A 115343-nucleotide genomic window follows, 5' to 3' on the forward strand; every position below is an offset into this window, starting at 1 on the left:
TTTGAGAAAATCGATCAGTCTGACGTAATCAGACAAGTTAGAAATATTTTCGACTTGAACGGCAACGCCCGTCTGGAAATGACTGAGTTTATAACTCACGACCGGCTTAAAAAGGTTATCCGCGACTCGGTTTATCAAGGCTTGAGCTACCTGATCGATATTGCCAGATTCGGCTAACGGTTGGTTGTCGCCGCCATTTATAAATAACCCTGCGACGGATACTCCTTCTGGCGTCACCTTTGAAAGGCGACCAGCAATAATGGCATCAGGATTATAACGCGCAGAGGCTTGAGTAATTGATTGATCCTGCAACACCCAAAGATCCGCAGTGGTAAGCGCCACTTGGTCAGTTAGATCGAATAAAGGAAACTGCAGCGGCAATCCACGGGAGTTTGCAGCTAACTGCAAGGCTTTATAAAAAGGATCATTGAATTGCAGATAGTCTTGTTCGCCGGACAGGTCCGAAGCAAACCAAAGCAAAACGGTAGGTCTCTGCCCGCCTAAGGGTTTAAATCCTGTACGGGTAACTAAACCGTCAATAACCGACGGGTGGAAATCTAAAACTAAATATTCCCCATCTTCTTTAGCGATATAACTAAACTGCTTTAACGTTCTGGCTGGCACTTTAAGCTGGGATTGGATTTGAGAATCTTCGGCAATACTGGAATTGCCAGACACTTTAACTAGCACTTTCGCCAGCCCAGAACTCATCTGAAGGTCACTAGGTGAAGACCTTTGTTGATCAACAGATAAAGTCACCTGATAAAGATCAGTTACTGTCCCTGCAAAAACAAATTGAGACACTGCCAGCAGAAGCACAGCTATAAAGCTTCGCATCAAGTCCATTAAGCCGCCTTCAACAATTTCGAATAAAAATATGCTTTAACTTTACCATCCCACATAATTATTTCATATTCGTTGCCCAGATGAGTGTATTCAAGCGTGATAAAACGGTAGAATATGCGGCAATATTTTTCTTCCTCTTTCCTTGTACATGAAAGGTTAACTGATCCATGTCTACTGGTTCTGATAACAGCTCTCTGAGCTATAAAGACGCTGGCGTTGATATCGACGCTGGTAACGCCCTAGTTGATCGCATTAAAGGCGTTGCTAAAAGCACAACTCGCCCTGAAGTTATGGGCGGCCTAGGTGGTTTCGGCGCTCTATGCCGTATCCCTGAAGGCTACCGTAAGCCTGTACTTGTTTCAGGTACTGACGGTGTAGGTACAAAATTACGCCTAGCTATGGATCTAGGAAAGCACGACACCATCGGTATCGATCTTGTTGCGATGTGTGTTAACGATCTAATCGTTGCTGGCGCAGAACCTCTACTTTTCTTGGATTACTACGCGACAGGTAAACTTAACGTTGATACTGCTGCAGATGTGGTAAAAGGTATTGGCGAAGGTTGTTCTCTGGCAGGTGCAGCACTTGTTGGTGGTGAAACAGCTGAAATGCCAGGCATGTACGAAGGCGAAGATTACGATCTAGCTGGTTTCTGCACGGGTGTTGTAGAAGAAGATGAGATCATCGACGGCACTAACGTAAAAGTTGGTGACACGCTGATCGGCCTAGCTTCTTCAGGCCCACACTCAAACGGTTACTCTCTAATCCGTAAGATTCTAGAAGTAAGCGGTACAGAGTTGACTGCAGATCTTGATGGCAAACCTCTAGCGGATGCTTTGATGGCGCCAACACGCATCTACGTTAAGTCACTTCTAAAACTGATCAAAGAGTCTCAAGTTAACGCTCTGTCCCACATTACGGGCGGCGGTCTACTTGAGAACATCCCACGTGTTCTTCCTGAGAACGCTAAAGCTGTTATCGATGTAAACTCTTGGACTATGCCTGCTGTATTCAACTGGCTACAAGAGCAAGGCAACGTTGATGCAACTGAGATGTACCGCACATTCAACTGTGGTGTTGGTATGGTTATCTGCGTACCTGCTGACAAGCAAGAAGAAGCGCTTCAGCTGCTAAACGAAGCTGGCGAAGATGCTTGGGTTATCGGTTCGATTGCTGCTGCGCAAGCAGGTGAAGAGCAAGTTGAACTAGCTGGTCTGGAGGCGTAATTCGCCCAATGACTAAACGAATCGTTGTCCTGATCTCAGGAAGTGGTTCCAACCTCCAAGCTATAATGGATTCAATCGATGCTGGCCAAATTGATGGCCGCATCGAAGCCGTCCTCAGTAACAAAGCTGAGGCTTATGGCTTGGAGCGTGCCCGCAACTCCAATATCCCCACACTGGTTTTAAAACATACCGACTTTGATAGCCGGGAAAGTTTTGACCAAGCGATGATCAAACAGATTGATACATATCAGCCTGACCTGATTGTTCTTGCAGGGTTTATGCGTATCCTTACAGCCGAATTTGTTCGGCACTACAACGGCAGAATGTTTAACATTCACCCGTCACTACTCCCTAAATACAAAGGCCTTCACACCCATCAGCGTGCAATTGATGCTGGTGATAAAGAACACGGCTGCACCGTGCACTTTGTATCTGAAGAGTTAGATGGTGGCCCGCTAGCCATTCAGGGCAAAGTAAGCATAGATCCGGAAGATACAAGTGAGAGCTTGCAACAGAAAGTCCATAAAGTGGAACATATCATCTACCCTCAAGCGGTAGGTCTGTTTTGTTCTGATAGACTGATCTGGTCTGACGCTGGCGTTACCTTAGACGGTAAAGCCGCACCTACTCAGGGCTTTCAGCACGATCAAATTTAATGAGGAAACTCGGTATGCTCAGAGAAAATAAGACGTTAATTAATTCCCTTTTCGCGTCCGCACTTCTCTGGGCTACTCCTCTAGTTGCAGACACCGCAACGCCTTTTACTCCTTTTACCGCAAGCTACGAAATTGATTGGGATGGCAGCATCTCCCTCAGCGGTAGCACGACACGTAAACTGCAAAAGTCCGAATCTGGCGAATGGCTGTTTGAATCAAAAGCTTCCGCAATGTTTGCTAGCATCTATGAATCCAGTAAATTCACGCTAGAGAATGCAAAGCTAAAGCCACTCAACTATTCGTTCAAACGTAGCGTGCTTGGCAAAAAGCGTAAGGCTGAGGTTCATTTTGATTGGCAAAACCAATTGGTAACAAACAAGGTTGAAAACAAGCCTTGGAAAATGCCAATTACAGAAGGTGTACAAGATAAAATCAGCTATCAATTACTGTTACAACAAGCAGTCGCTAAAGGCGATAAAGAGTTTCAATACTCTGTAGCGGACGGTGGAAAGCTAAAAGAATATAACTTCATCGTCGATGGCAAAGAGAGCATCAAAGCTCCTATCGGTGAGTACGAAGCAATTCGTGTAAAACGCGTACGTAAAGAAGACAGCACACGACAGACTTTCATCTGGTTTGCGCCTGAACTAAATCATCAGATTATCAAACTACACCAGATTGAAAAGAAAGATAAAGCCTATACCCTTCTTTTGAAAGAGCTTAAATAATAAGAGCTAAACCTCTCGGCTTAGCTCTTATAGCAAAACACCAATTATCCTATCTCAGGAATCCAGCTTGCCGGCATTCCGCTAAAGCCGTTAAACAGATCACTCTCCTGCCCCTCATCTAGCAAATCAGCAAGTAAAATACGAGTATCATCGATAAACAAAACAGCCGTTTGCGCTCGCTGGCCTGTATGAATATCTTGGTATGGCTCAGAGAAGACCAAACGATTTTTCGTATCTGCAGCACCGAGTAGTTCAAAGAAATATGGCCTCCAGCTCCAGTTAAACCCTCTATGCTTCTCGTTTAGAATCCAACCTTTATCACTATTCTCGTAGTTTGGAGAGATTTGATTACCTAAACGATCACAGATATAAAAACGCATTAAGTGCTCAGTAGCAACGAAATGCTGTAGGTCTTCATCACTAGTTGCAGCTTTTAAAACCTCTCTCAAAGCAAGTAGTTCAGCCTTAACCTTTTCTGCACGCCAATGACTGCGGGATGTAGCATTAATCGCCATATCACGATAGTGACTGAGCATGTCTTTAACTTGCTTTGTAGTCGATTCAGGAGGCAACATCTCTGGCCTCGCTGCTGAGAAAAGAAAGCCCTGTACATAAACAGCATTACAACTTAACGCTAAATAGTACTCTTCATCGGTTTCTACACCTTCACACAGTACTTTACTGCCAAGTTTAGATGCAAGCTCCCCTAACATCTGAACCATAGAGGAACGACGACTGTCATTCTTTCCTTTTTTAAGCAGTGTCATATCTAACTTAATGATATCCGGCTTAAGCAAAGCAATGCGGTCTAACTGCGAAAAACCGGTACCGAAATCATCGATAGCAATACAGAAACCCTCTTGACGGTATCGTTCTACAAGCTTCTGGATTACTTCCAACTCACCATCTAGCTCGGTTATTTCGATAACAACTTTCGAGGGATCAACAGCCAACTGCTTAATCATCTCCAAAGTGGGGATATTGTCTAAAGATTCTAAATATTGCAGCCACTCAGGAGAAATATTAATACTGATATAAGTATCTTCAGGCAATGCCTGAATCTGCTGAAGGGCTTGTAATCTTACATCTCGGTCTAGCTCAATACGTTCTTTAACAGAGAGATTCTTATCCGAAAAAATTGCACCTGCAGAAACTATATTACCGCTTTCATCTTTCATCCTTGCCAGCGCTTCGTATCCCGCAATACGACCAGTTGCGGTTTCAACAATTGGTTGGAAGTATGGAAAAAGCTTAAAACTCATAATGAACTACTCTGATAAATTTTGTGGCACTTATAGGTACGGATACACATAAATAATACCTATCACCAAATACATGCTTCACAATCATCACTGGAATAAAAATAAGCAATAAAACCAGCTAGACCGAAAGCCTTATACTACAGCCAAGAGTATTTTTTTCATCTCAAATTCTATCGATCGCACCAAACAAGTGCCAAATCAAATTAAAGGCGCACAAAAATAGTGCCCAGTGCACTATAAATAGAATAATGATGAAAAAATAATGCTTCAAACCCTTGTCTTTGCAGCATTTAAAACGACAAACACTAAAGACCTGTCACCCCTCTCTTAGAAAAGCAATAAACAGACCAGAACAACAAACTTAGAGAGAGTCTATAGGAGTAGGCTCACCTAACAGAAAGCCCTGTAGAAAGTCGACACCTATATCACGAGCACATCGCTCAACTTCACGATTATGAACAAACTCCGCAACCGTCTTCACATTCAGACGTCTAGCAAAGTCGACAACCGTTGCAGCCACAATACGCGCATTATCATCTTTATCAATGTAACGAATTAGAGAGCCATCGATCTTTATATAATCAATATCAAGCTTAAGTAGGTATTCGAAGTTGGAATAACCTGTACCAAAGTCATCTATAGCTAATCTGCACCCCATCGCCTTCACTTGATCAAAGAATTGTATAATGAGCTCAGAATCCTCTATTCCTTCACTTTCAACCAATTCAAAAACGAGACGATCACCCACCCCATAACGCTTGATCGTTCGGATGATGTAGTTAGATGTATTCGGATTTAATATATCGGAGGCCGTTATATTGATGGAAAAGCAATCAGCTCGTTCAGCAAAGAATGCACAAGCTTTAGAGAATACAATTCGGGTTAAATCCCCATATAACCGACCATGTTTTGCTGCCTGCAGGAACAGATAAGGAGAGATATAGTCCTCACCCTCTCTTAATCTCATTAAGCATTCATAGCGATTAATTTCAGATGAATTAACATTTAAGATAGGCTGCGCAAAAACCTCGATTCTTTCTTCATGAATAGCTTCACGAATTCTTTTAAGCCAAGTGATATTGTTATCAATCTGACGTTTTAACGGTGAATAGATATCATAGATTTGCACTGATAAGTGCTGCTCTTTGGCACTGTGAAGCGCAATATCCGCATGTAAGAGCAAATCTTTGGCACAACCACTAGATGCACCAATCGTTACCGCCAAGGCAAATTCAATTCCGATGATAGTGATTACTTTTTCAGATACACGCGCAACGATAAAGTCGCACAAAGCATCAAAACCAATGTCACGTACATGCTCTTTACAGAAAATAGCAAATTCATCGCCCGAAAGACGATATAGGATTAGGCCGTACTGCTTAGCAACTTCTGAAAGCAATAAGGCCATATCGCGTAAAAGCTGGTCACCCACCGCAAAGCCATAATATTCATTCACCAACTTAAAATCGTTAATGTTTATAATAGCTAAAGAACCCGATTCTACGGAGGCAAGATCCTCCAAAAGGCTCTGCCTATTTGGCAACCCCGTTAACTGATCCGTAATCTGCCGTCTGATCCGCTTCTCTTTCTCAATTAGCGATGTCACATCAAATCGAACGGATATGAATTCGATGATATTGCCATCGGAATCCATAATGGGTGAGATAGCCGAATTTACATAATAGTCCTGACCATTCTTTGCCATATTTCTGAGAGTACCTTTCCAGGTTTTACCAGAAAGAATTGTCTCCCACAGATCTTTAAAGATCTCAGGACGTGTCTGCGGATGCCTCACGATCGCATGAGTGGAACCCACTAACTCATCCGAGCTATAACCAGAAACTTTGCAAAAGTGATCATTAACGTAAGTAATAACGCCATTTGGATCTGTCTTAGAAACAATGGCACTGCAATCAACAACACCCTTGTATTCTTCTAGCAGTTGTTGCTTTGCATTAAGCGCATCCTGTAAGCCAGCTTCATGCGCTTTCTGTGCTGTTATATCAGTGATGTAACCCTCTATAGCAGCAAGATTGCCATGCTCAGTGACACCATGCCCTTGCTCCCAAACCCAAAGGGTATCACCACATTTCTGCGTGATTTTATATTCGACACTGTAAGGAGCACCTTCTATGATAGCTTGATCAACTATATCGCGATAATGGGCATGACATTCTGAATCAATAATTTGTTTAAAACTAATCTCACCACCCAACCACTCAGCAGCGGAATAGCCTGTAAGCTCTTTACAACCCGAAGTAATGAACAACAAAGAGCGATCGCCCTTAATAGAACGTCGATAGAAGGTACCGGGCATTCGCTCGGCTAAGGCATACATTTCAATCTTATTACTACTCAAAGATTATCGCCCTCAACCCATTAACCACTTAAAAACAATGGTTATTATTAAAACGCATAATACTATATAGAGTAAATAAAATTGTAGCAGCTAAATAGGAATACTCAGCTTCCAGCAGAAAGGGACTATAGGGAGTTTACAAGATTGCTTAGCGATAAATTTAACGATCAAAGCGCGTATAGGAATCTAATTCTCGTTCAACAGGCACTTGCCATTTTTCAAGCAGTTTCCGTGCTTTATCGAATTTTTCTTCAGCATCGGATCTTAAATGCCCAAGTGACCCAGTCATAGATGCTCGTACACGAAGCATCTGGTATTTGAACAACGGCGTTAACTTTCGCTCAATATATGTCCCACAGATCTTCTCTTGCTGCATAACCACAGAAGGATCAGACGTTTCAAACAGATTAGATTCTAGTTTTAATAAAGCCTGTACATCCTGACAAAGCTCCAACTGTTCTTGCGTAGACATAGCAGCAAGCACATAGGAGCCAGAGATAGGAGTAAAAGAAGCAATGGAAGTTGCTACTTTTCTTTCTGATCTTTTAACTGCTTGATCAATGATCATCTTACGATGAATCACAAACTGGCGCTGCATATCTTCTGATTTTTTAATCAGGACTTTATTTTCTTTTTTTAGATCAAAATTCTCTTGGCTGAATGTTCGCATATCCTTAATCGATCCCAAGGCTTTATATTCAGATAACTCTGAATACATCTTATAACCAAAGAAACCGGCACCACCGACAACTGCTAAACCAACAACTGAAGCAACACCTATCACGATAAGGTTTTTCATAAACATTCTTCGCTAAAAATAATGTTAATCAACAATCACATTAAACAGCTGATGTTTCAACTGCTATTTATTCTGGACGGGACACAGGCAATAAAAAAGGCAGCCTAAGCTGCCTTTTCTAGAGATGTTCTAGCTTACCAGCCAGTAACTTCTTTTAGTGCATCGCCGATCTGAGCAAGTGAACGTACAGTCTTAACGCCTGCATCTTCAAGTGCTGCGAATTTCTCATCAGCAGTACCTTTACCACCAGAGATGATCGCACCAGCGTGACCCATACGCTTACCAGCAGGTGCAGTAACACCAGCAATGTAAGAAACAACAGGCTTAGTAACGTTTGCTTTGATGTAAGCAGCCGCTTCTTCTTCAGCAGTACCACCGATCTCACCGATCATTACAATCGCTTCAGTCTGTGGATCGTTCTGGAACATTTCTAGAATATCGATGAAGTTAGAACCAGGGATTGGGTCACCACCGATACCTACACAAGTAGACTGACCGAAACCAGCATCTGTAGTCTGCTTAACAGCTTCATAAGTCAGAGTACCAGAACGGGAAACAATACCTACTTTACCTGGTAGGTGAATGTGACCTGGCATAATACCAATCTTACATTCGCCTGGAGTGATAACACCTGGGCAGTTAGGGCCGATTAGGCGTACACCTAGCTCGTCACACTTAACTTTACACTCAAGCATATCCATAACTGGGATGTGCTCAGTGATACAAACGATTAGCTTAACGCCACCGTTTGCAGCTTCTAGGATAGAATCTTTACAGAATGGAGCTGGAACGTAGATAACAGATGCATCTGCGCCAGTCGCTTCTACAGCTTCAGCAACAGTGTTGAATACAGGTAGACCTAGGTGAGTTGTACCACCTTTACCTGGAGTTACACCGCCAACCATCTGCGTACCGTACGCGATAGCTTGTTCAGAGTGGAAGGTACCTTGACCACCAGTGAAACCTTGGCAGATTACTTTGGTGTCTTTATTAATCAAAACGGACATTATTTACCCTCCGCTGCGTTTACTGCTTGCTGAGCTGCATCAGTCAAGCTAGTAGCTGCGATGATGTCTAGACCAGATTCAGCAAGAAGCTTAGAACCTAGATCAGCATTGTTACCTTCCAGACGTACTACAACTGGTACGTTTACACCTACTTCTTTAACCGCGCCGATGATACCTTCGGCAATCAGGTCACAACGTACGATACCGCCGAAGATGTTAACCAATACAGTCTTAACTTTCTCGTCAGCTAGGATAAGCTTGAACGCCTCAGTAACACGTTCTTTAGTCGCGCCGCCACCAACGTCAAGGAAGTTAGCTGGGAAACCACCGTGTAGAGCAACGATGTCCATAGTACCCATTGCAAGACCAGCACCGTTAACCATGCAACCGATAGTACCGTCTAGAGCAACGTAGTTTAGATCCCACTCAGCAGCGTGTGCTTCACGCTCATCTTCCTGAGATGGATCGTGCATAGCTTGAAGATCTTTATGACGGTAAACAGCGTTGCCATCGATCGCTACTTTAGCGTCTAGGCAGTGCAAGTTACCTTCATCAGTAATAACTAGAGGGTTAATCTCTAGAAGAGCCAGATCTTTCTCTTGGAACATCTGAGCCAGACCCAAGAAGATTTTAACGAACTGCTTAATCTGATCGCCTTCTAGGCCCAGTTTGAATGCAAGATCGCGACCCTGGTAAGGCTGAGCACCCGTTAGCGGATCTACTTCAGCTTTAAGAATCTTTTCTGGAGTTTCTTCTGCAACTGTCTCGATTTCAACACCACCTTCAGTAGATGCCATGAAAACGATACGGCGAGTAGAACGGTCTACAACAGCACCAAGATATAGCTCGTTTGCAATATCTGTGCAGTCTTCAACCAAAATTTTAGAAACAGGCTGACCATTTTCGTCAGTCTGGAATGTAACTAGGTTTTTGCCCAGCCAGTTAGCTGCGAACTCTTGCGCTTCTGCAGGAGAGTCAACCAACTTAACACCGCCAGCCTTACCACGGCCGCCAGCGTGCACCTGAGTTTTAACAACCCACTTATCACCACCAATTTTTTCAGCAGCTTCAGCCGCTGCTTCTGGAGTATCTACTGCGTATCCTTTGGATACCGGCAGACCATATTCGGCAAACAGCTGTTTACCCTGGTACTCATGAAGATTCATGCTCTAACCCGTTGTGTTATCACTATATGATTTTTCTGTATCAGGGATCTAAATCCGCCCCTGTAACAGCCCTGTTGGTTCTAGCAACAAGTTTTATATACGGCTTACTCCTTGTAAGAGTAAGCCGGATCTCTCTGTGCTAATTACTTAGCGTTTTTTGCGATTCGCCATGTGAATCGCGTGACCATCCGCTGCTAACGCAGCTTCATGAATCGCTTCACTCACTGTTGGGTGAGCAAATACTGTCATCTGCAGATCTTCTGCAGTTGAACAGAATTCCATTGCAATTGCAGCTTGACCAATTAGCTCACCACCTAAACCGTGAACAATGTGTACACCAAGTACACGATCAGTCTCTTCGCAGGCAATTAGCTTAACGAAACCATCAGTATCGTTGTTAGCCATTGCACGGCCGTTTGCAGCAAATGGGAACTTACCTACTTTGTACTTAACGCCATCAGCTTTAAGCTCTTGCTCAGTTTTACCAACCCAAGCTAGCTCTGGGTGCGTGTAGATAATGCTAGGAATGACATCATAGTTCATCTGTGCATGATGACCTGCGATGATATCAGCAACCATGATGCCCTCTTCAGACGCCTTATGCGCAAGCATTGGGCCACGAACAGAGTCACCAATCGCATAAACACCAGGTACACCAGTCTGACATTTTTCATCAACGAAGATGAAACCGCGCTCATCTAGCGAAACACCAGAATCATCTGCAAGAAGACCTTGAGTCTGAGGCTTACGACCTACTGCAACAATCAACTTGTCAACAACGATCTCTTTATCGCCTTCAGCATCAGTGAAGCTTACTTTCACTTCTTTGCCGTCGATGATCTCAGTACCTGTACAACGTGCACCAAGCTTCACATCAAGGCCTTGCTTCTTAAGAAGCTTAGCAGCCTCTTTAGCAAGATCTTTATCTGCAGCAGCTAGGAAATCATCCATAGCTTCAAGCACAGTTACTTCAGTACCCAGACGCGCCCAGATGGAACCCATTTCTAGGCCAATAACACCAGCACCAATTACACCCAAACGCTTAGGCGTTTCGTCGATGTTAAGTGCGCCAGCATTATCAAGGATCAAACCTTCAGTTAACGGCGCAGGTGGAATCTCTACTGGTACAGAACCAGATGCAAGAATAACGTTCTCAGCATCGTAAGTAGTGGAAGTACCATCAGCTGCGATAACTTCAACTTTCTTACCGCCGTGAAGCTTACCCATACCTTGTAGCAAAGTTACGCCGTTTGCTTTAAACAGACCCGTGATACCACCAGTCAAGTTACCAACAATCTTGTCTTTACGCGCAACCATCGCTTTAACATCCATGGACACTTCGCCAGTTTGGATGCCATGTACATTTGCATGTTGAGCATTGTGGAATTGATGCGTTGATTCAAGTAGCGCCTTTGATGGAATACAACCTACATTCAAGCACGTTCCACCTAGCACAGCAGTACCTTTGTCATCAACCCACTTTTCAACACAGGCAGTTTTTAGACCAAGCTGAGCTGCACGAATCGCAGCAACATAACCACCAGGGCCTGCACCTACAACAATAACGTCAAATTTATCAGACATGTTTTATCCTATCTTCACTCTGTTCTTATGAGGACTAACCTTAAACCTCTAGCAGCATACGTGCAGGATCTTCTAGAAGGTCTTTAATTGTCACTAGGAATTGTACAGCTTCCTTACCATCAATCATACGGTGATCGTATGACAGAGCGAGGTACATCATTGGCAGGATCTCAACCTGGCCATTAACAGCCATTGGACGTTCCTGAATTTTATGCATACCTAGAATAGCAGTTTGTGGTGGGTTCAAGATCGGAGTAGACATCAATGAACCGAATACACCACCGTTAGTGATTGTGAATGTACCGCCTTGCATGTCGTCCATACCAAGCTTACCTTCACGACCACGCTTACCAAAGTCAGCAATAGTAGATTCAACATCTGCTAGGCTCATTACATCAGTGTCTCGTAGCACTGGTACCATCAAACCACGATCAGTAGAAACAGCTACACCGATATCCTGGTAGCCATGGTAAACCATGTCATTACCGTCGATAGATGCGTTAACTGCTGGGAACTTCTTCAGAGCTTCAGTTGCAGCTTTAACGAAGAAAGACATGAAACCAAGACGAGTACCGTTGTGAGTCTTCTCAAACAGATCTTTGTACTGTTTACGAAGCTCCATAACCGGTTTCATGTTTACTTCATTATAAGTCGTAAGCATTGCAGCATTTTGCTGTGCTTCAACTAGGCGTTTAGCAATTGTTGCACGTAGACGAGTCATCGGAACTCGCTTCTCTACACGCTCACCTGCTGGAACGTTAACTGGTGCAGCAGCTTGAGCTGGAGCAGCAGCCGCTGGAGCTGGTGCAGCAGCCGGTGCTTGTGCGCCGTTTTTGATGAAGTTCTGAACGTCTTCTTTAGTGATACCGCCATTTTTGCCAGTACCTGTAATTTGAGATGCATCCAAGCCGTTTTCTTCGATCAGCTTACGTGCAGCAGGGCCTACTTTTTCAGCATCGACTGCAGGTGCCGCAGCTTCTTCGGCAGCTGGCGCAGCAGAACCTGCAGCACCCGCTTCAAACTTAGCGATCACTTCGTCACTCAGAACTGTGTCGCCTTCGCCTTTCAGTACTTCAGCAATAACACCGTCTTCTGGTGCTACAACTTCTAGTACTACTTTATCAGTTTCGATATCAACAATAAGCTCGTCTGCTGAGCATGCTTCACCTGGCTGTTTGTGCCAAGTTGCGATTGTGCCGTCTGCTACAGATTCTGGGAACGTCGGCGCTTTGATTTCGATGGACATGTTTTTTCCTTTATCGTTATCACCGTCAGGCGATTAGTAATTGTGGTTAATCGCCTGATCAACCGTTAAGTGCATCATTAACTAGTTTTTCCTGCTGCTCAGCGTGTACAGAAATGTACCCTACCGCTGGAGCTGCAGATGCTGGACGGGCTACCCCTTCCAAATGTAACTTGCTGTCATGTTTGTGTAGAACGTGACGCATATGGTGCTGCATTGAGTACCATGCGCCTTGGTTCATTGGTTCTTCTTGACACCAAACTACAGATTCCAAGTTTGTATACTCAGAGATTGCTTCTGCCAGTTGTGCTTCTGGGAAAGGATATAGCTGCTCAATACGAACAATAGCCACATCATCTTTTTCTAATTCTGCACGGCGGTTATATAGGTCGTAGTAAACCTTACCACCACACAGTACAAGGCGTTTTACCTTCTTAGGCTCCAACTGATCTACTTCGCCAATCACTGGCTGGAAAGAACCCTCTGCAAGCTCTTCAAGTGTAGATGTCGCTTGCTTGTGACGTAGCAAACTCTTAGGAGACATTACAACTAGAGGCTTACGAAGCGGACGTACAACCTGACGACGCAACAAGTGGAAAATCTGTGCTGGCGTAGTAGGCGTAACAACCTGAATGTTGTGCTCTGCACACAATTGTAGGTAACGCTCTAGACGTGCTGAAGAGTGCTCAGGGCCCTGACCTTCAAAGCCGTGAGGCAACAACATCGTCAGACCACATAGACGCTGCCATTTGTGCTCACCAGAGGTGATGAACTGGTCAATTACTACCTGCGCACCGTTGGCGAAATCACCGAACTGAGCTTCCCAAATAACTAGGGCATTTGGCATCGTAGTCGCATAACCGTACTCAAACGCAAGTACCGCTTCTTCCGATAGGAAAGAGTCATGCAATGTAAGACGAGGCTGCTCATCAGATAGGTTATCTAGAGGTAGATAAGTTTCAGCTGTCTTCTGATCATGTAGTACCGCGTGACGGTGAGAGAACGTACCACGTCCCACATCCTGACCCGTGATACGCACTGGATGGCCTTCAGCAAGGATAGTTGCATAGGCAAGAGACTCTGCCATACCCCAGTTCAATTCCATTGCACCGTGAGCCATACGCTTACGGTCATCAATGATTTTTTGAACTTGACGCTGTACAGAGAAACCTTCTGGGGTTTCACAAATCTTGTTACCTAACTCTTGCAGAAGCTTTAGATCAACCTTAGTTTCTGGGCAGTCAAAAGACCACTCATGACCTAGGTAAGGCTTCCAATCTACGAAAAGCTCTGAGTTTGGCTCATGTACAAGAGACTTAACAACATGCTCACCATTCTCTAGCAGCTTACGGTACTCTTTCTCCATCGCCTTGCTTTCTTCAAGTGTAACAACACCTTCAGAAATCAACTGTTGAGCGTAAAGTTCACGCGTAGTTTTCTGCTTTTTGATCTGCGCGTACATCAACGGCTGTGTACCAGATGGTTCATCAGCTTCGTTGTGGCCACGGCGTCGGTAACAGAACAAGTCAATTACAACGTCTTTCTTAAATTCGTTACGGTAATCAACAGCCAGCTGTGTAACAAAACGCACCGCTTCAGGGTCATCTCCGTTTACGTGGAAGATAGGAGCCTGAATCATTTTCGCAACATCGGTAGAGTACTCAGTAGAACGTGAGTCTTCTTGCTTAGACGTTGTAAAACCAACTTGGTTGTTAACTACAATATGGATTGTGCCGCCTGTTTTATATGCACGGGTCTGAGACATCTGAAATGTCTCCATTACAACACCCTGACCACAGAAAGCTTGGTCACCGTGAATATTTACAGGAACAACAGAATCACCAACAGCATCTTCACGACGATCCTGACGCGCACGTACAGAACCCTCTACTACCGGAGCAGCAATCTCAAGGTGAGATGGGTTAAATGCCATTGCAATATGAACTTCACCGCCTTCAGTTTCTACGTTAGATGAGAAACCTTGGTGGTATTTAACGTCACCGGATGTATCTACAACACGCTTCCCTTCAAATTCGTCAAACAAATCAGCTGGGTTTTTACCAAAGATATTAACAAGCGTATTTAGACGGCCACGGTGAGCCATGCCGATAACAACTTCTTTCGCACCCTGCTTACCAGCACGCTGAATTAGCGTGTTTAGGGATACGATCATTGACTCGCCACCTTCCAGACCGAAGCGCTTAGCACCGGCATAACGAGAGCCCAAGTATTTCTCAAGACCTTCAGCAGCTGTTAGGCGCTCAAGAATCATTTTCTTCTTGTTAACTTCAGCTTCTGGATGTGAGCGTACAGGCTCTAAACGGGACTGAATCCAACGTTTTTCTTGTGTATCAACGATGTGCATGTACTCTGCACCGACCGTTGTACAGTACGTCTTCTTCAGATCAGCAACGATATCACGCAGCGGAGCTTCTTCAGGACCGAAGAACAGAGAACCTAGCTGGAATACAGTATCGTAATCAGCTTCAGACAGCTCATGGAAACGTAGATCAAGATCCGGCACATCTTCACGTTGCATCAAACCTAATGGATCGATGTTTGCAACCTGATGACCACGTACACGGTAAGCGTTGATCATACGCAATACACGAACCTGCTTTTTCTCATGCTCGGAACTAACCGAACTTACAGCAGTTGGCGCAGCGCGTTTTTGGTTTTTAGATAGATAGAGAAAATGTTCTCTGATAGCAGAATGCGGCACATCCTGTGTCAGATTTTCGCCAACTTTAGGTAGTCGGTCGAATTCTTCTCGCCATTCCTGAGGAATCGCATTTGGATCCATCAGGTAAGTTTCGTACAGTTCTTCAACGTATGAAAGGTTGCCACCGTAAAGGTGAGCATTCTTCCACATGAGATCCATGATGCTTTCTTGCATTCTTGATCACCCTGGCTCTGGGAGCTTTCTGATTCTATCGGGATCTTCCGACAGACATCGCTCCTCTTTGAGTTACCTTCAATCCCCCGATCAAACAGCTTTAACTGTCTCGGGATTCTTATATTAAAGCTTTTGGAAGCAAGCTTTAATCATTCTTTATGCGAATATGGTAATTTTTTTACAAAAAATTGTTTTTTCTTTTTTAATACAAAAAAAGCGGTGCCAATGGCACCGCTTTTTAAGGTAGATCAGGTTGCTTGCGCTAGCAGCATGTTGCGAATCTTGCCGATCGCCTTAGTAGGATTCAATCCTTTAGGGCAAACGTTTACGCAGTTCATGATGCCGTGGCAACGGAAGACACTGAATGGGTCATCCAAATCTGCCAGACGCTCACGAGTCGCCGTATCACGACTGTCTGCTAAGAAGCGGTACGCTTGAAGCAGGCCAGAAGGACCGATGAACTTATCTGGGTTCCACCAGAAAGACGGGCAAGAAGTTGAGCAGCACGCACAAAGAATACACTCGTACAGACCATCCAACTCAGCACGATCTTCCGGAGACTGCAGACGCTCGATCGCAGGCGGCGGAGTATCGTTAATCAAGAACGGTTTGATCTTCTCGTAAGCTTTGTAGAACTGAGTCATATCTACAACAAGGTCACGAATAACCGGCAGACCTGGTAATGGACGCAGCACAAGCTTGTCATCTTTAACTACAGCAGATAACGGAGTGATACATGCAAGACCATTAAGGCCATTCATGTTCATACCGTCTGAACCACATACACCTTCACGGCAAGAACGACGATACGCCATAGACGGATCTTTGTCCTTAAGAAGCTGAAGCAGATCCAACACCATGATGTCCTTACCACCAGGGATATCAATATGGATATCCTGCATGTAAGGAGCATCGTCAGTTTCAGGATTGTAGCGATATACACTAACCAACATGATAGAAGCTCCTTAGTAAGTACGAACTTTAGGTGGGAAGGCATCTACGGTTTTAGGTGCGAAGTTTACAGCACGCTTACCGATAGTTTTGTCTTCAGGGAAGTAAACTGAGTGGCACAACCAGTTCTCATCATCACGCTCAGTAAAGTCATTACGAGCATGCGCACCACGAGACTCTTTACGAACCTCAGCTGCGATAGCAGTTGCTTCAGCAACTTCGAACAAGTTTTCAAGCTCAAGCGCTTCGATACGCGCAGTGTTGAATGCCTGACTCTTATCTTCAAGATGCAGGTTATTGATCTTCTCACGAATGCCTTTAAGCAATTCAAGACCTGTCTGCATGCTTTCGCCGTCACGGAATACACCGAAGTACAGCTGCATTGTGCTCTGTAGTTCTTTACGAACTTCAGAAACGCTTTCACCGCCAGTAGAGTTGTTTAGACGGTTTAGACGCGCCATTGCAGCTTCAATGTTAGCTTCAGTTGCATCTTTAACTTCGTAACCTTCACGCATCTGCTGTTCGATCTGCATACCAGCAGCACGACCAAATACAACAAGGTCAAGAAGTGAGTTACCACCTAGACGGTTAGCACCGTGTACAGATACACATGCAACCTCACCACAAGCATATAGACCGTCAACGATAGAATCGTTACCGTCTTTATCAGGTGCGATAGCCTGACCACCGATATTCGTTGCAATACCACCCATCTGGTAGTGACAAGTTGGAACAACTGGAATCGGCTTAACAACTGGATCAGTAGCAGCGAACGTCTTAGACAGCTCACAGATACCTGGTAGGCGTGAATGAAGAACCTCTTCACCCAAGTGATCCATCTTCAAGTAAACGTGATCGCCATCTTCACCACAACCACGACCTTCTAGGATCTCAAGGATCATAGAACGTGCCACAACGTCACGACCAGCTAGGTCTTTAGCGTTTGGCGCGTAACGCTCCATGAAGCGCTCGCCGTCTTTGTTGATTAGGTAACCACCTTCACCACGACAACCTTCAGTTACAAGTACACCTGCACCTGCAATACCGGTTGGGTGGAACTGCCACATCTCCATATCCTGCGCCGGAACACCTGCACGCAGAGACATACCCATACCGTCACCGGTATTGATGAGAGCGTTAGTAGTAGAAGAGTAAATACGGCCAGCACCACCTGTTGCAAGAACAGTCGCTTTAGCCTTGATGTATACAGTTTCACCTGTTTCGATGCAGATAGCGATACAGCCAACAACTGCGCCATCGTCATTCTTAACTAGGTCTACTGCGTACCATTCATTAAGGAAGGTAGTACCTGCTTTCATATTGCCCTGATATAGAGCATGAAGCAGTGCGTGACCAGTACGGTCTGCCGCAGCACATGTACGCGCAGCCTGACCACCTTCACCAAAATTCTTAGACTGACCACCGAAAGGACGCTGGTAGATACGGCCTGTTTCAGTACGGGAGAACGGAAGACCCATGTGGTCTAGTTCGAATACCGCCTGAGGACCTACAGAACACATGTATTCGATAGCGTCTTGGTCACCGATATAATCAGAACCTTTAACGGTATCGTACATGTGCCAACGCCAGTCGTCGTTTGGATCAGCACTTGCGATCGCACAAGTGATACCGCCTTGAGCGGATACTGTGTGAGATCGAGTTGGGAATACTTTTGTTACACAAGCAGTGTTTAGACCACTTTGTGCAAGCTGAAGTGCAGCACGCATGCCTGCACCACCGCCACCGACAACAATCGCGTCGAAAGTAAGCGTGCGTAGTTTAGACATCTTTTAAACACCCCACAAAATCTGAATGCCCCACACAACGTAGATAAACGTCAGGAGACCACATGCAGATTGAAACACGAAACGGATACCCGTTGGCTTAATATAGTCAGTAGAAACAGACCACATACCGATCCATACGTGTGCAGCAAAGGATAGTAGCGCTAGCATTGTAAAGATGCGCATCGCTGTTCCTTCGAACAAACCAACCCACATTTCGTAAGTTAGTTCTGCGCCAAATGCTAGATAACCAATCATAAAGATTGTGTATACAGCTAGGATTACCGCGCTTACACGCTGAATCATCCAGTCATACAGGCCACTACGGCCAAAGCTAGTAATACTAGTTACCATATCCATACTCCCGAAATGAGGATTGCTGCAACAGCTAGACCCAAGGTCACTTTCGCTGCCATTTGACCACTTTCAAGTTCTTCACAGTGGCCAAAATCCATTACCAGGTGTTTGATGCCCGCGAAGAAGTGGTATAGCAATGCTGATACACTTCCCCACGCTATAAGCTTCGCGAAGAAGCCATTCTCAAACATATCAACAGCTTCATTGAAGCCCGCTTCTGATTCCAGAGACAAACCCAAAGCATACATAGCAAACACAGCACCAAAAAATAGCGCCACGCCTGTCACACGATGCAGGATGGATGTAATCGCCGGTAGCGGCATTTTGATAGTTTGAAGATCTAAATTTACAGGTCTTTTCTTATTCACGGCTCTTGTTCACACTTTTTACGGCCCCTTTGCAGGGCTCGGTTGCTCGGAAGTGTTGAAGATAAGTACCTCGCTCCTCAAGCATATCCATAATATATGAACTAATATAATAGGACATAAACTAGGGATAAACTTCGGGGCGAGAGTATAAGCATTTCACTTTGACAATACAACGCAAACACTGCGCTGTTCGCCTTTTGTCTAGGACTTTACGGCATATCAAAAGTCGTACAACCAAATGACTATTCAGCCTTAGTACCAATCCTGCAAAAATTCAGTCGTTTTTGCTGCGTTGCGGTAACTAACCCATTTAGTCGGATTGACAAACTTTTTTCAGTCTCTATATTGTGTGGGTCCAATTTATCGGGCCAAGACTCTTAGATCTGACTAATAAGAAAGTCAAAACAGAACTAAAACATAATGATAGGAGCCTTTTAATGGCTGATAAGAAAGCACGTTTAACAGTCGACGGTCTGGATGAAGCTATTGAGCTGCCGGTGTATTCAGGCACTCTAGGTCCAGACGTAATTGATGTGCGCCCACTGACTGGCAAAGGCCTGTTCACGTACGATCCTGGTTTTGTTTCCACAGCTGCGTGTGACTCTAGCATCACTTTTATCGATGGCGGCAAAGGCGTGCTATTGCACGGCGGCTATGCTATCGACGAGCTAGCAGAAAAATCAGACTACATGGAAGTGTGCTACCTACTATTGAACGGCGAACTGCCAGATGCAGAGCAAAAGGCTAAATTCGTAGAAACAGTGAAGAACCACACAATGGTTCATGAGCAACTAAACCACTTCTATAACGGTTTCCGTCGTGACGCTCACCCAATGGCGATCATGTGCGGCGTGGTTGGCGCTCTTTCTTCGTTCTACCATGACTCTCTAGATATCGATAACGAACATCACCGTGAAGTTTGCGCATACCGGCTAATCGCGAAAATGCCAACTATCGCTGCGATGTGCTTCAAGTACTCAAACGGCCAGCCGTTTATGTACCCACGTAACGATCTGAGCTATGCAGGTAACTTCCTGCAGATGATGTTCGGTACACCATGCGAAGAGTATCAAGTTAACCCTGTACTTGAGAAAGCAATGGACCGCATCTTCGTACTACACGCTGACCACGAGCAGAACGCATCCACTTCTACAGTGCGTCTTGCAGGTTCTTCTGGTGCCAACCCATTCGCATGTATCGCTTCTGGTATCGCTGCACTTTGGGGCCCAGCTCACGGCGGTGCTAACGAAGCTGTACTTAACATGCTTGAAGAGATCGGCGATGAGTCACGCATTGATGAATTCGTTGCTAAAGCAAAAGATCCAAACGACCCATTCCGCCTAATGGGCTTCGGTCACCGCGTATATCGCAACTTCGACCCACGCGCACGCGTAATGAAGAAGTCTTGTGACGAAGTACTGGCTGAACTAGGCCTGGAAAACGATCCTCTACTTAAGATCGCGAAACGTCTTGAGACAATCGCTATCGAAGACGAGTATTTTGCTGCTCGAAAACTATACCCGAACGTAGACTTCTACTCCGGCATCATCCTGAAAGCAATTGGCATCCCAACCAACATGTTTACAGTGATCTTTGCATTGTCTCGTACAATCGGCTGGATCTCTCACTGGAACGAGTTCCACAGCAGCCCTAACAAAATTGGTCGTCCACGCCAGCTTTACACTGGCCCAACTCAGCGCTCATACCCTGAGAAATAAGACGAACCAACCACAAAAAAGCCGCTTTATGCGGCTTTTTTATTATCTCTATAATTCAATTTACCGAACCCCAAGCGACGCCAATCTAAACGTTTCCGCCAATTCATTCGCAACATTGATATCTCGCCTATAACGCAACGATGTATAAATCATTGGTAACTCAGGCAAACCAAGACGCTCTCCTATCAACTCAACCCCCGGCAGCACAGCACTCCTCGGCCTTACAGTAACACCCAAACCACACTTAACTGCCGCCATAAGCCCCTGATAGCTTGACGAGGTATAAACCAGACGCCATGGAATTCCTGACTGATCGAGAGATTCAATAGAAACCCGCCTAAACTGGCAAGCTTTGGAATATGACGCCATAGGTAACTCCCTTCCCAACGACCAAGAAAAGCCCTCAGGGCCAATCCACGCCAATGGCTCACCTCCTAAAACCTCCCCCTTCCCTGAGCCACTCAACGATAACGTGACTATAAGATCATAATCGCCCCGCTCGTACCCTAACTCCAATTCATCGCTATAACCGGTTTCCACAAACAACCTCACCGCAGGGTTCTTCCTAGAAAAACCAGCCAAAAGCTCTGGCAATACGGTTTCCGCAACACCCTGAGAGACACCCACCTTTATCTCCCCCAGCTCACCACTACTCGCCAAGCTCGCTATCGCATCGTCCTGCAACGCTAGCATCTTTCTTGCGTAACCGACCAACATCTCCCCTTCATGTGTCAACAACCGTTTACGGCCGTTAGGACGAAAAAGAACAGCACCCAACTCCAGCTCCAATTTTTTAATCTGCTGACTCACCGTGGATTGCGTCTTATGCAGGGATTCTGCTGCCCGAATAAAACCATCCCTTTCAACCACCGCAAGGAAAGTTCTCAATAATTCAGTACTTATATTGGGCTGCGCCATGCCTGCCTCTTTTTGATCGTATTTACTTATCAATATAAACGATATTAATCATTTTTAATAATACTTATGAGAGCGTAAGCTGGATTTAAACAGACAAGGAGAGCGTTATGCCTTACATATCAATACATGTATCCAGCGACTTAACCCAATTACAGATCAAAAACCTAGTCGAAGGTACAACAAATATCATGGCTAATATTCTTCATAAAAACGCAAAATTAACCGCCGTAAGTATTACAAAAATAGATAAAGAGCATTGGTTTATCGGCAATAAATTAGCTACCAATTCGGTATCTGCATACGTGAATGCCAAAATCAGCAAAGGCACTAATACTGAAAAAGAAAAGTCCGATGCACTTAGTGCATTTAACCAACTATTAGATAACGAAATTGGCCCTTTAACACCTACTAGCTATGTAGTCTTAGATGAAGTACCAACAACGGACTGGGGCTATGACGGCTTAAGTCAGCAAGCACGAATGCTAAAAAGAACAGAATCAGGCGTAATAGATATGCAGTACTACACAGAGAAAGGAAAAAAAGAACGTTCTGATTTTATTTTTTCTAAGCTACAAAAATTCAGACAAGCGATATTTAACTAATCACACCAACAAAAAAGCCGGGCAATGCCCGGCTTTTTCAATAGATCTAAAGCAACAGATTAGTTATCGCTAGTAGATTCAATCTTATGGATAGATAGGTCAGCACCGTTATACTCTTCCTCTTGAGTCAAACGCAAGCCAGAAACAGCACGTACGCCACCATAAACAACAACGCCGCCGATCACAGCTACCGCAATACCCGCTAGCGAACCGATTAATTGTGACATAAGGCTAACACCACCTAGACCGCCAAGCGCTTCAGTACCGAAAATACCGCAAGCAATAGCACCCCACACACCACAAACACCATGTAGCGGCCATACACCCAACACATCATCGATCTTCCATTTGTTCTGCTGAATTGTGAACAAGAAGACAAAAATTGCACCGGCAACAGCACCTACAACTAAAGAACCCATAGGGTGCATTACGTCTGAACCAGCACATACAGCAACCAAACCAGCCAAAGGACCGTTATGGATAAAGCCAGGGTCATTTTTACCAAAAATCAGCGCAGTAATAATACCGCCAACCATCGCCATTAGCGTATTAACGGCTACTAGACCAGAGATACCATCCATAGTCTGAGCAGACATTACGTTAAAGCCGAACCAACCAATACATAGAATCCAAGCACCTAACGCTAAGAAAGGAATATTAGATGGTGGGAAAGCAACAAGACGACCACCTTTATATCGACCATTTCGAATACCCAGCATGATCACAGCAACTAGCGCCAACCAGCCACCTACACCGTGCACCACAACAGAACCTGCAAAGTCATGGAATGCAGCACCAAAATTAGCTTCTAACCAATCCTGGAAACCAAAGTTACCATTCCAGATAATGCCTTCGAAGAACGGATATACAAACGCCACGATAAGAGATGAGGCAATCAAGAACGGCCAGAACTTAGCACGCTCAGCAATACCACCCGAAACGATTGCAGGAATAGCAGCCGCAAACGTCATTAAGAAGAAGAACTTAACTAGCTCATAACCGTTATTTGCAGCCAATTCAGCAGCAGGAGAGAAGAAAGTGACGCCGTAAGCAACCCAATAACCTACAAAGAAGTAAGCCATGGCAGAAAAACCAAAATCGGTCAGAATTTTAACTAACGCATTCACTTGGTTTTTGTGGCGAACCGTACCAACTTCAAGAAAAGCAAAGCCGGCATGCATGGCAAAGACCATGATCGCCCCCATCAGAATGAATAGAGTATTAGAACTCTGAATAAGCGTCTCAACTGCGCTGTTGACGTTTTCCACTTGGTGTCTCCCGTTTCTTTTTGTGCACCATATTAGAACCACAACCTAAAACTGCGCTTCATTTTGGTGCACTATTATAGTGCATATTATTCTGTGATATTGCTGCCGCTATGCCAACCAGGCTTAAAAGCCCCGAAACATAGCAGCTTAAACTGCAATTCACCAAAATAGTGCTAGTAACAAATTTTTTATGCCTTAATAGTAAGCACTATATGTGCCAAATTTATTAAAGCGCACAATTTGCGAGCACAATCACTTATGACGAATACGGAAACAACAATGAATTTTTGAATTACGCTTAAAATCCGGATCTAGTGTAGATTGTGTAATCTCCTCGATCTCGAATTCGGACAACGCGTCGTAATCCAACTTAAAGCGACGGTAGTTATTGGAGAAGTACAACACCCCATCTGCACGTAAACAGCGCATAGCGCCTTCTATAAGGTCTACGTGGTCGCGCTGCACATCAAGCACTCCAGCCATCCGCTTGGAGTTAGAAAACGTTGGAGGATCCATAAAAATTAGATCGTATGCTGGCCCTCTTTGCATCCGCAACCACTTCAAGCAGTCCGCTTGAACTTGCTGATGCTCTTTTGTATCTAGGCCATTTAGATCTAAATTTCGCTTAGCCCAGTTAAGATAGGTAGCCGACATATCAACACTGGTTGTAGATTTAGCACCACCTTTAGCAGCATGCACCGAAGCAGTGCCTGTGTAACAGAACAGGTTTAAGAAATCCTTACCAGTTGCTTCTTTCTGAATCTGATTACGAATTGCTCGGTGATCCAAGAATAAACCGGTATCCAGATAGTCGTGCAAGTTAACCAGCAAACGACAGCCGTGCTCGTTGATCTCTTTGAAGCGGTGAGTTTCAGAGTGCTTTTCATACTGGTTAACACCCTGCTGTTTCTTACGCTGCTTTAAGATCACCTTTTCTGGAGATACCTCTAGGGTTACCGGTAAAGCATTCATCACATCTTGTAGACGAGCAAATGTTTTTACCGGATCAATCTTCTTAGGCGCGGCATATTCTTGGACATGCACTTCGTCTTTGTAGATATCTACCGCAACAGAATACTCTGGAATATCCGCATCGTAGAGACGGTAGCTCTCTATATTGTCGCGTTTAACCCACTTAGCTAGCTGTTTACGGTTTTTCTTCAAACGATTAGCAAACATCTGCGCCCCTTCACTCAAAGGAGCTGGCTCACCCTCTTGGCCCTCTTGCTTCTCAGCTCTCTGCTCAGACACAGGATAGATAAACAAACGACTTTCAAGCGCACCGTTAAACAGCTTATATTGCTTATCTGCACGTAGACCTGTGACCTTACAAAGATCTGGGTTAGAGGTAAAAATTGAAGCCGTCCAACCAGCAAATTGCTCTTTTAGCTTATCGCCAAGGTGTCGATACAAGAACATCAACTGCTGAGTTTCACCCAGACGCTCACCATAAGGCGGGTTGGTAATCAGTAAACCTTTACCTTCAGGAAGCGTATTGCGATCCAGATCTTCTAGGCGGCACGTTGTAAATTCAATAAAGTCCGCCACACCTGCCCTTTCTGCATTCTGCCGAGCTGCACGTAAAACCTTACTATCTTGATCACTACCAATTAGGTTCGCTTCTAATGCCAGCAAACCTTTTACTTTACGTGCTTGAGCCTCCGCAACAAGACCTTCCCAAACATCGCGCTTGTGGCCTGTCCAGCGAGAGAATCCGAAACGCTTACGCTGTAAACCCGGCGCAATATCAGCCGCCATCAGCGCAGCCTCAATCAGCAATGTACCTGAACCGCACATTGGATCAAAAACCAAACCGGATTCAGAAGAACGCTCCGGCCAACCACTACGAATCAAAATAGCAGCTGCCAAGTTTTCCTTCATTGGCGCTTCACCGGCTTTTAGACGATATGCACGTCGGTGCAAACTATCACCCGACATATCTAGAGCAACGGTGATTTTGCCTCGGTGCATACGCACATTAATACGAAGATCAGGAGCAACTTTGTCGATACTTGGGCGAGCACCAGTTTTATCTCGAATTTGATCAACAATGGCGTCCTTAACTTTTAACGCACCAAAGTGGGTATTGTTAATACCGCGAGTTTGACCGCTAAAATCAATTAATAGCGTACCTTCACTACGCATGTGTTCAAGCCAGTCTATTTGCTGAACAGCCTTGTAAAGATCATCAGCTGTTTCTGCTTCACCTTCATGAAGCGGAAGTAGAACCCTGTTTGCCAAACGCGACCATAAACAGATACGGTAAGCATCTTCCAGCTCGCCTTGGCATTGAACCCCTGCCACTGTTTGCTTGGTCTCAGTAACACCCAAGCGCTGTAACTCCTCTTCAAGAAGCAACTCTAGGCCCTTAGGGCATGTCAGAAACAGTTTCATACGCATCTTTACTCAGCAAATATTTCACTTAATTAACAACAGACATGAAAAAAATTCACCCTGCTGTTCAAAAACCAACTTTTTGACTAACTTTATGAATGCAATCGTTTTTTTGCACCCACACACTAACTATTTTTATCAAGCATTAATATCATGATAGTCATATTCAATCGCACTATGATCTATTTTCCGATATTTATAGAAGTCTGGCTGCAAAACTTACAACCTGCAGGCAGATTTTAAGCGGGTACCATGTCTCAAGGAACCGCTGCTCTCAAAAACTAAAACACGAAGAGAGGCTCAATCAATATGAAGAGACAAAAGCGTGATCGTACTAGCACACTTTTTAATCGAGGTTTTCAAGCAGGATTAAGCGGTAAGTCCCGGGATAACTGTCCCGTGAATACATCAGATCTCAGAAGCCATTGGATGAGCGGATGGCGCCAAGGACGCGAAGCTCACTGGAGCGGTATGGAAGGAGTATCAGCAATACAATCCGACCCAGCTCTACACTAAACAGAATTTTCAGGCTCCCCGAGGGGAGCCTTTTTATTACCTGCTCTTATTCTGAAAGCTGCTTAATTGCTTTCACAGAATCCGCAACCAATGAAGGTCCACGGTAGATAAACCCAGAATAAATTTGTACCAAACTTGCACCAGCTTCAATCTTTTCTGCCGCATCAAAACCTTCAGTGATTCCGCCTACACCAATAATTGGTAATGCACCATCGAGCTCTTGTGCCAGAGTACGAATCACTTTAGTTGATTTATTGCGTACTGGTGCGCCTGATAGGCCACCCGCTTCATCTGCAAACTCAAGCCCTTCAACACCATCACGAGATAGGGTTGTATTGGTCGCAATCACACCATCCATCTCGTAAGACTTTAAAGAAGCAGCAACCAGTGCAAGCTCTTCATCTGTCATATCTGGTGCAATTTTTACCGCAATAGGAACATAGCGATCATGGAACTTAGCCAATTTAGCTTGTTCGGATTTGAGAGCATCCAATAAGCTGTTTAACGACTCGCCGTATTGAAGAGTACGAAGGCCAGGTGTATTCGGTGAAGATACGTTAACAGTAATGTAAGACGCACGTCCGTAAACCTTACGAAGACAGTATAGGTAATCGTCATTCGCTTTTTCGTTTGGCGTATCTTTGTTTTTGCCGATGTTGATACCCAGAACACCTTTATAAACGCTCTTATCCAGATTAGAGAGCAGTTTATCAACACCACCGTTGTTAAAACCCATACGGTTGATGATCGCTTGCTGTTCTGGCAAACGGAAAATACGTGGTTTGGGATTACCATCTTGTGGACGTGGAGTAACTGTACCTACTTCAACAAAACCGAAGCCCATGGCAGCCATACCATCCACTGCAATGCCGTTCTTATCTAGACCTGCTGCTAAACCTACACGGTTTGGAAAATCAATTCCCATCACCTGAACAGGATCAGATAGTACTTCAGCGCCCAGAAGCTTATTTACTCCCAAAGAAGACGCAAGATTCATCGAATGAAGCGCTACGTTGTGAGAAAGTTCGGGATCAAGCTGAAACATCAAAGATCGAGTCAGTGAATACAACATAATCAGGTCCTAGTAAAAATTTTGGCCCGATTATAGGCGAGGCGAGGATGGAATAACAGCATTGAGCACTAAGAGTGACAATGTTAACTCCCAAAAGTTATAAAGAATCACCAAACTGGTGCATTTATTACACTAACTCAGTTTCTCTATCCCCTGATATTTACCTTGATCGTCAAACAGAATTTTAAACCGACCATTAATTCCATCACGTAGTAGAAATGGTTTTAAAATTCTAGCGGGGAACTGTACGCTACGACCATCAAGGGATCGGGTATAAACAGTTTCCGCGACCCCTTGATACAACATTAAAAACTTTTCAGAACTAATCCGAATATCAACCAAAATTGCTTTCATACAATACTATCTAGAGGAATGAACCTCATATACACGTTCAGGTATTAAACTGGCTTGTTTTAGCCAAATCAAACAACTCTCTCAACGCGACAGTATACATTGCATACTCTTGTTTTTTAGCACTTTTAACTTCATTAAGGACATTTTGCCAGCGATCAAGCAACCACTCATTTTCTGTGCACCATTTATCAATCACCTGCTCCACAGTACAACCTTTTACACGCCCCTTAATAGCTGTGGCAACTAAAGCACGTTGCTGCCAATCCAAATCATCCCTAAATGCTTCTCGCGCCAACGCCTGCCAGTAATTATCAACACTCAACTTGCTGAGCTTTCTAGACAGCCAATCCAATTCCAAACGCTGCCCTAAACCGAAATAAACTTGAGCCACCTGATCTGGTGGCACGTCCGCTTCATCAGCAACCTCAATTACACCTAAAGAGGCGTATAAACAACGTGCACCCGAGATGAATTTAGCCAACTTACTCGGCACACCTGCTTCCTGATAGCGACTGAGCGCACTCTCCCAACGTGTTAATGGCTCTCCTCTGAGTAATTTTTCCTGTTTAGGGACTATTTTTCCTAGCTGAGCTCTAAAACTATCAACCTCGTTCTCGCAATCTACTTCCGCACGGCGGTTACGAACAAACCAACGCGTAGCTCGACGCATCAGATGTTGTAGCTCGTGCATCATCTCTAATTGGATATCACTGCTAACTTTATGATCGAGCTTTTCAATCTGCTGCCAAAGATTCTCAATACCGAATACATCACGAGCGAGTACATAAGCTCTAGCGATTGCCGCCTCATCGGCCCCCGTTGAAATGCGTAAGCGGTCAACAAAGTTCACTCCCATCATATTAACCATGTGGTTCGCGATTTGAGTGCCGATGATTTCTCGGCTTAGACGGTGAGCTTTTAGTTGATCACCAAACTCAGAAACCAATCTCTCAGGAAAGGCAGTAAACAACTCTTGTGACAAATACTCATCATCAGGAATAAACGATAGGCTCAACGATTCTTTAAGCTCAGCTTTACTGTATGAGATCAGAACCGATAGCTCTGGGCGGCTTAACCCCTTTTTCGATGCCCGTCGTTCATTCAGGACCTCATCGGTAGGAAGGAACTCTAGCGCTCGATCAAGTTTACCTGCCGATTCCATGTTGGTGATGTAACGCTGATACTCTGCCATCCCTTCAAAAGATCGGGACTCAGCCATAGAGATCGCTTGAACTTGTCGATAGTTATTTTTCAAAACTAAGGACGCAACTTCATCAGTCATCTCTTCAAGCAATGTATTTCGCTGCTTCTCAGTCATGTCACCATTAGCAACGACCTGATTGAGGAGGATTTTGATATTGACCTCATGGTCAGAGCAATCCACACCTGCAGCATTATCGATAAAGTCGGTGTTCATGCGGCCACCAGCTAGCGCATATTCCATTCGCGCCAGCTGACTCATCCCCAAGTTACCGCCCTCACCTACAACTTTACAAGACAGCTCTTGACCATCTATTCGCAGAGCGTCATTGGCTTTATCGCCGATATCCGCATCAGTCTCGGTACTTGCCTTAACATAAGTACCAATCCCGCCATTCCAGACTAGATCTACTGGCGCTTTTAGCAGTTTATTCAGGAGATCATTCGGGGTAACAGTCGCTATCTTTTCACCAATAAGCGCCTGCATTTGTGGAGACAGAGTGATCGATTTGGCAGAGCGCTCAAAGACACCACCGCCTTCTGAGATTAATTTCGCATCATAATCGGTCCATGCTGAACGAGGCAGTTTGAATAAACGATCACGCTCTTTCCAGCTTTTCGCAGCATCTGGATTTGGGTCTATAAAGATATGTAGATGGTTAAACGCAGCTACCAGGCGAATATGCTTCGACAGCAACATACCATTACCAAATACATCACCTGACATATCGCCTATGCCAATCACCGTAAAGTCATCTTTATCGGTGTTTACACCCATCTCGCGGAAATGCCGCTCAACTGATACCCAAGCACCTCTTGCGGTGATCCCCATTTTCTTATGGTCGTAGCCTTGGCTACCACCCGAGGCAAACGCATCACCTAACCAGAAACCATAAGATTGCGCCAATTCGTTAGCGATGTCTGAAAAAGTTGCCGTACCTTTGTCTGCAGCCACTACGAGATAAGTGTCATCTTCATCATGACGAACCACATCGGCAGGCGGGCTCACCTCACCTTCAACAAGGTTATCTGTAATATCCAAGAGACCACTAATAAACGTCTTGTAACAGCTAACACCCTCTTCAAACCACTCCTCACGACTCATGCCATCGTGCAATGATTTAGCAACAAAGCCACCTTTGGCTCCAACAGGCACGATCACTGCATTTTTAACTTGCTGCGCTTTAACTAAGCCTAAAACCTCAGTGCGGTAATCTTCCATTCGGTCGGACCAACGTAAACCACCACGGGCCACCTTACCGCCGCGAAGATGAACACCCTCCACCTTAGGTGAGTAGACGAAAATCTCATATTTGGGCCGCGGTAACGGCATATCTGGGATTTCATCAGGGGACAATTTAAAAGAGAAATAGCTTTTAAGATTTTGCCTATCTTTTTGATAGAAGTTTGTCCGCAGCGTTGCCTTGATAAGTAATAAATACTGACGAATCACGCGATCATCATTCAAACTACTTACATCCTCTAACGCGTCGATAATAGTGGATTCAACCGCTTCTTGATCGGCCGTGTTACCCGGTTCAAACCGTGCTTTAAAGAACTGAACAATCTTGGCGGCTATATCGACGTATGAATTTAGCGTCGTACTAATCGCTTCTGGACTGATTGGAAAACTTATCTGTTTCATATACGCAGCATACGCACGAAGCATCGCCACCTCGCGCCAGCCGACATTGCCAGCTAACACAAGACGGTTAAACTCATCATTTGCAGCTTCACTTTGCCAAATTTTAAGGAAGGCCTCCTCAAATACCTCTTTGAGGGTTGATAGTGAAACTGTGCCAGCACCTGTGTAGTGAAGATTAAAATCATGAATCCACACTAGGTCGCGCTTACTTTCAATTTTGTAAGGGTGCTCGTCTATGACCCTTAACCCCAAATTTTCGAGTACAGGGATAACATCAGACAAGGGCAAAGAGGCACCTAAACTGAATAGTTTGAAGTTAAGGCAATTATCCTCCCTCTCTAACGCTTGGTAGAAACTAAGTTGTAATGGTGCTTGATCAGATAATTTTTCTATATGCTGTAGATCCACAACCGCAGTTCTAGCGGAGAAATCAGCGCTATAGCTCGCAGGGAAACCACTACCAAATTGGTTGTAAACCCGAATACCCGCTTCCTCACCAAGCGTTTCAACCAAAACATCTTTTAGGTCATCACACCAGCTTCGTGCAGCCAGTCTTACCACCCGCTCTAATTTATCTGAATCAAACTCTTCAATAATATTGTCCCCACGCAAAATAAACTGCGTACGAGTCAGGATCGATTCGGAAAAATAGGTTGTGAAATCGGCATGAGTACAATTTAACTGTTCCATCAACAATGACTGAATTTTGTGTCTAAAGTCAGTACTGTAGATATCTCTTGGTGAATAAACCAAACAGGAATAAAACTGACCAAAGTAATCACGACGCACAAACAGACGTATCTGGCGTCTTTCATGGATTTGGAGCACGCCAATAACAGTGCGATAGAGATCATCTACTGATACCTGAAATAGATCATCTCGAGGATGAATCTCTAGAATCTGTAGCAACTCCTTCCAGTCATGGCCATGACGGTGCAACCCAGATTTCTCCATAATCGCATCTACCTTACGGCGTACAATTGGAATTTGGCGGGAGCTCTGAATATAAACACTGGAGGTATACAAGCCTAAGAATCGGCACTCACCTATCACTTCACCCTTCTTATTGTATTGTTTGATACTGATGTAATCAGGGTAGGTCGGACGATGGACACTGGATGCTCGATTGGATTTCGTAAAGGAGAGAATATCGGGTATTAGAACAAAACCTTCGGCATCACGATCATTTTCATTAACTAAAGCAGAACGGCAATGTTCATCACAGAATTTCAGCAAACCGAGCTGACTACCCGGAATAGCTTCGAGGGTTTTCTTCCCTTTCTTCTCTACTAGTTGGTATTCGTCATAACCTAAGAAGGTAAAGTGATCCTTTAACCACTTAATAAAGTCATGCACTTCCGACGTAATCTCAGCATCAAAGCCTTTGATCGCCTTTGAGAAAATGACTGCTTGAGCATCGCATCGCTCAACCATAGGCTCAAAGTCTTCTACCACCATAGTTACGTCTTCAAGGACATTTCGTAGTGCTTGCTCCAAGTCTTGAAGATCCGCTGTATCCGAATGCCTATCAACCTCGATCGAAACTAATGATTCTCTTTGAGAATTTTTAGCTCGACTGTCCTTTTTGAGTAGAGAAGATAAGCCGCCTTTATCATCCCTTTTCAAAGTCACAACCGCATTATGTATGGCGTGAATGGTTAAATTACGTCGATTAAGCTCCATTCGCAGAGAATCAACTAGGAAGGGAATATCCTTCTGCAAGACTTCAATCACGGTATGAGTCGATTGCCACCCATGTAGCTCGTAATCGGGGTTAAATACCCTAACCTTCACCTGCCCGGCTTTACGCTCTTGAAGAAACTGCCAGCAAGCAAGCGTCGAACCGTAGAGATCTTCTAACTTCCATTCGAGTAAATCAGCTAAGGAAGCGGATGAGTAATATAGAGTTGCAAACTCAACCAAGGCTTCAGACCTTTCTTTCGGTAATCGATCTTCTAATTCTTGGCACAGTGTTTTTAACAGATTAGCTTTTTCATCCTGGCCTAGGTATTCCATCTGCAACCCTCAATTTTTCTTAAATAATCAAAAGTATAGACAAAATGTAGCCAACAGCCGTTTAAGTACAAAAACGTTTGATACAAACAAATTATTAACGGCTTAAAGAACTAGAAATCACCAGAAACGAAACATGCGAGAGCAAAAATAATCAAACAATTATTAAACCGGAATACGTTGATTCACCCTGCAGGATTACTCATAATAAAACGAAAATTATAATTATGACTTACAGTCCAAACCCTCTGTAAGCTACAGCCAGCGATGATAGCGCGAGGATTCCATTGCGATTTATTTCTTCTCACTTTTTCTTTCTACTGGCTTTCACTGCTTTTCAAGCTCAAGCTAAAGTATCTTCTTCTCTAGATACAAGCACCCTCTATTTAGGTCAAAAAATCACGCTGACCTTAGAAACTGACCAGCAAGATGTCACTCGGCCAAACCTAAGCCAATTACAAAAAGACTTTAATATTGTTGGCACACGCAAAGTCACGGTCTCGAGCCATACCACAGGATCGGTAACGACAAAAACACGTTGGGTGCTACAACTAAAACCTCGAAGGGACGGCGAGCAAGTTATTCCTTCTATCTTTGTAGGGCAGCAAGCCAGTCAAGAACTGCCAATTTCAGTGCTACCCGCTAATGATAATCCTGAACTAGCAGAAGGCACTGGCAGAGCGATCTTTCTAGAATCCAGCCTTGATAAAGATGAACTTTACGTAAATGGGCAGGCGATTTTACGCTCGAAGGTTTTCCATCTTGCTCCATTACCTTTGGATGCAAATTTAACAGCGCCAGAATCAGCTGATGCGATCATCAAGCCGTTAGAAGAACAAAAGCAATATACCAGTGTTGTACGTGGTCAAAACTATAATGTCACCGAAACAAGCTATACTCTGTTCCCACTTCAGGAAGGCGAAGTAGAGATTAGCCCGGTGTTTTTCTCAACCACTCTATCGAACAACACAGTGGTCGAACTGAATAGTGAACCTCTATTGCTTTCGGTATTACCACCCGCTAATCAAAACACACGCAAGTTATGGCTTCCAGCCACATCGATCTATATTGAAGACAACTTGGAAGAACTCAATCAGGTTAGTCAATCTGACAAGCTAACAAGGATAATTAAACTAGAAGCTGAAGGTTTACCCTCTTCTTCTCTACCCTCGATGGCATCATTACAAAATCCTAATGCCACCATCACCCTGCTTAATGTCGTTTTAGAAGAACGCATGACCGAGCAAGGCGTTATCAGTCAACGAGTGGAAGAACTAGAAATTACACCTAGCAATAGCAAAGAGATCATCTTGCCTTCAATCGACATTCCTTGGTGGAATACCGCTGCCGATAAAGGACAGACAGCCGCCATCACCCAGAGGAAAATTGAAGTTACACCTGCGGTTACCCCTACCAACAGCTCTGAATCAGATAAAGAGGGGTCCTCTGGTTCGATCACGGTTTTAGTTTGGATTTTAACAGGGATCAGTATTGCAGCGACTCTGGCCTTTATCTATACGTTTAACCATCTGCGAAATATTAAAAAGCAATCTGAAGAAGAACCTGATCATTCGTTCTTTGAAGAGGAACAAAAGCGGGTTGCGTTTGAGATAACAGAGAAAAACACGTTTCAAGCTTTCTCTATCGCCTGCAACCAAAACAATCCCAATGTTGCTCAATTGCGTTTAGTTGAGTGGGCTCAAAGCTTTTGGGCTGCACCTGAAATACAGTCGCTAGAATCCGTTTGCGAATACGCAAATAACCAAACGATAAATCTATTGGTGATGGATCTACAGCAACATTTATACGGTCAAGAAGATGAGTATTGGCAAGGGGATCTCATTTTGGATGCCATCTCCAAGGTGAGATCTCGACAGCTTCGACAACGCTTAGATCTCAAGGAAGGTCAACAGCGTTTGGACTATAACCTCTAGCTAATGCATACCCGGTAACATGGAGCGCTAAATGGAATACACTCGACATACCGCTTTAATGCGTATGGTTGGCCTAGGCGGGGTCGCTTCAGAAGAGAATGAGCGCGCCAAACTTTGGGGGCGCCGTTTCGAAGGGCCAATGGTATTAGCTGCCATATGGATTCTTATCGACTGGTACTTGCAATCTAAAGGTGTCTCAAACGCTTACACCTCCTTTGCATCTGACTGGCTAATCTGGCTATTATTTATGTCAGAGCTGTTTGTGATGCTATGGCTGGTTGATGATCGCATCAAATACCTCAAGCAAAACTGGATGAGCCCTCTTATTGTACTGGGCGGTCTACCGGTTATCTGGGGTGTTGATACCTTCTATGCAGGGATAATCCGTACCCTTAGACTTGCTCTCACCATCGGTATATTTCTACGCGTTTCCAAAGATACCCGTGATCTCTTATCTCGACATAACTTAGGCATCACGCTCTTTATCTGCTTTATCATCTTGGTGATTTCTGGGCTACTTATTTCAGGTATTGATCCTGCGTTTGAGACACCTTTGGATGGTCTGTGGTGGGCTTGGGTTACCGTTACGACTGTAGGTTATGGAGATCTTGTGCCCGCGACAACTGAAGGTAGGATATTTGGTTCGCTTCTCATCCTGATGGGATTAGCAATGTTCTCCATGTTAACCGCTAGTTTCTCCGTGTTCTTTATTGAACAGGATGAAAGAGAGTTAACTCAAAAAGAAGAACGTAATATTGAACGTATCGAAGGCTTAGAAAGAAAACTGGAAAAGATTGAAAACCAGCTAGACCGAACTCTAGAGGCTTTAAATAAACTCACCGACCAAAAAAGTCAATCATCCAATGACAGAAAACCTAACTCCTAAGAAGCCCTTAGGAAGTTAGGTTTTGTCGAAGTGCCAAATGACGGTACTGCTCGATCAAGTCACTTTTAAAGTAACAGCTGCCTGATATCAGTTATAGCGCTATTGATATAAGCCATAAAGCGACCCGCATCACCGCCATTAATTACCCGATGATCAAAGGACAAGCTCAGTGGTAACTGCTTTCTCGGCTGAAAATCACGTCCATCCCAAACAGGCTTTATGCTGGCCTTAGCAACACCCAAAATGGCGACTTCTGGAGCATTAACGATCGGTGTAAATCCCGTTCCACCCGTTGGCCCCAAACTCGATATAGTAAAACAGCCTCCCTGCATATCCGCTGGCTTTAATTGCCTTTCACGCGCTTTAACTGCCAAATCATTTATCTCAACAGTCAACTCAGAGATACTTTTGCTATCTGCCCCTTTTATGACAGGTACAACCAATCCAGCTGGTGTATCGACAGCAACGCCAATATTTACATAATTTTTGTAGATAACCTGCTTACCATCACAGCTTAACGAACTGTTAAACAATGGGTACTTACGTAAGGCTTGAGCAATAACCTTCACGATAAATGGCAGTATGGTTGGCGCTTTCTCTAAATTTACAGACTCAGGCTTAAGCCCTTTCCGAAAAGACTCTAGTTCTGTGATATCAGCTTCATCAAATAGAGTGGCATGGGGAATATTCAACCAACATCGCGTCATATGCTCTGAAGTCGCACGCGCAATGTTAGACATATCCTTAACATCAACGGCACCAAAGCGACTAAAATCCTGGTCAGGTATCTGAGGAATACCTGAAGATTGCGGCATTGCCGTTTTCTGAACTCGTTCTTGTTTAACGAATGCCTTAATGTCCTCTTTTAGAATTCGGCCTCGTGGGCCTGTTCCTGAGATACCCTCTAGATTAACACCGAGCTCTCTGGCCAATTTACGGGCCGCGGGTCCTGAATACACCTGACTGGATACTGCACTCTTTGCAAATTGCTCGCTTTTAACAGGCTCATTAGAGCTTCTATTGTCGCTGCTTATTTCAATGCACCCTGCATAAAGCTTTAGTGCCTCTGTTTCAGTCTCTTCTTTAGCTTCTCTAGCAATCTCTTGATAATCATTTTTACCCGCTACTCCTTGTTCCAGCACTGCACAAAGTAAAGTTCCACTTTCAACCGTCGAACCCACGTCAAGGAGCCATTCCTCCAATACACCCTCAACATTAGAGGGGACTTCCATAGACGCTTTATCTGATTCAATCACTAGCAGTGATTGACCAATTTTGATCTCTGCACCTAAATCCGCGCACAACTCAACTACTTCGCCAGATCCATCAATATCTGGCATAGATACAACTTCTGAACCCATCTTTATTACCGCTTTTTAGTCTCGACAACTGCAAGACGTTTTATTTCTTAGAAAATCAAAAACAAGCAGGATCTGCTTTTTCATAAGGAATTTTGAGCTTATCTCTTGCGCTATTTAGCGTTTCACGGCTAAGCACACCTTTGCTATAAAGGCGAGATAAGGCTGCCCAAGCGATAAAACGGGCATCGACTTCAAAATGATCTCTTAGAGTTGGACGACTTTCACTTAATCCGAAACCATCCGTGCCTAATACAACGGGATCTTCCGGGAACCATCGAGCAATGCCATTAGGTAAAGATTTAACAAAGTCACTGACGGTTACAAAAACACCCTGTTCGTGTTTCAGAGCAATTTGAAGATAGCTCTCAGCATTTGCATCGGGATTCAGTAGATTCTCACGCTCAACAGCCAATGCATCTCTGACCAATTGGTTATAGCTGGTCACACTCCAAATATCGGTACTACAACCAAACTCTTCTAAGATCTCAGCGGCTTTTAAAACCTCCTGCATTAAACTTCCACTACCAAACAGATGCACTTTATGCCCAGGGTTTTCATTCTTAACGTAGCGATACATCCCTTTTAGAATCTCCTTTTCACACCCCTCAGGCATAGCTGGCATTAAGTAGTTTTCGTTGTACAAGGTGATGTAATAAAAAATATTTTCATTATTGATATACATCCGCTCGATACCATCTTTGATTATCACCGCTAACTCGTAGGCAAAAGCGGGATCGTAACTGAGCATATTAGGTACTGTTGCAGCGATAGCTTGGGAGTGACCATCTTGATGCTGAAGACCTTCACCATTTAGCGTTGTCCTGCCTGCGGTACCTCCTAAAAGGAAGCCTTTCGCCATACTATCTGCACAAGCCCAAATCATGTCCCCAACACGCTGGAAACCGAAGATCGAATAAAATATATAAAACGGGATGGTTGGCACTCCGTAGTTTGCATAGGAGGTTCCTGCCGCTAAGAAAGACGCCATCGCCCCTGTCTCACAAATCCCCTCTTGCAACAGCTGACCATCTTTAGCTTCTTTATATGGAAGCAAACTACTTGAATCCACTGGATTATATTTCTGACCTTCAGAAGAATAGATACCAAACTGTTTAAACAGGGACTCCATACCAAAGGTTCGCGCTTCATCCGGCACGATTGGCACAATGTATTTACCTATCTCTGGATCTTTTAATAGATGAGACAACATACGAACAAAAGCCATGGTTGTGGATTGCTCACGTTTCGTACCAGATACTGCCTCTTTAAACAGAGCTAAAGGAGGAAGCGTTAGTTTTTCGAAGTTCGCATTTCTGGAAGGTAGATAACCACCTAACATTTGTCTCTGTTTGTGAAGGTACTGAATTTCAGGGCTATCTGGGTCTGGCTTATATAAGCTTGCCGCAGCCAGCTTTTCATCACTCAATGGAATTTCAAAACGACGACCAATCTCAATTCGCTCTTCGGCCGTTAGCTGCTTTTTCTGATGACTTGTATTTTGCCCTTCAGCACTCGCCCCCATGCCATCACCTTTAACGGTTTTCATTAGAATAACCGTTGGCTTACCTGTATTTTCCATGGCTTTATCAAACGCACTAAAGATCTTCTGTCGATCTTGGCCGCCACGTTTTATACAGCGGATCTGCTCATCGCTCAGCGTCTTCATCAACTCCTCTAAACGAGGATCATTTTGCGTCCAGTGGTCGCGCACACTCTGGCCATCGGAAACTGTGTAATATTGGTAATCGCCATCCACAGCTTGATCCATTCGATCTTGTAAAATGCCATCACGGTCTCGTAAGAACAGTTCATCCCATTCACTGCCCCAGATCACTTTGATAACATTCCAACCAGCACCACGATAGCTTCGTTCGAGCTCCTGAATAATTTTGCCATTGCCCCGCACAGGGCCATCCAAGCGCTGCAGATTACAATTGATCACCATCACCAAGTTATCTAAGTTATCTCGGCTGGCCATGTTGATTGTCCCTAACACTTCGGGCTCATCCGATTCACCATCACCAATGAAGCACCAAATCTTTCCGCCGTTTGGTTCTTTCAAACCACGATTTTCTAGATACTTCATAAATCTTGCTTGGTAGATTGCCGAAGGCGTAGAAAGCCCCATCGATGCGGTCGGTCCCTGCCAAAAGTCAGGCATACGTCTCGGATGAGGATAAGAGCTTAATCCTCCCCCCTGTTGAAGTTCTCGACGGAAATTCGCCATCTGCTCGTCAGTTAAGCGGCCTTCAAGGTACGCTCTCGCATATATACCTGGAGCAGCATGTGCTTGGACTAAAAGCTGATCACCACCATACTCAACTGTGTGCTGTTTGAAAAAGTGGTTTAAACCCACTTCCAACATAGTGGCTGCGGATTGATAGGTCGCAATGTGCCCACCAACGCCTGTACCTTGATCATTCGCCTTAACCACCATCGCAAGAGCATTCCAACGGATAATGTTTTCAAGCTTCTGTTCTAGCTCTCTATTTCCAGGGTAGCTACGTTGCTCATTCACAGGTATCGTATTCCGATAAGGTGTATTCAACGTGGCTTCTGTTGTGTGAATACCCTGTTTAAACAACGAATTCTGTAAGATACGAATGATGTCACGACCACGCTGAGAACCTTGTTCTGCCATCACATCGTCTAGCGCATCAATCCACTCTCTGTTTTCTTGATTTCGCTCATCGTCACCTAAGGCTTCAATAGCTTTATTTAAATTGTTCATACGAATTTCCAAGGACTAAGAATCTATAAAAAGGGGATTCTTATGGAATCCCAAAGGTCCCGGATTAGGACAAGCTGCATCAATCTTGTGAATTGAACTCTGGCCAGGGGGATGAATTGCCCAAGCAAGTTTGGTGTAAATAAATTAGCAGCAAGCCCTTAGTGAAAGTTCTCAAAAAAATCACAACTTAACTCAATCTCTAGAGAAAAAAGCCAATAAAAGAGAATAAATTGGCACAAATAGCCAACAACGAACTTAATATATTAGTTAAACGCTTTTTATACCGATAAAGGATGCAAACAAACCATGTGCAGGAGTCTGCATCTTAAAGAGCGAACATTTGCGTTTAAGAATCATCGCTAGAAAGGCTCAATCAGAATCGTTAGGATAGTTAAAATACCTCTGATCATTGCTATTTAAATGCGAAATTCATTCAATCATTAGCAAGCATCACTAGTTTCTAAAATAGCCGTAGGAAATTATGCCAAGCAAAAAACTAGACCGAATCGACCAGCAAATTTTGGAAGAGATTCAAAAGAATGGAGATATCAGCAATTTAGAACTAGCTGAAAAGGTCAACCTATCCCCTTCACCTTGTGCGCGCAGAGTTAAGCAATTAGAAGACGCCGGTATTATTGAAAAGCAAGTAACGCTGCTGAATAAGAATGCCGTAGGCCTGCCCATGAGTGTTTATATCCATGTCTGCCTGGATAAACAAAAGCCCGAAATTTTAGACAATTTCGAGCGTATTATTGCCAGCTATGAAGAAGTCGTCGAGTGCGCATTGATTACAGGTAGCGCAGCTGACTACATCTTAAAAGTACTTATGCCAGATATGTCCTATTATGAGAAATTCCTTCTGAAAGAGCTTAATCAGATAGAAGGGGTAAGCAGTATTAGAACGAGCTTTGTTATGCGCCAAATCGTAAGCCGTACAGAACTTCCGTTATCCCACATTAGCTAAGGCCATAATTCATGTCGACGAATCCAGATACAACAAAACTCACTGGTCAGTGTTTATGCGGCGGTATCAAGTATGTGGTCACTGGCTTACAACCTAAGATGGCGCATTGCCATTGCAGTATGTGTCGTAAATTCCATGGTGCTGCATTCGGCACTTATGGGGTCGCTAAGGTAGAGGACTTTAAGTGGCTACAAGGTGAAGAGTTTCTTAAAACTTATACTGCACCTAATGGAACGAAACGACAATTCTGTTCCGAATGCGGTTCTAGCTTAACCTTTGCACCTATTAATAACCCTGGCACCCATGTTGAATTTACTTTAGGCACATTAGATAGCGAAATTACCGTTAAACCAGATAGTCATATCTATTGCAGCTATAAAGCTGATTGGTACGAAATTTCAGATGATTTACCACAATTCCCCGAAGGCAGAGAAAGCTAGAAGCACTCGTTAGAAGTTTACGGCTGAATACATCGCTCCAGAAAGCTCTGGATAGTGAAACTTATAGCCTATCTCTTCTAGCTTTTCGGGGTAAACGCGTTGCCCTTCCACCAACAACTCCGCGCCCTCACCCAACATCAGGTTGATAACAATGCCTGGCATTGGCATAAATGCTGGTCGACCTAAGGTCTTTCCTAAGGTTTTGGAAAACTCCGCATTCGTTGCAGCATTAGGTGAAGTTAAATTAAACGGGCCCGAGAGCTCATCATGGGTTAATAGCATAGAGATGATTTCAATTTCATCATCAATATGTATCCATGACATCCATTGTTTGCCACTGGCAATCGGCCCACCTAGTCCGAGTTTAAATGGCAGTAACATCTTGCTTAATGCACCACCGTCACCCAGTACCACCCCTGTTCGGATGAGGCATACTCTGACTCCAAAGGCTTCTGCCTTTAACGCTTCCGCTTCCCAATCGGCACAAAGTGTATGCGTAAATCCTCTATTTGGCAGGCTTTCTTCGCCAAGTTTTTTATCGTCGTCATGACAACCGTAATAGCCTATTGCTGAACCACTAATGAGGACCTTCGGTTTTACGGTTTGTGCTTCGATCCACCCAACGAGCTCATGGGTTAGATCGATACGACTCGCTCGCAGAAGCTGTTTACGATCCTCGGTCCACTTCTGATCGGCAATAGGCTCCCCAGCCAAATTGATAACAGCATCTACCGCTAATTCATCCTGTGGAGGTAGATCTCGCAGCGCTTCAACTCTTCCTTGAAACAATTCGGCGACTTTAGAAGGGTTCCGACTCCAACATACCACCTCGTCTCCTTCTTCTAATCGAGCTTCGATAAGATGTTTACCGATAAAACCTGTTCCACCCGTCACTAAAATTTTCATACCTTTTTCCTTAAGGATTGGACCCATCATCTAGCTGTTAGTCGATGCTTATAACAATTACAGCGAAAAGTCATTTAGTCGCTGCAGTAGAACTCTATTGTTGTTACGATTCATTGCAGTATTTAGATTAGCAAATTTATAAGAGTGCACTGATGTTTACTGGAATTGTTCAAGGTAAAGCGACAATCAAAGCTGTTGAAACTAAAGCCGATTTTATGCGGCTGCAAGTAGAGCTTCCTTTAGAGCATTGTGACAATTTGCAAATTGGCGCCAGCATCGCTTTAAACGGCACCTGCCTAACCGTTGTCGCATTTGAGAAAAACTTAATCAGCTTCGACCTGATTATGGAAACACTTAAATTAACCAATCTAGGGGACCTCGCGCCAGGTGATCAGGTTAACTTTGAACGTGCCGCTAAATTTGGTGATGAAATCGGTGGCCACCTACTTTCAGGTCACATCCACCAGCAAGTAAAAATTGCCAAAATCGAAAAGCCTGAAAACAACTGGATTGTATGGTTTGAAGCGGCCCCAGAATTTCAACGCTATATATTTGCCAAAGGTTTTATCGGACTTAACGGCTGCAGCCTAACCATTGGTGAAAAACAGGATAATCTGTTCAACGTTTACCTCATCCCAGAAACCTTAGCTGTAACAACTTTTGGAGACTTAGGCGAAGACAGCATGGTTAATATGGAAATTGACGCCCATACACAAGCGGTCGTGGAAACAGTCGAACAATATATGAACAGCCATAACTTATTAAAAACTAAATAAAATTGTCATTAATATTTCTCAACAAAAATGTTAAAAAAAACTTTATAGTTTAAGTTAAGTGCCGATAACCCTTTAACGGATCCTATTAAAGGCGAACTATGAGTTTAAACGAGCTAGAAAAGGAAAATCAGGAGCTCAAGCGCACCCTTCGCTTAATGTTAAGCAAGGCTGAGCGCAATGAGAGTGTCCTGAATAGCTTTTTTGATGTGGAGATTCGCCTTCTCTCATGCGCTCGTTTATCTGAATTACTCGATTTAATGCTGATTGAGTTTAAAGACCTCTTTAAACTGAGCAATGTAAATCTCATCCTATTCGATCCGGAACATGCTGCACGCACTCTGCTAGACGATTATGTACCGCCACCTCCAGGTAATACGTTACGGTTTGTTCAGAGCCAGCGCTTGCTTAAATCGCTCTACCCTAATCATAAGCTCATTGTGGGTGCGCCGAGCGAAGCTGTGCGCAGAGAAGCTTTCCCTGTAGCAGATAACCCAATTGAGTCCTACGCACTGTTGCCACTGATTCGCCAAAACTGCCTTATCGGCAGCCTCCATTTAGGTAGCGCAGATGCGAGTCGATATACCCAACATGTTCGCTACGACTATATTCAGCACTTAGCTTCTGTAATTTCTGTTTGTATCGAAAACTGCATTAACCAAGAAAACCTGCATCGATTAAGCAGCATTGATATGCTGACAAAAGTGCATAATCGTCGCTCGTTTGATCAAGAGATAGTTCGAGAGCTATCCCGTGCAAGCCGCGCCAACCACTCTTTAGCCTGTTTGTTTATGGATCTAGACCACTTTAAAGTGGTTAACGACACCTACGGCCATCAAACGGGTGACCGTGTTTTAAGAACGGTAGGTTTATTCTTAGGTAAACAGCTACGTAAAACGGATATTATTGCGCGCTATGGTGGGGAAGAGTTCGCGGTGCTGCTACCAAATTGTGATAAAGCGCGGGCGATGGAAATAGCAGATACATTGAGACAGAAACTTTCTCGTCTTATTTTCCGCGATGAAAATGCCAAGCCATTTAGGATGACAACATCTGTCGGCGTATCTCTCTGCACGCCGGCTAACTATCCCAAAGAAAGCCTGAATACTATTGCCTATCAACTGATTCAATCAGCGGATAAGGCGGTCTATGAATCCAAACATAGTGGCCGTGACCAAGTCTCTTTTACTCAGTTTCAAGAGCCACAGATCGATATAAGCCAAGCACTTAACTAATTCCATAGAATACCTCCGTAATCAGAGAGAAACCAAAGCCCCTCCCTGAGTCCAGCCGGTACGGATTAGCATGCCTCGTTCATTTCCAACATAAGCTCTTTATATAGCGCTGTATATTCGCGAGCTTGAACTTCCCCAAAAAGCGGATCTTCTTGCTTCGGAAGCTGCTTTTCAATCATCTCTAACTCTTTTTCGCTCACCGATTCTTGAATCATAGGGAACAATTGACCTTCTTCGAAGTTGAGATGAGCCATTTGTAGCGAGACAAAATCATCTAACAGGCCAGCAAATTCATCCATTGGCATCACTGAGTCATGCAAAATACCATCTACAGCCTCTTTCAATTGAAGGCTGGAACTCTTTAAAGCTTCATGGTCTTTAGCACAGTTAAATAGGTGCTTATCCAATTCGGGATTCCGATCGGCCAAACATTTGTACATTTTATCTTCGCGGGGATGATGGTGGCCGTCCGCATAATTAGAGATATAGTCAATCAGATCGGCAATAAGGCTGAAATTAGGCTGCTGTCCTGCTTTAAGCTGATTCACTTTCTGACGCAAGATTACTAATAGCTTATTAAGATTTACATGATCCTGATGTAGCTCGGCTAATATCGTCATACTTACACCTCAAAAGGTTGGTCCAATAACCCAATATAGACAATCAAGGGAAAAGGCCTTTGACAAAGATCAAGCAAAGCTGGGATAAAATCGGGAGGCTAACGTACTTATTTTTTAAACTGAAATTTTTACCTTTAGCTTCAAAGGGATAGCTTCAGATAAAAATCCATTGCCTAAAAGAAAAATTAACAGGACGAAAACTCAAACAAAGGTCAGTAAAGATGTTAACTCAGGCAGGTTTTTAACTCTGATATCTGTATCTTCCGGCCAGTGACGATCTTTCGGATCAACATGTACAGTACTTACACCGGCTGCACGCCCTGACAACAGATCCAGATGAAAATCCCCCACCATTACGCCTGAATGGTTTGGCAATGCCCACAGTTTTAAAAGAATATGTATACCTTCAGGGGATGGCTTGGGCTGACTGTCTTCACGACCCAGCACATGTACCTTTTCGAAGAATGTATCCGCACCAATCGCCTTTAAAGATAATAATGCTAATTCGTGGGTGTTACGGGTAAGAATACCCATCTGGCAACCCGCAGCTGCTAGTGCTTCTAGGCAATCAAGTACGCCCTCAGCAGGAGCTGCTTGGGACGCATATTCCCTTTCAAGAATATCAAGTTCAGCATTCATCCATCGCTGTCGCTCTGGGGGCTGACGCTTAATACATTCAAGAATATCATCACTAGGATCTATATCTAGTTTCTGGCGAATCAGTTCAAAATCATGAACCGGTTGAGTTAAGGTGCCATCAAGATCAAATATCCAAGCACGCTTCTCTTTTAGATCTAACAACTCTTCCTCACAAATAATTTCTCACAAATAAAAATGCCGAAAAGCTTTCACTTTTCGGCATTCTACGACCCTACAAGTAAATCTGGATCAGATTTTATTCTGCAACTGCGTAGCAAGCTTCGTTAAATGGATCTAGTGGGTTTTCCAATAGATCATCTTGTTTGAAGTAAAGAATACGACCTTCAAACTTAAGGCTCTTAGTAGAGAACCAACGATCAAGCTCTTCCAAACTTTCATCGCTCGCATTGGCGTCTAACCAACTAGTGATTACATTGTAAAAATAAACACCAAATAGACCTGCTGCTGCACCGAGGAAAAATTCAGACGCTAGCGCAAACAACATTAACACAATGCCAGCAATCCAAATGCGGTTAGCTTTGGCATTTTTGTAGGCATCAGTAGATGATTCATGACTATCTTTCAAACGCATGTAGCGACGGAAATTTTGTTGGATGTCGAATTTATCTTCAGTAGATAGTAATTTAGACATGTTGCTTCCTTGGTAAAACGTATCTTTATTATTTGTTATAGCGCTAAACAAGATAACGCATGTTCAGCTTTATTCCTAAGCGAGTATAGCCGAGGTAAACGCATCCGTCCCCCCGGCTAAAGGCGTATATTGCAATTTTTTTTACGCCAAGCTTTTACTCACCACTTCGAAGACATCTTTTGATAGATTTCCACTGTCTCGAATGCGCTCTAGCTCTTTAAACATAAGCGCTTGACGCACTTTGTCATATTTCTTCCAACGACTCAATGGCGTCACCATTCTCGATGCTACTTGCGGATTTTGAGCATTCAGCTCAATAATTCGATCAGCCAAGAACTGGTAACCCGAGCCATCTTTCGCATGGAAATTAACTGGGTTCTGAGCACAGAATACAGAGATAAGAGAACGCAACTTGTTCGGGTTTTTAGCATCAAATGCCGGATGTTCCATCAATGCTTTAACACGATCTATCGCTTGCTCTTTTGGATTAGAGGCTTGGATAGACAACCAGATGTTGACCACTAAACTCTCATCCTTCCAACGATCATAGAAATCATCCAATAAATCTTGAGCTGCCTTGTCATTTTCAGAGTGGGCCACTTGCACCAATGCCGCCTGCATATCGGTCATGTTATCCGACTTAGCATATTGAGCTTGCGCAAGCTCCAGATACTCAGGTTTATCTAAGGACGTTAGATAAGATAGACATAGATTTTTCAGGCTTCGACGAGCAATGGAGTCAGAATCTGGTGAATATTGCAGATCAAGGTCATTATCTTGATAACACTGCAACAATGTAGCCTCTAGATCTGCCGCTAATGTATGACGTACGAACTTGCGTACGTTGTAGATAGCGTCAACATCGATCTCATCAGCTAGTTCAGATAGATAAGCTTCAGAAGGCAGCGTTAGCACCTTGCTGACCATTGCTTTATCCAAACCTTCTGTTTCCAGAATTGATTTGTACGCTGACACTAGACGCTCATCTAACTGCAGCGCCTTCTCATCACGATAGTCAGCGATTAAGCCTTGCATGATATCCACAGCAAGCTTTTGTGCCGCGTCCCAACGGCTGAAGCCATCACTGTCATTTGCCATCAGGAACATCAGCTCATCACGCTGATACGGGTAGAACAGCTTCACAGGAGCTGAGAAACCACGCAATATCGAAGGCACTGGCTTCGCCGCTAAGCCTTTAAAGGTAAAGGTCTGCTTAGCCTCGGTGATATTAAGCACTTCGGTAGTTTGACCGTTAGCCAACACAAGGTCCTCACCATTCTCATCAAGCAAGCCAAGGGCTAATGGGATATGGAATGGTAGTTTCTCCTCCTGACCCGGAGTCGCTGGGCAACGCTGCTCAACATGAAGTTGATAATCGCCTGTAGATGCATCAAAGCTATCAGTAACATGCAATTCCGGCGTACCTGCTTGAGAGTACCAATTACGGAACTGAGATAAATCTTTACCCGATGCATCTTCCATCGCAGAAACAAACTCTTCTGTTGTCACCGCTTGGCCATCGTGGCGTTCGAAATAAAGATCAGAACCTTTACGGAATAATTCAGGGCCTAATAAGGTGTGAATCATACGCACAACTTCTGCGCCCTTTTCATAGATAGTCAGGGTGTAGAAGTTAGAAATTTCAATAAACGAAGCCGGTCTGATTGGATGTGCCATTGGACCTGCATCTTCAGCAAACTGAGCTGTACGCAATACACCGACATCCTCTACGCGTTTCACTGTGCGTGAGTTCATATCAGCTGAGAACTCTGCATCGCGGAATACGGTGAAGCCTTCTTTCAAACTTAACTGGAACCAATCACGACAAGTGACACGGTTACCCGACCAGTTATGGAAGTATTCATGGGCCACAACCCCTTCAACGCGCTGAAAACCCATATCAGTGGTCGTAGCAGGATGAGCAAGCACACAAGAAGTATTAAAGATATTTAAACCTTTATTCTCCATTGCTCCCATATTGAAGAAGTCGACCGCAACAATCATATAGATATCTAGATCATACTCACGACCGTAAACCTGCTCATCCCAAGCCATCGACTTTTTCAGGGACTGCATCGCGTAATCTAATTTATTCAGGTCTTTCTGCTCAGCATAAATGAGCAGTTCAACTTCACGTCCAGATGAGGTCGTAAAGGTATCTTTAATGTGCTGCAGATCGCCCGCTACTAACGCAAAAAGATAAGCAGGCTTACTAAAAGGATCTTCCCATTTGACCCAGTGACGACCATCATCAAGCTCACCTTTATCAACCAAGTTACCATTGGAAAGCAACACTGGGTAAGCCTGTTTTTCAGCTTCAATTATTGTGCTGAAGACAGACATCACATCAGGACGATCTGGATAAAAAGTGATACGGCGGAAGCCTTCGGCCTCACACTGTGTACAGAACATACCGTCTGATTTGTACAAACCTTCTAATGCAGTATTCGTTTCTGGGTGAATTTTTGTCAGCGTTTCTAAGGTAAAGCTTTCTGGCAGATTAGAAAGTAACAACTCTTCACCTTCACGCTGATAATCAACGTGTTCAACACCATCAATCGAAAGATTCAATAACTCTAGTTCTGGGTGCCCGAATAGCACAAGCTTCGGAGCTGAATCCTCACACTTCGGATTTCGGCTGATTTTTAATTCTACTGTAACCAGAGTTTCCTGCTCAAACAATTGAAAACGCAGGTCGGTGGTTTCTATCAGATAAGATGGAACTTTATAGTCTTTAAGGTAAATAACATTGGGTTCTTGAGACATGATTTCACCTAGTCAGTTATCAGGCAGATACAGATACCTGATACGCTGTGAATTTACGCATATTGATGACGCCAGTATCTAAGATCAGGTACTGCCCTTTTATCCCCTGCAAAACGCCAGATACTTCGGCCGTTTTATCAAAATTAAACGATGTTACTTTGGTCGGGTAATTCAACACAGGGTAGTTGATCTCTATTTGTTCAGCATCTGGCAAACGCTGAATAGCTTGGATACCAAAAGTCTGTTCGAGTTCCGCTAAACCTTCACTACATTTTTCAAAAAGCTGATCACGAATTTCAGCAAGCGTTAAAGGCTCAACTTCATTTTTAAGCATTTTTCGCCAGTTAGTTTTATCTGCTACATGCTCACCAAGCAGACGTTCAACTTTGCCCGACTGCAAACGTGTCGCTACTTTCAGAATCGGCAATGCTTGAATAGCACCTTGGTCCATCCAACGTGTTGGAATTTGAGTGCCGCGGGTAATACCAACTTTTACACCCGATGAGTTAGCTAGATAAACGTAATGGTCTTGGAAGCAAAACTGCTCACCCCAACCTGCATCACGACAAGTACCTTCATGGAAATGACAAAGTTCAGGTTTAACTATGCATTGATCACATTGAGGGAGACTTTTAAAGCAAGGGTAACAGAAACCTTGGTTAAAGCTTTTGTTAGTTTTACGCCCACAATGAGTGCAATTGATCGCACCCTTGTATTCTAAGGAGATAGGTTTACCAATGAGCTCATTCATTGGCACTTCCTGGTCACCTACAGGTAATTTGTAAACAACGCCTTCAGATGTTAGTTCGGTGCGCATTTTTTGTAGCGCACCCTGCGCTAGAATCTGCATTAATTTTTATCGTCAGTCAGAATTTTAATCGTATCGGCTGCCAATGGGTCTTTACCATGCTGAGAACCGTCTTGTTTTGTACGATCAATATATCCAACTCGTTCTTCTTCTGGTTTGTGCTCTAAGTCATAAGCAACAACGGCACGCATACAGATATCACGTTGTTCTGGCGTTAACTTACGTCCATCAGGCCATTTCCCCAACTCCACTGCACGCTTAAGGGATTTATGCATATCAGGGGTCATTGCTTGAATTAGTTGTTCGTATGTCATCATCAATCTCTTACTTTTTATCAGGTCTCACCACCTGATTTGGAATCTACAAAGTCTATCACATCCCTATTTCATTCCGCATAAATGCGACCACTTGTTCTTGAATCAAACGTCTATTCTCTTCACAAGGGATATGTAGATCTTCGAGTTCTTTTAACTGTTTTAGGTTTACCAGAGTCGATCTTGCTTGCTCAGCTAACTGATCCGGATCGAAATAGATATCTTCACTTGCACTGAAAATCTGTACAGGCGATTTAAATCTGGACAGCTCTGCTTTTGAAAATGGCCCCGGCGGTATCAACGTCATAGGAATACCCGCTTGAAACGTCGAATAATAATACTGTTCCAATTCAGGCCAGTTATCTTCCATCAACGGTTTCATTAGCTGATCAAAATGCGGCTGGTCGGTATGAATTTTAAAGCCAATAAAAGGCAGAATCAGCTTTTTCAATGGCCGCCACAAGGGCCGAGAAAAACCCGCTGGTACAATCAAAGATGCAGCAGATATACGCTCAGGCTTGTAAGCAGCCAAATCAAGTAAAACCGCTCCACCAAACGAGAGCCCTACCATAGGTGCTTGCTCAACACCCAAAGCATCCAAAAGCTGATCGAGCCACATGGCATAGGCACTATTGGAAGGCACTGGCGCAATACCTGGAGTTTTACCTGCTTGCCCAGGAATATCAGGCGAAATTACTCGAAAATGCTTAGTCAGAGGCCATAGCAGCTCGAGGTTAAACGGTGCAGGTGTATGTAAGCCATGCAGAGCGATTAATCGAGGCGCATCTTCAGGCCCAGCCTCCATCACCCAGATAGGCCCTAAGGAGGTGGCTTGATATCGACCAGTGACATTACACTCTGGCAATTGGTTAAGTCGATCACACTGCCCTTGATAACGATGGTTAAGATCTAATGACAGTGAAACAGGATCCACTTGTTATCTCCTAGTAGCCAAAAGCTTTCCAAACGGGATAAACGCTAAACCAGCCAGCAAACCCACCAAGTGCGCGGTATTCGCGATAGCGCCTAATTGCAGTGCTTCTAGAACACCAGCATAACCAAGTACTAGCCAGAAGATTAAGAAGCCCATAATACTCTGCGGCAGGCCAATTCGATGATCAGACTGGGTTTTATCCCACAACCACGCATAGCCAAGGAAGGCAAAAACAACGCCTGATAAACCACCAAACATTGGCCCTGCATCATGATATTGCGCAATGTTAGAGATAACGCCGGAAAACAGGATTAATAGACACAAAGTTACACGGCCTTGATAGATCTCAATCCTGCTACCCACGATCCAGATCCAAAGGGCGTTAAACGCAATATGCAGCTCACTAAAGTGCAGAAAGATAGGCGTAATAAAACGCCATACTTCAAATGACTCTAGCGTACCTTCCAAACCAGAACTGTAGAGACTGCCATCTTTTTGAACAATATCTGCAATCGTGAATAAGCGCAGCCATTCTAAATTGTCACCAAAGGAGATTAAGAAGGTCAGTAATAAACTGCTCGCAATCAACAAACAGCTCATCCAAGCCTGTTTAACTTGAGATAAAAGATCTGTCTGCCCCACTGCTTTAGGAATCGCTAAAACAAAGCCTTCAAGGCTCTCACCCCGGCGACATTTCTCATATAAAGCGACAATCTGCGCAGGCTCAACCCCAACCGCAATCCAAACCTCTTGAGTATGCTCAAGCTCAACAACCCTATGCGGCACCTCGTAGCGCCATAGGATTTGGGTAAACTCTGTGAGATCTTCACCTAAGGGTACAGAAAGCACCTTAATCATTAGAGACCCAACTCATCGGCGATTTCGGTTCTTACATCAACCCATACAAATTTGTCAGGCTGAATAGTTTTTTCATCATCCAATCGATATGCAACCAACTTACCGTATTTAACCGCACTGTAATCTAAACATGCGATATTAGGTGTTATAGGTTCAGGAACCCCTTCCCGCCAATAGTGACCAATAAATAACATCTTCTCTTCTGGACCGTAATAGAGAAGATCATTATGGTCCTGCTTAGTTAATTTCAAACGAGCTATATGCTCCGGCAACGGATCCGGCTGAAACACAACATCTGCATAATATTCCGGCTCAGCAGACCAAAATTTGGTTCTAAAGAAGCGTCTGCGATAGCCGTCTTTACTCACCATGACCTCACCATCAGGCAAGCTTAAGTGTGTCCCGCGCAACAAGCGATCAGTCAGCGCCCATTCAAAGGTGCCACGTTTAGATGAACGGTGTAGAAAACGATCATCGATAATATGATTCGGGTATTCACCCTCGAACCGATCAATTAACTTTTGATGCCAACAAGCATGCACAACACGGAAATGCTCGAACTCTAGATAAATAGGCATCTCTCGAATCCACTGCAAGAACATCTCTTGCTCTTCAGGGTAATCGGCAAACTGCTCTAGGGTTTCAGCAAGAATACGATGGTGACGTGGACTATGCTCACGTAGATAGCTAAGACCGCTGCCCTCATGCCCCTCAGTACAGTAACTCAAAAAGTTAAATTCATGGTTCCCCATAACAATCTGAGCAGCGCCCGATTGCACCATATCGTAAACAATATGTAGAGACTCACGGATTCTAGGACCGCGATCAACGATGTCGCCTAAAAAGATCATCTGGCGCTCTGGGTGGCAGTAGACACCATCCTTTTTGCTGTAACCTAACTTGCTTAACAAAAGCTCTAAGCTAAGGCCGCAGCCATGGACATCACCAACCAGATCGTAGCCTTTAAACTGATCAGTCACGTCAATCTCCGAGCTTAGTACCCCAACCAAGTTTCTCTCGGCAGGTACTATAAAAGTCATAATTGAGTGGGTGTAACAGTTTCAGTTTATGGGGTTTTTTATGAACCGTAATCGTATCCCCTGGTGCACAGCTAATATCTTTTTGACCATCACAAGATACGGTTGGGTAGGCACCATTATTAGGGCTAATAACCAACTTCAGCTCACTGTTACCATTAACCACGATTGGACGGCTAGAAAGCGTATGGGGGAACATAGGCACCAGTACCAAAGCATCTAACTTCGGGTGCATAATTGGACCGCCACCAGATAGCGAATAAGCAGTAGAACCTGTTGGCGTAGAGATGATCAAGCCATCAGATTTTTGCGTGTAAACGAACTGCCCTTCAATATACAGTTCAAATTCAATCATTCGCGCTGCTTTACCTGGGTGCAACACACAGTCATTAAGTGCAGTAGCCTCACCAATAGGAACGCCATCACGCTTAACGATGACATCTAGCAAAAAACGACTATCAACGGTGTACTTACCTTCCAGTACTTCGCCAACTTTTTCTTCAATTTCATTTGGAGAGATATCGGTTAGGAAGCCAAGATTGCCACGGTTCACACCCAGCACTGGAACATGGTATTGAGCAAGGGAACGAGCTGCACCCAATAGACTACCATCACCACCGACAACAATGACTAAGTCACATATTTCGCCCATCATCTTCTGCGTACTGGTCTGCTGGCCATGACCCGGCATAACTTCAGCGATTCGCTCATCAATTATCGTATTAAGACCGCGATCACCTAAAAAGCGAATAAGGTGCTTAAGTGTATCTATAACTGATTTACTACCTAAACGCCCAATTAGACCAATATTACGAAAGTAATCCATTATCTCTCCGGATTAACGTTTGTATGAAAAACCAGATTCTATCTAACTGATTTTTCAGATTCTTTTCAATGATTCTTTATGACCAAAACCGCAATTTGGCGCTAATCAAGCTTAAGCTAGACTTCGGGCCCCTTGCAGACCACCGGTATGAATAGCCAAAACAGTACTTCCTTCTGCATAATCACCACGCTCTATTCTCTTCAATAGGTGACTAAGCATTTTTGCAGTATAAATCTGATCTAGGGGGAGCTGATGCTCTTTCAGCATAAAATCCATGAAAGCTATCAGATCATTAGACACTTTAGCATAGCCACCACCATGCCCTTCCAGATCTAAATCCCAGTTATCAGTGGGATCTGCACCCGATTCAGTCATAAGGTTTTCAATATCCGAAAACAGAAAATCTGCCTTTTTCAGCACAGGTATACCTAAAACCGGAATATCAGGAACAGACAAAGCCACACCAGCTAAGGTCCCACCTGTGCCAGAAGCCAGCACAATTTGATCAGGATTAACCTTAGCTAGGATCTCAGGCGTGATTATTTCTCGTGCGCCCTGCACAGCAAATTTATTACTGCCCCCTTCCGGCACGATCAAAGGGTTAGAAAAGCGAGCCTTTAAAGTCTTAAGGTATTCGGAATCATGCCGCTGACGATATTCCTGACGATTAACAAAACACAACTCCATCCCCCATGCTTTCGCATCTCTTAAGGTTGGATTATCCGCATACTCTGGCTCTCCTCGAATCACACCAATTGTTTTTATCCCAAGCGATGACCCAGTCTTAGCTAAAGCGTGAATATGATTAGAATACGCCCCACCAAAACTAAGGACGCACGAGTAACTCTTTTCTAGCGCATGCTGAAGGTTGTACTTCAACTTAAACCATTTGTTACCACTGACTGTTTCATCAGTCAGATCCAAACGAAGCAGATGAAGCCTAACTCCCGCCTGAATAGTTTCATCGGTTTCTAAAAGCTGAATGGGTAGCACGGGATTTTGGAGTAGCATTTTAATTAATCAGCACTGCAACATACTTGAAATATATATGAAGTACTTTAAGAGAAAGTTAAATAATAGAGGAAGAAAAACGTGGAAGATTATATTGAAGAATTGCTATTGCTAAACATTGATGAATATGAAGACGATGAATGTCTAGATGATGCTGAAGAACAATAACAGCATCATCTAGGCTATCAATTTTAAGCACTATCGGTTTGAACTAAATTACCTATATGCTGCTTAATCAGGAAGGTACTATTCCCACCCGAACTCTTAGACTCATACATGGCCAGATCTGCTCTTTGCACAATTTGATCTGGATTCTCCATTCCATTAGTCTCGGTCACGCCAAGACTAACAGAAACCTTAATCAACGACTCGATATCCTGATCAACGCTAAATGAGCATTTCGAATTAAACATTACACGAATGCGTTCAGCCGTTTTAGCTGCAGCATCAATATCAGTCTCAGGTAACAGCACCATAAATTCATCACCACCATAGCGAACAGCAACATCCGATGCTCGCAAAGTTTCTCGAAGAATCTCGCCAATAAGCCTTAAGACACGATCACCTTCTAGGTGACCAAGAGAATCATTTACCTTTTTAAAATTATCCAGATCAAAACAGATTAAGCTTAAAGGATGCTTATAACGCTTAGCACGATCTAATTCTTGCGCCATCACGGTGTAAAAATGCCGCTGGTTAAAAAGCCCTGTTAACTCATCAGTGACAGAAAGCTTGTGCAATTGCTGCTCTAAACTTTGACGTTCAGTCAAATCATGAAAGAAACCAATACTGCCACCTTCATCTTGATCAACAATCGCAGCAGATAAACGAATCGGAACAACCGCTCCATCTTTGCAGGCAAGCTTCGCTTCATAACCTTCTATACTTCCAGGCTTGCCATAAGATTCAGAGAGCAAAAGTCGCTTAATCTCTTTCGCTTCTTCTAAGCTCGGATAGATAGATGCGATACTAACTTTTCCAATAACTTCATCAGCCGAATAACCCAAAAGCTTCTCAGCTGCTGCATTAAACAACTGAACAACCCCTGAGCCATCAACCCCTATAACTGGGTCAGGACAGAGTGATACAAGCACGGTTTCATCCACATTATTCACTGAGGCATTCCCATCTCTTTTATTTTTATTCCAGGAAACTGATTTTTAGCGTTATTTACGCTACAAGCACATATGCTTACAAGCCGAAAGGGTAACAGATACAGCCTTTAAGTAAACAACTCAAAAGTCTTGGTAGATAAATTTAATTTTTAGGAAATATAACTCATATAAGGAAGGTACTTAGTGGTGGGCGTGGAGAGGCTCGAACTCCCGACATTCGCCTTGTAAGGGCGACGCTCTCCCAACTGAGCTACACGCCCACTAAGCAGATGGCTGGTTTACGACTCCTTCAGCGCTTCGAAAGAGAAGTTACCCATGAGGCATAAATGGCGGAACGGACGGGACTCGAACCCGCGACCCCCTGCGTGACAGGCAGGTATTCTAACCAACTGAACTACCGCTCCACAATAACACGGGACTCGAACCCGCGACCCTCACTCTCCTTGGAGTGACAGCCAGATATCCACAAATGAATACCGCTCCACATTGTCTCGTGCCGCGACCGGGGCTTTATTTAGTGGTGGGCGTGGAGAGGCTCGAACTCCCGACATTCGCCTTGTAAGGGCGACGCTCTCCCAACTGAGCTACACGCCCACTAAATAATCACTATCTAAGCTCTTAAAGATAGTGGCGGAACGGACGGGACTCGAACCCGCGACCCCCTGCGTGACAGGCAGGTATTCTAACCAACTGAACTACCGCTCCACATTGTCTCGTACCGCGACCGGGGCTTTATTTAGTGGTGGGCGTGGAGAGGCTCGAACTCCCGACATTCGCCTTGTAAGGGCGACGCTCTCCCAACTGAGCTACACGCCCACTAAATAATCACTATCTAAGCTCTTAAAGATAGTGGCGGAACGGACGGGACTCGAACCCGCGACCCCCTGCGTGACAGGCAGGTATTCTAACCAACTGAACTACCGCTCCACATTGTCTCGTACCGCGACCGGGGCTTTATTTAGTGGTGGGCGTGGAGAGGCTCGAACTCCCGACATTCGCCTTGTAAGGGCGACGCTCTCCCAACTGAGCTACACGCCCACTAAATAATCACTATCTAAGCTCTTAAAGATAGTGGCGGAACGGACGGGACTCGAACCCGCGACCCCCTGCGTGACAGGCAGGTATTCTAACCAACTGAACTACCGCTCCACATTGTCTCGTACCGCGACCGGGGCTTTATTTAGTGGTGGGCGTGGAGAGGCTCGAACTCCCGACATTCGCCTTGTAAGGGCGACGCTCTCCCAACTGAGCTACACGCCCACTAAATAATCACTATCTAAGCTCTTAAAGATAGTGGCGGAACGGACGGGACTCGAACCCGCGACCCCCTGCGTGACAGGCAGGTATTCTAACCAACTGAACTACCGCTCCACATTCCTCATCCGAGACAGTTACTTACTGCCCCAAACGGAGTGCGAATTTTACGGGTTTTGTTCCCCATGTCAAACGTTTAAACAAAAAAAATTTCATTCTTTTTGATTGCACATTCTTTGTACAAAATCAGTAAGTTAGAATAAATCAAAGCAAAACAGTATGTTCCATTAAACTGTTCAAAAATCATCCTACACATATCAACTTAATAACTACTCGCTTTTCCCAAGAAATACGATTCTCTTACTTATAAAGTTATTTCCACATCCTTGAATTAAGTTAGAATCGTTCACTGACCAGCGATTTATACAGAGAGTGTTATATGACAGCCTCCCCTACCGTTTCAGCTTTAGATAGTTTTATGGAGAAGCTTAATGCCATGCAGGCGCAGCACCCTCTCATCCGGTTCAATTCAGATTGGCCTTCAGAGTGCTACGCTACCCAAGCTAAAGATGGAGTTACGGTATCTTGGTGGCCAACTCTACAGACGACCCCAAGCGATATGTTTACTCGATTAGAGGAGGCTCTTGAAGAATCCATTCATCCAGACATTATCGATTACTACTGTCGCTATTGGTCAGATCCACTTCCAGCTAGCTGCAGTGATGGCGATCTCAGCCTGATACAAGTTTGGAATGATGAAGATATGGAGCGCTTACGCAGCAATCTAATTGGCCACGCACTTTCTAAACGTCAACAAAAAAGACCTTTGACCTTTTTTATTGCCTGCCCGGAACCAGATGAAGACTTCTTTATCAGTGTCGATAATTTTAGTGGAGAGGTCTGGTTAGAGCGCCCAGGCAAACCGCCTATCAGAAAGTTGGCTGACAACTTAGCCGACTTTCTTAATTCATTAACCCCCCGTCTAATTCCTGATACGGAGTAAGTTAAGTTGAAACAGATACGTTTATTAGTAACCGGATTACTAGCCATATTAGCCACTAGCACCTTAACCGGTTGCATGACATTTAATTCACAAACGCTAGACCTTCACCCGCAGATCCAAGTTTCCAGGGTCTTGAGTAAAGAGAAACGCGTAGAGATTATTCCGAAAGACTTAAGAGCAGATTCAGTCATTGGCTACCGCTATACAGGTAAAGCAGATGCGCCATCAATTGTTTTAAAAGATAGCCTTCATCTTCTACAGCATACGACTGAACACGCCTTGGAAGATATGGGCATCGTTCGCTTCTACGGCGGTGAATTTAATTTAACGATTAGCCTTATCGACCTTAATTACCGCGCTTCTGAATCAAAAATAAAACAGACCGTGAACTTAGATACCAAGTTAAAGGTAACGATAAGCAAAGATAACAAGAGCTACACCGGTACTTATACAGCAGATAAACAGCAGACTTTTGTTGGCGTACCTTCAGAGGAAGAAAACGAAAGGTTGGTAAATGATCTTTTTTCCAGCGTGATGAACCTAGCAATGAATGATCAACAACTAATAGATTTCATTCAGTTTAACTAATCGTTAGAAATTACAATAAAAAAGCCTGCTATCTATTAAGACGCAGGCTTTTTATTTTCTACCAACCAACGGTATGAGAGAGCAAACGGCTTATCTGACACATAGGCCTACCAGACTCTTCTCGCCATTGGTTAAAACAATTTTGAACGAGCTTCAAATCCCTTTTCGCCGTTGGCTTTTTCTCAATAACTCCTTGAGCTTTCAGTCCAGCAACAACATCATCGGTCAGAATAAAAGTATCTTTTCCGATCATTCTTAAAAAATAGCTACCTGAATTCCCACCTAATTGCTGACCTTGCTTTTTGAGCAATTCCCATAAGCCAATAATATCTTCAACCGGCCAATCAGCGACCATCTTCGCAAAACTTCCATGCTTGCTAGCAAGATCTGTGACCATCAAAGCATTCACTCGGGTTGCTTTAATCTTGCCCCAATGCCTGATCAACTGATCATTCTGCATTAGGTTTTCTAACTGTTCGTCACTCATCAAACTGACTTTTTCTGGATCAAATCCAAAAAATGCTTGTTCAAACGCGGGCCATTTAGAATCAACTAAAGAGTGCTTCAACCCTGCTCGAAACACCCTCTGCATCATGTTGCTAAATAATCGATCATCAGGTACTTGTACTAACTCTGACGGACTCTTAGCTAAAGGTAAGAGCGCTTCAATATCTTGATCTGGGTAATGAGCCTGAACATGCTCGTAAATCCATTGGAAGGATTTCATCTACTATTTCACTTTTTCACAAAATCTAAGGAAGCAGAATTCACGCAATATCTAAGACCGGTAGGTTGCGGCCCATCCGTAAATACGTGCCCCAAATGCGAATCACACGTTGCGCAAGTGATCTCTACACGCACCATGCCGTGAGTTGTATCACTGTGCTCTTCTAGAGCGCCATCTTCGACCGGCTGCCAAAAACTCGGCCAACCACTACCAGAATCGTATTTTTGCTCCGATGCAAACAATGGAGTGCCACAACAGATACAACGATACTCCCCACTTTGTTGGTTATTATAATACTCGCCAGTGAAAGCTCGCTCTGTACCTTTTTGACGACAGATACGATATTGCTCTGGGCTCAAACGATCTTGCCACTCTTGGTCTGAATGAACGACCTTTTGGTTTTTTTCAGCCATACAATCTCCCTGATAATAAAAAAGCCTGCAGTACGCCATTTCCCTAGGTTTCAACAAATAAAAGGCGTATGATTAGTCTCTTTTTTTTCTGAGGCTTATACCATACAACCTAGGTCTCTATGCATAGGACAACATCTAGCCGCAGAGATTCCCGGCTAGGTTTGCAGGACAATAAAATGCCAGTAATCCGTAAATCAAACAAGCTGATCAATGTGTGTTACGACATTCGCGGTCCAGTACTTCAGGAAGCTAAACGTCTTGAAGAGGAAGGACAACGAATCCTTAAATTAAACATTGGCAATCCCGCCCCATGGGGTTTCGACGCGCCTGAAGAGATCGTACAGGACGTTATTTTGAATCTACCCGCCTCCCAAGGCTACTGTGATTCAAAAGGCTTGTTTTCCGCCCGTAAAGCGGTGATGCAAGAGTGTCAGAAAAACGGAATTAAGAATGTAGGCATTGAAGATATCTACATTGGCAATGGCGTTTCAGAACTTATCGTTATGGCAATGCAAGGTCTGCTAAACGATACCGATGAGATGCTGATTCCTGCGCCTGACTACCCTCTTTGGACAGCTGCAGTAAGTCTGAGCGGCGGTAACCCAATCCATTACCGTTGTGATGAAGAGAAAGATTGGGCACCTGATATTGAAGATATGCGCAGTAAAATTACTGATCGCACAAAAGGTATCGTGGTTATCAACCCGAACAACCCAACGGGTGCTGTATATCCAAAGGCCGTGCTTGAACAGATCATAGAACTTGCCCGCGAGCATAATCTAATCATCTTCGCAGACGAAATTTATGACAAGATCTTATACGATGAAGCGGTACATACTCCACTAGCATCACTTGCTGATGACGTTCTGTGCATCTCCTTCAATGGCCTATCGAAATCTTATCGAGCAGCAGGTTTCCGCTCTGGCTGGATGATTGTTAGCGGACCTAAGCACAATGCCCGCGATTACATCGAAGGTCTAGAGATGCTTTCTAGCATGCGCCTTTGCTCAAACGTACCAACCCAACACGCCATTCAAACGGCTCTAGGTGGATACCAGAGCGTCAATGAATTGATTGTATCGGGCGGCCGACTTTACGAGCAGCGCAATCTAGCTTGGAAGATGCTTAACGAGATCCCAGGCGTAAGCTGTACAAAACCAGAAGGCGCGTTGTATCTGTTCGCGAAATTAGATCCAGAAGTTTATCCGATCAAGAATGACGAGAAGATGGCTTTGGATCTACTACTTCAACAGAAAGTCCTTATCGTTCAAGGCAGCGGCTTTAACATGCCGGATACTCAACATTTCCGGTTGGTATTCTTACCTCGTAAGGATGAGCTTCAGGACGCTATCGAAAGGATAGGCACCTTCCTCAAAACCTACGAGCAATAAACAGAACGGCCATCTTCGATGGCCGTTTTTTTTTAATCCCATTGTAATAAGACCATCCTAGACTAAGCTCTATATTGTGTATTCGCCTTTAGAGTAAATAGGATAATCAATGTTTATAAAGGTAAGAAAAAACTGCGGTATCTATATGGAACACAATGGCTTAGAACAGCGCCACCTTGTTCCTGTTACATCAAACTTTCTGATCAACTTAAATCACGTCGCAGAAGTCTCTTTCTATACAATCAAAGAGTCTAAAATCCGTTACGACCTCGAACATCATGAGGTCACCATACCTCCTCATACCCGTGTTATTCACGTGCAAATGAACTACCTATATGGTTCTTACAAAGAGACCGTTAACGACAAAAAAGGCCGTTTGGTCGACCGTTGTTACTACAAACTCTATTTTATGCCAGAAGAGATGGGACAATATGAAGGCATCCGATCTCAGATCGAAGGGCTTGTCCTAAACGAAGATTAGTTGATTAAAAAGCGGCCACCAGCCGCTTTTTTTTGCCTAATAATCAAAAACTTCTTGCAAAAAACATCATAGAACTCTAATTATCTATTTAGAGCTTTTTGTTGATACGGGTATTGGTGCGCAGAAAGCTCAATAACAAGAATCTGATCTCTAAGGAGTGCATATGGAGATTCGCGAACTACTTGAGCAAACAGACAAACTGCCCAATGTTCCTGAAGTCGTAAGACAGCTTATTCAACAACTAAATAATCCTGCTGCAGACTATGGCGAAATTGCTGAAAAAGTAGCACAAGACCAAACCCTCTCTCTTAAAATTCTACGCTTAGTAAACTCCGCTCATTTCGGCTTGAGCCGTAAAGTATCTTCAATCGATGAAGCTGTTGTAATGCTGGGCATGGTCCGCCTAAAAACGCTGGTAATCGCATCAGGTATCGCGGGCTCCGTTAAAGAAATCGAAGGCTTAGACCTTAAAAAATTCTGGAGTGAATCATTCCGAGTGGCAGCACTATCTAAATGGTTTGCCGAACGCGATACCGAAGTTGATCCTGATATCGCCTTTACTGCTGGTTTGATTCACAACATTGGGCGCTTATTGCTACATCTTTCCCAGCCAATGCGTGCACAAGCGATCCAAACACTTATCGATGAATCCAACTGCAACTGCAGCCGAAGCGATGCAGAGATGGAGCGTCTTGGCTTTACTTCACCTGAAGCAGGCCAAGCTCTATTAGATATGTGGAGTTTCCCAGCAGAGTTAGGCATTGCTGTTCGTCAACACAAACAGCCTACCTCTTTTGAAGAGCCATCATCACTGGCTGCTGTGGTAAATCTAGCTTGCGTTGTGAATTCAGCGATCCGCAACAAAGAAAATCTAGAATCACTGCAGGGTAACTTCCCTCAAGATGTAGCTACGCTAGCAGGTGTATCTGCTGATACATTTGGTGATCTAGAGGAAGCGCTCAACCTTGATTCAGGTTTGGATGGGCTAGCTGACTAACTTCAGCTTTAGCCATTAAAAAAGGCAGCCTAAGCTGCCTTTTTTAATTCTATTACTGCTAAACCGCTTCGGTTCCGGTTGCGGTAACGGCTTTGATACAAGAGATAATATCTCTTACATCTTGCAATGCTCGATGACGTCGAAATTGCGCTTTCGCTAAGAAGCCAAACTGAATAAGCTGTTCTTTACTTAAAATTCGATCTAACCCCGCCATCCGGAAGCTTGGCTGGATACCGGTCGCTTCAAATAAGCGCGTTAACCAAAACAGATCAAACTCAAATGCATCGCTAATCAGCGTTTTACCTTTAAGCTTTTCATTTAAGCGAGAACAGGCTTGTTTGATATCAAGCCCTTTGCTGACGGCCTCATCACGATCAATCCCGTGTACCTCTTCAGCATGCTCATCCCAATATCGCCAACCTGCAGCAGAATCTGGATTAATCAGAAAGTTATCTTGCTCGCCCGTCTCATCATTGATCCAAGCGATTTCGATAGGATAGGACTCAGCACCTAACCCGCTTGCTTCCAAATCAATACAAATTAACTCCACTCACTTCTCCCTTACGTATAACAACACTTTAAGGCTTTTTTCGGGTTCAGCTTCCGGAAAATCTTCCGGATTATTTAAACGTTCAACAAACTTAAAATCAGGGCACTCTTCCAACATCAAATTCTTTAAAAACTCAGTGCCGTTTTTCGGGTCGTTATGACAGGCCAGAACTTGGCCACCTTCTTTAGTTAATTCGTTCAATCGACGAATAACTTTACGATAATCTTTTTCAGCAACAAAACTTCCTGGCTGGAAACTTGGCGGGTCGATTACAATCAAATCGTAAGGACCGTATTGCCTCACGCGCTTCCAAGACCTAAATAGATCGTACGCCAAAAATTTAACCCGGTCTCCTTCTAAACCATTTAAAAGGTGATTTTCCCGCCCCGTATTAATCGCGCCTCGGGACATATCTACATTCACCACCTGCTCAGCACCACCAGCAAGGGCTGCAACCGAAAAAGCGCAGGTATATGAAAATAAGTTTAGCACGCGCTTACCGCCCGCATTGTGCATCACCCATCTACGCCCTTCACGCATATCCAAAAATAAACCGCTATTTTGGTTGCGTTGGGGTTTGACCTGATAAAACAGGCCAAGTTCCATCGTATTCATCTGCTCAGGCACTGAGCCCCACGCAACATTTTGCTGGGCTTCTTTACCCCGAGAACGCTGCTGAATCACTAAGCCTTCGATTTCATCTACACTCTTGAGGGTGTCGCTTAATTCAGCAACCCACTCAGGTTCAACTTCTTTGTACAACCGAGCTACGGCATAAGGAGGAAACCAGTCAATTACCAGATGCTCAAACCCCGGAAAACAGTGCCCACGCCCATGAAAAATCCTGCGCGATTCACCCATCGCTAATGGTATTTGCTGCTTTACGACTGTTAAGACTTGCTGCATCTGAAATCCTGTATCCAAAGGGTCATAAAAAGGGGCTAAATTATAGGCTCGGGCGTAAATGGACACCAGCAATAACAGGACAAATAGACTTGAAACTTTTATCATTCACCCCTATCTAAGCAATGAGCTTAAACAATAGGAAATCTTTCACTTATGATGCGTATCGGCTTATTTCTATTAACTAACATCGCTGTGCTAATCGTTGCCAGCATTACCCTTAATCTACTGGGTGTTGACCACTATGTTTCCGGTGCTGGCCTTAATATGACCAGTTTGCTGATCTTCTGTGCTGTCTTCGGTTTTGCAGGTTCATTCATCTCGCTATTCCTATCTAAGAAAATGGCGAAAATGACAACAGGCACAGAGATCATTACCCAAGCACGTAACTCTGATGAACAATGGCTTTTAGATACTGTTGCTGAGCTTTCGGAAAAAGCGGGTATTAAAATGCCTGAGGTCGGCATTTTTCCTGCTCAACAAGCAAACGCATTTGCAACGGGCTGGAACAAGAATGACGCATTAGTTGCTGTTAGCTTAGGTCTGTTGCAGCGCTTCCAGAAAGAGGAAGTAAAGGCTGTAATGGCCCATGAGATTGGCCATGTAGCTAATGGTGATATGGTTACAATGAGCTTAGTTCAAGGCGTTATAAATACTTTTGTAATGTTCTTTGCTCGCATTGCAGGCTACGCAGTAGATAGCTTCCTTAAAAGTAACGATGAAGAAAGCCAGCCAGGTACTGGTATTGGTTACTTCATTACTGTAATTGTCTTCGAGATCATTTTTGGAATTTTGGCTTCGTTTGTTGTTTCTTGGTTCTCTCGTTACCGCGAGTTCAGAGCAGATGAAGCAGGAGCAGACCTATCTAGTAACCATGCGATGATCGGCGCACTGCAACGTTTGAAAGCTGAATATGAAATGCCAGATCAGATGCCTGGCCAGCTAACTGCCTTTGGTATTAGCAGTCATATGAAGTCTGGCCTGATGGAATTGATGTCTAGCCACCCTCCGCTTGATAAGCGTATTGAAGCGCTTCAGAAGCGAGGCTAAGCATAAAAAAATCCCCGGCAAGCCGGGGATTTTTTTATTACAGCGTATTTCCATCGATAAACTGTCTATACCGAATAACCTTCTCTAACTGCCCTGCATCGCTCAATCTATATTTATAGATCTTATCACCTTCTCGATAGATGCCTCGGCAACGAAACTCTTTACCTTCCATGCTTAAACAGATTTCATCTTTGTTATTTACTTTCCAGATGCCCTTTCTTTCTTCCCAGTATCGCTCTTGCTGAATCTGCCCATTTGCAGCGTAGTACGTGAAACTGCTACTACCAGATATAACATTGAAGGATTCAACAGTCTTTCCTACAAACAATGCCTTTATTTCTGATCCACTCAAGCGAGTTAAAGGACCATCGCTAGGCTTAACCTGACAACCCACCAGCATAACTATTGCACTCACCCCAAGTATTGTTTTCAAAGTTGTCATCTTTATCTCCGATTACATTCCGACCAAAACCGGTCAATACAAGTCTTTAATCCACTAGCAAAAAAACTACCCGCAAAGTCATGTCCCTGCTCGGGTAAGACACAAAGTCGTGGGTTACTTACATCTAATAATTGGCCTTTCAATTCAGCCAATTCTTTAAACCAAGTGTGAGCACGCTCAAGCCGATTCATTCCTTGTGCTTTATCTACACGCGCCCCAGTCCTTAAACTTTTATCACGCACCGTATCCTGCTCCCCTACGGCCACCATTAAAGGCAGTGCTAGCATTCGGTCTAATTGCGCTTTCCCCATCCATTTGGGTATGTCTCTTAACCCATAAGGGTAGGTATCCTCATGATTAGGGATGGTGTACCAACCTGCACTACATATCACCAGCGAGGCTATTTTGTTTGGGTGGAAAAGTGCATATCGGTGCGCAAACTGTGCGCCACCCGAATATCCACACAATTTAATTTTAAATTCCGGCAACCCCACATGCTTTCTAAATGCGATCAGAAGCGTATTCAACGCAATATCAGCTCGAGGCATATAAGGGCCTTTAGATAACTTCTGATATTGTGGAAAAACTCCTTTCTCAAATTCAGGCACCACTAACCAACAGCCAAATTTATCAGCAAGGGTTCTAAAAGCTTCCAACTGATCCTCGTACTGCCGGGAAATTCCATGCACCGCAACAATGACCTGAGTATCATCCTTCAGCTGTTTTGGACGATATAACCTCGCAGGCAATGATTTAACTGACGGGTAAATACAACGAACAGCAGCGCCTGGAACAGGTATTTCAAGCAAGCTCATGATTCATCCCTCTTGGAAATTCAACAACATTGCTAGGTTTAGCATCGTCACTTGCTGAAACTTTAATCTCACCATTAGTCAGAGCTATTAACTCCTCCAGCTCCTCGGCAATAACAATAGCTCCATCAAAGCGATTGAACACATCCACCAACATGTTTCTAATATCAGGGCTTTTTAACGCAACATCAGAATCGATAAGCAATAGTTTTGGGCGCCTTAGCAAAGCTCTTGCAAGTTGAACCCTAAACCTTAAATTGCTGGGTAAATTTGCCCCTCTTTCAGCAATTTTTAATTCGCTTCCTTCATCAGAGCAATACCCCTGCAAACCGGTTGTTGCAAGAACCTGCTCGGTAAACTCTTCTGACCTTTTCCTTGCACCATAGAAAAGGTTACTACTTAGCGTTCCTTTCAGTAGAGGAAGCTCTGGACTTACAAGTGAGACTGTTTGAGCCCAGATGGATGGATGAATCGCTGAACTCCTTCGGCCACAAAATCTGAGTTTCCCATTCGTAATAGGAGCAAGTCCTGCTAAAGCCTCCATGAATGAGCTCTTGCCCGCTCCTTGATCACCTCGTAACAACAAGCGGTCTTGTTCACTAATTACAAAAGAGATTGGGCTGAAACGCTGCTTAACGGCCATACCTTTTGACTCAACTTTAAAAGCCTTTTTAGGCAATCGACGTTTACTCTGCTGACCTACGATATCGCGCTGCAAAAACGCACCTAACTTATCTTCTGATACCTTTTTTAAGGTCCACAGCTCATACAAGCGGCTAAGCCTTCTAAGCTGATTAACTAAATACAAAGACGCTACTAGCAACACAGGAATATAAGTTTCTGCAATAAGCCCTGCCTGACTAAGATTTAACCCCTGCATCACGATAACAAGCACAGATATAAGTAGAATTGCTTCGTTAAAGCCTCTGATAAGAGAAGACGCATGAGCTTTACGCATCTGACGTGTTTTTAATCGATCAGCACTACGAGAAAACTTACGCTGCTCTTTTCCTGATTGGTTAAACAACCTGATTAATTTAAAGAGGGCTAATCGCTCATTAGTCGCATTTATTAAACGCCCTCTTTCACGCCTAACACACACCGTCGAATAATATAAGCCCTTACCTAAATAAAAATTCCCTAAGACAGCAAAAGCCAACGGTATAAAAGCTGTTACTAACAAAGTCCAATGAATCTGACTGAGCGCGATAAATGCAGCTAATAACCAAATTCCCAATACAAGCAATGGAGCAATACCTTGCACCATCCAATTGCGAATAGGCGTCATATCCCCAGTCAACCGCAATAAAGTACCGCCTCTGTTAAGAGCTTCATCACTCACGGGTAGTGCCAAAGTGTGTTTATAAACTGTATTTCGTAACTCACAGATATAAGCTTGAGCCATACGTTCAGCGAAATAACGTTCACAATATCTGGCCGCCGCTAATCCGAAAATTGCAGCTAACACAATTGATGTAATACCCAGATCAAAAGAAAACTGCTCGTGGCCCAACTGATCCTTAGCTAAGGTCATTAAGCCTAGGAAACAGGCAGTCTGTATCAATCCAATTAGGATCAAACCACCTATTCCCTTCCAACGTTGTTTAGATAGCATAGGAGGTAACATAACTATGATCCCTCTCCAAACTAGCCATCAATGCCTTCGCTGTGCTCACTTTACGCAAAGCATCCAAGCTATAAATAGGCAAACCAAGGCTATCTTGTACTTCATCCGCACATAATTCTGCACGTGTGAATAAACCACCTAAGCCATAAATTGGAAATCCAGCTTCAATCATTTTTTCAGCACAAAATGCGGCAGCGGTTGAGCTATCTGCAGCGACCATAGAAGCACTGACTTCCTTAAGTAAACGGCCATTCGCTATAAGTGCTTTATTTTGTGGCTGTAAAACCCCATCAGCTAATTCAACAACCAAAAGATCCGCATCAGCTTGAACCGCATCCATTTTTAATCTTTGAAGCAACTGAACTAACTTTGTTTCACTTAGATTAACTGTGGTTGGGTAACCCGCATCAAGGAAATCTTTCACTTGAAAAGCCCCAGCATCAACCATTTTCCAATAGTCAGGCCCTGACCCTGTACCCGTTAACTTCGCAGCTGCGGCTTTATAACCGGCTTTGGTAAAGCCATTAATTAAAGAAGATGCCATTGAGGTTTTACCACTGTTCATATCACTGCCGACCACCAACAAAACAGGCATTTCATTAGCCGATGGATGCAGATAAGCATCTTTAAGCGTACTGTAGTTCTCTAAGTTAATTTTCTGCCCTTGGCTATTAACTAACACCCCTAAAACGGTAATTTCAGTCGCGGCTTTCACCTGAGCGCTTTTACTAATTACATCTCCGGCAATACCACCGGCAGCAACGAGTTGAGTTTTACCTAACTGTTCCGGAGACTTGGCATAAAACTGATCCGTAGCATAACGATCACCCGCAGCGACAATAATAAGATCATCCACAAAAAGGTGCTCACGGCGTCCATAAGGGTTTTCAATCCGGGTGTGCTGACGAATACGGTCCACTCTCGCTAATAACAGATCTCCTGTCTCAGGCAACAGTTCCGCAACGTCAGTAACATCATCAAAGTTAACGTTACGCGTGATATAGCTTCTTTTAACACGATTCAGATCAATCATTGTTCACCTCACTTTTGTTTACGTAGTTTGTAAACAATTCGGGATATTCTCTTTGCTGTCGCTCTTTCTGGTGTTAACAGGGCTTCCAATTCCACTCGCTTCGTTTTTCCAGAGCGGCCTCTCACTTTACGCTCTACAACCAGACCTAATTCAGGAGCGTATTCAATATCATGAGTTTCCCTGACCTTGGCAATCACCTCTTTCCAAAATACCGAGCGTGCACAGTTATACTTGTTGGTTTTGTATTTTTTCTTTTTCAGCTTGAAGCGACCTTCACCTTGATAAGTACAACGCCAATGACGAATGGAATTGCCTGATTTAGAGCTTTGACGAGTCATTTCAAACTGAGCTGCATCAGCTTTTCCAAACGGGATCAAAGTTTCAGGCGATCCGAACTTCAATGTATGCGAATAGCCTTGAGTGCGATCCGGATACTTTTGATAACTCAAAACAGGTACAACAGGATGAATTGATCGCTTATATAAGCGCTTTCTCTGGTCTTCCCAAACCTCCCAACCAGTGCCTTTTTCTATAAGCTTCTCTACTTTTCCATCACTGTAGATAGCCACAGTGCCAATATCATTACTGGCAGCGATGGTTCCGGCGTACCCTACAAAAAACATTGCCATCAATGCTCGTTTCATCACCCTTAACCCCTAATCAAAGCTTCTTAACTAGCTCAACTTTTACTCGTAAACCACCTAACTCACTGGCTGATAGAGTTAGACTTCCTTCATAAACTCGTGCGATCGACTCACAGATAGACAACCCTAGGCCGTGACCAGGCAAATGTTCGTTTTCATCAACCCTGACTCCGCGCTTATTTGCCTGTTCGATCTTACTTTCACTAATACCTTCACCATCATCGTCTATATAAAAGAACCAATGATTACCATCCGTCTCTACTGTAATTCGTACTTCTGACTGCGAATACTTCCATGCGTTATCTAGTAAATTTCCTAACAGCTCCAACATGTCGTCTCTATCAAAAGGCAGCTTGTCATGCTCACTGTTTACGGATAAAGCCAGCTTCCTGTCATGAATCTGGTTCAGCAGGACTTCTAAGTGAGGTAGTTCTTCTGCAAACGAAAACAGATAGCCCGGCATTGGCGCACCAGATATACGCGCACGTCTCAATTCAGAATCAATTCGGCGATGTAATTGCTCAATGCTCTTATCTATGGCTTTTCGCTGCGCAGTATCAGTCAACATTGATGCATGTATCTTTAATTCTTGTAGAGGCTTCTTAAGTTCGTGCGCTAAATTACCCAACGCCATACGTGAACGAGACAACTGTTCTTCTGAGCCTGACACCAATTTCCGAATAGACTCAACCAACCCAGATATCTCTTGCGGGACATCTTCAGGGAAGCTCAGTTCACCGGTATTTTTATTGTTTTCAATCGCCTCCTGAACGGGAGCTAGGCGATTAAAACCCGTCCGAATGACATAGCGCTGCCATAGAACAAAGCCAAAAATAGATAAACCGGCGACAGCTACCAAGATCCACTCATAGAACCGCTGTTTCTGTTCAATCAAGGTGATATCTTCAGCCACCCACAAACTGAAGGTTTGGCCTTTTTTGGTGAACGCTTCTTGATAGACCAACCACCTTTCACCCGCATTCTCGAAATATTGATATTCTTCTGTATCACCGGAAGAAAAAGCCGAAACATCAATTACGGTATCCCACAAAGATCGAGAACGGATTTGCTCTTTGTTCCAGCTTAAAATGAAGTAATGGCCTGAGCGGACACGCTGGTAAACAGTCGGTAAATATTTCTCATCGACCTGCCAAGTAGAATCTTTTTTATCAATAGATGTAATCAAGCTTTCTGCATCTTGCTTAAGACGACTGACCACCAAATCATCTACAAGAATGTGAACACTGCGATCAATAATAAAAACCAAGACCATTAATAGCGGCAAGACCACCAGTAATAATCGGTTTCGGATACGCTGCTCTAATGAGATCATTCGAGTCATGGCTTAGCCCTTTAACCTGTAACCTTGACCACGAAGGGTCTCGATAATCCCTTTGCCAAAACGCTGTCTGAGTCTATTTACATAAACCTCGATAACGTTACTGTCTCGCATCTGCTCTTCTTCATAGACATGCTCGCTAAGGTGGGCTTTTGAAAATACCTTTCCAGGATTCAACATCAGGTATCTAAGTAACCGAAACTCTATCCCCGTAAGCTGAATAGAATTCCCATCCTTATCCTGCACTTGCTGCGTATCTGGATCCAAAGACAAACCGCACACCGAAATAACTTGAGATGCTCTGCCGAAATAGCGTCGAATCAACGCCTCTAAACGCGCTAACAATTCTTCAGCGTGATACGGCTTACCCAAATAATCATCTGCACCTGCTTTAAGGCCATCAACGCGCTCCTGCCAGCTATCTCGAGCGGTTAACACTAACACCGGTGTCATATCACCCATAGCACGCATCTGTTGAAGAACCTCTAAGCCCGAACACTTGGGCAAACCCAGATCCAAAACAATCGCATCGAATGATTCCTCTTTAATTCGAAACAACGCATCTTCACCGTCATAGGATTCTTCAACCGCATAACCACTTCGTTTTAAAACCGGCTTTAAGGCTTCAACTTGTGCGATTTCATCTTCAACTAATAAAATCTTCATAGCCCTACTCTTCAAACTGCTCTTGGAGGAACAAACCGGTTACTGCATCAATCTCAAACTCCACTACAGAGTTACTTTTATTGATAACTTCCACCGAATACACATAACTGTCCTCACCTTCGCGGCTGAGGGATAGATCCAATAATCTTGCGTCACTAATCTCTGGATGGAGCGATAAGATCTCTTCAAGAGGCATTACTTTTCCATCTTTCACTAGCTTTAATACTTCATCCGCACTTAGCTCTTGAGCTTGTGCTAAAGGTGCTACAAGCACGGACAGTAATAAAATAATTCGTATCAACATTCAGTCGGTCCGATCAAAATCTACGCTAGTTTTATTGGCAGTATAAACAAGCTTTCTTAAATCAAACTTAAAAAACCGGCAGATTTGTTAAGGAAATAGAGCCTTTTGATTATAGTCACAATTTTTACAATAAAATCATAAAGTTATACCTTTAAAAATCTTTATAAAATCGTCTAAAACTACCTAAAACATAAAAAAACCGGCAAGTGCCGGTTTAAGAAAGGTTCGTTATTTTAAAATTAGTAGGGCCAGACAAAAGGCAAAAATATTGCGGTAAAAATACCGGTTAATCCCATACCCAGAGATGAGAATGCTCCGGCAACAGGGCTGATTTCAAAAGCCCTAATAGTGCCAACGGCATGACCGTTAATGCCCAACACTAGGCCAACTAAACGCTCATCAGTGACGTTTAATCTTGAAGCTAATAGATCAACGAAAAATACAGCAAACACGCCTGTCGCTAATAACCCACCCATCATTAATGATACAGAACCACCCAGCTGCTCCGTTAAACCTATAGCTATTGGCGCCGTAACTGATTTTGGTGCAATTGAAGCCAGCACCTGATCACTAGAATCTAAGCTGAAAGCAATTAAGACGGCATAAACCACAGCTAAGCTTGCGGATATAGGTACCGTTAACAAAATTTGTCGCCATGCAGCTCGGATATGATGGCTCTGTTGATACAGGGGCACACCTAAAGCGACCGTAGTTGGTGCAATAAGTACAGATAACCATTTTGCCCCTGAGTAGTACTCTTCGTAACTAATCGATAATCCAAATAGAAACAGCGCCAAGAATGAAGCCGCTAATAACATTGCCGGACACCAAACGGGCTTTCCCATTTTATTGAAGAAATATCCGCCCAAAACAAAGGAAAACAACGTAAGTCCGATTGCAAATAAAGGCGTTTCAAGGAAGTGCGGTATCAGGCTTGATAGTGAATTTTCAGTCATCTTGGCTTTGCTCCAATCGACCAAATTTCACTAATAGCAAAGATGTCAAAACACTCAGTAAGGTCCCCACACCTAATGCCAAACCAAGATTTAACCATTCACCTTTAAACTGCTCTCCTAAAAAGAACACACCAACAACACCAGGAACGACAAAAAGAACCAGAGCGGAGATCAGTTGCTGACTTGCTGTTGCAAGTTCATCACTTACGGAGCCTCTGATCATTAACCATAGGGTGATGAGCAACATACCGATTGCAGCGCCATGAACAGGTAACTGCAGCAGATAGCTGATTGCTTCCCCCAATATGAGGAAAGCAAACAAAATAAACATACCTAAAATCATAAAGATAGCCTGAAAGGGAATGCGCTGGCTGCTTAGATTAAATCAATTTCTTATGAGTTTTTTAACGTCATAATCTCTTGTTTAAGATCTGCGACCTCTTGCTCTAGCCTAGCGATTCTCTGTTGCAGAGTAAGATTGTGATCGTCAGTATCCGTTGCGGCCATTTCAACATCAGCATCTTCAACCGTACCGCTGAAAAGATGGACGTAACGTGATTCCCGCTTACCCGGTTCACGCGCTAAGCGCTGAACCAAAGACCCCATAGGGTGATCCGCTAAACTAGTCAACGTAGCTTCTACTTCAGATACGTCCTTAAATTCGCATAGGCGATTTGTTCTAGTTCTTAATTCACCTGGTGTTTGCGGGCCACGAAGAAAAAGCACACAAATAACAGCAAGTTGTTGTGCAGTAAATTGAAGGTCGCTGAACTCGGTGTTGCAAAAGCGGTGCTTAAACTTAGATACACGGCTGCCAAAACCGCTCTCATCACGCACTAAGCGTTTCTCTTTAAGCTCATCCAGTATGTTTTGAACTTCGCTCTCATCAAGTGACAGAACAGGCTCTCGATTACTTTTCTGATTACAAGCGGTTGTTAGGCCATTAAGTGATAGAGGATATTGATCGGGTGTCGTTATCTCTTTTTCCAACAAACAACCAATAACACGAGTCTGTAGTAAAGTTAGATCCATATCCACGGTGTACTTCCTTCTGTTTCAATATGTTATCCACCATAACATATTAGACATGTTTCGGAAGAAAACTGTTTTATGGATCAAAGCGAGATAATTCGTAACTGATTACCCCACCCTTAAATAACTCCATCCTTAATGGTTCTTCTCGTACAAGTTTCACTAAACCAACGCCCGGGGCATACCATTCAGTCTGAGTAATCGGGATATCTTGATACCCGAGTTTAGGGTCAACATAGAGGGTTAAGACTGTAGTCCCTTCAACCCTGATACAACGTTCAAAGGTTCCTGCAGGAACTTCAACGGTATCGGTAACCGACTTAATCTCAAACTGTAAGTTAATATCCCGTTTGCGTGGATCGGGTACTGCGAAAGAAGCAGTCGCATGTAAAGCATAAGGCTTGGTAGGTACCGTCCAACTACGACCTACTTCAAGATCTTTATTATTGGGTAAGATCCTAACGAGCGACTTTTCAAACCTTGGTTGGTATTCAATCAATGTACGACGTGCAGCCCGATAAACCCCTGTATCATCTTTGAGAATATAGTAATCGGTGCCATCACTGGTATGACGCACACTTATCACATCTTCAGTAAAAACCTCTCCCTCTTTAAATTGGGTTTCACCGAGATTCTCGATTGAAAACTCACGTTGGCTTTCTCGATCACCAAATAGCTCGTTAACCTGATATTCCCAAACAACACCTTTCTGCAAAGGGAAATAATCTGTGTCAGGAATATCAGCGCTACAACCCGCTAATATCAAGCTCGCCAGAAAAAAAGTAATTCGCATAATCACAGTTTATTTCTCCGGTAGAGCGGGATCAGGGACTTGAGTAAAATTGATCAGCGGAGATTTTTGCCCCAAAGCATCCTTACGTTTTGCATCTGAAGGCTTAGTAAAGCGCTTTGAAGGCTGTCCTAACTGAGGCTGTCCACTTTTAGTTTTCTTTAACGCTTCTTCAACAGCACCATGGGTCGCTTGATCATAATCGATTCGGAAGGCTCTAGGCTTTTCGTCCAGCTCATCATTTTTAAGATCGGTAAGCCAAATGTAGATATCACCGTCTCTATTTGCTTGCTTATCCGGCTCTTCAATCACCGCATAGTGAAATAGGAACTTATCAGGTAAAGCTGTTGGGCTAGGCCAGCCCTGACTTTGTTTCCACCCCACGTAGCTACAACCGTAGAAAAACAATGCAATGACAACGAGACCCGCTTTAACTGGCCACTTCAATCGCCCACTGATGACCGCCAACAATAACAGTGCCGTTAAAAACACATAAGCCAATGTCAGCACTAGGAGTTCTTCATTCATTTCTGATTCGCCTTAATAATGCTCTTCTGCAGTTTGTTAATATTGGTTACTTTGCCTTGCGTATTCAGGGTAAAACGCAAGGCTGTCAGCTCATCATTTTCAGCTGCCAAGGTTTCGGTGGTGTAACTAATAACCTTCAAAACTGGATTCACCTCTGCCAGATAGACGGTCACCGGCACAGGCTCGTCATTTTCACTTTTGAAGTAATGTAGGTTGATCACATACTCACCTGGAGGCCGACCTCGTATCGTCAGTACCTCCTGATTGATTGGATTCGTAATCGTTTTTCCATCAATCACCTGAGTATCATTGGCGTTACCGCGATCATCTCGGTCCAAGTGCATCAGACCTTGTTGTGTCCGTTTGTAGTAAACCTTTTCACCTTTGGGACCTAAGGCCCAAACATCAATATCGTTAGGGCTACCATCCGGCCAACTCACCGTAATAATAAACTCAGCTTTAGGATCAATAATCCCCGACTTTGCCGGCGGATTGAGCAGTAACAGAGCAACCAAAAACAAAAAGGTAAAAGTCAGCAATGCGTTGAAGAGCAGATCGGTAAACGGATCTATTTCAAAGTTTGATCGCTGCCCAAAGAGCTTCATGACGCAGGCTCGCTATCTGCAGAACTATTTTTTTGCTGACCTAAGGTGATGCTTAATGCCACAAAACGATCAGCCATACGGTCCAGCAGTAAATATTGAACACTTAATAGCATGCTGCAGGTTAAACCAATCAAGGTAGTACTCATGGCGATGCCCATACCATGAGTCATCTGTTGCATTAAGGTTTTAACATCATCAATCGTCAGATTTTCCAAGCCAGAAACAGAACTCAGCATGATGATAAAGCCTATCACCGTACCTAAGAGCCCCAACTTGACCATGACACCCACAACAAACCAGCCTACTTGGTGAGAGCCTCGAGCCCCTTCAACAAGTAGCTCGGCTAATAGTCCTTTATCTGCGTTTTGATCATGTAACTCTTCATCAGACACATTGAACAGGTAATCCTGTGAAAGAGAGAGACCATCTGGAAAAGCTTTTTCCTCGGGGGTTAACCCCGTCTCTTGGCGGCGGATATAGTAATGATCCAACATCGAGAACTGTTGAGAGAGATAAAAGCTGCGATAAGCACAATGGCAGCTCATGCCTACTAATAACACTAAGATGAATATGCAAACGCGGGTTTGATCTTGCTGAATGATCTCCAACAGCACTCCTTGATCCCAACCGACATAGAAGCCAAAAAGAATCACGCCAAATAATAAAGCCCAGTAGAGCAGAACTTTATATTGCACAGGATTGTACATACTAAGCATCCTTACACATTCAGTTATGAGCGATCTCTAATACTACTAATTTATTTCGCTGCTCGAGGCAAACTAAATACCAACAAACTATCCCCTGTGGGGTAGCCTGCGATTTTATTTCCGCCTGCGGCAACAGCAATGTACTGACGACCATTGTGGCTATAACTGACCGGCGGCGCATTAACACCATAGGACTGTTTATAGCTCCAAAGCTTTTCGCCTGTCGTAGCATCTACCGCAAAAAACTCACCATCACCCTCACCACTGAACACTAAATCACCGGCTGTTGCCAAAGTTCCACCGAGCATGGGCAAACGCGTTTTCTTCTGCCAGCTCAACTTACCGGTTTTTAAGTCGACCGCCGTTAGAGTTCCATAACGTTGTTTCTCATCAAACTCAAAATAGCTATAGGTTTGCCAAGGTAGCTCTGAATTCAGTTTTAAAGGTTTGCGGTAATAAGTTGCTGGCATGTGAATACCTGCAATATAGACTTGCTGCTTATCTGGATTGAGTGATACTGGAGACCAATTGCTACCACCTGCGATTCCCGGAGCAATGGTTACCCCTTCCCCAGTTGGATCAGCAAATAAGTTAATTTGAGGCACAAAAGGATCAGATTTAAACAGCAACTCACCGGTTTCTCTGTTAAGTACGTAGAACCACCCGGTTTTTCCCGCTTGTCCTACTGCTTTTACAGTTTCACCTGCCACAACGGTATCAAATAAAACTGGAGGGCTTGAAACATCGTATCCCCAACGATCATGTGGCACTTGCTGGAAGGCCCATTTAAGCTCTCCATTTGTACTATCAATCGCCACAATACTCGAGGTATGAAGGTTATCACCCGGTCGAGTTGAACTGTCCATATTAGGTGCGGGATTGCCTGTTCCGGCAAACAACCAACCGGTTTCTTCATCTATTGCCGGCGTGGTCCATATAGACCCACCGCCGAGTTTCCAACTATGTTTAAACCTTTGAGCAGCCGCTTTTTCCGCTGCAATATCACGATTAAGCGTTAAGCCACTTGTCGTGGTTTCTTGCCAATCACCCACCCAGTGCTCACCATCAACACTGTACCAACGCCACAACTCCTTACCGGTCTCCATATCAAAGGCAGATAGAAAACCACGCAATCCCGTCCGGCCATCGCCAATACCAACAACCCTTAGCCCTTTTTCAGTATCAAGATGTAAACCATACCCAGCCCCAGTACTACCGACGATTACCATATCCTTGTAAATCTGAGGGGCCATATTGAAACTATGGCTTGTGCCACCAGTAATCTTAGCGTCCCCGCCAAGATCCATTCCCTGTAACAATCCATCAACGCTTTCCTGAACGGAGAGCTCTAAATCTTCGACTTTGTTCTGCCATACCAGTTCACCCGTGGTTTGATCTAATGCGATCAGCTGTCCATCTATAGTTGCCTGAAAAACCTTACCTTTAGCTACAGCCACACCTCTATTTGCTGGCCCACAGCAACTTTTCTTTTTCGGTTTTGGATGCTCATAACGCCACACCTGCTTGCCATTCTCAGCATTCAGCGCAACGACATGATTGAAAGGAGTCGATATGTATAAATGATCACCAACTTTTATAGGGCTCGTTTGAAAGCTCGCTTTGATACCGCTATCAAACTTCCAAGCCAACTGAAGTTTTTCTACATTGGTTCGGTTTATTTCTGTAAGAGAACTAAAGCGCTGATTCTCCAAACCATTGCCATAGATTGCCCAATCATCGGCAAATACGACTTGGGATAAGACACTCCCAAGCATTAATCCTAAAAGCTGGTTTGGCACTCGCATAAGTGATTCCTTAATACGCATGATGTTGTATAAATCGATCAAAACAGGATCGACTTTGATTACTTAAGCATAGAACTAAACTAACTTTTCCTTTTAAAAATCAACAGCGTTAACTTGACCACAAAAGGCGGGTTTATTGCCCGATACACAAACACGTTATCTACCTACAATATGAAACATTCTTTTAAGGCATAGATACCAAGACAAAGATTCTGTTTACTGATGAAGTCGATAAAACTTAACTTTCTACTAATTTCTCTTGTTGCTATTTCGGGAATGGCTGCGCTACTAATCTCTGCATTTATAGCTTTATATAAGACAGATGCAGACTCACGGAAACATGCTCAAGAGATATCTGCCATCGTAAAGCAACAACTCGAGTTTCAGGTTTTAAAAGTTCAAAACGATGTAATGGCGCCAGAGCACTTCCCAGACTTTTTCCTATGGAAGCACTCTTCAGGCTTCACTGGGTTCTGCGTTTCCTTTGAAAATAATACCGGCGAGGTAGCACGTAGTCTCTGTACAGGTGATTACACTGAGGATGAATGGCCTTTATGGTTTGAAAGCTTCTACCTAGCACTGTTCACTTCAGCAGAGGAAACACGTTCCAGAATCACCTCAGAAATTGGTATTGAAGGTGACATTGTCGTTTCTCCTAGCAAACCAATTTTGTTGCACAATGCCTGGAATAACATCATGACGTTGATGGAATTTTCTATCATCGTCGTCGTAATCCTTAGCTTGCTGCTCTATCTATGCCTTCACTGTATTTTAAAGCCGGTTAAAAAAACCCAGCGGGTTTTAAATGAGATGCAGAAAGGTAACTTAAACGCTCAAGTTCCCTCCTCTCATATCAAAGAATGGCAAGAAACCGCGACCGCGATAAATAACTTAGCTGCCAGCCTTAAAGAAACCTTAGATGACCGAAAAGAACTCTCATACAAGCTCCTCAACATCCAAGAGAATGAACGACGATATCTTTGTCGAGAGTTGCATGACGATATGGGGCAATACCTCACAGGACTCAGAGCGATCTCTCATTTCCTGCAACTAGAAGTCGATAGCCAATGCCCAGAACTTTCGCCCAAAGTTAAGCAGGTAAACACGATCTCTGAAGAGATGATGGAGCTGGTAAAAGACTTACTCTTCCGTTTGCGACCTGCAGATTTAGATGAGCTAGGTATCTCTGAGAACTTACAATCGATGATCCAAGACTGGAACACCAAACACATCGATAAAAACTGCTCGATCACTCTAGAAGGTGAGATTAACAGTATTCCAGGGGCAATAGCCGTAAATATCCTTAGAACTATTCAAGAGTGTTTAACCAATATTGTAAAACACGCCTCTGCCAGTGCCGCAGAAGTACATCTAACTTACTACCCAACAGATCATAAATATCTAACGTTAACGATCCAAGATAATGGCAATATGACTCAGCCTGAGCCGCTAATTAAACCGGGGAATGGTTTATTAGGTATCAAAGAACGGATTAATGCGCTTAATGGTGAATTAGAGCTGAGTAAATCACCATTAGGCGGACTCAAAATAGCAGCGAGTATTCCTGTCTGCGAAATTAAGGAATCAAATGAGCACAGTTAATATTCTTCTAGTAGATGACCATGCTATTGTCCGCGAAGGTTACAGAGCACTTCTAAATCGCGAACCTAATTTCAACATTATCGCTGAAGCGGAATCTGGTGAAGAGGCATATTCCCTCTATCAACAACATTCACCTGACCTCGTTCTTTTAGATCTGTCGTTACCAGGGAAAGGTGGTTTAGCGACCCTTTTACAAATCCGCCAGTACGACCCTAAAGCCCAAGTTCTGATCTTCAGCATGCATCAAAACCCGGCAATGGCAAAAAAAGCGGTTGATGCGGGGGCCCGTGGCTACATAACTAAAAGTAGCGACCCTGACATACTCATTCAAGCAGTAAAAGATATTATCAACGGGAAATTAGCTATCAGTGATGATGTCTCACGGGCATTAGCTCTGGAAAGCTTGCAAGGTGAAGCCGCTATCCTTAGCAAACTATCAACTCGAGAGTTTGAAATTCTGCGAATGATGATTGCCGGTAAAACAAAAGATGAAGTAGCCGAGACGCTTTGCATTAGTGCTAAAACAGTCGCCAACAGTTACTACATCATCAAAAGCAAGCTTGAAGTCAAAACCGATATTGAGTTGATCCATACCGCTATTCAAGCAGGCATGCTCTCTCCATCAGAGTTAATACCTGTTTAATAACATGCATTGAGCCCGCTCAATAAAATTCATTCTAAAAGACCCCATAGTCTGCGTATATTTACGTATATACCCTGTAGTATTCAGTTACTACGATGTTAATAAGCCACATCTTTTTTTGATTGTATAAGGAAGGTAAATGCGATTAGTAGTCAGACGCTTAGGCCGAGTCAAACTAATGCTGATTATTACTGCGATCTCTGTCGTGATGGCTGTCATTTTAAATTTATTGATCTCTTATATTTTCAATTATCAAACACCTTTAACACAAAGCATGTTGAGGGCTGCAATAATTCCCCTGATTATCGCTCCAGTTGTCTCCTGGTATCTTCTCGGTCTTCTTCTTGATTTGGATAAACTCGAAGAAGAGATGAATAAGCTAGCAACCTACGATGACCTAACTGGCCTATACAATCGCCGTTCATTGTTTAAATCCTGCGGTTTACTTCATCGCCTAGCAATGCGAACTAAGGAAGCGTACAGCGTAGTCATCATCGATCTGGATTTTTTCAAAAAGATTAATGATAAATATGGCCACGCAGCCGGTGATACCGTCCTCAAATCTTTTGGAACCGTACTAAAAAAAGTCACAAGAGATTGTGATATCGCTGGACGACTGGGCGGTGAAGAATTTTGTATTTATCTAAGTAACACCCAACAGGACCAAGTAGGCCCCATAGTTGAGCGCTTAAATGATGAGATACAAAATAACTTACCAAAGTGCGATGGCACGCAGATCCATTACACCATCAGTTTAGGTGTAGCAGAGAACAAACCTGGCTTAGAAATGAGCTTTGAAGATATCCTCAATAAAGCAGATATCGCATTATATGCGGCTAAGAATAGCGGCAGAAATAGGATGGTGATATACAGTGATGAACTGGGGGACAAATAAATAATCTGGAGCCTAGCGGGATCGAACCGCTGACCTGTCGGCGTGATGGTGGAGCCTAGGAGGATCGAACTCCTGACCTGTTCGCTGCCAGCGAACCGCTCTCCCAGCTGAGCTAAGGCCCCATATATGAAGTGTGGCTATAGTAATTAGCCCAAAAAACAGAGTCAAGAAAGATTGAAACTCTTAAAGTAAGCTAACTGTTGGAAAAACAGGAAAAAGCGTAAAGAAAACTGAAGTCGGCTGAACCAAACTGGTTTCACCGACTTCTACGCTTACAGAGTAAGTCTATTAACCTTCGATCTGCGCACTTAGTGCACGGTATTCTTTTTCCCAACGTTTCGCTTCTTTCTTAGAAGGACCGCCAAGAACATTAACCGCATGACGTAAACGAGCACGTGTCATATCTGGGCCTAGAATCGCCATCGAATCCATCACAGATACAGTCTGGTTAGTACCGGCTACCGCAATAAACAATGGGAATAGGAAGTCACGGATTTTATAATCCATTGCTTCTGCAAGCTGTTTAAGCTGACCGAATAGACGATCTTTATTCCACTGAGTTTCTGTATCTAGCAACCATACTGAGTACTGTAGCATTTTGCGGATATCATCAAGTTCTAATGATTTATGCGCAAAATCTTCTTCTGTGATATCCAACATGCCAGATAGGAAGAAGCTCGCAAGTGGAGCTACGTCAGACAGTTTTTCAACACGCTGTTGAATCAACGGTACAATCTGCATCAGGTATTCAGGGTTTAGTGCCCACTCCTGATACTTAGCTGCAAATTGCGCTGGGTCTAGGTCTTCACGCAACCATAGACCGTTCAACCAGCTTAGCTTTTCCTGATCAAAGATTGGACCACCAAGAGATACACGCTGAATGTCGAAGTTATCGAACATCTGCTGACGTGTGAATTTCTCGCTCTCATCCGGCATAGACCAACCCATGCGAGCAAGGTAATTCAACAATGCTTCAGGCAAGAAGCCCATACGCTGATAGTAAAGAATACTCGTAGGGTTCTTACGCTTAGATAGCTTAGATTTGTCCGGGTTACGAAGAAGCGGCATGTGGCATAGCTTCGGCATATCCCAACCAAAGTATTCGTAAAGCAACTTATGCTTAGGCGCTGAGTTGATCCACTCTTCACCACGGATAACGTGCGTGATCTCCATTAGGTGATCATCTACAACGTTTGCTAAGTGGTAAGTCGGCATACCATCAGATTTAAGCAGAATTTGAGCATCAACCATGCCCCATTCCAACTCAATGGTACCACGAAGCATATCGTCAACTTCACAGGCACCTTCACCTTCAGGTACAACCATACGCACAACATAAGGTGCGCCCGCTGCTTTACGCTTTTCTACTTCCTCTTCAGGAAGGGCAAGATCGCTTTGCTTAAGTGCAGTGTGACCACCAGCAGCGCGACGAGCAGTACGTAACTCATCCAACTCTTCAGATGTACGGTAGCAAAGGAACGCTTTGCCTTCTTCGACCAACTGCATCGCGTATTTTGCATAGTCAGCTTTACGCTCGCTTTGACGGTAAGGACCGTGAGGACCACCCACATCTGGACCTTCATCCCATTCCAACCCTAACCAACGTAGGGAGTCTAGAATCTTTTGTTCAGATTCATCCGTACTACGTGTTTGGTCAGTATCTTCGATACGCAAGATAAACTGACCGCCATGCTGACGAGCAAAGGCTAGATTGAACAATGCGATATAGGCTGTGCCTACATGAGGGTCACCTGTTGGAGAAGGTGCAACACGGGTACGAACGGTCGTCATTGGTGTCCTTGGAAATCTGATAAAAATGAATAGCGGCAATTATATACTTAGCGGCCCTTTTCGAGCCACTAAGAAATCAATTAGGCGATAGATAATAGGAGAGAAACTATAAATAGTTTTCCCAAAGAACAGCCCCCCAGATCAGACCACCCATAATCAGTGCGACCATCACGACGGCAGAACCTAAATCTTTGGCAAGCCCAGCTAACTCATGAAACTCAGTGCCCGCACGATCGACTACCGCTTCAATGGCGCTGTTGACCAGTTCAAAAGCTAACACCAATAAGCAAGTACAGATTAACGCCGCCAATTGCATAGGGCTTTGCGCCACAAAAAAAGATAGAGGAATAAGCACTGCACTCCCCCAAACCTCATAGCGAAAAGCGGGCTCTTGAATGTAAGCGGCCTTAAGGCCCTGCCATGAATAGATAGAAGCATAATAAAAACGCTTTAGACCCGTATTCTTGGCAGTCGCACCCTGTGGTTTATCGCTCATGGTAAAGTCATTTCCCTAAATTTATCGCCTAGCTTTAGAAGCTAAGGCTATCACTTCTACATTGGATTCCGTACAAATAGTTGGACAAAATCCACCTATGTGCAGCGCAAAATCGGTAGACAGTATATAATCGCCTCTGTTCTTCGATTTTGATTGTATCTACACATTTAATGACCTCTACAACAGATAACCTAAACCGTCGTTTTACCGTTGCACCAATGATGGACTGGACGGACCGCCACTGCCGTTATTTTCACCGCATTTTAAGCCGCCAAGCGGTTTTATATACCGAGATGGTGACAACCGGTGCTTTGATCCATGCCGAAGCAGATAGATTTTTGCGTTATAACACGCAGGAACAACCTGTTGCATTGCAGTTAGGTGGCAGCAACCCAGCCGATTTAGCCCAATGTACCAAGATGGCTGAGGATTATGGTTACAATGAGGTGAATCTTAATGTTGGCTGTCCTAGCGATCGTGTTCAAAACAATATGATCGGAGCCTGCTTAATGGCTCATCCGCAGTTAGTCGCTGAGTGTTTAGAAACGATGCAAGCTGCAGTAAAGATCCCTGTTACAGTAAAACACCGTCTTGGTATCGACGATATGGATAGCTATGAAGAGCTACTCAGTTTTGTAGAGACAGTGCGTGGCAGTGGATGTAATGTATTTATTATCCATGCGCGCAAAGCGATTCTTCAGGGCCTAAGCCCAAAAGAGAACCGTGATATTCCGCCATTGAAATACGACTGGGTTTACCAAATAAAACAGGAATTCCCTGATCTAGAAGTGCATATCAATGGTGGCATCAAGACTCTCGAAGAGTGTCACACACATTTGCAACATGTTGATGGTGTAATGCTAGGCCGCGAAGCCTATCAAAATCCTTATCTTTTGGCAGATGTAGATAACGAGTTATACAACTGCCCTGATGAGAAGATCAGCCGTAAAGGGGCTGCTCTAGCGATGGTGCCGTATATTCAAGAACAGTTAGCAGAAGGTGTTTCGCTGCACCACATCACGCGGCATATGCTTGGGCTATTTCACGCGCAACGCGGCGGTAAACAATTCCGCCGCTTTATTAGCGAAAATGCGCATAAACCTGGCGCTTCAATTGATGTACTCTTTGAAGCACTGGAACGTGTACCAGATTAGAATGGACTACTAGAAAGATGACAAGTCAGTTAGAAAAGCTAAAAGAAATTACTACTGTTGTTGCTGATACCGGTGATATCGAAGCCATTGCTCGCTTTAAACCTGTTGATGCGACCACTAACCCATCTTTACTGCTAAAAGCCGCTGAGCTTCCACAGTACAGCGCTATATTAGAGACAGCTAAGCGCTGGGCGACTGAAAAAGGCGGTAGCGAGCAAGAAGTACTGGACAACATGACTGATCGCCTTGCGGTAGAGATCGGTCGTGAAATTCTAAATATCATTCCAGGTCGCATCTCGACAGAAGTTGATGCACGTTTATCGTTTGATACGCAAGCAACATTGGAACGTGCACGTAAGTTGATCGGCCTTTATGAAGAAGCGGGTATCTCTAAAGACCGCATCCTGATTAAGATTGCTTCTACTTGGGAAGGAATTCAAGCAGCACGTCAGCTTGAGCAAGAAGGTATTAACTGTAACCTAACTCTGCTATTTAGCTTTGCCCAAGCAGCAGCATGCGCAGATGCTGGCGTTTACCTAATATCTCCTTTCGTAGGCCGTATTCTTGACTGGTTTAAAGCGAACGAAGAAGGCGACTTTACGGGTGCTAACGACCCAGGCGTTCAATCAGTAACGAGTATCTACAACTACTATAAAGCGAATGGCTACAACACCATCGTAATGGGTGCGAGCTTCCGTAACATTGGCGAGATCCAAGAGTTAGCTGGTTGTGATCGTTTAACAATCGCTCCAGCCCTAATGCAAGAATTAGAGGACAGCACTGATGAGCTGCCAACTAAACTTGCACCTGAATCCGCAGCTTCCGAGCAAGGTAAACTTTCTTTGAATGAAGCAGAATTCCGCTGGATGATGAACGAAGATGCCATGGCTACAGAGAAGCTAGCTCAAGGTATCCGCAGCTTCGCAGCCGATCAGATCAAGCTAGAGAAACTGCTTCTAGCGGTATAAAACACCCCTGCAGAAATAGCGAAAAGCCCTCAATAGAGAAAATCTACTGAGGGCTTTTTCTGTAGGAACCTGCGAAGAATTCTCATACTTTCCCAGTGGATTATAAAACGACCAGATACGCGAAAGTCGGCGCAGTGAAATGTCTAGACCTTTTCAAGTCGACTAACAAAGTAGATGGTCGTTTTAGAACCCACCCAACGGGGCTTACAGAGCAACTGAATCACTTTGTTAATGATTTTCGACAGGCCACCAGCATGCCTGTAATCATTGCCTCGTGCTTCAATTTCACTGTAAGCCTGGGTCGTATTGGACTTGTTCGTAGGTTCCCCAATCAATATCCTGTCTATACTGATTTCTATGCCACCCTCAATTTTGGCTGAGGAGATCAGATATGGATACCGTTGTACTCCCCTACCCTAAGCTCATGCTGTTTGACTGGCATGGCACCCTTGTCGATACCCACGGCGCAATGTATCAAGCCATCGAAGAGATGCTTGCTCAATTAGACGAGCTAAATCTCACCCGACACATTCTGCCCGAAGAGAAAGCCAAAACCGAAGATGACGAAAAGCTCATCCGTTATATCCGTATCTATCGACATCTGCATCCACGAGTTTTAGCAGAACAACGTATATCCAGAACCGATGTATTTGAGGTTTTGTTTGGTGATAACGACAAAGCAAATGCCATAGCGCACAAAGCTTACAATGACTGCTATCGAAACCACTACGGCAGCGTAAAGCCTTTCCAAGCAGGCATGTATGAGTACCTTACTTATCTAAAGAAATTAGGTATTAAGATCGGTGTTGTTACCAACCGTAGCCGTGAATTTCTAGAACCCGAATTAGAGGCTGTTGAAAATGGCCGTTGGAAAGAGTTATTTGATGTCACACTTTGCGGCGATGAGATGCTGCACTATAAACCCGCGCCTAGCTCGATGATTCAGGCGAGTAAATCAGTCGATGAGCTCGCCGACCAGCATCTCTGGTATGTAGGCGATAGCGTTACCGATATGATGACAGCTACCAAAGCTGGTGTAACAAGGGTCTTTTATAACGGTGCCTTATGGAGCCCTCACTGGTTTGAACAAGTCTTTGCTGAATCGGCCCACCACCAATATGACCCAGATATTATCATTGATGATTTTGACGAGTTACTAGATCTCGTTTTGCAAAGCCGTAATGGCATTACCACCCCAGAATTAATACAGCAACGACCTCCTCGCCTTCCACCAAGAAAACCTCAACCACAAAGGGAAGAACCTGACTGGCACCCTGCTGTCGTGAATCTAACCTACCCTAAAGTTGTTCTATTTGATTGGCATGCCACCCTAGTAGATACCCTTGATGCAATGTATCACGCGGTGGACGATATGCTCAAAGACCTCCGCAATATGGGCCTGCTTGAACATTTAGTAGATTCTGCAAAGTGTAAATCCCCCGATGATCAACGCCTAGTCGATTATGTCCGTGAGAATCTAAGCCTACATCCCAAAATAAAACTCGACCGCAAGATATCCAGAACCGACATCTTCGAGATCCTTTTTGCAGATAACGAGGTTGCTAAGAAACTCGCTCACAAAGGTTTTACTGAGCATTACCGCAAATATTACGGAACAGCCCTGCCCTTTGAACCCAAAGTTCGGAATATGCTAGAAGGCCTGAGAAAACTGGGATTGACCGTTGGCGTCATCACCAATCGCGATCGCGAATTCTTTATTCACGAACTCAATACCGTCGATGATGGCTGGGCACACTTATTTGATACCGAAATTTGTGGTGATGATACAGTTCAACGTAAGCCTCACACTGACCAGATTCTAAAAGCCGCAGACAATCTAAATTGTGATCTAGGCTTGGACATCTGGTACGTAGGAGACAGCACAACTGATGTAATTGCCGCTAAGTCAGCAGGTATCACCAGCGTATTCTTTAACGGCGCTCAGTGGGATCAGCCCTGGCTAAACAAAATATTTCCTGGCAATGAACGCTACCCTTATAAACCTGATGTTGTCGTTAATGACTTTTCAGAGTTTTGGGCGCTGATGCTTTCATGTAGAAAACAGCAATCAAAGAACAATACTTAATTGAGATTAAAACCAACTACTAACGGTTAATAGGCTGCTGTATATTCGCTATCAAGATCTAGTCAACGGAATGGATTCCATTAAGTGCACTTTAAAAAAATCACATATCTTTGCGTCATATTTGCTTGGTTAGCTCCGCTTAGCTCTATTAGAGCGGAGCCCATTGACCTCAAAAAGCTCAAAGTCCCCTTAAGCTACTCTTTAGGCCTTGCTTTCCCCGGTTCCGACCCAGCTCATTACTATCTAATCAAGGATGCGGGCATTGGGATAGTTCGCCTAAGTGTTTCTTGGAAGCATATACAACCGCACAAAAACACCTTTAACTGGGCAGGACTCGATCAACGTATTGCAACTTTGCAGCGCTACAACATCCAACCGTTCTTAACACTGGAATCCAATGCAACTTGGGCTACTAAAGCGAATAGCCAACAGGTTAAAAACGGGTCACCTAAAGACTTAAATGATTGGCACCAATTTGTGACTCAAGTTGTCGATCGATACAATTTTGATGGCCAAAATGATGCACCTAAACTTCTGCGACCAGTAAAGTTTTATCAGGTTGCGAATGAATGGATCAGCAATAAAAACCGCTCTGGCGGCTGGGCCGATTCGACTAACTCACTGATTCAATATATCAATACCGCCTACGTTGCTGTGAAGGCAAGTGATCCCGAAGCAGCCTTTGTTCTTGGAGGTATCGCTTCGTTTAACTTAGATACAATTCTACTGGCTGAAGGCTTAGCTAACTTCCAAGTTCAACAACGATGGTCCAATAAATCTCAAACCTTAATACGCCCTCAAGAAGCTCAATCCGTGGGGATAAAGAGTATCCTCAACGGTCATGTTAGAGAAGTTTTATCCAAAGCCAAATATGATCTAGCTGATGCTCATCTTTACGGCCCCTACCAACGAGATAAAAAACGCATTCAGCTAATCGCTAACGAAACAAACCTGCCAATCCAGAAAATAGTCTCAACCGAATGTGGCGGCCCTTCTTTGGACTACAGCGATAGCTACAACAACCAAGATCATTTTTATGCAGTACTAAATAGAAACCTCCATCTATTGAGTACGGGCTCACCTTTCTGCCTCTGGTTTGGTTTAGGAGAATTAATGACAACCACTTGGGGCAATCGAAAAGTCCCGTTATTTGATAAAAATAACAAAACAAAACCGGGTTACTTTGCTTACAAGTTGTTGGCTTATTTATTTGATGGGGAAGGAAGAATAACAATTGAGCATTTAAAAGATATTTCCTCTCAAGCCTATCAAATTAAGTTCCCCAACAGCCCAACCCACCCAGATATCTACGTGGGATTAAACATTGTTCAGGAAAAATTGATAACGAAGTTAGATAAAGCTGAGTTCGATACTTTATGCATTAATTCTTTGAACACTAGAGGATCATTAACTCGAAATGTAACTAACGTTCTTAACTGCGATAAAGGCATCGTGGCTATAGGTACTAAACTTCCCTCTTTAAGGAAAATACCAAAAACGAATCAGATAAATAAGTAAACCTATTTATCTCGAAATTGCTGAGGAAAAATCCAAACAAAAGCCAAGACAACTGCAATCAGACTAGCCAAAGCAGATACATAGAAAGTGGTGAAAGAACCAAAATCATCCCATAACAAGCCACTGACATAAGCACCAAGTGCGCCGCCCAAGCCAAATCCTACGCTAGAGAATAAGGCTTGTCCCTGCCCATGAGTTTTCTCGGTAAAGTATTGATGAACTAAAGCAATGCCAACGGCGTGAAGTGTGCCGAATGTTGCTGCGTGAAGCGTTTGGGCAAATAGCATAATCCATAAGTTTTCTGGGACTAGGCCTATCAGCCACCAGCGCACTACACAAAGCAGCAAGCTGACTAACATGATATTACGTATGCCCCATCGCTGTATCACCCAATGCATATAAATAAAGATGATCACTTCTGCGATAACACCTACAGCCCAAAGCAACCCTACTTCTGATCGACTAAATCCTACATCGACCATCAAAACGCTGTAAAAGGTGTAGTAAGCCCCGTGTCCGAATTGAACTAAGAAGCAAATAATAAAAAAGACCATTACCTGCGGACGTAGCAACAACTGCATAAAACTACGATTATCCGCTGATATTTGGGCCGCATCTGATTGAGCAGTGGTTGGAGGGATAAACAGCGTATTCAGCCAGATCAGGATCATTAACCCGAAGAGAATCCAAGGCAACCAACGAATATCAATATAATCAAGTAAAGCGCCAAGGCCTGCGACTGTTACAATAAATCCGATCGAACCCCACAGTCTTATGCGGCTATATCGAGCTTTGTCTTTGCCAAGCTGACTTAGGGTTATCACTTCAAATTGGGGAAGAACCGCATTCCAGAAGAAGCTAAAGCCTAACATTACTAAGCCTATCCCAATGGCAGTTGTTTGCCAGAAGATACCGACAAACATAATGCAGGTCATTAACGCACCAAACCGAACTATCTCGACACGTTTGCCGCTTTTGTCAGCCATCCACCCCCACAAATTCGGCGCTACAATTCTAGATAATTGCAGCAAAGCCATTAGTGAACCTATGGTCTGGGCATCAAACTGAAATGATTTGAGATAAAGGCTCCAGTAGGGAACCAAAGCACCTAATAAGGCGAAATAGAAGAAATAAAATCCAGAAAGGCGAATATATTGATCGAACTGCGGCATAAGCTGATCTGTCCCTTTCCTGGCTGATAGAAAATAAAAAGCCGGTTCACCTGAAGGCAACCGGCTATCGAGTAGACTAGATAACTATTTTAACTAGTAAGTGAACTAGATAGTACCGTTCGTCATCATGCCTCTTTTAAAGCATTTAATAAATATTGCGGTAAGCCAAAGCAACCTAAGTGCATTTGAGGGTTGTAGTAACGAGTTTCGATTCCGCTGTTATCAAAGCGCTTCTGCAACTCTGCCAAATCGATCGTTCGTAATGACTCATTATCTGAACCCCACGCCAACGTCATCACTCCACCGATATAGGTAGGTACAGCCGCGGTGTAGAACGATTGGTCTTTGAAGTACGGGCTTAAACGACGACGCGTAGTAATCACTTCATCTTGTTGTAGGAAAGGCACACCGTTCTGTGCGACAAAAACACCACCCTCTGTCAGCAAGTTCTTACACCCTTCGTAAAAACGACTCGAGAATAGCACTTCACCTGGGCCTACAGGGTCAGTGCAATCGGAGATGATTACGTCAAACTTTTCGTCGGTTTGATTAACGTATTCAACGCCATCGGCGATCACGATATTGGCACGTGGATCTTCAAAAGCACCTGCAGAGTGATTTGGAAGATATGTTTTACACATATCGATTACGGCTTGATCGATTTCTACTTGAGTAACATGTTCAACTGACTGGTGACGACATACTTCACGCAGAATGCCACCATCGCCACCACCGATAATCAAAACTCTTTTTGCATTCCCATGAGCCAGAATTGGCACATGCGTTAGCATTTCATGGTAAACAAATTCATCTCTTTCCGTAGTTTGAATAATCCCGTCCAACGCCATAACAGTGCCATAAACGGGATTACGGAAAATAATTAGATGCCAAGAATCCGTTTGTTGCTCGAACAACACTTCCTCTACATCAAATTCCTGACCGTAACCTTTATGGAGTGTTTCTTTGTATAAATTTTCTTTTAAAGACGTTGTCACTTGCTTTACTCGCTAACTAACGAAAAAAGGGGTAGCACCGCTAAACGCACTACATTAATTTAGAGTATAAACCTAACTTCGCAGGCCTTAAATTTTGGTCGCATTTATACCCCGAAAAAGGTAAAAAACAAAGCATTTCCACTCCCTCTAGAGCACAAAGATTCCACATCATTCAACACTGCTATTCCGCGGAGTTTAACCCACTCATCGGACTAACATTTTTATTCAACCCTCATAACATTTTTGATCAAGCAATCAGAAATAAATTTATTATTTGCTACTTTATCCATTTTATGAACTTTTTTTTACAACATTAGAAGCTAGCGAAACACGCTCTAGCCCTTACCACCAAAGGCCTAGAGCCTAACTACAACTAAAGTCTAATTTTACTACCATTTTCGATGTATTCTTCTAAGTTTGTTAGGAACTAAATAAATAACCTACGCTTACTACAACAAATAACAAAAACAAGACGGTTTTGCGGCGTATAAAAGCCTCAGAAAGGATGGAGAAACAGAATGAAATTACTTACCTCGGTTGTTGCTACAGGTATGGCACTTGGTTTAGCGTTTGGTGCTCAAGCAGGCACTTTAGAAGATGTTCAAAAAAGAGGCAGCGTATCTTGCGGGGTAAGTACTGGCCTTGCAGGTTTCTCTCAGAAAGATGAGAACGGTACTTGGAGCGGTCTTGATGTAGACGTATGTCGTTCTGTTGCTGCTGCTGTTCTAGGTGACGCAAGCAAAGTTCAATACAAGCCTCTTACAGCTAAAGAGCGTTTCACTGCACTTCAGTCTGGTGAAATCGATATTCTATCTCGTAACACTACTTGGACTCACACACGTGATACCTCTCTGGGTCTTAACTTTGCTGGCGTAAACTATTATGACGGTCAAGGCTTCATGGTTTCTAAAGACCTTGGCGTAAAAAGTGCTCTAGAACTAGACGGTGCAGCTGTATGTATCCAAGCAGGTACAACAACTGAACTTAACCTAGCAGACTACTTCCGTGCCAACGGCATCAGCTACAAAGCAATCACATTCGATACTTCTGACCAAACACGCTCTGGTTTCGAAAGCGGTCGTTGTGACGTCCTAACATCAGACCAATCTCAATTATACGCTCTACGTATAGGCCTCAAAGATCCTTCAGCAGCGATGGTACTGCCAGAAGTTATCTCTAAAGAACCGCTAGGCCCTGTTGTTCGTCAAGGTGACGATGCATGGTTTAACGTGGTTCGCTGGTCTCTAATGGCGATGGTTGAAGCTGAATTCCTAAAAATCGACAGTGCTTCTGCTGATAAAGCGAAAACAGAAGGTAATCCTTCTCAGAAACGCCTAATGGGTTCTGAAGGCGATGCAGGTCAAAAACTTGGCATCCCTGCTGATTGGGCATACAACATTGTGAAGCAAGTAGGTAACTACGCTGAAAGCTTTGAGCGCAATGTAGGTCAGGGTTCTCCGCTTAAAATTTCCCGTGGTCTAAACGCCCAGTGGAACCAAGGCGGTATCATGTACTCTTCACCAGTACGCTAAGGAAGGACCAAACAGAGGGGCATTTTTCATGCCCCTCTGCTATTTTTACTTATAACCTTCTGAAGATAAGTGCTTAATTATGTCTGAAAAGCCACAGGTGACGTCATCACCCTCCTTCTTCAACAACCCTAGAAACCGTTCAATTATTTACCAGCTGCTGTTGCTAGCAGGTTTGGGGTATTTCTTTTACGGTATTATTTCTAACACGCTGGCTAACTTAGAAGCCCGCGGTATCAAAAGCGGTTATGACTTCCTGTTTACGACTGCCGGATTCGATATTCTAATGTCGTTGGTGCCATACGATGCAACGCATACTTATGGTCGTACATTTATTGTCGGTTTATTAAATACCATTCTTGTTTCGACAATCGGGATCATTCTCTCGACAATCGTTGGCTTTATTATGGGGGTTGCTCATTTCTCTCATAACTTACTGATCAGAAAGCTGGCTGTCGCTTATGTAGAAACTTTCCGAAACATCCCACTACTACTTCAGATTTTCTTCTGGTATTTCGCGGTATTGGCAGCACTACCAAGCGCTCGTCAAAGCTTGAGCCTTGGGGAAGTGATCTTCTTAAACGTTCGCGGCCTCTACTTCCCAGGACTAAATGCTGAAAGTGGTGCAGGTATTGTTTATGCTGCGATTGCTGCTGCCATTGCCTCTATCTTTATCCTCAAGCGTTGGGCTAAGAAACGTCAAGATGACACCGGCCAGCAGTTCCCAGTATTACAAGCTAGTTTGGCTATTCTGTTTGTTTTACCTCTTGTTGCCCTATTTGCAGCAGGCGTACCGTTCACTTGGGACTTCCCTGAGCTTAAAGGCTTTAACTTCCGAGGTGGTGTAACGGTTATTCCTGAACTGATGGCACTTGCCTTAGCACTTACGGTTTATACCGGAGCATTTATTGCGGAAGCAGTAAGGGCGGGTGTTCAAGCAGTACCTCACGGTCAAACAGAAGCTGCACGTAGTATCGGGTTAAAAGAGAGCAAGATCATGAAGTTGATCGTTGTTCCTCAAGCCATGCGCGTTATTGTGCCTCTGCTTAACAGTGAGTATCAGAGCCTAGTTAAAAACTCGACTCTGGCAACAGCGATAGGCTATCCCGATCTATTCACCGTATTTGTTGGCACGACACTTAACCAAACAGGTCAGGCGATCGAGATCGTATTTATGACAATGGCGGTTTATTTTGTCGTTAACATGTCCATTTCTTTTGTTATGAACCGCTTCAATGCAAGCGTTTCTCTGGCTGAACGTTAATCGGGAGTGATTGAAATGAAAGAATTTAAACCACTACCCGATCAACCAGCACCACGTGATACTGTAGGCCCAATTCATTGGATCAGAGATAATTTCTTTGACTCAATATCTAATTCGATTGCGACACTACTTATCCTTGCTGGTTTAGTGACGGTTATTCCACCTTTGGTCGATTGGCTATTTATCTCTGCCAATTGGGCTGGTGCTACTCAAGACGCTTGCACCAAAGATGGTGCTTGTTGGGTATTTGTTAAAGCTTGGTCCAAGCAGTTCTTCTATGGAAGCTACCCTGCCGAAGAAATTTGGCGTATCAACGTTTGCTTGATTGCCCTTGTTGGTGTCATCACTGCATCGAATATGCTGAGCAAAGAGCTGCGCAACAAGATCGCTATACCACTTTTCTTAGCATTGCCATTCCTATCTATTCTGATTCTTGATGGTAGTTGGATTGGACTGGAGTATGTATCAACTGACTATTGGGGCGGCTTCTCGCTCAACGTACTACTAGCCGCTGCGAGTATTATCGTTGCCTTCCCATTAAGCTTCCTTTGGGCGCTCGGACGTCGTTCTGATATGCCATTTATACGAAGTGTAAGCGTTGTACTGATTGAGTTCTTCCGTGGTGTACCAGTACTTGCCCTATTCTTTATGGGCTCTGTAATGCTGCCACTGTTCTTCCCTGAAGGAACCAACGTAGACAAACTGATTCGCGTATGGATTGTACTTACACTCTTCATGTCCGGTTATATGGCTGAGGTATTCCGAGGTGGTTTTCAGGCTGTCCCTAAAGGGCAGTACGAAGCAGCAGACTCTCTGGGTCTAGGCTTTTGGCAGAAAACACTGCTGATTATCCTACCTCAGGTCATCAAGATATCTATGCCGAATATTTTGGCAACATTTATCATGCTCTTCAAAAATACGACGTTCTTATTGATCATCGGTATCTTTGAAATGCTGAGTACCACTCAAACAGCACTAGCAAATTCAAGCTGGTTAGGTGGTCATTCGACTGAAGGTTACCTTTTTGTAGCCGTCGTTTTCTGGATCTGCTGCTTCAGCATGTCCATGATCAGCGCATCAATCGAACGTAAACTCGACACAAGCCATAAGAACTAAGAGGTTTTCCTTGTGAGCATAGAACACGAAAAAAATATCGAAAACAACGAAGATATCATCGTTATCAAGGACCTCAACAAATGGTATGGCGAGTTCCACGTATTAAAAGATATCAACCTACGCGTTAAAAAAGGCGAACGCATCGTTATCTGTGGCCCTTCCGGCTCAGGTAAATCAACAATGACTCGCTGTATTAACCGTCTGGAAGAGTTTCAACGCGGCTCTCTAACCGTTAATGGTGTAGAGATGATCGAAGATGTGAAGAATATCGAAGCGATCCGCCGTGAGGTGGGAATGGTATTCCAACACTTTAATCTTTTCCCTCACCTAACCATCTTAGAGAATCTGACGTTAGGTCCAATTTGGGTCCAGAAAAAACCGAAGAAAGAAGCTGAAGCAACTGCGATGAAATATCTGGAAAGGGTAAAAATTCCAGATCAAGCTAATAAGTTTCCAGGACAACTATCAGGTGGTCAGCAACAACGTGTAGCCATTGCACGTTCGTTGTGTATGAATCCTGAAATTATGCTTTTCGATGAGCCAACATCTGCGCTTGACCCTGAGATGATCAAGGAAGTGCTAGACGTTATGATCGAGCTAGCCGAAGAAGGCATGACCATGCTCTGCGTAACCCATGAGATGGGCTTCGCTAAGAAGGTTGCTGACCGAGTTATCTTTATGGATGCTGGGGAAATTGTGGAACAAAATACGCCTGAAGAGATTTTCCACAATCCGCAAACAGACCGTTTACAGCTGTTCTTAAGCCAGATATTGGATCACTAATAGCTAATACCTAATAAAAACGAACTTTCCAGCGAAAGCAAAGCCGCTTACCTGCATTACAGCTAAGCGGCTTTTTTTATGTAAAATTTACTCTAGCGGCTCCCCTGCTTCATCCTCGTCAACCACTTCGGTTTCCTGCAGGGCATCATTTATCCAAGCCTGAAGAGCCGGATGTTGTAAGACGGTCTGCACATAAGCAGATGATTGAGGTGATAGCTCAATACCATAGGTCAAAAATCTCAAAACAGCTGGAGCAAAAAACACATCAACAATCGTAAAGCTGCCAAATAACCAAGGCCCTGATTGCTTATGTGTAGCTCTCAATTCTGCCCAAATAGCATCCATCCTTTGAACATCTTGCTCTGCTGCTGGGCTTAGCTCTATTTTACGTTTAGCTCGGCAGTTCATCGGCATCTCGTTACGTAAGGCATTAAAGCCAGAGTGCATCTCGCTGACGATAGCTCGCGCTTTGGCCCGCTCAGACATATCACTCGGCCAAGCAGCACCATCCAGATAACGCTCATTAACATACTCGCAAATAGCGAGAGAGTCCCAAACATTCAATTCACCATCGAGCAATACAGGCACTTTGGCTACGGGAGTATGCTGCTTTAACGTCTCATAAAATTCATCAGTGAAGAGGTTTATTTTAAGTTCATCAAATTCGACCTCAAAAGCTTTGAGCATCAACCAAGCTCTTAATGACCAAGACGAGTAGTTTTTATTCCCAATAATTAGCTGCATAACATCCTCCGTATCTAGGCTTAAGATTGTGGCAACTTGCTTTCTATCTGACTAACGAATAGTTTTGATAGCTCCTATTCGAAATATTGATGGATGATCGCTGTATGGATATAGATGCACTTCGCAGCTTTATCGCTTTTGTAGATACTGGAAGTTTTACTCGCGCGGCTAAACAAACTTTTCGTACGCAAAGTGCAATCAGCATGCAGATGAAAAAGCTTGAGGAAGAGACAGGCCACAGTCTATTCATCAAAGAAGGACGTAACCTTTCTTTGACCAACCAAGGCCAAGAGCTAGTCAGTTATGCTCGAAAACTTGTCGCTTTGCATGATGAAGCTATTGGGCACTTTTCCATTACCCAAGCACAAAGGCCATTAAGAATTGGATGCCCTGATGATTATGCGGAATCGGTTCTCCCACAACTATGCCAGCTTATCAGCGAAAGAATCCCGGATTTAAACTTTAATATTGAGTGCAATTGCAGCAGTAAATTACGCTCGATGTTGGATTCGGGTGAATTAGATATAGCCATTCTCACTCGGGCTCCAGATGGCGATGAAGGATTTGTACTTAAACACGATATCGGTGTTTGGGTACGTGGGGGTTATCCAGAACTGCTAGAGCAATCGCCACTGCCTTTGGTGTTATTTGAACCAGATTGTAAATTTCGAACCACAGCTGTTGATGGTTTAGAAAAGCAAGGGATCGATTACCGTTTAGTCTGCGCGTCTTCTAGCTCAACTGCACTCAAGGGTTTATTAAGAGAAGGTCTAGGTATCAGCGCTATGGCGACTTCTAGCATTAGTCATGACCTAGTAATTATCGATGAGAAACGATTACCTCCACTGCCCTCTGTCGATATCGTCCTCGCGATCGCACCTAGGCCACACCCTATGTTTGGCTCAGCTGTAGCGACTGAATTGAGTACAATTTTCTTAGAGCAAAGCGAGATTGCTACAACGCTTTAGCGTAGCGCTCTTTAAGGATAGCAACGCGCTCAACATAGGCTTTAGTTTCAGCATAGGGAGGCACGCCATTATAGCGTGTCACCGCTCCTGGACCGGCATTGTAAGCTGCTGTACTTAGGGTGAGATCACCAGAGAAGTTCTGTAATAGCTGGGCTAGATACTTAGTCCCACCCTCAATGTTTTGATTGGCATCCATGCTATTTGTAACCCCAAGATCTTTCGCTGTCGCCGGCATTAGTTGCATCAGACCTTGCGCCCCTACCCGAGAGACAGCATTAACTCGGAAAGCCGATTCAGCATGAATGACTGCACGGACCAAGGCTTCATCAACACCGTATTTTTTCGACATCTCTTTAACTTGATCACTATGTGCATTCAAATTTAAAGGCGTGGTGTGCCAATTAACAGTTGAAGCTACACCGCATGCAAAACAATCAAACCTCAGAACTTCAAATCCTATATTCAACGGTCTTTGATCTGAGAATGACAATACCCCGTCATCATTACGGTACTTATAAACTTTTTTGAGTGAAGAGGAGCTTTTATTGGTGTAGTTAACCTTCCTCTGCTTATCGCTAAGGTTGGTATATTCGACCCGTCCATCTGGGTGCACAATTTTCCGAATTTCGCCCGCAATAAGATTTACTGGCGTTAGCGAAACGAAAACACCAATAATCGTTAAAACTGCGGTTGAAGCCGTAGCTTTCCATATCTTCATAAACAGCAGTTTAGCAGCTATTAATCCCGGAGGTTAACCCTTCGCCATCGCAGCTCTTTAGGGGGAAGAATTAATGAGGAAAACAGCAACCCTGTCACCAGCGCGATAGCAACAAAGCTCATGCTAAATGCCGTATCGATCCCTTCAAGCACATTCTTTTCAACCATAAGGGAGAGGCTCTGAAAACCAACACTTCCCGGTACCAGTAAGATAATACCCGGCATTAACATGACCGCTCGGGTAATCCCTGAAATACGCTCAAACAAGTTCGCTACCAAGCCTGTAATAAATGCGCCAATAAAAGCACCTAAGACCTGACCAAATAGCTGAGCCCCATACCAGGTTGCTGCAAAAGCAATACAACCACCTAGTACCACCCAATGCATATCAACTGGACGGCTCTGGAAAAGAAAGCACAGCCCGATGCCTGCATAGGCGATTGATAGCCATAGACTCCAGTCAGGCAGATACCATTCAAACGTCACAGGTTGTGCTGGAAACAAGCCTGTTCCAATAGCATTACCAATGGCTACGCCAAAGCCTATCTGTAAGAATATAGTACCGGCATAAACCAATCGTGCTGTGCCCGAAACCATATTTTGCCGAGCCAACTCTGCTACTGCAGTGGTCAACGGCAAACCGGGGACTAACACAATTACCCCTGCAACCGTGGCTATATAAGGCGATGACAACCACCCCAAACTGGCGACAAAATTGGCCACTAATGCTGATAAAATCGCCGATAACGTAGGGAACAAGTATTTAAGTGAATCGGTTCTTAAAAACTTAACCGCGATCAAGGCGGTAAGCATGCCGATAAAAAAGGCCACCAGCATCTCAGCTACAGCACCACCTAAAAGGTGAGCAATACCCGCTGATAAAAGAGCAAACCCGGCCATCTGGCCTTTAACACCAAACCTAGCACCTGAGTTAGAAATAGCTTTAAGTTGATGAGCACCTTCTGACACCGTGATAGATTCAGACATGACATCCCGAACCACCGTATTTACTTGGATCTGCCTCTCAAGGTTTACTTCGCCTTGATCTACACGGAAAACATAGGTTTTAGGCTCAGGCTCTTCTGGGTGTGAGAAGCTCATTATAAGGTTTGTAGGCTGCGCTAAACACTGAACACCAAAACCAAGGGTCTCACCCACGCGTTTCATCGTATTTTCTAGCTCATAAGCCGTCATCCCATAGGTGTGCAGAGCTTTGGCTAAGCGCAGCATAAAACCCACCGGCAAGGTTCTTGGCGGAAAGTTTGGCTGTTTATCTAATGAGTAATGATCAAGTAGATCAAACGACATAACGGCTTTGAATCCTCTATAGCCCTAAAACAAAAAAGGATAAATTATCGCTAATTTACCCTTTCCTAGATTCGATTGGCGAATTTTAATATCAGGTGATAACAGGTATCTCAGATTTAACATCTGCGTTTTGTGCTCGATCACGTAGTAAGTGATCCATCAACACAATTGCCATCATCGCTTCGGCAATTGGTGTTGCTCGAATACCCACGCAAGGGTCATGACGACCTTTCGTCACAACTTCAATCTCTTCACCGCGACTATTAATACTACGGCCCGGCAGACGCAAACTAGAAGTCGGTTTCAAGGCAATATGCGCAACGATATCTTGACCTGTAGATAAACCGCCTAAGATACCACCCGAATGATTCGACAAGAAACCTTCAGGCGTCATCTCATCCCTGTGCTCCGTGCCTTTCTGTGAGACACAATCAAATCCATCACCAATCTCAACACCTTTTACAGCGTTGATGCTCATCAACGCATGAGCAAGGTCAGCATCAAGTCGATCGAAAATCGGCTCACCTAAACCAACAGGTGCGCCTGAAGCCACTACAGAGATTTTAGCACCTACAGAGTTACCCTCTTTTCGAAGCGCATCCATGTAAGTTTCCATCTCAGACACGGCTTCGGCATCTGGAGAGAAGAATGGATTGTTAGGTACTTCATTCCAATCGAAGTTAGCTTCGTTAATTGCAATCGGACCTAATTGAGATAGGTAACCTTTAACTTCGATACCTTTAGACGCTAGATACTTTTTCGCAATAGCACCTGCTGCAACACGCATAGCAGTTTCACGCGCAGATGAACGGCCACCACCACGATAATCACGGAAACCATATTTATGCGTGTAAACGTAGTCAGCATGGGCTGGACGGAACGTCTCTTCGATATTGGAGTAATCTTTAGAACGTTGATCGGTGTTTTTGATCAGCAAGCCAATTGGTGTACCAGTAGTTTTACCTTCGAAAACACCCGATAAAATCTCTACTTCATCAGCTTCACGGCGCTGAGTTGTATGACGAGAAGTACCTGGCTTACGGCGGTCTAAATCTAACTGTAGGTCAGCTTCAGAAAGCTCGATGCCTGGAGGGCAACCATCAACAATACAGCCAAGAGCCTTACCGTGGCTCTCACCAAATGTAGTGACTGTAAACAGCTTACCGTAACTATTTCCTGACATCGCAGTATTCCATCCAAAACGTTCTTAAAAATTCAGGGCGGGATTATACCAAACAATCCCGATGTTGGCGCAGTTCCTTAGCAGTAATCGCAAACACACCATTACCGCCGCGTTCAAACTCTAACCAAATGACCGGAATCTGTGGGTATTTCTCCATCATATGCACTTCACTATTACCTACCTCAACCACCAAAAGGCCATCTTCAGTTAGATAATCATTCGCTTGCGCAAGAATCTGACGTGTAATATCCAATCCATCAGGGCCAGAACCCAACGCTAGTTCTGGCTCATGATCGTATTCCTCCGGCATTGAAGCCAAATCGCTTTCGTCCACGTAAGGAGGATTACTCACAATCAGATCATACTTCTTACCCTGTAAGTTAGAAAACAGATCACTTTCAATAGCTTGAACACGATCACCCATTTCATGTTTCGCTATATTGATGTTAGAAACATCGATAGCATCAGAAGAGATATCGGCCAAATCAACTTCCGCTTCGTCGAAAGCATAAGCGCAGGCTAAACCAATACAACCACTACCCGTACACAGGTCCAAAATACGTTCAACCGGACCTTCTCGCAGCCATGGGCTAAATTGATTTTCAATCAACTCAGCAATAGGTGATCGTGGAATCAGCACTCTTTCATCAACAAAGAAAGGCAATGAGCAGAACCAAGATTCACCAATAATGTATGGCAGAGGTCTACGTTCTACCGCACGCTGATGGATAAAAGAGATCACCCGCTCTTTTTCTTCCTCTGTAAGACGACCATCCAAAACTGCAGGGTTTACATCCCATGGCAGATAAACTGCCCCTAATACTAGCTGAGTAGCTTCATCCCACGCATTGTCAGTACCATGACCAAAATAAACCTTATGTTGCGCAAATTGACTCATCGCATAACGGATGTAATCACGTAAGCTGTGTAACTGATTAGTTATAGAGTTTAAAGTTAAAGCTTGCTCGCTCATTCAGTCTGGACCGATATTTTGTTAAATTTAAAGAGCAATATTAATAAAACTCGCACAGGAACACCATGAAAGACCCCCGTGAGAATGAAGACATCGACTTTATGTCGGCAATGGAGGGCGTAACCCGCCATAAGCATGACAAAGCTGATACCCAGATAAAGACATCAAAGAGTGATCTTCATAACAAGCAATACCGTCGCCAAGCTGCTACTCAGCAGGAAGATAAGGTTATCGATGGTTTATCCGATGAAGCGGTAGAGTTGGTGGAATCTAGCGAAGAACTTTTATTTGCGAACCCTGGGGTACAACTTCGTGTTCTAAAACGCCTTAAACAAGGGCATATCCCTTGGGAACAGGGTTTAGATCTTCACGGATACACAGTTGATCAAGCTCGCGATCAGCTTAGTAAATTTATTTTTGAAGCGAGAAGAAACAAGGCGAGATGCGTCATTGTCGTGCACGGCAAAGCACATTCATCAGAAAGCCAGCAGGCAATGATCAAGTCTTACGTTAACGAATGGTTAAAACGCCTAAACGGAGTACTCGCCTTCTGTTCCGCACAGGCCAAAGATGGTGGCGCTGGAGCCCTTTACGTTTTGCTTAAACGCGATAAATAGCTAATTGATTGGATCACCGTTTTCTAACGCTTCCAACCTATCTCGCGTTGCAAGCCGCCCATACTCAATAGCCTCTGTTGCACGATGAAATTCATAAAAGCTACATAGGTCTTTAGGAATACGTACAAGTAAATCAGGCGGGTAACCGGCAATTTTATATTCAGCTAAACTCGCCTGCATCACCTCCACAGAGTTAAGTAGGACATCCATACGCCCCCCGATCTCTGTCGGCTGATCGACAGCAACCTCTTCACTGCCTTCAGCAGCATTCGCATCTGGCATATGCCATTCATCACTCATACCGCTGCGTTTTAAGTACTGATTACTGGGTAACTTAAGATGACTATGACTGGAATCCCCCGTATTCAAATCTACCGCAATGATAAGATCAGCTTGAGCAGCAACGACGGGGATGATTGGAAGAGGGTTTAGTATGCCACCATCAACCAGCACTCTCCCCTCTTTGACGACGGGAGTAAATAAACCTGGAACAGCAACGGACGCACGAATGGCGTCAAGTAGAGGGCCTTTTTGGTACCAAACCTCTTTTTGATGAGCTATATCAGCAGCCACAGCTGTAAAATCAATCTCAAAATTTTCGATATTAGGCGAACCTAAAATTTCAGCCAACTGCACAAATATTTTGTCACCACGAATAGCCCCTCGTGACAGGGTAAAATCTAATAACCTAACCACTCTCATCCAGTTGAGGCTGGTTACCCACTCTTTATATTCGTTTAATTTCCCGGCAGCGTGCATTCCTCCCACTAAGGCACCCATTGAGCTTCCTGAGATAGATACGATCTCATATCCTCGACGTTCTATCTCTTCAATCGCTCCTATATGGGCATATCCTCTCGCTCCACCACTACCAAGAACTAATGAAACTGTTGCCATAATGACCTCCTAAGCACTTAAAACTAGGAAAAAATTAAGTTAGCGTTCGATCTCCTTTGAGCTTATTAAAGCTCTTCTTTATAAATCATGATTACTACATCACCCGTTTTTGACTTTGTTCCAAAAGCTCCAACGGGGTGTACATTCACTTGCTCAGCCAAAACGCCATTAGTGATTAACTTTGCTTTTAACTGATTACCATACTCCAGCGCACTATTAAGTTTTTCCTGATAGGAACCAGCTGTAAAATCGGCAGAAACTATCCAAATTTGTTGCTTGGGATTATTTTGAATGAAGGCTAAAAGTCTTTGGAAGCCTTCTTCAGTATCAACATATTCTTGAACCAACTCACTCTTATCTGAAACAGAACGATCAGAAGCCATTTCCAAAACATCTAATCGCAAATAAACTTTTTTGTTGCCTCTCTGGACTGAATACAAAGCGAAGTAACGTTGATTAAGTTTGAAGCTAGCTACTCGTTGAGTGGTATCAATACCGTATAATCTCGAATACTTAAAAATGGTATTCGCCCATTGATTACTACTACCACATGCCCGCCCCTGACAATTAAATTGCTCGGTTGCTCCTTGCTTCTCTAACTGCGCTGAGAAAAATTGGAATGCTTCATCGGAGGAATGGTTTTGAGGAATTCGGTAGGTCAGTTGAAACAATTTGCCGCTTAAGCGTTCCTCTTTTTCAGGGGCAATGACACCATTAATCTTCTCTAACCCACCCAAAACGAAACGGTAATCCGCGTTTTCTATCACTTTATATTGAACAATAGTTGATCGAGGAAAACGCTCAAATGAGCCATAGTCGACGCTGCCTCTAACATCGGAAGCAGACTGCACATTCATAGAAAAAACAAAAAACAACCAAGGTACTAATAAACGCATTCCATACTCCTGAAAACGTAACACTGATAATGGTGCATCATGCCCATTGATTTATACGTTCAGCCAACAAAGCTGCAGGTTTAGGCTCTAAGTGCAAATGATGCCCTCCTTCCATATCAATCACTTCAGCATGGTAAAAGTCACCTAACCAAGGATTAATGATGCTATCTGCTGCACCATTCGATCCCCTTATAACTATAGCTTCTGATCTTACGGATTTAACAAAAGAAGAGATCTGTGAAAAACTAAACCGAACCAAAGAAGGCATCATCAACTTTGGATCATTACTCCAAATATAGCCTCTTTCCGTTCTTGATAATCCACGATCTAGGAGAGCCTCAGCTGCTTCTTGAGAAACGGGCCAACGACCATTCATACGAGCCTGAATAGCATCTTCGTAGGTTAAATAAGGACGTAAGGTTTTCGAAACCATCTTGCTACGCTTTATCACAGCATCAGCAAACAACTGAGGTAAATCTTCCTCTTCATAGAAAAGAGGTGCCAACCCTTCTATTAGCATTAAATGATCGACCTTTTCTGGAAAAGCACCTGCAAATAGCATCGCAATGCTTGCCCCCATTGAATGCCCAATGAGACTGACTTTATTCAAAGAAAGTGTATCTAAAACAGCATGAAGGTCTGTTACGTTATCCCAAATATAATAAGGCATAACCTCTGGACGATGATCTGATCGCCCATGACCGATTAAATCAATTGCTATCAATCTGATGCCTGTGAGATTCTGTGCTAAAGCATAAAAGCTAGCAGCATTATCCAGCCAACCATGCAAAGCCAACACTGGAGCACCATTGGGATCTCCGTATTCAATAGCCGCTACCGTATAACCTGGAATCTGTATTTCAAAACTAACTTTATTTGGCATAGGTAGACAAAAACCCTATTAGCAATAATCAGTTAGGTACTATAAACCGAAATTACGTTAAGATCTCAGCTAAAGTAAGTAATTGGAACAGAACAAACATGACTCTACGACTTGAACTGGAAAAGGACCCTTCCCTCAAAAAGCCACAAAAAGTCTTTTTTGTACTGTTTGGGATAATGTTCCTTTTAGCCCCCTTTTATTACCAACCAAACATGGGCGGTGAAGGCTTAAGCATTCCACACAATGCAAGCCTATGGATCATCGCTAGCTGGATCATTGCTGCTGCCTGCTACATCATCTATAAACAAAATAGAATTATTTTACCTAGATATTGGTTTACTTTGGCTCTTCTACCCCTGGGCGCAATTATCACTAGTTACATTGCTGATAATAACAACCCAGCTGAGTGGCTAATAAGATTGTCGGTAATCTGCGGTGGATATTTATTCTTTATAGCTCTTTATCAATTCGAACTAACTTCAAGGCAAATAGAAAGAAGTTTATACATCCTTTTATCAATGGGATTAATTGCTGCTACGTATGGGATTATCCAAACCCAAACTCCCCCAATCCTATCAGGCTTTATTCCACACAGCCCTAAATTGACCCCAGTAGGACCATTTCAACAGGTAAACATCCAAGCAAGTTTAATGGCAACGGTTTTAGTCCTCGCTTTTTACTTGATCGGACGTCCTTTAAGTAAAAATAAGAACCCAATTATCATAGTCTCCATAATAATCACTGCCATGGCTGCTAGTTACAATATCGCAAGCAGTGGATCTAGAGTTGGTACTCTAGGAATAACCTTGGCATTAACTTTATTATTTCTAGGTCGTTGGAAAATCTACTCAAAATCAAAACTTATCTTGGCCTCTGTAATAATTGCATCATTTACAGGCGGCCTACTGGGCAGTCAGGGTCTAGAAAAAACTTCAGATAAGTTTGATCGAATTATGAAACAAGACATTCGCTGGAGCATTTACAACATGTCGTGGGAGCTTTATACCGAAGCTCCAGTGTTTGGCCATGGGCTTGGTAGCTTTCAAAAAGTTTTTCAGGATAAGCGGATGGAAGCCCAAGTAGCGGGGATTTATAACCTAGGTAAATCTCCTAAATTTACTCACCCTCACAATGAATTCATATTTTGGCTTATTGAAGGTGGTACCTTTGCTATTCTCGGTATATTAGCAGCGACACTTTATACATTTATACAATTAACTAAACTTGGATGGCAAAGAGGATTTGGTTACGCAGCTTTGCTCATTCCAATTACTCTACATACCCAAGTAGAACTTCCCTTTTATATTTCCAATACACCTTGGTTCTTGTTGCTAACAATTTTATTTTTAGTTCACCAATCAGGTAAAAAGACCTATTCGACCTCAAAATTATCAAAAGCAGCAAGCACCACTATACCTTTAAGCGCAACAGCTATTGCACTAGTTAGCACTAATTTACTGATTAAAGCGCAAGTGGGTAATGCTGGACTTATTAACTACATCCATTCAGGGCAGAAAAAAACCATTTATCTACAATCGCCCCTAAAATCTCAGTACTTTGAAAATCACACCACATTCTTAATACTTCGCCGAAATATGTTTATAGGGATGAGTCAAAATGACAACCAACACGCTGTTCTTTTTGCTCAGTGGGCAGAGGAACAAATCAAAGATAATCCCGAATTGATTTACTATAGCAATTTAGCCATCGCCTATGACTATACGAATCGTAATGATGAGCGAGATCAAATAATGAAAATAGCGATGAATACTTATCTAAACAATTTAGATCTGCAGCAGCTAAACCAACAGTTTATGGCAAAGGATCTAGAGGATGGAAATAGCAGTGGCGCCATCAAACAATTAGATACGACGAACTAAACGCCCGAGCCCAGCTGCTGGCCAATCCGCTTCCAGCTGGGCTATTTCACCACAACTGAAGGTAGCTGGATTATGTGCACTACCTTCGCAGCAAATTGCTTCTACATAAGAGATTAAGGGCATATGCGTAACCACGAGTGGAGAACGACTTTCAAACCTTTCTAGAAAGGCTAAAGCATTCGCAGGATCAGATTCTGGCGTCCAGAGTTCCGAAATAAACTGCTCAACCCCACCCAACTGCTGATTAACTATTTCCGCAGTCTGACAGGCTCTGACATAAGGACTATGAATAACACAATCCACATCTTTAAGATGAGGTACAGCAGTCTCTAATCTTAACTCGAGCCTTTTAACGCCTTCAGGCGTCAACTTGCGCTGAGCATCCGATTCAGCAAAAAACTCGGCTTCACCGTGGCGCATTAAAAAGAAATTCATTCGCCTTCTCTAGGTAAGACAAATTCAACATCGGTACTCTGCTCACTCATCATCAGCATTTTTACGACTTGAGCGACCGGAGCGTGGTTGAAAACAACCTCATATAATCCTGCAACAAGAGGCATATAGACACCCATCGCAGCAGCTTTTTCTTTGACGTGCTTGATCGTGTTAACACCTTCGGCAACTTGCCCTAAAGCCTCAACCGCTTCATCTAAGGTTTTACCTTCACCTAACGCATAGCCAACACGGTAATTACGGCTCAAAGGCGACATACAGGTTACAATCAAATCACCAACGCCAGCTAGACCAATAAATGTCATAGGGTTTGCCCCCATACATACCGCAAATCGGCTCATTTCAGCCAAACTACGTGTCATTAACATGCTCTTGGTATTTTCACCCATACCAAGTGCAGCACTCAAACCTGCAGCAATGGCATAAATATTTTTCAGCGTACCACCAAGCTCAACACCGTAAGTATCAGAGCTAGCATAAACACGAAAATAAGAGCTATGAAGAATATCCTGAACCAGTGTTCTAACGTCTGCAGAATCACTAGCAATTACCGTTGCTGTTAATTGCTTAGCAGCAACCTCTTTTGCCAGATTAGGTCCGCTTAAGACGCCAATACAAGCATCAGGCATCTCTTCAGTCAGGATCTCGCTCATCAAGCTAAAAGTCTTAGCTTCAATGCCCTTCGTTGTACTTACGAGCATCTGCTCCGGCTTTAACCAAGGTTTAGCTTGTTCAATCACTTGCCTAAATGACTGACTCGGAATAGAGACAAAAACCAGTTCTGCATCAAGGAGAACATCTTCTAACGAACAAGATGCCGTAATATTTTTAGAGAGTTGGTAGTCAGGAAGGTAACGAGGATTTTCATGGAACTCGTTGATATGATCCGCTCTTTCCTGATCACGTAACCACAAACTAACTTTATGACCATTATCAGCGACAATGTTCGCTATTACCGTGCCAAAGCTACCTGCACCCAGCACTGCAACCTTACGAATATCAGACATAGATAAATTTCGCTTCTACCAACTATTTTTCCGAATCGTCCATACTATCTAGGACTTTATTAACGCCTTTAAACAGGTAAATCACAATTAGATAGCCCATAGCAGCCAAGCCTAAAAAAAGCATAAGCTGCAATGGATCTTCCGTTCGCTGATAACCTGCCACACCTAAAGCTGCAATTACTGCGCTGAAAACAACTGCAGCAATAGAGGCGATACGATTAGTTTTGTGTTTGTCCTGATCTGTCACTTTCAACATCACTTTCAGGGTTAGTTACTGTCTCAACCGAAGGTTCTTCAGCTGCAACAGGCTCAACCGCACTTTCGTCAGCTACGTCTTCGTTTGCTTTTTCTTCCACTAGGTCAGCGTTTGGTTCCTGAACAGCTTCAGGCGTTACTTCAGCCGTTTTATCTTCGCCAGTTTCTTCAGCATTTTTCTCTTCAAGCTCTGCATCGTCAGCCGGTGCTTGTTCAACGGTTGATTCTTCGCCCTCTTTTTCTGTAACAAGCGCTTCAGCAGTAGTTTCAGGTACTTCTTCCATTGCGGGTTCAGAAACAGCAGACTTAGGCTCAGCTAACAGCTCGGCTTCAGGGTGAACACATTCCAGCTTAACGCCTGTTTCAGCTTCAATTTCTGGAATAAGGAAGGAATCATCTTCACAAGCGAAACAGATTGATGCACCTGTGGCACCGGCGCGACCTGTACGACCTATGCGGTGAACATAGTCATCAGGGTCTTCTGGCAGCTGATAGTTAAATACGTGAGTAACACCATCAATGTGGATACCACGACCTGCGACATCGGTCGCAACTAGCACCTGAATTTTACCGCTGCGGAAATCTTCTAACGTTTTTACGCGTTTTTGCTGTGGAATTTCACCAGACATAAGCGCAGCTTTAATTCCATCTTTACATAGACGGTCTGCTAGCTTACGCGTCTCATCACGGCGGTTACCAAAAACGATAACCTTCTCCGCGTGATCCTTATCCATATAATTACGAAGCAAACGGTACTTTTGCTCGCCAGAGACTAAATAAACGGTCTGACTAACATTGTCCGTCGTTTTAATTTCTGGTGCGATCTCGATTTTAACCGCATCCAAAGTCCACTGCTCTGCAAGGTTAAGTACTTCATCCGTAAACGTTGCACTGTAAAGTAGTGTCTGTCGATCACTACCTTTACGCGGTGTGTTACGGACAATAGTTCTTACATCTGGGATAAAGCCCATGCTCAGCATGCGGTCGGCTTCATCAAGAACAAGCACCTCAACATTCCATAGATCGACATCCTTACGATTGATGAAGTCGATCAATCGACCTGGCGTTGCGACTAAGATATCAACTGGCTTTCGTTTAAGGTTTTGGCGCTGCTTTTCATAATCCATACCGCCCACAAGGCTAACAATATGTAAACCTGTGTACTTCGCTAGGCCTTTTGCGTCTTCAGCAATTTGCAGTGCAAGCTCGCGCGTAGGTGCAACGACCAAAGCACGAGGTTCTGCTAAACGAGGTTTCTCGTCTAACGGGTAGTCAATCAAATCCGTAACAATACCCAGAAGGAAAGCTGCAGTTTTACCGGTACCAGTCTGTGCTTTACCAATGATATCTTTGCCAGCAAGTGCAGCAGGAATAGTTTCAGCTTGGATCCCTGTGCAGTATTCAAATTTAAGGTCATAAACCGCATGAAGGACGTCATCCGGCAGATTAAAATCTAAAAAACGCTTTTTACCTTCTACCTCAGGCACGACGAATTGTTCTGGGTTCCAAGACGCAGCTTTAGAGCGGTTGTTGTAACGACGACGTCGTTGAGGCTTACGTGCAGAAGAATTTCTTTTTTTGTTAGCGCTTTCAGTCTGCTCAACTGATTTATTTTCTGTACTCAATTCAACAATTCCTAAGAAAAATTTCGCCGATAAGGCGGTAAAGCGGCTAAAAGCTGCTTTCCATAACGACGGGTAATAAACCGTCGATCAAGCAATGTTATTTTGCCGCTATCGCTCTCAGTTCGTAGTAAACGCCCTGTAGCCTGGGTGAGGCGCATTGATGCCATCGGGATAACCCATTCTTGAAACGGGTTACGCCCTTGCGATTCTAACCATTCACCGTAGGTTGCCTCAACCGGGTCATCCGGTACACCAAATGGCAACTTCGTAATAATTACATGTGTTAGGTAATCACCAGGTAAATCTACGCCTTCAGCAAAAGAAGCCAAACCAAAAATAACACTTGGTTTATTAGCATCGATACGCTCTCTGTGTTGTCGCAAAATTTCATGCTTGGCAAGTTCGCCTTGCACAAGAATATCTGCTGATATACTAGCAGGCATACGCTCAAGAACATACCGCATCTGACGCCATGAGCTAAATAACACCAAGGATGCACTTCCCTGTTCTAAAATTGGCAATAACATTGCCGAAATTTCTTCATTATGGTCATCAGGGTTTCCTGGATCGGTTTTCATTGCAGGGACATGCAATTCGGCCGCATTTTGAAAATCAAATGGACTCATAAATATATTACAAGGACTATCCGTTGGTATGCCAAGATCAGCATATAGTCGATCAAACCGCCCTAGTGCGGTTAGCGTAGCCGAAGTAATAACAGCACCGTAGCAGTTTTTCCAAAGGTGCTCTTGTAAGGTTTCCGCCGCTGACACTGGGCTACTGCAACACTCAATATCAATGCCATCATTACCATCTACTTTAACGATCCAGCGGGCCGTCGGGAGTCCTGATGTCGAATCAGATACAGCGTAAGAATTAGCTAACCAATACATCGATTGCATACGGGATAAAAGCACACCCATCTGCGGATACCAAGTTTCACAGATAGCTAGGGGCAGATCGGCTAACTCACCATCCATTCCTTCTTTCAGAAGATCAACAATCTGCTCAAATTTTAAAACGACTCTCTCTGCAGCCTGAGCAAAATTGTGAAAGGACAACTGTAACGGTTCAGGAATCATACCTTGCGCAAAACGATAGCGATCACTTGGGCCTTGGAGTTTATCTTCAAGTATTTGATTTAATAGAAGTTGGACTTCCTTCAAGGAATTTTCCATATCTGCAAAAGGGTTAGCTAACTTCTCGATATAATTTCGAAGTACTATGTGATCAGACGCGTCATTCAATAATTTATTGAGGCTGCGTGTTGCTTTGCTCATCCAACGGATACTGGATTTAACACGTAAGCTATAAGAAAAATGCCCCGTAGTTTTAGTGCCTAGGTGATGGCCTTCATCAAAGACATAGATGGTATCTTCCGGCGGCGACAGAATAGCGCCGCCTCCAAGAGAGAGATCAGCTAAAACAAGATCATGGTTGGCAACTATCAGATCCCATTTATCCAACTCTTGTCTAGCCTTAAAGAATGGACAGATTGAAAAGTTACTGCAGCGACGATTTGTACACTGCATATGATCGCTAGTAGACAACCGCCAAACAGCATCAGGCACTGTATTCTTTAAAGCATCCCTATCGCCATCCCACTCACCCGAGGCATAGTGACTAAGTAGAGATTTAACCTCATCAATATCTGAGGTCTGAAGTTTTTGAGCTACTTCATCTTCATACAATGCAATTTGGCCTAATTCATTCTGTTGCTCCAATATTTTCTCTGCATTGGAAATACAAAAATATCGTCCTCGGCCTTTAGCTAAACCATAAGTAAGATTGATTCCGGCATCGCTAATCAGCTGTGGAAGGTCTTTAAGAATAAGCTGTTCTTGAAGGGCAACTGTTGCTGTAGAAACAACAACTTTCTTTTTTCGTTGCTGGGCTATAGGAACAGAAGCCAAAAGATAGGCCATCGTCTTACCCGTACCAGTACCAGCCTCCGTGACGCAGATATGCTGACCACCGGTCCTTTCGCCTTCAGAATTGGCAGTAATAGCGCCCAAAGTTTTCGCAACCTCAGCAATCATCAATTTCTGGCCATAGCGAGACTTCAATCCTCTGTTATTGAGAAAAGTACTGTAGGCCTGCTGTATTGTTTGCTTGAGCTGCTTATCTAACAAAACCGTATTCCATCGAAAATCTAGCCGCGATTCTAACAGTTATGACAGTTTAATAACAAAAATACTGTATAAAAAAACATAAGTTGCTTTACAAACCCAAAATACTGTATAAAAATACACGTACTGTATAAACAAACAGACAAGATCATGAAGCTGACTAAACGACAAACGGAAGTTCTGGATTGCATCAAGCGTCACATTGGCGATACCGGCTACCCACCTACTCGCGCAGATATTGCCCGCGATTTAGGGTTTAAATCAGCTAATGCAGCTGAAGAACACTTGAAAGCGCTGGCAAAAAAAGGCGCTATAGAAATTATTCCGGGTACTTCACGAGGTATCAGAGTACCTGAATTGGAAGAGGAAAATAGCGGCCTACCGATTGTTGGTCAGGTAGCAGCAGGATCGCCAATACTTGCTCAAGAGCATGTTGAAGATCACTGCACAATCTCCTCTGACTTCTTCCACCCTAAGGCGGATTATCTCTTAAGGGTGAAAGGTAGCAGTATGAAAGATGTAGGCATCATGGACGGTGATCTACTGGCAGTACACCAATGCCAAACAGCAAAGGATGGGCAGATTGTAGTCGCTCGAATAGAAGATGAAGTTACCGTAAAACGCTTCAAGCGTGAAGGTAACATCGTTTATCTAATTGCTGAAAATGAAGAGTTTGAACCGATTGTAGTGGATTTAAACGAACAACCACTGGCAATAGAAGGTTTAAGCGTCGGCGTTATTCGTAGAGGTAACTAACCATGATGGCATTTCACGCGAACCAAACAACAGCAATCATGCAGAGCACATCTGCAAATGAAAAAATTTTCACTAAGCAAAAGCCAGCTAATCAGCTTGCAGGTACGATGACTGAAATCGTTGTCCAAGATGAGAATTTTTCTAACATCCCAATGTTGATGCCATTGCTTGCACAACTAAGTCAGGATGATCGCTGGTTTGTGTGGATTGCTCCACCTGTGTTATTACCGAAAAACCTTCTGATTGAGGCAGGCATTGATCTGACTAAAGTCATTCTGCTCAACCCAGATAACAAACATAGTACCTTTGAGCTTGCTAAACAGGCGCTAAGCACAGGCACTAGCCACGCTGTAATATCATGGCCTGGATACTTAAATGATGAAGAATTTAACGACTTAGAAAGTGCCGCTAAGAAAGGACAAAGTCACGGAATTATAATTAGACGCCGTCAACATAGTTAAGTATTAGCTTCCATTTTTGTAAAGGCGCCTAGTTAAAGTATCATCACCCCAATAATGAGCTTTATCTGAGAGAAGCTCATTATCAGAGATTGCTTAATGAATAGTTGGAGGGATCTCTTCTTCAGGCTCTTGTTCTAAACCCACCCCAGATTCCGCCATCATCTGGATGCCTGCGGTTAACATAACGCGAGCGACATCTAGATATTGATCACTTAACTGTTCTTTAAGTGCATCTGAAAAATTAACTTTAATCATCGGCTCTTCATCGCTGTCCATATTCCGGATTGCTAGGCCACCTTCATCAAGTTCTATTATTTCAAGCACGGTCTCGGGTGTTAGTCCTGACACTTAATTTACCACTCTTGCATGCCTTCTCTGAGGCGATTAACTAATTCCGACAGTGAATCAAACCAAGTTTGATACTCAGTAATGATTTCACCATCCTCTGCATGATCAGGATTGATCTGCAGCACATGTATTTCAGAAACACTGTTAGTTTCAGTCACTGCTTGTTTGGCATCTGAACCATGCCAGCAGGCTTCATAAGCGGACATCATTTTATGCAACCAAGATGAATCATCGGATTCTAGGTTGTTTAACTGTGTCAACTCAGGGCTTTCGACGCCGGTCTGGGCCATTTCCGCAGCTAACGCACGATAGCCTTGAAAGCTTTCCGTATCGACTTTATACCATTCAGCAATTTCGCGTAAAAAAGCATCATAGGCTGACGTCAGGTGGAACAACACTGATTCGTTATAAGACTCTATCAATGCATGCTTGCTCCAACTGGTGTCATCTTGCGCTTTTTTAAGCTGTTCTAGATGAAGTCGTGTAAAGCTCAACTTCTGATTCGTGCGTGCCTGATATATACCGCTCATGAAATCCCCGATTATTTCTTCTTCGCTTTTTTACGGGTCTCTTCTTCGACCCATTTACCATCGCGATAGAATGCACGCCAACCAGTCGCTTTACCATTGACCTCGGTCATAACGTACTGCTCTTTAGTCTTTCTGCTATAGCGAATGACACTCAAGTTTCCATCTGAGTCATTCTTAGGCGCACTGAACAGGAATTCATATTTCGGATCAATCTCAGACTGATGCGGCAGTATTTCAACAATTTTCGGGGCACGTGTTTCTCTGTTTCTAGGGAACTGACTTGCTGCCAAGAACAAACCAGATGCTCCATCA

The 115343-nt window shown here is 43.8% G+C and carries 107 protein-coding genes, 11 tRNA genes and 1 pseudogene (2 of these 119 only partly in view); 34 read left to right on the forward strand and 85 right to left on the reverse strand.

Translation table 11 applies throughout. From position 1 onward, the window contains the following. Nucleotides 1–846: the 5' portion of a DUF2066 domain-containing protein gene (locus tag ACMXYT_RS10020; protein WP_415911389.1), read on the reverse strand. It extends 189 nt beyond the left edge of the window; only the first 846 of its 1035 coding nucleotides appear in the window; its start codon is at nucleotides 844–846; its stop codon lies off the left edge, out of view. 167 nt (nucleotides 847–1013) lie between these two features. Here ACMXYT_RS10020 and purM point away from each other — a divergent pair, with 167 nt between their 5' ends. Genes purM through ACMXYT_RS10035 form a run of 3 tightly spaced genes read left to right on the forward strand, consistent with a single transcriptional unit; the run spans nucleotide 1014 to nucleotide 3456 of the window. Beyond that, the gene (purM, locus tag ACMXYT_RS10025; RefSeq protein WP_415894035.1) at nucleotides 1014–2072 is read left to right on the forward strand and encodes a phosphoribosylformylglycinamidine cyclo-ligase; all 1059 of its coding nucleotides are present in this window, start codon (nucleotides 1014–1016) and stop codon (nucleotides 2070–2072) included. An 8-nt stretch (nucleotides 2073–2080) separates the two neighbouring features. Continuing rightward, nucleotides 2081–2728, forward strand: a complete 648-nt coding sequence (gene purN, locus ACMXYT_RS10030) for a phosphoribosylglycinamide formyltransferase (RefSeq protein WP_415898552.1) — start codon at nucleotides 2081–2083, stop codon at nucleotides 2726–2728. A 14-nt stretch (nucleotides 2729–2742) separates the two neighbouring features. Beyond that, complete coding sequence (locus tag ACMXYT_RS10035) at nucleotides 2743–3456, forward strand: DUF3108 domain-containing protein (RefSeq protein WP_415911390.1); 714 nt, start codon at nucleotides 2743–2745, stop codon at nucleotides 3454–3456. A 44-nt stretch (nucleotides 3457–3500) separates the two neighbouring features. Here ACMXYT_RS10035 and ACMXYT_RS10040 read toward each other — a convergent pair whose 3' ends face one another. From ACMXYT_RS10040 to sdhC, 12 genes are all read right to left on the reverse strand, one after another. Beyond that, nucleotides 3501–4718 carry an EAL domain-containing protein gene (locus tag ACMXYT_RS10040; protein ID WP_415911391.1) on the reverse strand — a complete coding sequence of 406 codons (1218 nt, stop codon included), beginning with the start codon at nucleotides 4716–4718 and terminating at the stop codon, nucleotides 3501–3503. A gap of 361 nt (nucleotides 4719–5079) precedes the next feature. Beyond that, a complete protein-coding gene (locus ACMXYT_RS10045; RefSeq protein ID WP_415911392.1) occupies nucleotides 5080–7077 on the reverse strand; it encodes an EAL domain-containing protein in 1998 nt (665 codons plus the stop codon). 160 nt (nucleotides 7078–7237) lie between these two features. Further along, nucleotides 7238–7876 (reverse strand): hypothetical protein, encoded by a 639-nt coding sequence (locus ACMXYT_RS10050; RefSeq protein WP_415911393.1) that lies wholly within the window; start codon nucleotides 7874–7876, stop codon nucleotides 7238–7240. A gap of 134 nt (nucleotides 7877–8010) precedes the next feature. Further along, a complete protein-coding gene (gene sucD, locus ACMXYT_RS10055; RefSeq protein ID WP_415884193.1) occupies nucleotides 8011–8883 on the reverse strand; it encodes a succinate--CoA ligase subunit alpha in 873 nt (290 codons plus the stop codon). After that, complete coding sequence (gene sucC / locus ACMXYT_RS10060) at nucleotides 8883–10049, reverse strand: ADP-forming succinate--CoA ligase subunit beta (RefSeq protein ID WP_415884192.1); 1167 nt, start codon at nucleotides 10047–10049, stop codon at nucleotides 8883–8885. The genes sucD and sucC overlap by 1 nt, the downstream gene beginning before the upstream one ends. Nucleotides 10050–10196: 147 nt before the next feature. After that, entirely contained in the window at nucleotides 10197–11633 is a 1437-nt protein-coding gene (gene lpdA / locus ACMXYT_RS10065; RefSeq protein WP_415898557.1) for a dihydrolipoyl dehydrogenase, read from the reverse strand. A 40-nt stretch (nucleotides 11634–11673) separates the two neighbouring features. Further along, the gene (gene odhB, locus ACMXYT_RS10070) at nucleotides 11674–12879 is read right to left on the reverse strand and encodes a 2-oxoglutarate dehydrogenase complex dihydrolipoyllysine-residue succinyltransferase (RefSeq protein WP_415898558.1); all 1206 of its coding nucleotides are present in this window, start codon (nucleotides 12877–12879) and stop codon (nucleotides 11674–11676) included. 58 nt (nucleotides 12880–12937) lie between these two features. Next, nucleotides 12938–15772, reverse strand: coding sequence for a 2-oxoglutarate dehydrogenase E1 component (locus tag ACMXYT_RS10075; RefSeq protein ID WP_415898559.1), 2835 nt, complete (start codon nucleotides 15770–15772; stop codon nucleotides 12938–12940). Nucleotides 15773–16020: 248 nt separating this feature from the next. Continuing rightward, nucleotides 16021–16725 carry a succinate dehydrogenase iron-sulfur subunit gene (locus ACMXYT_RS10080; RefSeq protein WP_415884187.1) on the reverse strand — a complete coding sequence of 235 codons (705 nt, stop codon included), beginning with the start codon at nucleotides 16723–16725 and terminating at the stop codon, nucleotides 16021–16023. A gap of 12 nt (nucleotides 16726–16737) precedes the next feature. Continuing rightward, nucleotides 16738–18510 carry a succinate dehydrogenase flavoprotein subunit gene (gene sdhA, locus ACMXYT_RS10085; RefSeq protein ID WP_415898560.1) on the reverse strand — a complete coding sequence of 591 codons (1773 nt, stop codon included), beginning with the start codon at nucleotides 18508–18510 and terminating at the stop codon, nucleotides 16738–16740. Nucleotides 18511–18513: 3 nt separating this feature from the next. Further along, complete coding sequence (gene sdhD, locus ACMXYT_RS10090) at nucleotides 18514–18861, reverse strand: succinate dehydrogenase, hydrophobic membrane anchor protein (RefSeq protein ID WP_415887749.1); 348 nt, start codon at nucleotides 18859–18861, stop codon at nucleotides 18514–18516. Continuing rightward, on the reverse strand, nucleotides 18855–19232 hold the full coding sequence (sdhC, locus tag ACMXYT_RS10095) for a succinate dehydrogenase, cytochrome b556 subunit (RefSeq protein WP_415884183.1): 378 nt from the start codon (nucleotides 19230–19232) through the stop codon (nucleotides 18855–18857). The genes sdhD and sdhC overlap by 7 nt, the downstream gene beginning before the upstream one ends. Before the next feature lie 437 nt (nucleotides 19233–19669). Between sdhC and gltA the strand changes: the two genes are divergently transcribed. Continuing rightward, the gene (gene gltA, locus ACMXYT_RS10100) at nucleotides 19670–20950 is read left to right on the forward strand and encodes a citrate synthase (protein ID WP_415898562.1); all 1281 of its coding nucleotides are present in this window, start codon (nucleotides 19670–19672) and stop codon (nucleotides 20948–20950) included. Between the two features lie 60 nt (nucleotides 20951–21010). On the opposite strand, the gene ACMXYT_RS10105 is transcribed toward gltA, so the two are convergent. Beyond that, nucleotides 21011–21868 (reverse strand): LysR substrate-binding domain-containing protein, encoded by an 858-nt coding sequence (locus ACMXYT_RS10105; RefSeq protein ID WP_415898563.1) that lies wholly within the window; start codon nucleotides 21866–21868, stop codon nucleotides 21011–21013. Between the two features lie 107 nt (nucleotides 21869–21975). On the opposite strand from ACMXYT_RS10105, the gene ACMXYT_RS10110 reads away from it, so the two are divergent. Then, nucleotides 21976–22470, forward strand: coding sequence for a tautomerase family protein (locus ACMXYT_RS10110; RefSeq protein ID WP_415898564.1), 495 nt, complete (start codon nucleotides 21976–21978; stop codon nucleotides 22468–22470). A gap of 59 nt (nucleotides 22471–22529) precedes the next feature. Here the strand turns inward: ACMXYT_RS10110 and ACMXYT_RS10115 are convergent, their stop codons facing one another. Together ACMXYT_RS10115 and rlmKL are read right to left on the reverse strand one after the other, a co-directional pair. Continuing rightward, nucleotides 22530–23738: an ammonium transporter gene (locus ACMXYT_RS10115; RefSeq protein WP_415898565.1), complete on the reverse strand. Its 1209-nt coding sequence runs from the start codon at nucleotides 23736–23738 to the stop codon at nucleotides 22530–22532. A gap of 252 nt (nucleotides 23739–23990) precedes the next feature. Then, a complete protein-coding gene (rlmKL, locus tag ACMXYT_RS10120; RefSeq protein ID WP_415898566.1) occupies nucleotides 23991–26132 on the reverse strand; it encodes a bifunctional 23S rRNA (guanine(2069)-N(7))-methyltransferase RlmK/23S rRNA (guanine(2445)-N(2))-methyltransferase RlmL in 2142 nt (713 codons plus the stop codon). A 309-nt stretch (nucleotides 26133–26441) separates the two neighbouring features. Between rlmKL and rmf the strand changes: the two genes are divergently transcribed. After that, entirely contained in the window at nucleotides 26442–26648 is a 207-nt protein-coding gene (gene rmf, locus ACMXYT_RS10125; protein WP_415884177.1) for a ribosome modulation factor, read from the forward strand. A gap of 46 nt (nucleotides 26649–26694) precedes the next feature. Here the strand turns inward: rmf and ACMXYT_RS10130 are convergent, their stop codons facing one another. The 3 genes from ACMXYT_RS10130 to ACMXYT_RS10140 form a co-directional block, all read right to left on the reverse strand. Then, the gene (locus ACMXYT_RS10130) at nucleotides 26695–27720 is read right to left on the reverse strand and encodes a quinone-dependent dihydroorotate dehydrogenase (RefSeq protein ID WP_415884176.1); all 1026 of its coding nucleotides are present in this window, start codon (nucleotides 27718–27720) and stop codon (nucleotides 26695–26697) included. A 132-nt stretch (nucleotides 27721–27852) separates the two neighbouring features. Beyond that, nucleotides 27853–28074, reverse strand: coding sequence for a DUF2835 domain-containing protein (locus tag ACMXYT_RS10135; RefSeq protein ID WP_415884175.1), 222 nt, complete (start codon nucleotides 28072–28074; stop codon nucleotides 27853–27855). Nucleotides 28075–28111: 37 nt separating this feature from the next. Then, entirely contained in the window at nucleotides 28112–32935 is a 4824-nt protein-coding gene (locus ACMXYT_RS10140) for an NAD-glutamate dehydrogenase (RefSeq protein ID WP_415911394.1), read from the reverse strand. Nucleotides 32936–33219: 284 nt separating this feature from the next. Here ACMXYT_RS10140 and ACMXYT_RS10145 point away from each other — a divergent pair, with 284 nt between their 5' ends. Continuing rightward, entirely contained in the window at nucleotides 33220–34866 is a 1647-nt protein-coding gene (locus ACMXYT_RS10145; protein ID WP_415898568.1) for a BatD family protein, read from the forward strand. Nucleotides 34867–34897: 31 nt separating this feature from the next. Beyond that, nucleotides 34898–35752, forward strand: coding sequence for an ion channel (locus ACMXYT_RS10150; protein WP_415898569.1), 855 nt, complete (start codon nucleotides 34898–34900; stop codon nucleotides 35750–35752). A gap of 65 nt (nucleotides 35753–35817) precedes the next feature. On the opposite strand, the gene ACMXYT_RS10155 is transcribed toward ACMXYT_RS10150, so the two are convergent. Further along, nucleotides 35818–37113, reverse strand: coding sequence for a 2-oxo acid dehydrogenase subunit E2 (locus tag ACMXYT_RS10155; protein ID WP_415898570.1), 1296 nt, complete (start codon nucleotides 37111–37113; stop codon nucleotides 35818–35820). Nucleotides 37114–37168: 55 nt separating this feature from the next. Beyond that, a complete protein-coding gene (gene aceE, locus ACMXYT_RS10160; RefSeq protein ID WP_415911395.1) occupies nucleotides 37169–39844 on the reverse strand; it encodes a pyruvate dehydrogenase (acetyl-transferring), homodimeric type in 2676 nt (891 codons plus the stop codon). A gap of 481 nt (nucleotides 39845–40325) precedes the next feature. On the opposite strand from aceE, the gene ACMXYT_RS10165 reads away from it, so the two are divergent. Then, entirely contained in the window at nucleotides 40326–40808 is a 483-nt protein-coding gene (locus tag ACMXYT_RS10165; protein ID WP_415884169.1) for an Lrp/AsnC family transcriptional regulator, read from the forward strand. Nucleotides 40809–40819: 11 nt separating this feature from the next. Further along, entirely contained in the window at nucleotides 40820–41248 is a 429-nt protein-coding gene (locus ACMXYT_RS10170) for a GFA family protein (RefSeq protein ID WP_415911396.1), read from the forward strand. A 9-nt stretch (nucleotides 41249–41257) separates the two neighbouring features. On the opposite strand, the gene ACMXYT_RS10175 is transcribed toward ACMXYT_RS10170, so the two are convergent. After that, complete coding sequence (locus ACMXYT_RS10175) at nucleotides 41258–42154, reverse strand: TIGR01777 family oxidoreductase (RefSeq protein WP_415911397.1); 897 nt, start codon at nucleotides 42152–42154, stop codon at nucleotides 41258–41260. A 152-nt stretch (nucleotides 42155–42306) separates the two neighbouring features. On the opposite strand from ACMXYT_RS10175, the gene ACMXYT_RS10180 reads away from it, so the two are divergent. Next, complete coding sequence (locus ACMXYT_RS10180) at nucleotides 42307–42930, forward strand: riboflavin synthase subunit alpha (protein WP_415911398.1); 624 nt, start codon at nucleotides 42307–42309, stop codon at nucleotides 42928–42930. Between the two features lie 98 nt (nucleotides 42931–43028). Next, nucleotides 43029–44162, forward strand: coding sequence for a DUF484 family protein (locus tag ACMXYT_RS10185; RefSeq protein WP_415911399.1), 1134 nt, complete (start codon nucleotides 43029–43031; stop codon nucleotides 44160–44162). Nucleotides 44163–44227: 65 nt separating this feature from the next. Here the strand turns inward: ACMXYT_RS10185 and ACMXYT_RS10190 are convergent, their stop codons facing one another. From ACMXYT_RS10190 to ACMXYT_RS10295, 22 genes are all read right to left on the reverse strand, one after another. Then, the gene (locus tag ACMXYT_RS10190) at nucleotides 44228–44782 is read right to left on the reverse strand and encodes a hemerythrin domain-containing protein (protein WP_415911400.1); all 555 of its coding nucleotides are present in this window, start codon (nucleotides 44780–44782) and stop codon (nucleotides 44228–44230) included. Nucleotides 44783–44983: 201 nt separating this feature from the next. Next, a complete protein-coding gene (locus tag ACMXYT_RS10195; RefSeq protein WP_415911401.1) occupies nucleotides 44984–45583 on the reverse strand; it encodes an HAD family hydrolase in 600 nt (199 codons plus the stop codon). Nucleotides 45584–45677: 94 nt separating this feature from the next. Then, nucleotides 45678–46073, reverse strand: a complete 396-nt coding sequence (locus ACMXYT_RS10200; RefSeq protein WP_415905602.1) for a hypothetical protein — start codon at nucleotides 46071–46073, stop codon at nucleotides 45678–45680. A gap of 141 nt (nucleotides 46074–46214) precedes the next feature. Continuing rightward, on the reverse strand, nucleotides 46215–48839 hold the full coding sequence (pepN, locus tag ACMXYT_RS10205; RefSeq protein ID WP_415911402.1) for an aminopeptidase N: 2625 nt from the start codon (nucleotides 48837–48839) through the stop codon (nucleotides 46215–46217). Nucleotides 48840–48858: 19 nt separating this feature from the next. Next, nucleotides 48859–49689 carry a DUF2797 domain-containing protein gene (locus tag ACMXYT_RS10210; protein WP_415911403.1) on the reverse strand — a complete coding sequence of 277 codons (831 nt, stop codon included), beginning with the start codon at nucleotides 49687–49689 and terminating at the stop codon, nucleotides 48859–48861. After that, a complete protein-coding gene (locus ACMXYT_RS10215; protein WP_415884159.1) occupies nucleotides 49689–49961 on the reverse strand; it encodes a YeaC family protein in 273 nt (90 codons plus the stop codon). The genes ACMXYT_RS10210 and ACMXYT_RS10215 overlap by 1 nt, the downstream gene beginning before the upstream one ends. A 58-nt stretch (nucleotides 49962–50019) precedes the next feature. Continuing rightward, the gene (locus ACMXYT_RS10220) at nucleotides 50020–50895 is read right to left on the reverse strand and encodes an alpha/beta fold hydrolase (protein WP_415911404.1); all 876 of its coding nucleotides are present in this window, start codon (nucleotides 50893–50895) and stop codon (nucleotides 50020–50022) included. Nucleotides 50896–50898: 3 nt separating this feature from the next. Next, entirely contained in the window at nucleotides 50899–51753 is an 855-nt protein-coding gene (locus tag ACMXYT_RS10225) for a rhomboid family intramembrane serine protease (protein ID WP_415911405.1), read from the reverse strand. Then, nucleotides 51753–52733, reverse strand: coding sequence for a metallophosphoesterase (locus ACMXYT_RS10230; protein ID WP_415898580.1), 981 nt, complete (start codon nucleotides 52731–52733; stop codon nucleotides 51753–51755). Before ACMXYT_RS10230 ends, ACMXYT_RS10225 begins: the two co-directional genes overlap by 1 nt. A 1-nt stretch (nucleotide 52734) precedes the next feature. Beyond that, a complete protein-coding gene (locus ACMXYT_RS10235; RefSeq protein WP_415884155.1) occupies nucleotides 52735–53616 on the reverse strand; it encodes an NAD(+) kinase in 882 nt (293 codons plus the stop codon). A gap of 111 nt (nucleotides 53617–53727) precedes the next feature. Then, complete coding sequence (locus ACMXYT_RS10240; protein WP_415911406.1) at nucleotides 53728–54627, reverse strand: 1-aminocyclopropane-1-carboxylate deaminase/D-cysteine desulfhydrase; 900 nt, start codon at nucleotides 54625–54627, stop codon at nucleotides 53728–53730. Nucleotides 54628–54818: 191 nt separating this feature from the next. Further along, nucleotides 54819–55742: a diguanylate cyclase gene (locus tag ACMXYT_RS10245; protein ID WP_415898582.1), complete on the reverse strand. Its 924-nt coding sequence runs from the start codon at nucleotides 55740–55742 to the stop codon at nucleotides 54819–54821. Nucleotides 55743–55926: 184 nt separating this feature from the next. Next, a tRNA-Val gene (locus ACMXYT_RS10250) sits at nucleotides 55927–56002 on the reverse strand. 67 nt (nucleotides 56003–56069) lie between these two features. After that, a tRNA-Asp gene (locus ACMXYT_RS10255) sits at nucleotides 56070–56146 on the reverse strand. A gap of 114 nt (nucleotides 56147–56260) precedes the next feature. Further along, nucleotides 56261–56336 (reverse strand) — tRNA-Val (locus ACMXYT_RS10260). Between the two features lie 34 nt (nucleotides 56337–56370). Continuing rightward, nucleotides 56371–56447: transfer RNA gene (locus ACMXYT_RS10265), tRNA-Asp, on the reverse strand. 35 nt (nucleotides 56448–56482) lie between these two features. Beyond that, nucleotides 56483–56558: transfer RNA gene (locus ACMXYT_RS10270), tRNA-Val, on the reverse strand. 34 nt (nucleotides 56559–56592) lie between these two features. Next, nucleotides 56593–56669, reverse strand: a tRNA-Asp gene (locus ACMXYT_RS10275). Between the two features lie 35 nt (nucleotides 56670–56704). Continuing rightward, nucleotides 56705–56780, reverse strand: a tRNA-Val gene (locus ACMXYT_RS10280). A 34-nt stretch (nucleotides 56781–56814) separates the two neighbouring features. Continuing rightward, a tRNA-Asp gene (locus ACMXYT_RS10285) sits at nucleotides 56815–56891 on the reverse strand. A 35-nt stretch (nucleotides 56892–56926) separates the two neighbouring features. Further along, nucleotides 56927–57002, reverse strand: a tRNA-Val gene (locus ACMXYT_RS10290). Between the two features lie 34 nt (nucleotides 57003–57036). Next, nucleotides 57037–57113 (reverse strand) — tRNA-Asp (locus ACMXYT_RS10295). 322 nt (nucleotides 57114–57435) lie between these two features. Between ACMXYT_RS10295 and syd the strand changes: the two genes are divergently transcribed. Together syd and ACMXYT_RS10305 are read left to right on the forward strand one after the other, a co-directional pair. Next, nucleotides 57436–57999 carry a SecY-interacting protein gene (gene syd, locus ACMXYT_RS10300; protein WP_415898583.1) on the forward strand — a complete coding sequence of 188 codons (564 nt, stop codon included), beginning with the start codon at nucleotides 57436–57438 and terminating at the stop codon, nucleotides 57997–57999. 6 nt (nucleotides 58000–58005) lie between these two features. After that, the gene (locus tag ACMXYT_RS10305; protein ID WP_415898584.1) at nucleotides 58006–58587 is read left to right on the forward strand and encodes a YajG family lipoprotein; all 582 of its coding nucleotides are present in this window, start codon (nucleotides 58006–58008) and stop codon (nucleotides 58585–58587) included. Nucleotides 58588–58645: 58 nt separating this feature from the next. Here the strand turns inward: ACMXYT_RS10305 and ACMXYT_RS10310 are convergent, their stop codons facing one another. Further along, on the reverse strand, nucleotides 58646–59314 hold the full coding sequence (locus tag ACMXYT_RS10310; RefSeq protein ID WP_415898585.1) for a DNA-3-methyladenine glycosylase I: 669 nt from the start codon (nucleotides 59312–59314) through the stop codon (nucleotides 58646–58648). Nucleotides 59315–59322: 8 nt separating this feature from the next. Beyond that, nucleotides 59323–59727, reverse strand: a complete 405-nt coding sequence (msrB, locus tag ACMXYT_RS10315) for a peptide-methionine (R)-S-oxide reductase MsrB (RefSeq protein WP_415898586.1) — start codon at nucleotides 59725–59727, stop codon at nucleotides 59323–59325. Nucleotides 59728–59903: 176 nt separating this feature from the next. On the opposite strand from msrB, the gene ACMXYT_RS10320 reads away from it, so the two are divergent. The 3 genes from ACMXYT_RS10320 (at nucleotide 59904) to ACMXYT_RS10330 (ending at nucleotide 62596) form a co-directional block, all read left to right on the forward strand. Continuing rightward, nucleotides 59904–61118 (forward strand): pyridoxal phosphate-dependent aminotransferase, encoded by a 1215-nt coding sequence (locus tag ACMXYT_RS10320; protein ID WP_415884148.1) that lies wholly within the window; start codon nucleotides 59904–59906, stop codon nucleotides 61116–61118. A gap of 109 nt (nucleotides 61119–61227) precedes the next feature. After that, entirely contained in the window at nucleotides 61228–61599 is a 372-nt protein-coding gene (locus ACMXYT_RS10325) for a hypothetical protein (protein WP_415884147.1), read from the forward strand. A 163-nt stretch (nucleotides 61600–61762) separates the two neighbouring features. After that, a complete protein-coding gene (locus tag ACMXYT_RS10330) occupies nucleotides 61763–62596 on the forward strand; it encodes an HDOD domain-containing protein (RefSeq protein WP_415898587.1) in 834 nt (277 codons plus the stop codon). Between the two features lie 58 nt (nucleotides 62597–62654). On the opposite strand, the gene ACMXYT_RS10335 is transcribed toward ACMXYT_RS10330, so the two are convergent. After that, nucleotides 62655–63146 (reverse strand): hypothetical protein, encoded by a 492-nt coding sequence (locus ACMXYT_RS10335; protein ID WP_415898588.1) that lies wholly within the window; start codon nucleotides 63144–63146, stop codon nucleotides 62655–62657. Then, nucleotides 63147–64052 carry a class I SAM-dependent methyltransferase gene (locus tag ACMXYT_RS10340; RefSeq protein ID WP_415905591.1) on the reverse strand — a complete coding sequence of 302 codons (906 nt, stop codon included), beginning with the start codon at nucleotides 64050–64052 and terminating at the stop codon, nucleotides 63147–63149. Between the two features lie 153 nt (nucleotides 64053–64205). On the opposite strand from ACMXYT_RS10340, the gene htpX reads away from it, so the two are divergent. Further along, on the forward strand, nucleotides 64206–65099 hold the full coding sequence (htpX, locus tag ACMXYT_RS10345; RefSeq protein WP_415884143.1) for a protease HtpX: 894 nt from the start codon (nucleotides 64206–64208) through the stop codon (nucleotides 65097–65099). Nucleotides 65100–65136: 37 nt separating this feature from the next. Here the strand turns inward: htpX and ACMXYT_RS10350 are convergent, their stop codons facing one another. From ACMXYT_RS10350 to ACMXYT_RS10425, 16 genes are all read right to left on the reverse strand, one after another. Beyond that, complete coding sequence (locus ACMXYT_RS10350) at nucleotides 65137–65541, reverse strand: hypothetical protein (protein ID WP_415898590.1); 405 nt, start codon at nucleotides 65539–65541, stop codon at nucleotides 65137–65139. 2 nt (nucleotides 65542–65543) lie between these two features. Further along, complete coding sequence (locus ACMXYT_RS10355; RefSeq protein WP_415898591.1) at nucleotides 65544–66356, reverse strand: alpha/beta fold hydrolase; 813 nt, start codon at nucleotides 66354–66356, stop codon at nucleotides 65544–65546. Beyond that, entirely contained in the window at nucleotides 66343–67980 is a 1638-nt protein-coding gene (locus tag ACMXYT_RS10360) for an ABC transporter transmembrane domain-containing protein (RefSeq protein ID WP_415911407.1), read from the reverse strand. The genes ACMXYT_RS10355 and ACMXYT_RS10360 overlap by 14 nt, the downstream gene beginning before the upstream one ends. Then, complete coding sequence (locus tag ACMXYT_RS10365) at nucleotides 67958–69013, reverse strand: AAA family ATPase (RefSeq protein WP_415898593.1); 1056 nt, start codon at nucleotides 69011–69013, stop codon at nucleotides 67958–67960. Before ACMXYT_RS10365 ends, ACMXYT_RS10360 begins: the two co-directional genes overlap by 23 nt. Before the next feature lie 8 nt (nucleotides 69014–69021). Next, on the reverse strand, nucleotides 69022–69657 hold the full coding sequence (locus ACMXYT_RS10370) for a hypothetical protein (protein ID WP_415898594.1): 636 nt from the start codon (nucleotides 69655–69657) through the stop codon (nucleotides 69022–69024). A 16-nt stretch (nucleotides 69658–69673) separates the two neighbouring features. Then, entirely contained in the window at nucleotides 69674–70999 is a 1326-nt protein-coding gene (locus ACMXYT_RS10375) for a sensor histidine kinase (protein ID WP_415898595.1), read from the reverse strand. A 3-nt stretch (nucleotides 71000–71002) separates the two neighbouring features. After that, complete coding sequence (locus tag ACMXYT_RS10380; RefSeq protein WP_415898596.1) at nucleotides 71003–71662, reverse strand: response regulator transcription factor; 660 nt, start codon at nucleotides 71660–71662, stop codon at nucleotides 71003–71005. 4 nt (nucleotides 71663–71666) lie between these two features. Then, the gene (locus ACMXYT_RS10385; RefSeq protein WP_415898597.1) at nucleotides 71667–71966 is read right to left on the reverse strand and encodes a PepSY domain-containing protein; all 300 of its coding nucleotides are present in this window, start codon (nucleotides 71964–71966) and stop codon (nucleotides 71667–71669) included. 239 nt (nucleotides 71967–72205) lie between these two features. Further along, complete coding sequence (locus ACMXYT_RS10390) at nucleotides 72206–72922, reverse strand: LrgB family protein (RefSeq protein WP_415898598.1); 717 nt, start codon at nucleotides 72920–72922, stop codon at nucleotides 72206–72208. Then, nucleotides 72915–73265, reverse strand: coding sequence for a CidA/LrgA family protein (locus ACMXYT_RS10395; protein WP_415898599.1), 351 nt, complete (start codon nucleotides 73263–73265; stop codon nucleotides 72915–72917). Before ACMXYT_RS10395 ends, ACMXYT_RS10390 begins: the two co-directional genes overlap by 8 nt. A gap of 50 nt (nucleotides 73266–73315) precedes the next feature. Beyond that, nucleotides 73316–73954, reverse strand: coding sequence for a YceH family protein (locus ACMXYT_RS10400; RefSeq protein ID WP_415901117.1), 639 nt, complete (start codon nucleotides 73952–73954; stop codon nucleotides 73316–73318). Between the two features lie 76 nt (nucleotides 73955–74030). After that, the gene (locus ACMXYT_RS10405) at nucleotides 74031–74747 is read right to left on the reverse strand and encodes a hypothetical protein (protein WP_415898600.1); all 717 of its coding nucleotides are present in this window, start codon (nucleotides 74745–74747) and stop codon (nucleotides 74031–74033) included. A gap of 9 nt (nucleotides 74748–74756) precedes the next feature. Beyond that, the gene (locus ACMXYT_RS10410) at nucleotides 74757–75272 is read right to left on the reverse strand and encodes a hypothetical protein (protein ID WP_415898601.1); all 516 of its coding nucleotides are present in this window, start codon (nucleotides 75270–75272) and stop codon (nucleotides 74757–74759) included. Next, nucleotides 75269–75877 carry a hypothetical protein gene (locus tag ACMXYT_RS10415; RefSeq protein ID WP_415887703.1) on the reverse strand — a complete coding sequence of 203 codons (609 nt, stop codon included), beginning with the start codon at nucleotides 75875–75877 and terminating at the stop codon, nucleotides 75269–75271. Before ACMXYT_RS10415 ends, ACMXYT_RS10410 begins: the two co-directional genes overlap by 4 nt. Continuing rightward, entirely contained in the window at nucleotides 75874–76584 is a 711-nt protein-coding gene (locus tag ACMXYT_RS10420) for a MotA/TolQ/ExbB proton channel family protein (RefSeq protein ID WP_415898602.1), read from the reverse strand. The genes ACMXYT_RS10415 and ACMXYT_RS10420 overlap by 4 nt, the downstream gene beginning before the upstream one ends. A 50-nt stretch (nucleotides 76585–76634) precedes the next feature. After that, a complete protein-coding gene (locus tag ACMXYT_RS10425) occupies nucleotides 76635–78389 on the reverse strand; it encodes a pyrroloquinoline quinone-dependent dehydrogenase (protein WP_415911408.1) in 1755 nt (584 codons plus the stop codon). Between the two features lie 222 nt (nucleotides 78390–78611). Between ACMXYT_RS10425 and ACMXYT_RS10430 the strand changes: the two genes are divergently transcribed. The 3 genes from ACMXYT_RS10430 to ACMXYT_RS10440 all read left to right on the forward strand — a co-directional run bounded on the left by ACMXYT_RS10430 (nucleotide 78612) and on the right by ACMXYT_RS10440 (nucleotide 81529). Continuing rightward, nucleotides 78612–79991 (forward strand): sensor histidine kinase, encoded by a 1380-nt coding sequence (locus ACMXYT_RS10430; RefSeq protein ID WP_415898604.1) that lies wholly within the window; start codon nucleotides 78612–78614, stop codon nucleotides 79989–79991. Next, a complete protein-coding gene (locus tag ACMXYT_RS10435) occupies nucleotides 79978–80634 on the forward strand; it encodes a response regulator (RefSeq protein WP_415884126.1) in 657 nt (218 codons plus the stop codon). Before ACMXYT_RS10430 ends, ACMXYT_RS10435 begins: the two co-directional genes overlap by 14 nt. A gap of 139 nt (nucleotides 80635–80773) precedes the next feature. Then, nucleotides 80774–81529, forward strand: a complete 756-nt coding sequence (locus ACMXYT_RS10440) for a diguanylate cyclase (protein ID WP_415898605.1) — start codon at nucleotides 80774–80776, stop codon at nucleotides 81527–81529. A 46-nt stretch (nucleotides 81530–81575) separates the two neighbouring features. Here ACMXYT_RS10440 and ACMXYT_RS10445 read toward each other — a convergent pair. From ACMXYT_RS10445 to ACMXYT_RS10455, 3 genes are all read right to left on the reverse strand, one after another. Further along, nucleotides 81576–81651, reverse strand: a tRNA-Ala gene (locus ACMXYT_RS10445). 166 nt (nucleotides 81652–81817) lie between these two features. After that, on the reverse strand, nucleotides 81818–83320 hold the full coding sequence (gene gltX / locus ACMXYT_RS10450) for a glutamate--tRNA ligase (RefSeq protein WP_415898606.1): 1503 nt from the start codon (nucleotides 83318–83320) through the stop codon (nucleotides 81818–81820). A 106-nt stretch (nucleotides 83321–83426) separates the two neighbouring features. Next, the gene (locus ACMXYT_RS10455; protein WP_415898607.1) at nucleotides 83427–83816 is read right to left on the reverse strand and encodes a diacylglycerol kinase; all 390 of its coding nucleotides are present in this window, start codon (nucleotides 83814–83816) and stop codon (nucleotides 83427–83429) included. A 170-nt stretch (nucleotides 83817–83986) separates the two neighbouring features. Here ACMXYT_RS10455 and dusA point away from each other — a divergent pair, with 170 nt between their 5' ends. The 4 genes from dusA (at nucleotide 83987) to ACMXYT_RS10475 (ending at nucleotide 89542) form a co-directional block, all read left to right on the forward strand. Beyond that, nucleotides 83987–84970 carry a tRNA dihydrouridine(20/20a) synthase DusA gene (dusA, locus tag ACMXYT_RS10460; protein ID WP_415898608.1) on the forward strand — a complete coding sequence of 328 codons (984 nt, stop codon included), beginning with the start codon at nucleotides 83987–83989 and terminating at the stop codon, nucleotides 84968–84970. 17 nt (nucleotides 84971–84987) lie between these two features. Continuing rightward, on the forward strand, nucleotides 84988–85938 hold the full coding sequence (gene tal / locus ACMXYT_RS10465; RefSeq protein WP_415898609.1) for a transaldolase: 951 nt from the start codon (nucleotides 84988–84990) through the stop codon (nucleotides 85936–85938). Between the two features lie 391 nt (nucleotides 85939–86329). After that, nucleotides 86330–88024 carry an HAD family hydrolase gene (locus ACMXYT_RS10470; protein WP_415898610.1) on the forward strand — a complete coding sequence of 565 codons (1695 nt, stop codon included), beginning with the start codon at nucleotides 86330–86332 and terminating at the stop codon, nucleotides 88022–88024. 84 nt (nucleotides 88025–88108) lie between these two features. Continuing rightward, a complete protein-coding gene (locus ACMXYT_RS10475; RefSeq protein ID WP_415911409.1) occupies nucleotides 88109–89542 on the forward strand; it encodes a beta-galactosidase in 1434 nt (477 codons plus the stop codon). A gap of 2 nt (nucleotides 89543–89544) precedes the next feature. On the opposite strand, the gene ACMXYT_RS10480 is transcribed toward ACMXYT_RS10475, so the two are convergent. After that, nucleotides 89545–90774 carry an MFS transporter gene (locus ACMXYT_RS10480; RefSeq protein ID WP_415898612.1) on the reverse strand — a complete coding sequence of 410 codons (1230 nt, stop codon included), beginning with the start codon at nucleotides 90772–90774 and terminating at the stop codon, nucleotides 89545–89547. A 65-nt stretch (nucleotides 90775–90839) separates the two neighbouring features. Continuing rightward, the gene (gene speE / locus ACMXYT_RS10485) at nucleotides 90840–91709 is read right to left on the reverse strand and encodes a polyamine aminopropyltransferase (RefSeq protein ID WP_415898613.1); all 870 of its coding nucleotides are present in this window, start codon (nucleotides 91707–91709) and stop codon (nucleotides 90840–90842) included. A gap of 518 nt (nucleotides 91710–92227) precedes the next feature. Between speE and ACMXYT_RS10490 the strand changes: the two genes are divergently transcribed. From ACMXYT_RS10490 to ACMXYT_RS10505, 4 genes are all read left to right on the forward strand, one after another. Then, nucleotides 92228–93241, forward strand: a complete 1014-nt coding sequence (locus ACMXYT_RS10490; protein ID WP_415884114.1) for an amino acid ABC transporter substrate-binding protein — start codon at nucleotides 92228–92230, stop codon at nucleotides 93239–93241. 79 nt (nucleotides 93242–93320) lie between these two features. After that, nucleotides 93321–94502 (forward strand): amino acid ABC transporter permease, encoded by a 1182-nt coding sequence (locus tag ACMXYT_RS10495; protein ID WP_415898614.1) that lies wholly within the window; start codon nucleotides 93321–93323, stop codon nucleotides 94500–94502. 15 nt (nucleotides 94503–94517) lie between these two features. Next, complete coding sequence (locus ACMXYT_RS10500; protein ID WP_415898615.1) at nucleotides 94518–95618, forward strand: amino acid ABC transporter permease; 1101 nt, start codon at nucleotides 94518–94520, stop codon at nucleotides 95616–95618. A 12-nt stretch (nucleotides 95619–95630) separates the two neighbouring features. Continuing rightward, on the forward strand, nucleotides 95631–96401 hold the full coding sequence (locus ACMXYT_RS10505; protein WP_415898616.1) for an amino acid ABC transporter ATP-binding protein: 771 nt from the start codon (nucleotides 95631–95633) through the stop codon (nucleotides 96399–96401). Between the two features lie 87 nt (nucleotides 96402–96488). Here ACMXYT_RS10505 and ACMXYT_RS10510 read toward each other — a convergent pair whose 3' ends face one another. Then, nucleotides 96489–97145: a glutathione S-transferase family protein gene (locus ACMXYT_RS10510; protein ID WP_415898617.1), complete on the reverse strand. Its 657-nt coding sequence runs from the start codon at nucleotides 97143–97145 to the stop codon at nucleotides 96489–96491. Nucleotides 97146–97234: 89 nt separating this feature from the next. Between ACMXYT_RS10510 and ACMXYT_RS10515 the strand changes: the two genes are divergently transcribed. Beyond that, nucleotides 97235–98113: a LysR substrate-binding domain-containing protein gene (locus ACMXYT_RS10515; protein WP_415898618.1), complete on the forward strand. Its 879-nt coding sequence runs from the start codon at nucleotides 97235–97237 to the stop codon at nucleotides 98111–98113. On the opposite strand, the gene ACMXYT_RS10520 is transcribed toward ACMXYT_RS10515, so the two are convergent. The 4 genes from ACMXYT_RS10520 to prmB all read right to left on the reverse strand — a co-directional run bounded on the left by ACMXYT_RS10520 (nucleotide 98100) and on the right by prmB (nucleotide 102294). Beyond that, nucleotides 98100–98831, reverse strand: coding sequence for a lytic transglycosylase domain-containing protein (locus tag ACMXYT_RS10520; protein ID WP_415884108.1), 732 nt, complete (start codon nucleotides 98829–98831; stop codon nucleotides 98100–98102). The genes ACMXYT_RS10515 and ACMXYT_RS10520 overlap by 14 nt on opposite strands. 20 nt (nucleotides 98832–98851) lie before the next feature. Continuing rightward, on the reverse strand, nucleotides 98852–100138 hold the full coding sequence (locus ACMXYT_RS10525; RefSeq protein ID WP_415898619.1) for a threonine/serine ThrE exporter family protein: 1287 nt from the start codon (nucleotides 100136–100138) through the stop codon (nucleotides 98852–98854). Nucleotides 100139–100229: 91 nt separating this feature from the next. Next, nucleotides 100230–101321 carry a chorismate synthase gene (aroC, locus tag ACMXYT_RS10530; protein ID WP_415884106.1) on the reverse strand — a complete coding sequence of 364 codons (1092 nt, stop codon included), beginning with the start codon at nucleotides 101319–101321 and terminating at the stop codon, nucleotides 100230–100232. Nucleotides 101322–101364: 43 nt separating this feature from the next. Further along, nucleotides 101365–102294, reverse strand: coding sequence for a 50S ribosomal protein L3 N(5)-glutamine methyltransferase (gene prmB / locus ACMXYT_RS10535; RefSeq protein WP_415898620.1), 930 nt, complete (start codon nucleotides 102292–102294; stop codon nucleotides 101365–101367). 65 nt (nucleotides 102295–102359) lie between these two features. Here prmB and ACMXYT_RS10540 point away from each other — a divergent pair, with 65 nt between their 5' ends. After that, on the forward strand, nucleotides 102360–102911 hold the full coding sequence (locus ACMXYT_RS10540; protein ID WP_415887669.1) for a Smr/MutS family protein: 552 nt from the start codon (nucleotides 102360–102362) through the stop codon (nucleotides 102909–102911). Here ACMXYT_RS10540 and ACMXYT_RS10545 read toward each other — a convergent pair whose 3' ends face one another. The 3 genes from ACMXYT_RS10545 to ACMXYT_RS10555 all read right to left on the reverse strand — a co-directional run bounded on the left by ACMXYT_RS10545 (nucleotide 102912) and on the right by ACMXYT_RS10555 (nucleotide 105587). Beyond that, nucleotides 102912–103808, reverse strand: coding sequence for a patatin-like phospholipase family protein (locus ACMXYT_RS10545; protein WP_415898621.1), 897 nt, complete (start codon nucleotides 103806–103808; stop codon nucleotides 102912–102914). Between the two features lie 65 nt (nucleotides 103809–103873). Continuing rightward, nucleotides 103874–104704: a DUF4892 domain-containing protein gene (locus tag ACMXYT_RS10550; protein WP_415898622.1), complete on the reverse strand. Its 831-nt coding sequence runs from the start codon at nucleotides 104702–104704 to the stop codon at nucleotides 103874–103876. 37 nt (nucleotides 104705–104741) lie between these two features. Beyond that, the gene (locus ACMXYT_RS10555; protein ID WP_415898623.1) at nucleotides 104742–105587 is read right to left on the reverse strand and encodes an alpha/beta fold hydrolase; all 846 of its coding nucleotides are present in this window, start codon (nucleotides 105585–105587) and stop codon (nucleotides 104742–104744) included. A gap of 98 nt (nucleotides 105588–105685) precedes the next feature. Between ACMXYT_RS10555 and ACMXYT_RS10560 the strand changes: the two genes are divergently transcribed. Further along, complete coding sequence (locus ACMXYT_RS10560; protein ID WP_415898624.1) at nucleotides 105686–107467, forward strand: Wzy polymerase domain-containing protein; 1782 nt, start codon at nucleotides 105686–105688, stop codon at nucleotides 107465–107467. Here the strand turns inward: ACMXYT_RS10560 and sixA are convergent. The 5 genes and pseudogenes from sixA to dinG form a co-directional block, all read right to left on the reverse strand. Then, nucleotides 107450–107902, reverse strand: a complete 453-nt coding sequence (sixA, locus tag ACMXYT_RS10565) for a phosphohistidine phosphatase SixA (protein ID WP_415898625.1) — start codon at nucleotides 107900–107902, stop codon at nucleotides 107450–107452. The genes ACMXYT_RS10560 and sixA overlap by 18 nt on opposite strands. Continuing rightward, nucleotides 107899–108927, reverse strand: coding sequence for an NAD(P)H-dependent glycerol-3-phosphate dehydrogenase (locus ACMXYT_RS10570; protein ID WP_415898626.1), 1029 nt, complete (start codon nucleotides 108925–108927; stop codon nucleotides 107899–107901). Before ACMXYT_RS10570 ends, sixA begins: the two co-directional genes overlap by 4 nt. A gap of 22 nt (nucleotides 108928–108949) precedes the next feature. Further along, nucleotides 108950–109174 (reverse strand): hypothetical protein, encoded by a 225-nt coding sequence (locus ACMXYT_RS10575; protein WP_415898627.1) that lies wholly within the window; start codon nucleotides 109172–109174, stop codon nucleotides 108950–108952. Nucleotides 109175–109499: 325 nt separating this feature from the next. Further along, a pseudogene (locus ACMXYT_RS10580) lies at nucleotides 109500–110807 on the reverse strand (DEAD/DEAH box helicase); the annotation flags it as partial. An 11-nt stretch (nucleotides 110808–110818) separates the two neighbouring features. After that, nucleotides 110819–112939 carry an ATP-dependent DNA helicase DinG gene (dinG, locus tag ACMXYT_RS10585; protein WP_415911410.1) on the reverse strand — a complete coding sequence of 707 codons (2121 nt, stop codon included), beginning with the start codon at nucleotides 112937–112939 and terminating at the stop codon, nucleotides 110819–110821. Between the two features lie 144 nt (nucleotides 112940–113083). Here dinG and lexA point away from each other — a divergent pair, with 144 nt between their 5' ends. Both lexA and ACMXYT_RS10595 read left to right on the forward strand, forming a co-directional pair. Next, on the forward strand, nucleotides 113084–113692 hold the full coding sequence (gene lexA, locus ACMXYT_RS10590; RefSeq protein ID WP_415884649.1) for a transcriptional repressor LexA: 609 nt from the start codon (nucleotides 113084–113086) through the stop codon (nucleotides 113690–113692). A 2-nt stretch (nucleotides 113693–113694) separates the two neighbouring features. Continuing rightward, a complete protein-coding gene (locus ACMXYT_RS10595) occupies nucleotides 113695–114153 on the forward strand; it encodes a cell division inhibitor SulA (protein ID WP_415898629.1) in 459 nt (152 codons plus the stop codon). A 93-nt stretch (nucleotides 114154–114246) separates the two neighbouring features. Here the strand turns inward: ACMXYT_RS10595 and ACMXYT_RS10600 are convergent, their stop codons facing one another. The 3 genes in view from ACMXYT_RS10600 to topA are tightly spaced (at most 11 nt apart) and all read right to left on the reverse strand, a layout consistent with a single transcriptional unit that may run on beyond the window. Beyond that, a complete protein-coding gene (locus tag ACMXYT_RS10600; RefSeq protein WP_415884094.1) occupies nucleotides 114247–114501 on the reverse strand; it encodes a hypothetical protein in 255 nt (84 codons plus the stop codon). Nucleotides 114502–114506: 5 nt separating this feature from the next. Then, nucleotides 114507–115031: a DUF6586 family protein gene (locus ACMXYT_RS10605; protein WP_415898630.1), complete on the reverse strand. Its 525-nt coding sequence runs from the start codon at nucleotides 115029–115031 to the stop codon at nucleotides 114507–114509. Between the two features lie 11 nt (nucleotides 115032–115042). Then, nucleotides 115043–115343, reverse strand: the end of a protein-coding gene (topA, locus tag ACMXYT_RS10610; RefSeq protein WP_415898631.1) for a type I DNA topoisomerase. The gene runs 2339 nt beyond the window's last position; only the last 301 of its 2640 coding nucleotides appear in the window; its start codon lies beyond the right edge, outside the window; its stop codon occupies nucleotides 115043–115045.

It is taken from the genome of Neptuniibacter sp. QD37_11, assembly GCF_047778105.1.
Classification (GTDB): domain Bacteria; phylum Pseudomonadota; class Gammaproteobacteria; order Pseudomonadales; family Balneatricaceae; genus Neptuniibacter.

What these genes read in the sequence shown, in the direction of transcription:
- purM (WP_415894035.1), top strand. Translation starts at nt 1,014, where the DNA reads ATGTCTACTGGTTCTGATAACAGCTCTCTGAGCTATAAAGACGCTGGC.
- purN (WP_415898552.1), top strand. Translation starts at nt 2,081, where the DNA reads ATGACTAAACGAATCGTTGTCCTGATCTCAGGAAGTGGTTCCAACCTC.
- ACMXYT_RS10035 (WP_415911390.1), top strand. Translation starts at nt 2,743, where the DNA reads ATGCTCAGAGAAAATAAGACGTTAATTAATTCCCTTTTCGCGTCCGCA.
- ACMXYT_RS10040 (WP_415911391.1), bottom strand. Translation starts at nt 4,718, where the DNA reads ATGAGTTTTAAGCTTTTTCCATACTTCCAACCAATTGTTGAAACCGCA.
- ACMXYT_RS10050 (WP_415911393.1), bottom strand. Translation starts at nt 7,876, where the DNA reads ATGAAAAACCTTATCGTGATAGGTGTTGCTTCAGTTGTTGGTTTAGCA.
- sucD (WP_415884193.1), bottom strand. Translation starts at nt 8,883, where the DNA reads ATGTCCGTTTTGATTAATAAAGACACCAAAGTAATCTGCCAAGGTTTC.
- sucC (WP_415884192.1), bottom strand. Translation starts at nt 10,049, where the DNA reads ATGAATCTTCATGAGTACCAGGGTAAACAGCTGTTTGCCGAATATGGT.
- lpdA (WP_415898557.1), bottom strand. Translation starts at nt 11,633, where the DNA reads ATGTCTGATAAATTTGACGTTATTGTTGTAGGTGCAGGCCCTGGTGGT.
- odhB (WP_415898558.1), bottom strand. Translation starts at nt 12,879, where the DNA reads ATGTCCATCGAAATCAAAGCGCCGACGTTCCCAGAATCTGTAGCAGAC.
- ACMXYT_RS10075 (WP_415898559.1), bottom strand. Translation starts at nt 15,772, where the DNA reads ATGCAAGAAAGCATCATGGATCTCATGTGGAAGAATGCTCACCTTTAC.
- ACMXYT_RS10080 (WP_415884187.1), bottom strand. Translation starts at nt 16,725, where the DNA reads ATGTTGGTTAGTGTATATCGCTACAATCCTGAAACTGACGATGCTCCT.
- sdhA (WP_415898560.1), bottom strand. Translation starts at nt 18,510, where the DNA reads ATGTCTAAACTACGCACGCTTACTTTCGACGCGATTGTTGTCGGTGGC.
- sdhD (WP_415887749.1), bottom strand. Translation starts at nt 18,861, where the DNA reads ATGGTAACTAGTATTACTAGCTTTGGCCGTAGTGGCCTGTATGACTGG.
- gltA (WP_415898562.1), top strand. Translation starts at nt 19,670, where the DNA reads ATGGCTGATAAGAAAGCACGTTTAACAGTCGACGGTCTGGATGAAGCT.
- ACMXYT_RS10105 (WP_415898563.1), bottom strand. Translation starts at nt 21,868, where the DNA reads ATGGCGCAGCCCAATATAAGTACTGAATTATTGAGAACTTTCCTTGCG.
- ACMXYT_RS10110 (WP_415898564.1), top strand. Translation starts at nt 21,976, where the DNA reads ATGCCTTACATATCAATACATGTATCCAGCGACTTAACCCAATTACAG.
- rlmKL (WP_415898566.1), bottom strand. Translation starts at nt 26,132, where the DNA reads ATGAAACTGTTTCTGACATGCCCTAAGGGCCTAGAGTTGCTTCTTGAA.
- rmf (WP_415884177.1), top strand. Translation starts at nt 26,442, where the DNA reads ATGAAGAGACAAAAGCGTGATCGTACTAGCACACTTTTTAATCGAGGT.
- ACMXYT_RS10130 (WP_415884176.1), bottom strand. Translation starts at nt 27,720, where the DNA reads ATGTTGTATTCACTGACTCGATCTTTGATGTTTCAGCTTGATCCCGAA.
- ACMXYT_RS10135 (WP_415884175.1), bottom strand. Translation starts at nt 28,074, where the DNA reads ATGAAAGCAATTTTGGTTGATATTCGGATTAGTTCTGAAAAGTTTTTA.
- ACMXYT_RS10140 (WP_415911394.1), bottom strand. Translation starts at nt 32,935, where the DNA reads ATGGAATACCTAGGCCAGGATGAAAAAGCTAATCTGTTAAAAACACTG.
- ACMXYT_RS10150 (WP_415898569.1), top strand. Translation starts at nt 34,898, where the DNA reads ATGGAATACACTCGACATACCGCTTTAATGCGTATGGTTGGCCTAGGC.
- ACMXYT_RS10155 (WP_415898570.1), bottom strand. Translation starts at nt 37,113, where the DNA reads ATGGGTTCAGAAGTTGTATCTATGCCAGATATTGATGGATCTGGCGAA.
- aceE (WP_415911395.1), bottom strand. Translation starts at nt 39,844, where the DNA reads ATGAACAATTTAAATAAAGCTATTGAAGCCTTAGGTGACGATGAGCGA.
- ACMXYT_RS10165 (WP_415884169.1), top strand. Translation starts at nt 40,326, where the DNA reads ATGCCAAGCAAAAAACTAGACCGAATCGACCAGCAAATTTTGGAAGAG.
- ACMXYT_RS10170 (WP_415911396.1), top strand. Translation starts at nt 40,820, where the DNA reads ATGTCGACGAATCCAGATACAACAAAACTCACTGGTCAGTGTTTATGC.
- ACMXYT_RS10175 (WP_415911397.1), bottom strand. Translation starts at nt 42,154, where the DNA reads ATGAAAATTTTAGTGACGGGTGGAACAGGTTTTATCGGTAAACATCTT.
- ACMXYT_RS10180 (WP_415911398.1), top strand. Translation starts at nt 42,307, where the DNA reads ATGTTTACTGGAATTGTTCAAGGTAAAGCGACAATCAAAGCTGTTGAA.
- ACMXYT_RS10185 (WP_415911399.1), top strand. Translation starts at nt 43,029, where the DNA reads ATGAGTTTAAACGAGCTAGAAAAGGAAAATCAGGAGCTCAAGCGCACC.
- ACMXYT_RS10190 (WP_415911400.1), bottom strand. Translation starts at nt 44,782, where the DNA reads ATGACGATATTAGCCGAGCTACATCAGGATCATGTAAATCTTAATAAG.
- ACMXYT_RS10200 (WP_415905602.1), bottom strand. Translation starts at nt 46,073, where the DNA reads ATGTCTAAATTACTATCTACTGAAGATAAATTCGACATCCAACAAAAT.
- pepN (WP_415911402.1), bottom strand. Translation starts at nt 48,839, where the DNA reads ATGTCTCAAGAACCCAATGTTATTTACCTTAAAGACTATAAAGTTCCA.
- ACMXYT_RS10210 (WP_415911403.1), bottom strand. Translation starts at nt 49,689, where the DNA reads ATGCAGATTCTAGCGCAGGGTGCGCTACAAAAAATGCGCACCGAACTA.
- ACMXYT_RS10215 (WP_415884159.1), bottom strand. Translation starts at nt 49,961, where the DNA reads ATGACATACGAACAACTAATTCAAGCAATGACCCCTGATATGCATAAA.
- ACMXYT_RS10225 (WP_415911405.1), bottom strand. Translation starts at nt 51,753, where the DNA reads ATGATTAAGGTGCTTTCTGTACCCTTAGGTGAAGATCTCACAGAGTTT.
- ACMXYT_RS10235 (WP_415884155.1), bottom strand. Translation starts at nt 53,616, where the DNA reads ATGGATTACTTTCGTAATATTGGTCTAATTGGGCGTTTAGGTAGTAAA.
- ACMXYT_RS10240 (WP_415911406.1), bottom strand. Translation starts at nt 54,627, where the DNA reads ATGCTACTCCAAAATCCCGTGCTACCCATTCAGCTTTTAGAAACCGAT.
- syd (WP_415898583.1), top strand. Translation starts at nt 57,436, where the DNA reads ATGACAGCCTCCCCTACCGTTTCAGCTTTAGATAGTTTTATGGAGAAG.
- ACMXYT_RS10310 (WP_415898585.1), bottom strand. Translation starts at nt 59,314, where the DNA reads ATGAAATCCTTCCAATGGATTTACGAGCATGTTCAGGCTCATTACCCA.
- msrB (WP_415898586.1), bottom strand. Translation starts at nt 59,727, where the DNA reads ATGGCTGAAAAAAACCAAAAGGTCGTTCATTCAGACCAAGAGTGGCAA.
- ACMXYT_RS10320 (WP_415884148.1), top strand. Translation starts at nt 59,904, where the DNA reads ATGCCAGTAATCCGTAAATCAAACAAGCTGATCAATGTGTGTTACGAC.
- ACMXYT_RS10325 (WP_415884147.1), top strand. Translation starts at nt 61,228, where the DNA reads ATGTTTATAAAGGTAAGAAAAAACTGCGGTATCTATATGGAACACAAT.
- ACMXYT_RS10330 (WP_415898587.1), top strand. Translation starts at nt 61,763, where the DNA reads ATGGAGATTCGCGAACTACTTGAGCAAACAGACAAACTGCCCAATGTT.
- ACMXYT_RS10340 (WP_415905591.1), bottom strand. Translation starts at nt 64,052, where the DNA reads ATGCAGCAAGTCTTAACAGTCGTAAAGCAGCAAATACCATTAGCGATG.
- htpX (WP_415884143.1), top strand. Translation starts at nt 64,206, where the DNA reads ATGATGCGTATCGGCTTATTTCTATTAACTAACATCGCTGTGCTAATC.
- ACMXYT_RS10350 (WP_415898590.1), bottom strand. Translation starts at nt 65,541, where the DNA reads ATGACAACTTTGAAAACAATACTTGGGGTGAGTGCAATAGTTATGCTG.
- ACMXYT_RS10355 (WP_415898591.1), bottom strand. Translation starts at nt 66,356, where the DNA reads ATGAGCTTGCTTGAAATACCTGTTCCAGGCGCTGCTGTTCGTTGTATT.
- ACMXYT_RS10360 (WP_415911407.1), bottom strand. Translation starts at nt 67,980, where the DNA reads ATGTTACCTCCTATGCTATCTAAACAACGTTGGAAGGGAATAGGTGGT.
- ACMXYT_RS10365 (WP_415898593.1), bottom strand. Translation starts at nt 69,013, where the DNA reads ATGATTGATCTGAATCGTGTTAAAAGAAGCTATATCACGCGTAACGTT.
- ACMXYT_RS10370 (WP_415898594.1), bottom strand. Translation starts at nt 69,657, where the DNA reads ATGAAACGAGCATTGATGGCAATGTTTTTTGTAGGGTACGCCGGAACC.
- ACMXYT_RS10375 (WP_415898595.1), bottom strand. Translation starts at nt 70,999, where the DNA reads ATGACTCGAATGATCTCATTAGAGCAGCGTATCCGAAACCGATTATTA.
- ACMXYT_RS10380 (WP_415898596.1), bottom strand. Translation starts at nt 71,662, where the DNA reads ATGAAGATTTTATTAGTTGAAGATGAAATCGCACAAGTTGAAGCCTTA.
- ACMXYT_RS10385 (WP_415898597.1), bottom strand. Translation starts at nt 71,966, where the DNA reads ATGTTGATACGAATTATTTTATTACTGTCCGTGCTTGTAGCACCTTTA.
- ACMXYT_RS10390 (WP_415898598.1), bottom strand. Translation starts at nt 72,922, where the DNA reads ATGACTGAAAATTCACTATCAAGCCTGATACCGCACTTCCTTGAAACG.
- ACMXYT_RS10395 (WP_415898599.1), bottom strand. Translation starts at nt 73,265, where the DNA reads ATGATTTTAGGTATGTTTATTTTGTTTGCTTTCCTCATATTGGGGGAA.
- ACMXYT_RS10400 (WP_415901117.1), bottom strand. Translation starts at nt 73,954, where the DNA reads ATGGATCTAACTTTACTACAGACTCGTGTTATTGGTTGTTTGTTGGAA.
- ACMXYT_RS10405 (WP_415898600.1), bottom strand. Translation starts at nt 74,747, where the DNA reads ATGCGAATTACTTTTTTTCTGGCGAGCTTGATATTAGCGGGTTGTAGC.
- ACMXYT_RS10410 (WP_415898601.1), bottom strand. Translation starts at nt 75,272, where the DNA reads ATGAATGAAGAACTCCTAGTGCTGACATTGGCTTATGTGTTTTTAACG.
- ACMXYT_RS10415 (WP_415887703.1), bottom strand. Translation starts at nt 75,877, where the DNA reads ATGAAGCTCTTTGGGCAGCGATCAAACTTTGAAATAGATCCGTTTACC.
- ACMXYT_RS10420 (WP_415898602.1), bottom strand. Translation starts at nt 76,584, where the DNA reads ATGTACAATCCTGTGCAATATAAAGTTCTGCTCTACTGGGCTTTATTA.
- ACMXYT_RS10425 (WP_415911408.1), bottom strand. Translation starts at nt 78,389, where the DNA reads ATGCGAGTGCCAAACCAGCTTTTAGGATTAATGCTTGGGAGTGTCTTA.
- ACMXYT_RS10430 (WP_415898604.1), top strand. Translation starts at nt 78,612, where the DNA reads ATGAAGTCGATAAAACTTAACTTTCTACTAATTTCTCTTGTTGCTATT.
- ACMXYT_RS10435 (WP_415884126.1), top strand. Translation starts at nt 79,978, where the DNA reads ATGAGCACAGTTAATATTCTTCTAGTAGATGACCATGCTATTGTCCGC.
- ACMXYT_RS10440 (WP_415898605.1), top strand. Translation starts at nt 80,774, where the DNA reads ATGCGATTAGTAGTCAGACGCTTAGGCCGAGTCAAACTAATGCTGATT.
- gltX (WP_415898606.1), bottom strand. Translation starts at nt 83,320, where the DNA reads ATGACGACCGTTCGTACCCGTGTTGCACCTTCTCCAACAGGTGACCCT.
- ACMXYT_RS10455 (WP_415898607.1), bottom strand. Translation starts at nt 83,816, where the DNA reads ATGAGCGATAAACCACAGGGTGCGACTGCCAAGAATACGGGTCTAAAG.
- dusA (WP_415898608.1), top strand. Translation starts at nt 83,987, where the DNA reads ATGACCTCTACAACAGATAACCTAAACCGTCGTTTTACCGTTGCACCA.
- tal (WP_415898609.1), top strand. Translation starts at nt 84,988, where the DNA reads ATGACAAGTCAGTTAGAAAAGCTAAAAGAAATTACTACTGTTGTTGCT.
- ACMXYT_RS10470 (WP_415898610.1), top strand. Translation starts at nt 86,330, where the DNA reads ATGGATACCGTTGTACTCCCCTACCCTAAGCTCATGCTGTTTGACTGG.
- ACMXYT_RS10490 (WP_415884114.1), top strand. Translation starts at nt 92,228, where the DNA reads ATGAAATTACTTACCTCGGTTGTTGCTACAGGTATGGCACTTGGTTTA.
- ACMXYT_RS10495 (WP_415898614.1), top strand. Translation starts at nt 93,321, where the DNA reads ATGTCTGAAAAGCCACAGGTGACGTCATCACCCTCCTTCTTCAACAAC.
- ACMXYT_RS10500 (WP_415898615.1), top strand. Translation starts at nt 94,518, where the DNA reads ATGAAAGAATTTAAACCACTACCCGATCAACCAGCACCACGTGATACT.
- ACMXYT_RS10510 (WP_415898617.1), bottom strand. Translation starts at nt 97,145, where the DNA reads ATGCAGCTAATTATTGGGAATAAAAACTACTCGTCTTGGTCATTAAGA.
- ACMXYT_RS10515 (WP_415898618.1), top strand. Translation starts at nt 97,235, where the DNA reads ATGGATGATCGCTGTATGGATATAGATGCACTTCGCAGCTTTATCGCT.
- ACMXYT_RS10520 (WP_415884108.1), bottom strand. Translation starts at nt 98,831, where the DNA reads ATGAAGATATGGAAAGCTACGGCTTCAACCGCAGTTTTAACGATTATT.
- ACMXYT_RS10525 (WP_415898619.1), bottom strand. Translation starts at nt 100,138, where the DNA reads ATGTCGTTTGATCTACTTGATCATTACTCATTAGATAAACAGCCAAAC.
- aroC (WP_415884106.1), bottom strand. Translation starts at nt 101,321, where the DNA reads ATGTCAGGAAATAGTTACGGTAAGCTGTTTACAGTCACTACATTTGGT.
- prmB (WP_415898620.1), bottom strand. Translation starts at nt 102,294, where the DNA reads ATGAGCGAGCAAGCTTTAACTTTAAACTCTATAACTAATCAGTTACAC.
- ACMXYT_RS10540 (WP_415887669.1), top strand. Translation starts at nt 102,360, where the DNA reads ATGAAAGACCCCCGTGAGAATGAAGACATCGACTTTATGTCGGCAATG.
- ACMXYT_RS10545 (WP_415898621.1), bottom strand. Translation starts at nt 103,808, where the DNA reads ATGGCAACAGTTTCATTAGTTCTTGGTAGTGGTGGAGCGAGAGGATAT.
- ACMXYT_RS10550 (WP_415898622.1), bottom strand. Translation starts at nt 104,704, where the DNA reads ATGCGTTTATTAGTACCTTGGTTGTTTTTTGTTTTTTCTATGAATGTG.
- ACMXYT_RS10555 (WP_415898623.1), bottom strand. Translation starts at nt 105,587, where the DNA reads ATGCCAAATAAAGTTAGTTTTGAAATACAGATTCCAGGTTATACGGTA.
- ACMXYT_RS10560 (WP_415898624.1), top strand. Translation starts at nt 105,686, where the DNA reads ATGACTCTACGACTTGAACTGGAAAAGGACCCTTCCCTCAAAAAGCCA.
- sixA (WP_415898625.1), bottom strand. Translation starts at nt 107,902, where the DNA reads ATGAATTTCTTTTTAATGCGCCACGGTGAAGCCGAGTTTTTTGCTGAA.
- ACMXYT_RS10570 (WP_415898626.1), bottom strand. Translation starts at nt 108,927, where the DNA reads ATGTCTGATATTCGTAAGGTTGCAGTGCTGGGTGCAGGTAGCTTTGGC.
- ACMXYT_RS10595 (WP_415898629.1), top strand. Translation starts at nt 113,695, where the DNA reads ATGATGGCATTTCACGCGAACCAAACAACAGCAATCATGCAGAGCACA.
- ACMXYT_RS10605 (WP_415898630.1), bottom strand. Translation starts at nt 115,031, where the DNA reads ATGAGCGGTATATATCAGGCACGCACGAATCAGAAGTTGAGCTTTACA.